Here is a 113,092-nt window from a genome sequence, read left to right as displayed (position 1 = left end):
CCGGCTCCTCACCCCCGAAGGCACGCCCGTCCGGCTCAGGGGGGTGGGCCTCGGGGGCTGGATGAACATGGAGAACTTCATCACCGGCTATCCCGCCAACGAGACCTCGATGCGCGCGGCGGTGACCGGCGTGCTGGGCGAGGAGCGGGCCGAGCTCTTCTTCGACCGGCTGCTCACCTCGTTCTTCACCGGGAGCGACGCCGGGCTGCTGGCCGGGCTCGGCATGAACTGCGTGCGCATCCCGGTCAACTACCACCACTGGGAGTCCGACGACCGGCCCATGGAGATCGACCCGAGGGGCTTCCGGCACCTCGACCGGGTGATCGGCCTGCTGGGCGAGCGCGGTCTCTACAGCGTGATCGACCTGCACGCCCTGCCCGGCTCCCAGAACCAGCACTGGCACAGCGACAACCCCACGCACGTGGCGGCGTTCTGGCAGCACCGGCACTTCCAGGACCGGGCCGTGCACCTGTGGGAGGCGCTGGCCGACCACTACCGCGGGCATCCGTGGGTGGCCGGGTACAACGTGGTGAACGAGCCGGGCGACGTCTCGGGCAAGGTGGTCGGCCCGTTCTACGACCGGCTGGTCAAGGCCGTACGGGCCGCCGACCCGGACCACGTCCTGTTCCTGGACGGCAACACCTACGCCACCGACTTCTCGATGTTCCGGGAGATGTACGAGAACACGGTGTTCGTCATGCACGACTACGCCCTGGCCGGGTTCGCCCACGGCGGCCCGTACCCGGGGCTCACCAGGGGCGAGTGGTGCGACCGCGGCCAGCTGGAGGAGACCTTCGCCCGGCGGTCCCGGTTCCAGCGCGAGACCGGCACGCCGTTGTGGGTGGGCGAGTTCGGCCCGGTCTACACCGGCGACCCGGACCGGGACGCGCAGCGCTACCAGGTCCTGCGCGACCAGCTCGACATCTACGACGCCCACGACGCGGGCTGGTCGCTCTGGACGTACAAGGACGTGGGCCTCCAGGGCCTGGTGCACGCGTCGGGGGCGTACCTGGACAGGTTCGGCGCGTTCATCGGCAAGAAGCGGCGGCTCGGCGCGGACCGGTGGGGCTCGACCATGGAGGAGTGCGCCGACGTGCTCGCCCCGCTGCACCGGCTGGTCGAGACCGAGTTCCCGGACTGGACGCCCTACCCGTGGGGCGCCCGCTACCAGACCGACGACCTGATCAGGCACATCCTCCTCGCCCAGGCCCTGCTGCCCGAGTACGCCGGGCTGTTCAGGGGGCTCGGCGACGACGAGCTGCTGGCCCTGGCCGACTCGTTCACGCTGGAGCAGTGCGTACGGCGCGAGCCGCTGCTCGACCTGCTGGCCGCCAACCTCACCGGGTGACAAACCGCTCATACAGTCGGGTGCGTCACACCACCGGGCAAACTATCGCCATCACTGCTTGCGCTAGGTATGCTTCGGCTGCCCTAATTTAGGTAAGCCTTTCCTCAGCCAGCAGGAGTGACGGTGTTCGCCAGCTACCTCATCGGACTGCGCGAGGGACTGGAGGCGACGCTCGTCGTCTCCGTCCTCATCGCCTTCCTCGTCAAGAGCGACAGGAAGGACAAGCTTCCCCAGGTCTGGACGGGCGTCGCCGCGGCGGTCGCGCTGTCCGTCGGCTTCGGCGCACTGCTGACCTTCACCGCCGCCAACCTCGGGCACATGGGGCAGGAGCTGTTCGACGCGATCACCTCGCTGCTGGCCGTCGCGTTCGTCACCTGGATGATCTTCTGGATGCGGCGCACCGCCCGCGCGCTCTCCGGCGAGCTGCGGGGCAAGCTCTCCGACGCGCTGCAGATGGGCTCGCTCGCGGTGGTCGTGATGGCCTTCCTGGCCGTGGCCCGCGAGGGGCTTGAGACGGCGTTGCTGTTCTTCGCCGCCGTCCAGGGCGCGACCGCCACCATCGACCCCCTGCTCGGCATCGCGCTCGGCCTGCTCACATCGGTGGTCATCGGCTGGGGGCTGTACAGGAGCGCGCTGAAGATCAACCTCACCAAGTTCTTCACCTGGACGGGCCTGCTGCTCATCCTGGTCGCCGCCGGCATCTTCAAGTACGGCGTGCACGACCTCCAGGAGGCCAACATCCTGCCCGGCCTGAGCTCCTACGCCTTCGACATCAGCGCCGTCCTGCCCGCCGATTCCTGGTACGGCGCGCTGCTTTCCGGCATGCTCAACATCACGCCGCAGCCGAGCATCGCCGAGGCCGTGGCCTGGATCGTCTACCTCGCGCCCACTCTCTTCCTCTTCCTGGTGCCACAGCGGGTGAAGACCACTCCCGCCTCCACCGCACCCGCGGCCTGAACAGGAGCATCATGCGTACCGCCATCAGCCTGTCCTTCGGCGCGCTCGCCCTCGCGGGCCTGACCGCGTGCGGCTCGGGCACCACCGCCACGGAGACCGCCAAGGGCCCGGCCGCCGCGCCCGGCAAGATCACCGTGGCCGCGTCGGACACCGAGTGCAAGGTCGCGGCCTCCGAGATCGCGGCGGGCACGAGCACGTTCACGATCACCAACGGCGGCTCCAAGGTGACCGAGTTCTACGTGTACGCCCCCGGTGACCGGGTGATGGCCGAGGTCGAGAACATCGTGCCCGGCCTGACCAGGGAGCTGGTCGCCGAGCTGCCGGCCGGCGCGTACGAGACCGTCTGCAAGCCCGGCATGGTGGGCAAGGGCATCCGCAACGCGCTGAAGGTGACCGGCGAGCACAAGGCGCTCACCTCCGACGCCCAGCTCGCCGACGCCGTCGCCAGCTACAAGCGCTACATCAAGTCGCAGAGCGACACGCTGCTGGTCAAGACGCAGGAGTTCGTGGACGCGGTCAAGGCCGGCGAGATCGACAAGGCCAAGGAGCTGTACCCGGTCTCGCGGACGTACTGGGAGCGCATCGAGCCGGTCGCGGAGATCTTCGGCGACCTCGACCCGGCCATCGACGCCCGCGAGGCCGACCTGGCCGACGGCGAGGAGTGGACCGGATTCCACCGGATCGAGAAGGATCTGTGGATCAAGAAGGACATCAGCAAGGACGGCCCGGTCGCCGACAAGCTGATCGCCGACGTCAAGACCATCGTCCAGAAGTCCAACGCCGCCGAGCTGACCCCGCTCAACCTGGCCAACGGCGCCAAGGAGCTGCTCGACGAGGTGGCCTCCGGGAAGATCACCGGCGAGGAGGACATCTGGTCGCACACCGACCTGTGGGACTTCGACGCCAACCTCCAGGGCTCCAAGGCCGCCGTGCAGTCGCTGCGCCCGGTGCTGGAGCAGCGCTCCCCCGACCTGGTCAAGACGCTGGACGAGAAGTTCGCCGCCGCGGAGGCCGCGCTGGGCGCGCACCAGAAGGGCGACGGCTGGAAGCTGCACGACGAGCTGTCCAAGGCCGAGCTGAAGGCGCTGTCCGACGCGATCAACGCGCTGGCCGAGCCGATCAGTAAGATCGCACCGGTCATCGCCAAGTAACGGGAGGTGGGGGCGTTGTCGCAGGCCAGCGGGCGGATGAGCCGCCGCAAGCTGTTCGGGCTGGGCGCCGCGGGCGCGGCCGTGCTCGGGGCGGGGGCGGTGACGACCAGGTCGCTGCTGGAGGAGCCGCCGGTCGCGCACGCCGCATCGACGTCCGATCCGTTCCCGTTCTACGGGCAGCATCAGGCGGGCGTCGTCACGCCCGCCCAGGACCGGCTGCACTTCGTCGCCTTCGACGTCATCACCGACAAGAAGGCCGAGCTGGTCGACCTGCTCCAGGAGTGGACGGCCGCGGCGGCCCGGCTGACGCAGGGCAAGGAGGCCGGGGCGTTCGGCGCGGTGGGCGGGGCGGCCGAGGCGGCGCCCGACGACACCGGCGAGGCGCTGGGGCTGCCCGCCTCGGGGCTGACGCTGACGATCGGGTTCGGCCCGTCGCTGTTCGACGACCGGTTCGGGCTGGCGGGCAAACGACCGGCCGCGCTGGCCGACCTGCCGAAGTTCCCCGGCGAACAGCTCATCCCGGAGATCTCGGGCGGGGACATCTGCGTCCAGGCGTGCGCGCACGACCCCCAGGTGGCCGTGCACGCCATCCGCAACCTGGCCAGGATCGGCTTCGGCAAGGTCTCGGTGCGCTGGTCGCAGCTCGGTTTCGGCCGTACGTCGTCCACGTCGCGGGCCCAGGCCACGCCGCGCAACCTCCTGGGCTTCAAGGACGGCACCAACAACATGAAGCTGGAGGACGCCGACCTGCTGCGCGACCACCTGTGGGCGAGCGGCTCGGACGGCCCCGCCTGGATGGCGGGCGGCACGTACATGGTCACCAGGAAGATCCGCATGACGATCGAGACCTGGGACCGCGCCTCGCTCGCCGAGCAGGAGCAGATCTTCGGCCGGGACAAGGGCGAGGGCGCGCCGCTGGGCAGGAAGGCCGAGTTCGACCCCGTGGACTTCGCCGCCAAGGGCCCCGACGGGCAGCCGCTGATCAAGGACGACTCGCACGTCAAGCTGGCGCACCCGAGCAACAACGGCAACGCCCACCTGCTGCGCCGCGGCTACAACTTCGTCGACGGCTCCGACGGCCTCGGCCGCCTGGACGCCGGGCTGTTCTTCATCGCCTACCAGCGCGACCCGCGCAAGCAGTTCGTGCCCGTGCAGATGAACCTGGCCCGGCACGACGCGCTCAACGAGTACATCAAGCACGTCTCCAGCGGCCTGTTCGCCTGCCCGCCCGGCGTCCAGGACGCGGGCGACTACTGGGGCCGCACCCTGTTCGCCTGACCCTGCTCAGCGCCCGCCGTCAGCGGTGGCGGGCGCGCGAGGCCTGGGCGTGGGCGCGGTTGGCGCAGCGGGTCGAGCAGAACTGCCGCCTGCCCGGCCGGCTGCGGTCGACGAAGGCGTCGGTGCACGGCGTGGCCGCGCACTGGCGCAGCCGTTCCCAGTCGCCGGCCGCCGCGAGCTCCAGCAGCTCGGTGACGGCCCGCACGGCGAGCCGGCCCGCCGTCGTCGCCCCGTCCGGCGCGACCAGCCGCAGCCGGGGCACGCCTCCCGCGTGCTCCACCGCCGCCCGCGCCGGCAGCCGGGCCACCCACTCCGCCAGCGCCCCCGCCCGGCCGCCGGGCTCGGCGGCCAGCACCGCCCGCAGCCGCTCGCGCACCTCCCTGACCTCCCGCAGGTCCTCCTCGCCGAGCCCGTGGTCGTTCTCAAGCGGTTCGCCCAGTTCGCGGCAGAAGCGGCGCAGCTCCGCCACGTCGGGCAGCCGCTCGGGATCGTCCAGGTACTCGTCCCACGTGTTGGCCAGATCGACGGCCACGAGACCCGTCTCGATGAACTGGCGCATCCCTCACCCTCCTGCTACCGTCACGACTATGAGCACTATAACCCCTGACAGAAAACTGACCGTCCTGGACGCGCCGTCCAACCTCGGCCTGCGTCCACTCGCCGAGGATGTCATCCCCGGCTGCTACAAGGCTCCCTGGGCGTTGCGGGACAACGGGCTGGTCGCCCGGATCGGCGCGGCCGACGCGGGCGCGCTGGTCCCGCCCCGCTACGTGGCCACCTGGAAACCCGGCGACGGCGTGCGCAACGGCGCGGCCATCGCCGCCTACACCCGGCGGCTGGCCGACCGCGTGGCCGGGATCAGGGCGGGCGGCGGCTTCCCCGTCCTGCTCGGCGGCGACTGCTCGATCCTGCTCGGCCCCGCGCTCGCCCTGCGCAGGACGGGCCGCTACGGGGTGGCCTACCTCGACGCCCACACCGACTTCCGCCACCTCGGCAACTCGCCGCACGTCGGCGCGGCGGCCGGCGAGGACCTGGCCCTGGTGACCGGCCGCGGCGACGACTACCTGACCGACATCGACGGCCTGCGCCCGTACGTCCGGGACGAGGACGTCATCGTGCTCGGCGTCCGGGACGACGACGACGTCCAGGAGCTCGCCGCCGAGGGCATCGCCTTCGTCGCCGGGGACGACATCCCCCTGGAGGCCGCCGAGCGCGTGCTCGTGCGCGACGACCTGGACGGCTTCTGGATCCACGTGGACGCCGACGTGCTCGACCCGTCCGTGCTGTCGGCCGTCGACTCGCCCACCCCCGGCGGCCTGACCGGCGACCAGCTCGCCGGCCTGCTCCGCGGGCTGCTCGCGCTGCCCGGGGCGGCCGGGATCCAGTTCACCATCTTCGACCCCGACCTCGACGAGGACGGCAGCCAGGCGGCCGCCCTGACCGACATCCTCGTCTCAGCCCTGACCTGACCCGTGGCCGTCCGGGGCGGAGCCGTCCGCCCGCAGGATGCGGAAGACGGGATGACCAGCCGCGATCCGGCGGAAGCTGTCCAGCGGCGCCTTCGGGCCGAGCCCGAGGTGGGGCCGCGCGCCGGGCGCCACGGCGGCGTAGCGGCGCAGGATCTCGGCGCGGCGTTCGACCGGGACCTCCGCCAGCCGGATCGGCGCCGCCCGCCCGCGACGCCGCAGCACGGCCCGGCCGCCGGCGGCCCGGACGTTGCGCACCCAGTTCGCCTCCGGCCCGAGCATGGAGACCAGGTACTCGCCGCCGTCGTGCCTGGCGACCGCGACGGGCACCGACGTGAGCGCCCCGCTGCGGCGTCCCACCACCTGGAGCACCGCCCCCTGGGGCAGCGGCAGCCACCGGGAGGCGTAGGTCAGCGCGTCGAGCCGGTTCATCGCCCGCGTGAGCGCGTCGGGCCGTCCGCCCCGGTACATCAGGCGCTTGAGCGCCCCCGGCCACCGGGCGACGTGGATCACCGCACCCTCCTCCACAGCAGCACGACCGCCACCAGCCCCGGGACCAGCGGAAGGACCTGCAGCCAGCCGAGCAGCGGCGCCAGGCCGACCTCGCCGTTGCTGTCCCGGACGGTCAGGCCCGCGAGCGCGACGCACGAAGCCACCACGAACAGCCCGGCCCCCAGCCACCGGGCCCACCCCCTGCCCGCCCCGGCCGCCCGGACGGTGACGAGCCAGCCGGCCAGCCCGAGCGCCCCCACGACCGAGAGGATCACCGTGTACGTGGTGACCCCCTCGTCGATCTTCCCCGGCCCCAGCTCCGGATAGCCCGCCCTGAGGTACTCGGCCAGCCCGGAGCGGTAGGCGAAGGCGAAGAGGGTGACGAGCACCGTGAGCGCGGCGCCGCCGTACAGCAGGGCGGAGGCTCCGCGCGGCTTCCCTGTCATGACATGAGTCCCTTCCGGACGACATTCTTACAAAGTATGTTTTGACTATACTTACCACGTAAGAATCGAGAAAGGGCACCATGTCCCCGAAACGCACCCGCGGCCAGAACGCCGGCCTGACCCGGCAGGCCATCCTGCGGGCGGCTCTGGCGCTGGCCGACCGCGAAGGGCTGAAGGCGCTGTCCATGCGCCGCATCGGCCAGGAGATCGGGGTCGAGGCCATGTCCCTCTACCAGCACGTCGGCAGCAAGGATGCGCTGCTCGACGGCCTGGTCGAGCAGGTCGTCACGCAGGCCGCGCCGCTGCTGACCGAGGCCGCCTCATGGCAGGAGGCGCTGCGCGAGTACGCCCACGCGCTGCTGCGGGCGCTGCTCGCGCATCCGAACGTCGTCCCCCTGGTGGTCAGCCGTCCCGCGATCACGCCCGGGAACCTGCGCCTGATGGAGGAGGGGCTGCGCGTGCTGCGCGCGGCGGGGCTGCCGCCGGACCGCGCGCTGGACATGCTCTACGCCGTGACCGGTTTCGTCGTCGGCCACGTCGCCGTCCTGGCCGCCGGCGAGGTCACCGATGGGGCCGAGCGGGCCGCGCCCGCGATGCGCGACATCCCCGAGCCGGACCTGGTGGAGACCCCGCTGCTGGCCGAGGCCACCCGGGCGCGGCGCGCCCAGCCGTCCTCGGGGACCGACCGCCGTTTCGTCTTCGCGCTCGAAGCCATGCTCCGCGGCTTCGGCGAACCCCGCGAAAGCGGTGAACCTGACGGAAGCGGTGAGCGCTGACGGAAGCGGTGAGCGCTAGCGGAAGACGTACCCGCTCGTGCTGGTGCGGCCGGCGGCGTTCGTGGCGGTGACCGAGGTCCACGGGCCGGGCGGGACGTACGGGGCCCACGCCGACTCGGGGCGGCCCGGCCCGTGCCACCGCTGGGCCACGCCGACCTCACGGCCGCCGGGCGAGGCGAAGCGCAGGATGCCGCCGCGCAGGTTGTAGCCCTCGACGGTGATCCCGGGCCGGCCGTCCCGTTCCTCGCGGTAGGCGTTCACGATGATCGGCTCCCGGCCGCCGTTCGCGATGTCGTCGGCCAGCGACGGGGTGGACGGGCTCGCCTGGCAGGTGAAGAAGGGCTCCCAGCCATAGGAGATGATCTTCGCGGCGTGCCCGCCCGTCGCCATGATCTGCTGGTCGAGCCGGGCCTTGCTGGTGCGTCCCCGCAACGGCAGCGGCTCGACCCGCCCGCACTCGCCGTCCGCGGGCGCGGGCTCGAAGCCCTCGACGTTGACCCACAGCTCGACCCCGGCGGGCACGCCGCCGGCCGCCGCCTCGATGTAGTCCCTGGTGGGCCCGTAGTAGCCGTCGGCGTTGCGCACCCGGCCGACCACCGGGACGAGCCGGGGGGCGACCATGGACCCGCCCTCCTCGATCCCGTGCACGGGGACCTTGCCCGTGCCCCGCCCGTCCTGCACGGCGACGGCCATGGGCGCGCCGGCGCGGGTGGCGGCGATGTCGGCCAGCCCGCCGGGCACCTGGCCGGGCGGGAAGCCGCGGCCCCTGCGGGCGTCGATGTAGGGGCTGACCAGGATCTTCCGGCCGGGCAGCGCGGCTGCGACGGCCGCGTGCTGGGCCGCGTACAGGGCGAGGACGGGGTCGCGCGGCCCCCGTTCGCGCATGGCCAGCTCGAACGACTGGTAGACCCCGCCGAAGGCGGCCGACCCGCCGAACCGCTCGCGGTAACCGGCCAGCACCCGCGCGGTGAAGGCGTTCAGCGCGGCGAGGTGCGCGAGGTCGGGCTCCCACGGCTTGCCCCGCCGCTGCGGCGCGGCGGGCAGCCCGGGGAACACCTTCATCCCGTACGCCGCCGCCTCCTCGACCAGGTTGCCCAGCCCGTCGCCGTCGGTGGAGACCAGCACCAGGTCCTGGACGCGCGCGGCGCACGACGCGGCCAGCGACACGCGGTAGAAGACCCGCCCGCCGCTGTCGATCCGCCGGTCGAGCCCCGGGCAGCGCAGCACGGAACGCCCGAACTCCTCGCTGGTCACGTACGTGTAGACGTGCCGGATCCGTTTGCCGGGCACCTGTGCGCAGGGCCGTCCGTCCACCCGGCAGGCGGCGAACTCCGGCTCCATCGGCCCGGCGTCGAACCGCGGTCCGAACGTGACGAGCGTGTCGCCGCCGAGCGAGTGGATCGCCTCCACCGTCCGCCGCGTGACGCACACGTCGGCCCGGGGCATGACCCAGTAGCCAGTGATCGCGTACGGCGAGGTCACCCGCGGGTCCCTGGGCGGGCACCCGTCGTCGCCGGCGCCGGGCCCGGCCGGGACCACGACGAGGACGGCGAGGACCGCCATCACGACCAGCCACCGTAACCGGCGCACCCATGCTCCCCTCGACGTACCGACCAGAGTAGGCATCTACCCGATCCGCGGCCGGTAGTGCCCCGGTGCCGGCCGGCCGCGGGGCGGCACGGACAATGGAGTCATGGTGAGCATCGACCTCAGTGGCAGGACGGCGCTGGTCACGGGCTCGACCCAGGGCATCGGGGCGGCCATCGCGACCGGTCTGGCACGGGCGGGGGCGCGCGTCGGCGTCAACGGCCGCAGCGAACGCTCGGTGGCCGCGGCCATCGAGCGCATGGACCATCGCGGCCTGGTCGCCGCGCCCGGCGACGTCGCCACCGACGAAGGGCTCCAGCGGGTGCTCGGCTCGCTGCCGCAGGTGGACATCCTCGTCAACAACCTGGGCATCTTCGAGGCCAGGCCGGCGCTGGAGATCGACGACGCGGAGTGGCGGCGCTTCTTCGAGGTCAACGTCCTGTCGGCGGTGCGCCTCACGCGTGCCTACCTGCCCGGCATGATCGAGCGCGGCTGGGGCCGGATCCAGTACATCGCCAGCGACTCGGCCATCGTCACGCCCACCGAGATGATCCACTACGGCATGAGCAAGACGGCGCTGCTGGCCGTCTCGCGCGGGTTCGCCAAGGAGGCCGCCGGCAGCGGGGTGACGGTCAACTCGGTGATCGCCGGGCCCACGCACACCGGCGGCGTGGAGGAGTTCGTCTACCAGCTCGTGGACCGGGAGCTGCCGTGGGAGGAGGCGCAGCGGGCGTTCATGCGCGAGCACCGTCCGCAGTCGCTGCTCCAGCGGCTGATCGAGCCCGAGGAGATCGCCAACATGGTCGTCTACCTCAGCTCGCCGCTCGCCTCGGCGACCACCGGCGGCGCCCTGCGCGTGGACGGCGGCTACGTGGACGCCATCCTGCCCTGACCGCCCGCCCGCGCTCAGTACGACTGGAGCTCGATCAGGTTGCCCTCCGGGTCGCGCAGGTGGGCGGTACGCAGGCCGGGCCCCCAGGCGGGCCGGTCCTGCGGCGGCGCGGCGACGGTGGCGCCCAGCCCGACGAGCCGGTCGGCCTCGCCGTCGACGTCGTCGACCCGCATCACCAGCATCACGGTGTCCTGGGCGCCCGCCGCCGGCAGCCCGGACGTGCCGACGACCTCGGCGACGCGGTCGCGGCCGAAGAGCACGAGACCGGCCTGGCCGTCGATGTCCCAGTTGGCGTACGCGGCCTCCGTCAGCACCTTCACCGGCTCCAGCCCGAGGGCGGCCCGGTAGAAGGCGACGCTCGCCGGGAAGTCGCGCACCAGCAGCCGAGGGTAGAGAGCGTCCATCCTGATCCTCCGAAATTAGTGGGTAGTCACCAACTATTGGGAACAACCTACACTTCTCGACGAGATGGAACTGCCACCCACCCTGCTCGGGACGACCACCTTCGTGCTGCACAAGGTCGGCGTCGCGGGCCGGCGCGCCCTGGCCGCGCGGCTCACCGCCGACACGGGGCTGAGCCTGTGGGAGTTCGCGGCGCTGGCCACGCTCGACGACTTCGGCCCGGCCGCCCAGCGGGAGGTCGGCGACCGGCTGGGCCTCGACCCGAGCGACATGGTCCGCCTGATGGACGGCCTCATGGCCGAAGGGCTGGCCGCCCGGGAGCGCGACCCCGCCGACCGCCGCCGCTACCGGATCTCGCTGACCGCCGCCGGCCGGGACGCCCTGGAACGGGCCCGCGCGGTGGTCGCGGACGTCGAACGCGAGACGCTCGCCCCGCTGACGGACGCCGAGCGCCGCGACCTCCACAGCCTGGTCACAAAACTCTTCTCACCCTGACAAATCCCATAACTCACGTCAACTGACGAACAACTGTCACAACAACTGCCCTCTTTGCACAAAGAATCAGATCATGTTAGATGGAGGGCAAGCTCCGGGAGAGAGGACCGGGCATTGTGACGCTGATCCTCGATGGCGTCCGCGTACGGCAGCGCGGGGAGACCTGGCTCGACGACATCCACCTGGAACTACCTCACGGACTGACCACCCTCGTCGGCCCGATGAACTCGGGAAAGACCACGCTCATGCGGGTCGCCGCCGGTTTGCAGCCGCCGGATTCGGGGCGGGTGCTGGTCAACGGAAATGACGTCACCTCGATTTCCGTGCGAAAGCGCTCGGTCGCCTTCGTCTATCAGCAATTCATCAATTACCCGTCCCTCACCGTTTACGAGAACATCGCCTCGCCGTTGCGGCTGGACCGGTCGTACCGCAAGGACGGCATCGACCGGCGGGTGCGGGAGGTGGCCGCGGTCATGGGCCTCGGCGACCTGCTGGGCCGCAGGCCCGCGGAGCTGTCGGGCGGCCAGCAGCAGCGCACGGCGATCGCCCGCGCGCTGGCCCGGCCCGTGGACGTGCTGCTGCTCGACGAGCCCCTGGCCAACCTCGACTTCAAGCTCCGCGAGCAGTTGCGCGAGGACCTCAGGCGCATGTTCACCGGCTCGCCGGGCGTCGTCCTCTACTCCACCGCCGACCCGAACGAGGCCCTGACCTTCGCCGCGCCCGCCGTGGTGCTCGGCGAGGGCCGGGTGCGGCACGTCGGCGACCCGGCCACCATGTACGCCGAGCCGCCCACGCTCGCCGTCGCGGCCACGCTCAGCGACCCGCCGCTGAACCTGCTGCCCGGCACGATCAGGGACGGCCGGATCGAGGTCATGGGCACCTCCTTCCCCGCGCCGGGCGCCGCCGCCTCCGGCCAGGGGGTCGTGCTGGGCATCCGCCCCCACCAGGTGACGATCACCAGGACCGGCCCCGGCCTGCTGGAGCTGCCCGCCGAGATCAGGCTGGCCGAGGTGACCGGCGGCGCGACGTTCCTGCACCTGCTGCTGGCGGGACGCCGGCACCTGGTCGCCCACCTGCCGGGCACCCGCCCGTTCACCCCGGGCCAGGCGGCCACCGCGTACGTGGACCCGCGGCACGTCTTCGTGTTCGACGAGGCCGGCGGCCGATTACCGGTCGCCCCGGCGGCGGGGGCGGGACGGCATGGCTGACATCCGCCTGGAGGGCGTGGGCCACAGCTACGACGGCGGCCGCACGTGGGCGCTCAGGCCGACGACCTGGACCTGGCGCGGCGGCCGGGCCTACGCCCTGCTCGGCCCGAGCGGCTGCGGCAAGACGACGCTGCTGAACATCGTCTCGGGGCTGCTCACGCCCACGGCAGGCCGGATCTGGTTCGACGACCGCGAGGTCACCGGGGTCCCCACGGCCGGCCGCGACATCGCGCAGGTCTTCCAGTTCCCCGTCCTGTACGAGGAGATGTCCGTCTACGACAACCTGGCCTTCCCACTGCGCAACAGGAAGGTCCCGGCCGAGGAGGTCCGCCGGCGCGTGCTGCGCGTCTCGGCCATGCTGGGCCTGGACGACGTGCTGCGCCGCCGGGCGCGCCGGCTCGACCCGGGCCGCAAGCAGATCGTCAGCCTGGGCCGCGGCCTGGTGCGCGAGCAGGTGGCGGCCGTGCTGCTCGATGAGCCGCTGACCGTGGTGGACCCGGCGCTGAAGTGGACGTTGCGCAGCAAGCTCAAGGAGATCCACCGCGACACCGGCCACACCCTGGTCTACGTCACCCACGACCAGACCGAGGCGCTGACCTTCGCCGACGAGGTGGTCGTGCTCAACGACGGCGAGATCGTGCAGGCCGGGGAGCCGGCCGAGCTGTTCCTGTCGCCCGCGCGCGAGTTCGTCGGGCACTTCATCGGCTCCCCCGGCATGAACGTGCTGCCCGCCGAGATCGACGGCGACGTGGTCAGGATCGGTGACTCGGAGGTCGGCACGGTGGCCGGCACGGTGGCTGGCACGGTGGCCGGCACGCTGCCGCCTGGGCCGGTGCGGATCGGCGTGCGGCCCGAGTTCGTCCGGGTCGGCGGGCCGGCCGCCGGGCCCGGCGTGGCGGCCAGGGTGACCCGGATCGACCGCATGGGCTCGCACGACCTGGTGCGCGCCGAGGTCGGCGGCCATCCGGTGATCGCCAGGACCGAGGCGGGCTCGTCCTGGACGCCGGGCGCGGTCGAGTTCCTGCATTTCCCCGCGGACCGGACGTTCCTGTTCCGCGACGAGGTCAGGTGCGGCTCGCTCGCACCCCTGGACGGAAGGGGGCGGGCGTGACCGACCGGACCGCCGTCGCGGGCAGCCAGGCGGGTGGCGAGGTCGTACCGGCCGATGCCGCGCCCGCCGCCGCAGAGGCCGCCGGGGCCGCCGGGCCGCGCGCCGATCCCCGTCCGCGGAACAACCGGGCCTGGCTGCTGGTGCTGCCGGTCGTGGTGTCGGTGGCCTTCACCGCGGTGATCCCGCTGATGACCGTCGTGAACTTCTCCGTCCAGGACGTCTTCAGCCCGGTGGACCGGGTGTTCGTCGGCCTGGACTGGTTCCGGCAGATCGCCCGCGACCCCGAGGTGCGCGCGGCGCTCGTGCGCACGTTGCTGTTCTCCGCGCAGGTGCTGCTGGTGGAGGTCCCGCTCGGGGTGGCCATCGCGGTCTGCATGCCGCGCCGCGGGTTCTGGGTGTCGGTGGCGCTGGTGCTGGTGGCGCTGCCGCTGCTCATCCCGTGGAACGTCGTGGGCACGATCTGGCAGATCTTCGCCCGCGGCGACATCGGGCTCGGCGGCTGGGCGGTCAACAACCTGCTGCACGTCAACTTCAACTACACGCTCGACTCGGCCGACGCCTGGATCACCGTCCTGGTCATGGACGTGTGGCACTGGACGCCGCTGGTGGCGCTGCTGGCCTACGCGGGGCTGCGGTCGATCCCCGAGCCGTACTTCCAGGCGGCGCAGATCGACGGCGCGTCGGCGTGGGCGACGTTCCGGCACATCCAGCTGCCGAGGCTGCGCGGGGTGCTGACGATCGCGATCCTGCTGCGGTTCATGGACAGCTTCATGATCTACACCGAGCCGTTCGTGGTGACCGGGGGCGGGCCGGGGAACGCGACCTCGTTCCTGAGCATCCTGCTGTCGAAGATCGCCGTCGGCCAGTTCGACCTGGGCCCGGCGGGCGCGTTCTCGCTGCTGTACTTCCTGCTCGTGCAGATCGCCTGTTACGTCTTCTTCACCGTGCTGACCAGGTCGGGGAGGTGAGTCCCACGCGCCACCGGCTGCCGTGGGCGCGCACGGTCTTCTGGCTGTACGCCGCCACGCTGATGTTGCCGCTGCTGTGGATGTTCGGCATGTCCATCCGCCCGAACGAGGACATCCTGGGCAGCTTCTCGCTGATCCCGCAGCGGGTGACCTTCGACAACTACGTCACGTTCTTCACCGACCCGTCGTGGTATTCGAGCTACCTCAACTCCATCGTCTACACCTCGATGAACGCGGTCATGTCGCTCGTCGTGGCACTGCCGGCGGCGTACGCGTTCTCGCGGTTCCGCTTCGCCGGGGACAAGCACCTGTTCTTCTGGCTGCTGACGAACCGGATGGCGCCGCCGGCGGTGTTCCTGCTGCCGTTCTTCCAGATCTACCAGGCGGTCGGGCTGTTCGACACGCATCTGGGCGTGGCTATCGCGCACATGCTGTTCAACGTGCCGCTGGCGGTCTGGATCCTGGAGGGCTTCATGTCGGGGATCCCCCGGGAGATCGACGAGACCGCGGCGATCGACGGATACTCGCTGCCGCGCTTCTTCGTCCGGATCTTCCTGCCGATGATCCGGTCCGCGCTCGGCGTCACCGCGTTCTTCTGCTTCATGTTCAGCTGGGTGGAGCTGCTGATCGCCAGGACGATCACATCGGTGGACGCCAAGCCCATCGCGGCCACCATGACGCGGACGGTGAGCGCGGCGGGCGTGGACTGGGGGCTGCTGGCCGCGGCCGGCGTGCTGACCATCGTCCCGGGGGCCGTCGTCATCTGGTTCGTGCGCAACTACATAGCCAAGGGGTTCGCCCTGGGGAGGGTCTGACCGTGCAGTGGATGGTGTGGACCGCCCCCACGGCCCTGGTGTTCGCCGGGCTGGCGCTGCTCCTGTGCGTGATGGCCGTCTGGGCCCGGATCTCGCCCCCGGTGGCCAGGCGCGGGTTCCTGCGGATCGAGACCGACCGGGGCGACCGGCTGTACATCGGCCTGATCAGCGCGGCCGTCGTGCTGGCCCTGTGGATTGCAGTCACCGACCTGTCCATGTGGGCGGCGCTCGGCGTCGCGCTGCTGGTCATGGTCGTGATCGGGATGTGGGGCTGAGAGGAAGGGGAGCCAGGCGATGAGGCATGCGGTGGGTGTCGCGGCGGCGGTCGTGGCGGCGCTGGCCCTGGTGGCGGCCGGTTGCACGGGCGGCGGCGAGGAGAAGCCGAAGAGCGACTTCAAGGAGGCCGACGGCAGGGCCGCGGCGCAGCGGTGGGTGTCGGAGGAGTTCACGCCGAGCACCCTGTCCAAGGACCGGCAACTGGCGGAGATGGACTGGTTCATCAAGGCGGCGGCGCCCTACCGGGGCATGCAGATCAACGTGGTGTCCGAGACGATCACCACGCACGAGTACGAGTCGCAGAAGCTGGCCAGGGCGTTCACCGAGATCACCGGGATCAGGGTCAAGCACGACCTGATCCAGGAGGGCGACGTCATCGAGAAGCTCCAGACGCAGATCCAGGGCGACCAGAACATCTACGACGCCTACGTCAACGACTCCGACCTCATCGGCACCCACTCGCGCGGCACGTACGTGTTCCCGCTGTCGGACTACATGGCCGGAGAGGGCAGGAACGTCACCTCCCCCACCCTCGACCTGAACGACTTCATCGGCATCAGCTTCACCACCGGCCCCGACAAGAAGATCTACCAGCTCCCCGACCAGCAGTTCGCGAACCTCTACTGGTTCCGCTACGACTGGTTCACCGACCCGGCGATCAAGAAGCAGTTCAAGGACGCCTACGGCTACGACCTGGGCGTGCCGGTCAACTGGGCGGCCTACGAGGACATCGCCGACTTCTTCAGCAACAAGGTCAACGGCAACGGGACCGTCGACGGCCGGAAGGTCTACGGCCACATGGACTACGGCCGCAAGGACCCCTCGCTGGGCTGGCGCTTCACCGACGCCTGGCTGTCCATGGCGGGCAACGGCGACCCCGGCATCCCCAACGGCCTGCCGGTGGACGACTGGGGCATCCGGGTGGAGAACTGCCGTCCGGTGGGCTCGTCGGTCACCCGCGGCGGCGACACCAACGGCCCGGCCTCGGTGTACGCGCTCACCAAGTACGTGGACTGGCTGAAGAAGTACGCGCCCCGCGAGGCCGCCGGCATGAACTTCAGCGAGGCGGGCCCGGTCCCGGCGCAGGGCAACATCGCCCAGCAGATCTTCTGGTACACCACGTTCACGGCCGACATGACCAAGAAGGGCCTGCCGGTCGTCAACGACGACGGCACCCCCAAGTGGCGCATCGCCCCCAGCCCGCACGGCGTCTACTGGAAGGACGGCAACAAGCTCGGCTACCAGGACGCGGGCTCGTGGACGCTGCTCAACAACACCCCGAAGGACCGCAGGGCCGCGGCCTGGCTCTACGCCCAGTTCGTCACGTCCAAGACGGTGTCGCTGAAGAAGTCGATCACCGGGCTGACGTTCATCCGCGACTCCGACATCAAGAGCGACTACTTCAAGGACAACGCCGCCAAGTACGGCGGCCTGATCGAGTTCTACAACTCCCCCGCCCGCAAGCAGTGGACCCCGACCGGCACGAACGTGCCCGACTACCCCAAGCTGGCCCAGCTCTGGTGGCAGAACGTGGCCACCGCCGTCACCGGCGAGACCACCCCGCAGCAGTCGATGGACAACCTGGCCAGGCAGCAGGACGAGATCCTGGCCCGGCTGGAACGCCTGTCGCGCGAACGCCAGGGCTACGGCGGCCAGTGCGCGCCCAAGCTGAACCCCGAGCGTCCGGCCCAGTACTGGTTCGACCAGCCGGGCGCGCCCGCGCCGAAGCTGGCCGACGAGCGCGGCGAGCCGGCCACGCTCGACTACGACAAGCTCATCGCCCGGTGGAAGGCGGGCGGCTGACCAGCTCCCGCGCCAGCCAGTCGAAGGCGCGCTCCTGCATGGGCACGTCGAAGCAGTGCGGGGACGGCGCGAACACGGCCTCGTAGCGGCCGGGGGCGTCGCGGTAGCGCGCGCCGATGCGGGCGTGCGCGCGGCGCATCCCGGCCTGCGGGAACAGGTCGTCGCGCAGGGCGTACTGGACCATGAGGGGGGCGGGGGCGCGGGCGGCCACCAGGTCGGGCCAGTCGCCCAGCCGCGACAGGCCCGGCGGGTAGAACATCCAGGTGTGCCGCTCGACGTGGCCGCCGGCCAGCAGGTCCGGGTAGGTCGAGACCATCGCGGCGACCACGACCGCCCGCACCCGCGGGTCGAAGGCGCCGAGCAGCGCGGCCCGCAGCCCGCCGCCCGACACGCCGGCGCAGCCGACCTCGCCGACGTCCGGCCGGGAGCGCAGGTACGCCGCGGCGGCCAGGTCCTCGCCCGCCACCACCCCGGCGAACGAGGTGCCGAGCAGGGCGCAGTGCTTGGCCACGACGTGCTCGTGCCGGGCCGCGGCGCGGTCGTACCGGTCAGGCAGGCCGCCCTCCCCCTCCGGGACGTCGAGCGCGAAGCGGCGGCTGCCCCAGGTCAGCACGTCGTGGGCGAGCACGGCGAAGCCGCGGCGGGCCAGCTCGCCGGCGAACGCGCGGCCGCCGTAGAGGTCCCGCCGCAGCCGCCGCACCTCGGGCGACGGCCCTTCCGGGCCGTCGGTGATCTTCTCCTTGCCCGCCCACTTCATGCCCGCGTGGCAGTGCAGCGCCACCACGCCGGGCAGCGGGCCGGGCAGCGGTCCGTCGTGGTCACGCGGTCTCAGCAGGTACGCCCGGGTCCGCGGCCCGAACCCGACCGTCCACGACAGTTCCTCGCCGTGCAGGTCGCCGTCGGTCCACGTGCGCTCGACCCGCACGTCCGCGGCGGTCAGGGCGGGCACCCCGATCGCCTGCCGGGCCGCCGCCCGCAACTGCGGCCCCGGCAGGGACGGGAACAGCTCCCACTGCCCGCCGACGACCTCGGCCAGCTCCCCGAACACCGCCGGGGCGGATCCGTCAGGCAAGGCGGGTGCCGGTGTCCGCCAGGCGCACGGGGGCGCCCGAGGCGGCCGACAGGTTGGCCGCGACGCCGGTCAGGACGCTGCGGATGCCGTCCAGGTAGTCCGCCTGCCGGGCCAGCGGGTCGCCGGTCGGGCCGCGGAACACGTCGTCCAGCAGCAGCCGGTCGCCGCCGCCGTGGCCGCCCGCGCCCGCCTCGATCGGCACCTCGCGCGGCTCGGCCCAGTGGGGGCGCAGCGTGAGCCGCTCCCACGCACCGGCGGCGTGCTCCTTGGACGCGGCGCTCGGGTCGATCGCCGCGTGCGGCGGCGTCCAGGCCCGCTCGACCACCTCCAGCTCCAGCCGTCCGGCCGTGCCGTTGAAGGCCACCCGGTAGCCCTCGAAGGGCGCGTGGGCGTTCAGCGAGTACGTCAGCAGCGCCCCGCTGTCGTACCGGACCAGCACCGCCATGTTGTCGTCGATGGTCACGCCGTCGCCGAAGACGTCCTGGTCCCGGACGTAGCCGTCCTCGTGCTCGGCGTCCAGGTAGAGGCGCTTGAGCCGGGGATCGGCGGCGATGTCCAGGATGAACGGGTCGCTGCCGAGGCCGGGCGCGCCCCGGCCGCGTCCGGGACGGTCGGCCAGCCCCCGCGACCGCGCATTGGCCGAGCCGTAGAAGCGCAGCGAGGTCTGCGCGAAGACGGTTTCCGGCGCCGCCCCGAGCCACCAGTTGACCAGGTCGAAGTGGTGGGTGGACTTGTGCACGAGCAGGCCGCCGGAGCTGGCCCGGTCGCGGTGCCAGCGGCGGAAGTAGTCCGCGCCGTGGATGGTGTCGAGCGTCCACTCGAAGTGCGCGGACGTCACCTCGCCGATCGCGCCGTCCATGAGCAGGCGGCGCACGGCCGAGTTGCGCGGCGAGTACCGGTAGTTGAAGGTGACGATCAGCCTGCCGGTGCTGCGCCGGGCCGACTCGGCGATGGCCGCGCAGCTCCCGGCGTCCACGGTGAGCGGTTTCTCCACGATGACGTCGCGGCCCGCGTCCAGGGCCGCGCACACGTAGCGGGCGTGCGCGGCGTCCACGGTCGCGACCACGACCGCGTCGGCGAGTTCGAGCACCTTGCCGAACTCGGCGGGGGCGAAGCACGGCACCTCGTGGCCGATCCGCTCGGCGTAGTAGTCCATGCGGGTCCGGTTGGTGTCGCACAGGGCGACGACGGTGCCGGTGTCGCGCCACTCGCCGAGCAGCGCGTCGACGTACAGCTGCGCGCGGTGCCCGAGCCCGACGAACGCGTACCTCATGGTCGTCCTCTCAGCCGCCGAGGGCGGCGTTGGCCTCGGTCAGGAACTTCTGGGCGGCGACGTCGGGGGCCATCCGGCCGAAGATGACCTCCTCGGTGTACCGCTTGAGCATGTCCTCCAGGGCGCTGGCGCCCTTGGGCGGCGCGGTGGGCGGGTCGGCCAGCTCGCCCTTGATGGAGTCGACGAACTGCAGCGTCTTCTGGTCCGCGGGCGGCAGCTTGTCCTTGACCGCGGCCAGGACCTTCGAGCTGGCGGGCAGGCCGCGGTCGCTGAGGATGATCCCGCCGACCTCGGCGTCGTTGATCATGAAGTCGATGAACTTGGCGGCCTCGGCGGCGTGCTCGCTCTTGGCGGAGGCGGTGTAGAACATCGCCGGCTGGAGGAACATGCCGCCGGTGGTGGCGCCCTCCGCCTTGGGCAGGCGCAGCAGGCTCATCTCCTTGCCCGACGCCTTGGCGACCGCGCCGAGCTGGTTGCTCCACCACATGCCGGACGCGCCGGTGTTGGTGGCCAGCAGCGACTGGTCCACGCTGGTCGCGCCGACCTCGGCGGTCTTGGCGGCGTCGGGGCTGCCCTTGGCCTTGATCGTGTCCAGCATGACCTGCCACCAGGCCACGATCGTCTCCGGCGTGACGGCGATCTTGTTGCCCTCGTAGAAGGGCTCGCCGCGCTGTGCGGCGAAGATCTGCAGGAAGGCGGGGTTCCAGTTGAGCTGGGTGCCGTAGACCGTGCCGCCGCCCTTGGCGGTGATCTTCGAGCTGAGGTCGACGTAGTCCTTCCACGTCCACTTCGTGTCGTCGGGCACCTTCTGCCCGGCCGACTCCACCAGGGCCGGGTTGAGCACGACCGAGAAGACGTTCGCGCCGGTGGGGACGGCGAACTGCTTGCCGTCGATGCCGCCGGTGCCGAGCAGCTTGGGGTCGATGTCGGCGGTCTGGACCTTGCCGGTCAGGTCGGCCAGCGTGCCGCGGTCGGCGTACTCGCGAAGGCCGCGGATCTCCAGGGTGATGACGTCCGGGGCGTCGCTCGCGGCCACCTTCGTGGACAGCGTCTCGTAGTAGTTGGCGAAGTCGGAGAACTCGCCCTCGACGTCGATGCCCGGGTTCTTGGCCTCGAACTTCTTGATGGCCTCCTCGGTCATCTTCTGCCGCGCGTCGCTGCCCCAGTAGGAGAAGCGCAGCTTGACCTTCCCGCCGTCGTCGCCGCCGCTGCCGCAGGCCGCGGTGACCGCCAGCACGGCGGTGGCGAGCAGGGCCGCCGACCACGTCTTCTTGCCAGAGCTCACGGCTCTACCTCCTGTGGGATTCGTCTGTGTCGGGGGGTGGGGGAACTACTTCAGTCCCGTGGTGGCCACACCACGGATCAGGTACTTCTGGCCGGCCAGGAAGAAGCCGAAGATGGGCCCGAGCGCGACGATCGACATGGCGAACATCGGGCCCCACGACGAGTCGCTGCTGGCGTCGAGGAAGGTGCGCAGCGCCACCGGAGCGGTGAAGTTGTCCGGGTTGTTGAGGTAGAGGAGCTGGCTGAGGAAGTCGTTCCACGTCCAGATGAACGTGAAGATCGCCGTCGTGGCCAGCGCCGGGGTGCAGAGCGGGATGATCACCCTGAGGAACGTGCGCCAGTAGCCGGCGCCGTCGATCTCGGCGGCCTCGTCCAGCTCCCTGGGGAGCGAGCGGATGAACTGCACCATCAGGAACACGAAGAACGCGTCCGTGGCCAGCACCTTCGGCATGACCAGCGGCCAGATCGTGTTGATCAGCCCGAGCTTGGAGAACATGACGTACTGCGGCACGATCAGCACGTGGTGCGGCAGCATGATCGTGCCCAGCATGAGGGTGAACCACAGCTTCTTGAGCGGGAAGTTCAGCCGGGCGAAGGCGTAGGCGGCCAGCGAGCAGGCCACCAGGTTCGCCACCACCGACAGCACGGTGATCACCGCGGAGTTCCACAGGTAGTAGCCGAAGGGGTGCTTCAGCGCGGTCCAGCCCTCGGTGTAGTTCTCCAGCGTGACCTCGCTCGGCCACAGGCCGGGCTGCCGGAAGATCAGCTCCTCGGGCTTGAGCGAGCTGGAGATCATCCACAGCAGTGGATAGAGCATGACCAGGCCGAACCCGATCAGCAGCACGTGCTTGACCACCCGGCCGCCCCTGAACGGGCGGAACAGGACCGGCAGCGGCCTACTTGGTGTCGCCATAGAAGACCCAATACTTGGACGCGAGGAAGTTCACCCCGGTGAGGCCGGCGATGATGAGCAGCAGGACCCACGCCATGGCGGCCGCGTAGCCCATGTCGAAGCTCTTGAAGCCCTTGAGGTAGAGGTAGAGCGTGTTGAACATCGTGGAGTCGGCCGGCCCGCCCGAGCCGCCGCTCACGATGAACGACTGCGTGAACGACTGGAACGACTTGATGATCTCCAGCACCAGGTTGAAGAAGATGATCGGCGTCAGCAGCGGCAGCGTGATCGACCGGAACTGGCGGAAGACGCCGGCGCCGTCCACCGCGGCGGCCTCGTAGTAGCTGGCGGGGATCTGCCGCAGCCCGGCCAGGAAGATGATCATCGGGGCGCCGAACGTCCAGACGTGCAGGATGATCAGCGTGCCGAGGGCGGTGTCGGGGTCGCTGACCCAGCCGGGGCCCTGGATCCCGAAGACCGCCAGCACGGCGTTGACCAGGCCCTCGGCCCCGAAGACCTTGCGCCACAGGATCGCGATCGCCACGCTGCCGCCCAGCAGCGAGGGCAGGTAGAAGATCGACCGGTAGAGCGACAGGCCGCGCAGCCCGCGGTCGAGCACCAGGGCCAGCGCGAGCGCGAAGGCCAGTTGCAGCGGCACGGAGACGACCACGTAGATCGTCGTCACCTTCAGCGAGTTCAGGTAACGGGGATCCTCGGTGAACATCTTGACGTAGTTGTCGAACCCGACCCACGTGGCCTCCTCCAGGAGGTTGTAGTCGGTGAACGACAGGTAGAGCGAGGCGACGATGGGACCGATCGTGATGACGAGCAGACCGGCGAACCAGGGCGCCAGGAACAGGTAGGCGGCCCGCGCCTCGCGGCGGGAACGTCTGGACGCGCGACGGTCTCCCCGCTCGGGCGGGGTCGCGGCGTCCGGGAGTCTCACCGCCACCGAGTCAGCCATGACGGAACTCATTCGTCATCACGGACCTTCCGGCGAGATGTGAATGGATAGCGCTTTCCTATAGCTGCCGGGAAAGTTCCGTCAACCCTTTGCAGGCGTTACATCGCCGTTATCGATATATCGACATCGTGTTTTCCCTGGTGACAAGCGCTTACCACGTAGAGGTAGGACGAATATTGCTGCGATTTAGTACAACCGTTTGCAGGTCATCTGGGCGGCGCCGTCGACTCTCGCACCACCAGCCGGGTCTCCAGCGAGGTCGTGGCGCTCACCTCCTGGATGAGCAGGTCGACCGCCAGCCGCCCGGCCGCCGCGGTGGGCATCGCGACCGTGGTGAGCTTGGGACGGTTCAGCCGCCCCGGCACGATGTCGTCGATGCCCACCACGCTGACGTCCTCCGGCACGCTCAGCCCGAGCTCGCCCAGCCCCTCGACCAGGCCGATCGCCATGAGGTCGTTGTAGGCGAGCACCCCGGTCACCCCGGCCTCGCGCACCGCGGAGGCGGCGGCCAGGCCACCCTGCTCGGTGGGCGCGTTCGGCCCGAGGACGACCAGCTCGACGCCCGGCACCCGCTCGGCGGCCGTCCGGATCTCGCCGCTCGTCCAGGAGCCCGGCGGGCCGGACAGCAGCGCCACGCGGCGGTGCCCGAGCCCGGCCAGGTGCTCGACCGCCAGCCGCGCGCCGTGCCCGACGTCCATCAGCACCGTGGCCGCGCCGCGCAGCCGCCGGTTGACCACCACGAGCGGCACCCGCTCGGCCAGCCGCTCCAGCGTCCTGTTCGACGAGCGCGGGCTGCACAGCACCACGCCGTCCACCTGCTTGGAGAACGCCTGGATCAGCTCCTCCTCGGCGGCCGGCTCCTCGTCGGTGTCGGCCACGAACAGGTGGTAGTCGCGCTGCCGGGCCGCGGCGTGCGCCGCCTTGATCAGCGGCGGGAAGAACGGGTTGGCAATGTCGGCCACGATCAGGCCCAGGTTGTGGGTGCGCCCGGTCGTGAGCGCCCTGGCCGCCCTGTTGGGCCGGTACCCCAGCTCCTCGGCCACCGTCAGCACTCTGGTCCGGGTCGCGGCGTTCACCATGTGCGGCGCGGAGAACGTCCGCGACACGGTCGATACGTGCACACCGGAAGCGCGGGCCACATCACGAATCGTCACTGTCACAGCCACCCACCCTAACGCAACCGCTTGCAGGCACCGTGGCGACGATGAAAGCGCTTGCCGACCGACTGGCCGCAGACCGCTCACATGTTTGCCCAGCTAGACGCCATGGTCGAAAATCGGCTCTTGACGCCTCGCCCTGCCTGGACCATAGGTTTGGTGCAACTGTTTGCAGTCCTGAAGGAGTCCCCACGGTGAGCAGAGTGCTCGTCACCGGCAGCGCCGGACGCCTCGGCCGCAGCGTCGTCACCACGCTCGCCGCCGCCGGGCACGAGGTGATCGGCGTGGACCAGGCCCCCGGCACGCCGGTCGAGGCCGCCGCGACGTCACCGGCCGACCTCACCGACACCGGCCAGGCGTACGAGGTCGTCGCCCGCTTCCGGCCGGAGTCGGTGATCCATCTGGCGGCCATCGCGACGCCGTTCAGCCGGCCGGAGTCAGTGATCTTCCAGGTGAACACCCGGCTCGCGTTCAACGTCTGCGCGGCCTCGGTGGAGCTGGGCGTGTCCGGCGTGGTGGTGGCCAGCAGCCCCACGGTGATCGGGTACGGCGCGCCCGGCGGCTGGCGGCCGTCGTACCTGCCGATCGACGAGGAGCACCCGGCGCTGCCCTGGAACGCCTACAACCTGTCCAAACTGGTGGCCGAGCAGACCATGCGGACGTTCGCGCGGGCGGGCCGGACGAGGATGGCGGCCGTCCGGCCGTGCTTCGTCATCCCGCCCGAGGAGTGGGCGGGCGCGCCCACGCAATCGGGGCACACCGTCAGGGAGCGGCTCGACCAGCCGGAGATCGGCGGCGTCTCGCTGTTCAACTACCTCGACGCGCGCGACGCGGGCGAGCTGTTCGCCGTGCTGGTCGCGGCGCTGCCCGAGCTGCCGGGCGGCGAGGTCTTCTTCGCCGGCGCGGCCGACGCCCTGGCCAGGGAGCCGCTGGCCGACCTGCTCCCGCAGGCCGTGCCGGGCACCGAGGAGCTGGCGGCGGCCCTCACCGGCACCGCTCCCGCCTTCTCCACGGACAAGGCCCGCCGCCTGCTCGGCTGGAAGCCCAAGCGAAGCTGGCGAACCGAACTCAAGGAATCCGAATGAATCTCAGCGGTGTGCTGTTCTTCCCCGTCACCCCCTTCGACGCCGGCGGCGCGCTCGCCGAGCAGGTGCTGGCCGAGCACATCCGGCGCGGCATGGCGCACGGCCCCGGCGGCGTGTTCGTGGCCTGCGGCACCGGCGAGTTCTCCGCGCTGTCGGAGGCGGAGCACGCGCGGGCCGTCCGGGTGGCGGCCGAGGTGGTGGGCGGGCGGGTGCCGGTGTTCGCCGGGGCGGGCGGCCCGATCGGCGCGGCGCTGAACCAGGCCCGGGCGGCCCGCGCAGCCGGTGCCGACGGCCTGCTGCTCATGCCTCCGTACCTGACGCAGGGTCCGGCGAGCGGCTTCGCCGCGTACGTGGCCGCCGTCGCCGCCGAGCTGCCGGTGATCGTCTACCAGCGCGGCCCGGTCGTGCTCGCCCCGGACGTGGTGGTCGAGCTGGCCGGCGTGCCCGGCGTGATCGGGCTCAAGGACGGGCTAGGCGACATCGACCGGATGCAGCGGACCGTCCTCGCGGTCCGCGAGAAGCACCCGGACTTCCTGTTCTTCAACGGCCTGCCGACCGCCGAGCTGACCATGCCCGCCTACCGCGGCATCGGCGTCGACCTGTACTCCAGCGCGGTCTTCGCCTTCGCCCCCGAGATCGCCGTGGCGTACCTGAACGGCGACGAGCGGCTGCTGACCGAGTTCTACGCGCCGCTGGTCCGCCTGCGCGACAAGGCGCCCGGCTACCCGGTGGCCCTGGTCAAGGCCGGCGTACGGCTGCGCGGCCTCGACGTCGGCCCGGTGCGCCCGCCGCTGGTCGACGTGGCCGAGGACCACCTGGCCGAGCTCGACGCGCTGATCAGGTCCGGGCTCGCCCTGGCGGCCTCGTGATCACCGGCCTGCGCACCGAGCTGCGGACGGTCCCGCTGCCCCGCCCGTGGGGCCCGGACGTGCCGGTCAACCACGTGATCGTCTGCCACGTGACGCTGGCGGACGGCCGCACCGGCACCGGGTTCTCCTGGACGCCGCAGATCGGCGCGCACGCCGTGCACGCCCTGCTGGAGCACGACCTGCGCGAGGCGCTGATCGGCCTGCCCGCCCATCCCGAGCTGGTCTGGGACCGGTTGTGGCGGCACCTGCGCGAGGCCGGCCCCGGCGGGATCACCACGGTCGCGCTGGCCGGGATCGACCTGGCGCTGTGGGACCTGCGCTGCGGCGCGAGCGGCCTGGCCGACGTGCTGGGCCGGCGCCGGGAGCAGGTCCCGGCCTACGGCAGCGGCGTCAACCTGCACTACTCCCTGGAGGAGCTGACCGATCAGGCGCGGCGCTGGGTGGCCGCCGGGTACCGGGGCGTCAAGATCAAGGTCGGCCGTCCCGACCTGGCCGACGACGTGGCCCGGGTGGCGGCGGTTCGCGAGGTGATCGGGCCCGACCGGCTGCTGATGATCGACGCGAACCAGCGGTGGGACCTGCACCGGGCCCGGCGCGCCCTGTCCGCGCTGCGCGAGTTCGACCTCCACTGGATCGAGGAGCCGCTGCCGGCCGACGACGTGGCCGCGCACGTCGAGCTGCGCCGCTCGACCGACGTGCCGGTCGCGGTGGGCGAGAACGTCTACACCGTCTACGGCTTCCGCGACCTGCTCGCCGCGGGGGCCTGCGACGTCGTCCAGCCGAACGTGGTGCGCGTCGGCGGCGTCACGCCGTTCCTGCGGATCGCGGAGCTGGCCAGGGCGTTCGACGTGCCGGTCCATCCGCACCTGCTGGGCGAGGTGTCCGGGCAGCTCGCCCTGGCGCTGCCGCTACCGCCGCTGGCCGAGGACGTCGAGGACGCCTCGTTCGCCCGCCTGGGGCTGCTGGCCGAGCCGTACCCGGTGCGGATCGAGGACGGCGTGCTGCGCGTGGGCGGCCACGCGGGACTGGGGTTGCGATGGGCGTGAGCACGGACCCCGTGAAGGTCGTCCTGGCCGGGGCGACCGGGCACGGGCGGCATCACCTGGACGACCTGCGCAGGCTCGCGGCCACCGGGCTGGTCGAGCCGGCCGGGATCTGCGACGTGCGGCCGGTGCAGCTCGACGTGGAGTTCGGTGGCGGCCCCCTGCCGCAGTCGGCGGACCTGGGCGAACTCGTCGCCGCCACCGGCGCGGAGATCACGATCGTCTGCACGCCGATCCACACGCACGCCGACCTCGCGGTCACGGCGTTGCGCGCCGGGTCCCACGTGCTGCTGGAGAAGCCGCCCGCGGCCAGCCCCGAGGCGCACGCGCGGATCGCCGCGGCGGTGGCCGAGACCGGGTTGGCCTGCCAGGTCGGCTTCCAGAGCCTCGGCTCGCGGGCCGTCCCCGCGCTGCGGGAGCTGATGGCGAGCGGCGCGCTCGGCCGCGTCCGCGGCATCGGCGGCGCGGGCGCGTGGGAGCGGCCCGCGTCGTACTTCACCCGCTCGTCCTGGGCCGGACGGCGCAGGCTGCACGGCGCGGACGTGGTGGACGGCGCGCTCACCAACCCCTTCGCGCACGCCGTCGCGACCGCGCTGGCCCTGGTGGACGGCCCGGTCGAGGCGGTCGAGACCGAGCTGTACCACGCCCATCCGATCGAGGCCGACGACACCTCCTGCCTGCGCGTCCGGATCGCGGGCGGGCCGGTGATCACGATCGCGGTGTCGCTGTGCGCGACCGGTCGCAGCGAGCCGTACCTGGTGGTGCACGGGGAGGCGGGACGGGCGAGGCTCACGTACACGCTGGACGAGCTGCGGGTCGAGCGGGCCGACGGCTCGGTGGAGACCACCGTGCACGAGCGCGACGGGCTGCTGGAGAACCTCGTCGCGCACATCCGCACGGGGGCCGAGCTGCTCGTCCCGCTCTCCCGCACCGAGACGTTCACCCAGGTCCTGGACGCGGTGCGACTCGCCCCCGAGCCGCTGCCCATCGCCGAACGGCACCAGGTCGTGGAGCGCGACGGCGGCGGCGCGGTCACCCACCGGTACCTGCCCGGCATCGCCGAGCTGACCGCGCGCAGCGCCGCGGAGCTGGCGCTCTACTCCGAGCTCGGCGCGCCCTGGACGGAGGTCGAGCTGCGGGTGGCGGGCGCGCCGGTCGCGGCCTACGAGTGGCGGCCCGACCTGCCCGTCACCGACTCGCCGCGGCCGTACCTGCATCCGGTGCGCACGCTGGGCGGCGTCACCGTCACCGAGGTGCGGCCCGACGACCACGTGCACCACCTCGGCGCCGGGGTCGCGATCGCCGACCTGGGCGGCGCGAACTTCTGGGGCGGCCGCACCTACCTCAAGGGCCGGGGACCGGCCTGGCTGGACGACCACGGCAGGCAACGGCACGTCGCGTTCACCCGGCTGGCCGACGACGGCTTCACCGAGGAGCTGGAGTGGATCGGCCCCGGCGACCGGCTGATCGCCCGCGAGCGGCGCACGGTCACCGCCCGTCCGGTCGGCGACGCGTGGGCGCTCGATCTCGCGTTCACGCTGACCAACCTCACCGGCTCGCCGCTGGAGGTCAACAGCTCGGCCACCAAGGGCCGGCCCGGCGCGGGCTACGGCGGGTTCTTCTGGCGCGCGCCCGGCGCCTCGACCGGCCGGGTGACCTTCCCCGGGGACGAGGAGGTCGTGCACGGCAGCCGGGGCCGCTGGGTGGCCATGGCCGGGACCGGCCCGGACGGGCGGGACTGGACGCTGGTGTTCGTGCAGGCCGGCGACGATCCCTGGTTCGTGCGGGTGGCGGAGTATCCCGGGGTCGGGCAGGCGCTCGCGTGGGACCGTCCGCTCGTCGTCGAGGACACGCTGACCAGGCGGGTCGTCACGGTCGTGGCCGACGGGCGGCTCGACGGGCCGGCGGTCTCGGCGCTGGCCGCCGCCGTGGAGGCGACGATCGTGGAGACGGCGATCGTGGAGACGGCGATCGTGGAGACGGCGATCGTGGAGACGGCGATCAGGGAGCGCGCGTGACACCCGCTCTTCGGTAAGCCCTCATTCCCGGTTTCCCGGCGGTTCGGCGGGCCGCGGCTAGGGTGCGGAGTCTGTGAACGCACCCGTCATCGCCCGGCCCGCCACCGCCAGGGACCCGTTCTTCGACAACGCGAAGTACCTGGCCATCGTGCTGGTCGTGTGCGGTCACCTGATCGAGGACCAGCGCGACGCGCCGCTCGCCCACGCCCTGTACTTCTACGTGTACGTCTTCCACATGCCGCTGTTCATCGTGCTTAGCGGCTATTTGTCCCGAAATTTCATGTTTTCGGGGGGCAAGGCGCGCAAACTCCTCTCCACCCTCGCCGTCCCCTACCTGATCTTCGAGCTGGCCTACTCGCTCCCCCGCCCGATCCTGTACGGCGAGTTCGAGCTGAGCCTGCTCGACCCGTACTACCTCACCTGGTTCCTGCTCTCGCTGTTCCTGTGGCGGCTGTCCACGCCGGTGTGGCAGCAGCTCAAGTGGCCGCTCGCGGTCGCGGTCGCGCTGTCCCTGCTGACCGGGCTCGACCGGTTGCCCGGCGAGCTGGCCATGAACCGCACGTTCGCGCTGCTGCCGTTCTACGTGCTCGGCCTGATGGCGCGGCCCGAGCACTTCGCCCTGCTGCGGCGGCCCTCCGTGCGGCTGGCCGGGTTCTGCGTGCTGGGGCTGGGGCTCGCGGTCGCGCTGCTGGTGCACGAGCGGGTGCCGACGGAGTGGATCAGGTGGCGGCACTCCAACGCGGCCATCGGCGTGGACGACCTCACCGGCACCGCGATCAGGCTGGGGCTGCTGGCGGCGGGGGCGGTGCTGGTGGCCGCTTTCCTGGCGGTCACCCCGGCCCGGCGCACCTGGTTCAGCGGGCTGGGCTCGGCCACCATGTACGCGTACCTGCTGCACGGGTTCGTGGTGAAGGGCGCCGAGCGGCTCGGGCTGGGGCTGCCGCTGTCACTCCTGCTGGGCGTCCTGACCGCCACCCTGCTGTGCACGCCCTGGGTGCGCCGGCTGTTCCGATGGGCCGTCGAGCCCCGCATGACCTGGGCCTTCACCCCGCTCCGCCGTCCCGCCTGACTCGTGCCTGAGCAGCCGCAGCGCGCCCCTGGACAACGCGACCAGGATGTCGGCGCACTCGTCCAGGTCGGGGTAGCGGCCTTCGAGGTGGCCCATGGCCAGGGCGTTGGTGGCCGCGTTGACGCCCTCGGCGATCATCTCCAGGCGGCGCCGGTCCCGTTCGTCGCCGGCCGTGTAGCCGAGCGCGGCCAGGTCGGCCGCGTGGTGCTCGCGGTAGGCCGCGGCCGTACGGGCGGCGAAGTCGCGCAGCGAGGAGGACGGGTCGTGCCGCGCGCGCAGCTGGATGCGCAGCAGCTCGGGGTGGCGGCAGATCGCCTCCAGCGGGATGCGGAAGGTGTCGCGGTGGCGTTCGAGGTCGCCGGGCGCCTCGCGGGCCCTGCGCCGGGCCTCCCGCATCGCGCCGCGCAGCCGGTCGCCGCCCTCCTCGGCGAGCACCAGCAGCAGCTCCTGCATGTCCTTGAAGTGCACGTAGAAGCTGGACTGCGCGATGCCGGCGGCCTTGGCGACCTTGCCGGTCGTCAGGCCGGTCTCGCCCTCCTCGTCGAGGATGGTCAGGGCGGCCTCGATCAGCCTGCGCCGGGTCAGGTCCTTCGCCTCGCTCCTGCTGAGCGGTGTGCTGGTCACGATCGCCTCACGGGACTTGTGTCTGATTTCACCGATAGTACTATCGGTGAAATTGCCGAAGGAGAGTCATGGCCATCGATTTCACTCTCGCCCCCGAGCACGAGGAGATCCGCAAGCGGGTCAGGTCCTTCGTCCAGGAGACCGTGATCCCCGCGATGTCCGGCGTGGAGGAGGGCGACCGGGACGCCTACCTCCGCACGATCTTCGAGCTCCGCCGCCGGGCCAAGGCCGAGGGCCTGTGGCTGCCGCACATGCCGAAGGAGTGGGGCGGCATGGGCCTCGGCCACGTCGAGCTGGCCATGGTGCAGTCGGAGGCGGCCAAGACCCGCATCGGCCCGTGGGTGCTCAACTGCCAGGCCCCCGACGAGGGCAACATGCACACACTCCTCCACTGGGCGGACGACGAGCAGAAGGAGAAGTACCTGCGGCCGCTGCTGGACGGCGTCCAGATGTCATGCTTCGCGATGACCGAGCCCGAGGTCGCCGGGTCCGACCCCACCCTGATCCGCACCGAGGCGGTCAAGGACGGCGACGAGTGGGTGATCAACGGCCACAAGTGGTTCATCTCCAACGCCCGCCGGGCGAGCTTCGCCATCCTCATCGCGCGCACCGAGCAGGACGTGCCCGAGGGCTCGCGCGGCGCGAACACGGCCTTCCTGGTGGACCTGCCCAACCCCGGCTGGAAGGACGTGCGCGAGGTCGAGACGATGCACGGCTCGACCGGCCACAGCGAGATCGTGATCGAGGACCTGCGGGTGCCCGACAGCGCGATCCTCGGCGGCCGGGGCAACGGCCACCGGCTGGGCCAGTACCGGCTGGGCCCGGCGCGGCTCGCCCACTGCATGCGGTGGATCTCGCAGGCCGAGACGGCGCTGGACATGATGGTGGACCGGGCGCTCAACCGCTACAGCCACGGCTCGCTGCTGGCCGAGAAGCAGGGCGTGCAGTGGCTGATCGCCGACTCGGCCATGGAGCTCTACCAGTGCAAGCTCATGGTGCTGCACGCCGCTTCGAAGATCGACCGGGGCGAGGATTTCCGTACGGAGGTGTCGATGGCCAAGCATTTCGTGGCGAACAGCCTCAACCGCATCGTCGATCGGGCGATCCAGGTGCACGGCGCGCTCGGCTACTCCACCGACACGCCGCTGGCGAGCATGTTCCAGCACGCCCGCTGGGCCCGCTTCGCCGACGGCGCCGACGAGATCCACCAGATGCGCATCGCCGAGCGCACGATCGCGGCCTACCAGGCGACCGGTTCGACGAGCGCGGCGACCGGCGGCCTGCCGCTATAGCGCAAGATATCCCCGCATGACGGGCTGCCAGCGGTTGGCCGGGACGCCCCGGAGCGCGGCCACCGCCAGGCAGTACTTGCTGACGCTGACCGGCCGCACCCCCAGCCCGCGCAGCACCCGGTCCACCAGCGCCCGCCCGTCGGCCGACTTCGACTCCAGCAGCACCCGGTCGCGTCGGGCGGGCACCCGCCGGCCGCCGTCGTGGCAGAGCAGGCCGGTGTCGCAGGTCAGCCGGGCCTGCCCGGTCCGGTCGACGAGCGTGACCCGCCGGTAGTCGGTGGACAGCACGGGCCCGAGCGCGTCGGGCACGACGACGCTCAGCTCGCTGCTCAGCGTGTCGCCGACGAACTCCATGGCCTCGCTGGTCAGCTCGCCGGCCGCCGCTGCGTCGTACGGGATGCGGTGTTTGTCGGTGTTGCCGCGGGTGCCGTTCAGCTTCAGCTCCAGCCATCGCCCGCCCCCGTCCAGGTACGTACGGGTGCGCAGCTTGAAGCGGCGCCGCCGGTCCTGCCGGTGCTGGCGGAAGGTCAGCAGGTCGGGCGTGTCGAAGTAGGTCGAGGTGTAGCGGAACTGGCGCAACGCCCCGATCCGCAGCACCGAGAGCCGGTCGCCCAGCTCGGCCACCAGCTCGGCCATGGCCGGGACGCTGACCACGTACTTGCGGTCCACCCGGCTCATCAGCTCCGGCACGTCGTCCAGCCCGACCGGCGGCAGCCCCGCCGCGACGCCCGCCATCAGCGCGCCCGCGTCCCTCATCGGGCCACCTCGGCGATCTGGAAGCGCACGTCCACCACGGTCACGTCGCGCACGTAGTCCACCTGGGTGACGACGCAGTGCAGGACGCGGCCCCGCAACCGGCTCTCCAGGTCGGCCCTGAGCAGCTCGGGGTCGGCGTGCACGACGTCCAGCGTCACGACCTGCTGCCTGGTGCGGCCCAGCAGGCGAGAGTGGTCGGCGACGTGCACGACGGCCAGCAGCACGCCGTCCAGGAGCAGCGCGGTCAGCGGGAGCTGGGAGGCGATGCCGTTCACCAGCCCGAGGACGATCGCCACGAAGTAGTAGGCGATCTCCTGCTGGGTGATCTCGCTGGACCGCAGCCGGATGATCGACAACACCCCGAACAGCCCGAACCCGACCGCCAGGTCCACCCGCTGGACCAGCAGCAGGGAGACCACCGCGAAGATGCCCACGTTCAGCGCCACGTAGGCGAACAGCAGGTCGCGCCGGTGATGTCGCCGGTAGTACAGGCCGTAGGCGAGGACGGTGATCGCCGCCAGGTCCATCGCCAGTCCGGCCGTCACGGTGTCTTGCCCCTCGTTCTCATGTCCACCAGCCTGCGGCTCGCCGGTGAGGGAGCCGTGAGGCGCCCATTAGGCGGCTCTCATCCGGTAGCCGGTGCCGCGCACGGTCTCGATGCGGTCGGGCCCGATCTTCCTGCGCAGGTAGCGGACGTAGACGTCCACGACGTTCGAGCCCGGGTCGAAGTCGAAGCCCCAGACGTGGCTGAGCAGCTGCTCGCGGGTCAGCACCTGGTCGGGATGCCGGCAGAAGATCTCCGCCAGCGCGAACTCCCTGGTGGACAGGTCCACCACGCGGTCGCCGACGTGCGCCCGGCGGGTCCGCAGGTCGAGCGCCAGGTCGCCGACGCGCAGCACGGTCGGCTCGGGCGCGCGGTCGGCCCGCAGCCGCAGCCTGACCCGGGCCAGCAGCTCCTCGAAGGCGAAGGGCTTGGCGATGTAGTCGTCGGCGCCCCCTTCGAGCCCGGCGACCGTGTCGGTCACGCCGCCCCGGGCGGTCAGGATGATCACCGGGATGGCCACCTTCGCCTCCCGCAGCCGCCGCAGCACGGTGAACCCGTCGCTGAGCGGCAGCCCGATGTCGAGCAGTAACAGGTCGAACCCGCCCGAACCGGCCAGGTCGTAGGCCGCGACGCCGTCCGTGACCACGGCCGTGACGAAGCCGTTGCCGCGCAGGCCCTTCTCCAGGAAGGCCGCGATCCTGCTCTCGTCCTCGGCGATCAGGATCCGGTTCATGTCCTGGCCAGCGGCAACGTCATCACGAAACAAGCGCCCCCCGCCGGGACGTCCGCCACTCTCACACCGCCTCCGTGCGCCTCGGCGATCGACCTGACGATCGCCAGCCCCAGTCCTGCCCCGTCGTGCCCGCCCGTACGTCCCGCGCCCCTGACGAACCGGCGGAAGATGCGCTCCCGGTCGGCGGGCGCGACGCCCGGCCCGCTGTCGCGCACCCACAGCTCGGCCCGCCCGTCCCGCACGGCCGACCCGACCGCGATGAGATCGTCGTCCATGGTGTGCCGGACGGCGTTCACCACCAGTTGCATGAGCGCCTGCGTGAGCCGTTGCCGGTCGGCCGGGATCCGCGCCTCGGCCACCTGGTCGACCCGCCACCGCCGGTCGCCCAGCGGCCGGGCCTTGGCCACCACGCTCACCGTCAGGTCGGCCAGCTCGACCTCCTCGACCGCGAGGAAGCCGGGCTGCTCGGCCTTGGCGAGGGTGAGCAGGTCGTCCACGATCCGGTTCATGCGGTCCAGCTCGTCGGTGACCAGGGCGAGGGTCTCGGCCCGTTCGGCCGGGTCGTCCCCCATCAGCTCCAGATGCCCGCGGATGACCGTGATGGGGGTACGCAGCTCGTGCCCCGCGTCGTCCACGAACGTGCGCTGGACGGCGAAGGAACGTTCCAAACGGTCGAGCATGTGGTTGAACGTGGCGGCCAGCGCGGCCACGTCGTCGTCGCCGGTCACCTTGAGCCTGCGGGTGAGGTCCGCCGAGTCGCTGATCTGCTCGGCCGTCTGGCTCACCAGCCGCACCGGGGCCAGCACCCGCCCCGCCACGAACCAGCCCGCCGCCCCCGCCAGAGCCAGCGCGGCCAGCGCCGACAGCCCGAGCACGCCGACCGCGTCCACGATCTCGCCCCGATGGCGGTCGTAGAAGACGGCGGCGACGAAATGGCCGGGACGAGGGTCGGCCGCCACCCTGACCGGGATGACGGCGTACCTGACCGTGCCCTCGACGCTCTCGGTGTCGCCGTAGGCGGGCCTGGTGGCCGCGGCCAGCACTTTGACCAGCTTCTCGTCGGTGTCGAGCCGGGCCGGGGGCGTGACGGCGGTGATCCGGTCGGCCCTGCCGCCCACCATGGTGAAGAAGGTCTCCCAGCGGTCGGGCGCGTTGATCGCCAGGTAGCCGGTGAGCAGTTCCCGCACGTCGGAGACCGGCCGGCCGGTACGGGGGTCGTGGGCGGTGGCGGCGTACCTGCGCAGTTTCTCGGCCTCGTTGGTGAACTCCAGGTTCATCCGGTCGTCGAGGCGGGCGAGCAGGACGGTCCAGGTCGCGAAGATCGAGACCGCCAGGGCCAGGCCGACGACGGCGAGCATCCAGCCCACGATCCGGGCGCGGGCACTCACCCGCATCCGGCTCCCCGCTCAGTCGTCGTCATCGTCGTCTTCGTCTTCGTCGTCGTCATCGTCGTCGCGGTCGTCATCGTCGTCGTCTCCGCCGGTCCAGGCGCGATGGTGGTCGTCGTCGCCATCATCATCGCCGCCGCCGGGCTTCGGCGCGGGCGGCTTGACGGGTTCCGCCTCGGTTCCCGGCGACGTGAACGGCCGTACGTCGCCGGCCGACGTCCCCGGCGAGGTCGAGACCGTGACGGACTCCCCCAGATCGGGTCCGTCGCCGGCCGCCCGTACCCACCCGGCCGAGAGGAACCCCACCGCCGTCAGCGCCACGAGAATGAGCATCACGCGTTTCATGAGGTAGAGCGTCTGCCGCGCGGAGGAGACCATCCTGAGGCCAGGATGAGGAACCTCTCATCCTTCCCATCCAGCCCGTCGTCATTAGAATCATGTTCTGATACCGGCTGGTCGGTCAGGAGGTCTTCATGAGGGTGCGGGACAAGGTGATCGTCGTGACCGGCGCGGCCGGCGGCATCGGACGGGCGATGGCCCTGCGCTTCGCCGCAGAAGGAGCCGCCGGGATCGTGCTGGCCGACCTGGACGAGCCCGGCGCGAGGGCCGTGGCCGACGAGATCGGCGACCGGGCGGTGGCCGTCCGCGCGGATGTCTCCGTCGAGTCCGACGTGGCCGCGCTGGCCGAGCCCACCCCCTTCGGCCCGGTGGACGTGTTCTGCTCCAACGCCGGCATCATCGGCGGCTCCAGCCTCGACGCCCCCCTCCAGGAATGGACCTCCCTGTACGCGGTCAACGTCCTGGCCCACGTGCACGCCGCCCGCGCCGTCATCCCCGGCATGATCGCCCGCGGCGGCGGCTACCTGCTGAACACCTGCTCGGCGGCCGGGCTGGTGAGCTGCCCCGGCGACGCGCCGTACGCCGTCACCAAGGCCGCGGCCATCGCCTTCGCCGAGTGGGTGGCCATCCACTACGCCGCCCGGGGCATCAAGGTCAGCGTGCTGTGCCCGCAGGGCGTGCGTACCGGGATGCTGGAACGCGGCGTCGAGGAGGACCACCTGACGGCGCGCGCCGTGGGGGCGTCGGGCGCGATCCTCGACCCCGCCGACGTGGCGACCGCCGTGATCGACGGCCTGGCCGCCGAACGGTTCCACATCCTGCCCCACCCCGAAGTGGCCGACTTCTACCGCCGCAAGGCCGAGGCCCCGGACAGATGGCTAGCCGGAATGTCCACCTTCATCACCACCCTCCAGTCTCCCCCGACCGACTGACCACGAGCCGCCTCCCGCCTCCCGCCTCCCGCCAAGCCGACCGACCACGGGCGGACCCCCTCAAACCGACGGACCACGAGCCGCCCCCTCCCCCGCAAGCGTCCCCACAAGGGGCTCCCCCTCGCCGTCGCCCTTCGCGAAAGGCCCGACCTGACCATGGACCAGCAGCTCACCCGGACCGCCCGCCAAGCCTGGCGCCGCCTGGAACCCGTCCACGGGATGATCTACTTCGTCCCCGAGGCCACCACCCGCTACGCCGCCCTCGGCCTCACCGGCATGTCCGGATATTTCACCTCACGCTCCGCCCCCTTGGGCCCCGCCCTCGCCGACCTCGTCATCGCCACGTTCTACAACTTCAACCCCGACCTCGTACGCCGCTCTCTCCCCTGGGACAAGGTCACCCCCGCCCAGGTCCTGCAAGCCCGCCGCGAAGCCGCCGCCGAAGCGCTCCGCCGGGCCGCCGTCCACGAACTGCCCGACCTCGTCCCCGTACTCACCCTGGCCAGGCGTGCCGCCGAGGCCGCCTGCGACCACCCTCAGGGCCGCCCCCTGTTCGCCGCCCACGCCGCCCTCCCCTGGCCCGACGACCCCCTCCTCCAGCTCTGGCACGCCCAGACCCTCCTGCGCGAGTTCCGCGGCGACGGCCACGTGGCGACACTGCTGGTCGAGGGCATCACCGGCCTCGAAGCCCTCGTCCTGCACGCGGCCAGCGGCGAGGTCGCCAAGCCGTTCCTCACCATGAGCCGCGCCTGGCCCCCCGACCAGTGGGCCCACGCCGAGACCACCCTCCGCGCCCGCGGCCTCCTGACCGCCGACAACGACCTGACCCCCGAAGGCAAGTCCCTGCGCCACCACCTCGAAACCCGCACCGACACCCTGGCCATGCCCGCCTACGGCGCCCTGGGCGAACCCGACTGCGAACGCCTCGCCGCCCTGGCCCGCCCCTTCGGCCGCCGAGTGGTGGACGCCGGCCTCCTCAAGCTCACTTGATCACCTGCGACCGGCTTCCTCCCCGACGGCCGTCACCTGGAGGCCGGACGAGGAGACCACGGATCTGGGCGAAGCATGACGTTACCGATACCCCGTCAGGGGAAGATCGCCGGACATGTCGGAGACACCACCACCCCAGAGCCAGCCGTACCCGGGCCGTACGGACGAGATGTCCCCCGAGCCGCGCGACGAGATGCGCGGCTACGAGGGCAGGGACCTGCTGGCGGGCAAGAAGGCGCTGATCACCGGCGGCGACTCGGGCATCGGCCGGGCGGTGGCGGTGGCGTTCGCCAAGGAGGGCGCGGACGTCGCCATCGCCTACCTCGACGAGCACGACGACGCCAACCACACCCGCGGCCTGGTCGAGCAGGAGGGACGGCGGTGCGTGCTGCTGCCCGGCGACCTGGGCGACCGCGACCACTGCGCGACGGTCGTGGAGCAGGCGGTCTCCGAGCTGGGCGGCCTGGACGTCCTGGTCAACAACGTGGCCTACCAGGCGCCGGTCGACTCCCTGGAGGAGCTGACGGACGAGCAGTGGGAGCACACGTTCGCGGTCAACATCCACAGCTACTACCGCGTCACCAAGGCCGCGCTGCCGCACCTGCGGGAGGGCAGCGCGATCGTGAACACCTCCTCGATCAACGGCCTGCGCGGCAACAAGACCCTCATCGACTACGCCGCGACGAAGGGCGCGATCAACGCCTTCACCTACTCGATGGCCCAGAACCTGGTCGAGCGCGGCATCAGGATCAACGCCGTCGCCCCCGGCCCGGTCTGGACGCCGCTGATCCCGGCCACGATGCCGGAGGAGAAGGTGGCGAAGTTCGGCGATCAGGTGCCGATGAAACGGGCCGCCGACCCCGACGAGATCGCCCCTTCGTACGTGTTCTTCGCCGCCGGCCGGCTGTCCTCGTACTACACGGGCGAGGTGCTGGCCCCGATCGGCGGCGAGACGCTCCCGGGCTGACCGCGCAGGTCAGAGGTAGATCGAGCCGCCCTTCCCGAGGAACTCGGCCGCCTTGTCGGCCATGCCCGCCCGCACCTCGTGGCTGAGCTTCATCGAGCAGAACTTCGGGCCGCACATCGAGCAGAAGTGCGCGGTCTTGGCGGGCGCGGCCGGCAGGGTCTCGTCGTGGAAGGCGCGGGCGGTGTCCGGGTCGAGCGACAGGTCGAACTGGTCCTCCCAGCGGAACTCGAACCGGGCGTCCGACAGGGCGTCGTCCCACGCCTGGGCCTGCGGGTGTCCCTTGGCCAGGTCCGCCGCGTGCGCCGCGATCTTGTAGGTGATCACGCCGGTCTTGACGTCGTCGCGGTTGGGCAGGCCGAGGTGCTCCTTGGGCGTGACGTAGCAGAGCATGGCGGTGCCGTACCAGGCGATCATGGCGGCGCCGATGCCCGAGGTGATGTGGTCGTAGCCGGGGGCGATGTCGGTGACGAGCGGGCCGAGGGTGTAGAAGGGCACGTCGTCGCAGAGCTCGCGCTGCAGGTCGACGTTCTCCTTGATCTTGTGCATGGGCACGTGGCCGGGACCCTCGATCATCACCTGCACGTCGTGCGCGTGCGCGATCCTGGTCAGCTCGCCCAGGGTGCGCAGCTCGGCGAACTGGGCCTCGTCGTTGGCGTCCGCGATCGAGCCGGGGCGCAGCCCGTCGCCCAGCGAGAACGTCACGTCGTAGCGGGCCAGCAGGGCGCACATCTCGTCGAAGTGCTCGTACAGGAAGCTCTCGCGGTGGTGGGCCAGGCACCAGGCGGCCATGATCGAGCCCCCGCGCGAGACGATCCCGGTCTTGCGGCGGGCGGTCAGCGGGACGTGCGCCAGCCGCACGCCCGCGTGCACCGTCACGTAGTCGACGCCCTGCTCGCACTGCTCGATCAGGGTGTCGCGGTAGACCTCCCACGACAGCGCCTCGGGACGCCCGCCCACCTTCTCCAGCGCCTGGTAGATGGGCACGGTGCCGACCGGGACGGGCGAGCTGCGGATGATCTGCTCGCGGGTCTCGTGGATGTTCGGCCCGGTGGACAGGTCCATGACGGTGTCGGCGCCCCACCGGGTGGCCCAGGTCATCTTCTCGACCTCCTCCTCGATCGAGGAGGTGACGGCGGAGTTGCCGATGTTGGCGTTGATCTTGACCAGGAAGTTCCGGCCGATCGCCATCGGCTCGGACTCCGGATGGTTGACGTTGGCGGGGATGACCGCCCGCCCGGCCGCGACCTCCTGCCGGACGAACTCGGGCGTCATCCCCTCCCGGACGGCCACGAACTCCATCTCCTTGGTCACCACGCCGCGCCGCGCCGCGCCGAGCTGGGTGACCGGCGACCCCCACGCCGAGCGGTCGGTACGCGACGGCCCCGAGGTGTCGTAGAGCCGCACCGACGTGCCGTTCGACAGCCTGACCTCGCGCATCGGCACCTGAAGGTCACCGATGTAGATCTTGGAAAAGCGCGCGTCGCTCATCGCGCAAACTCCCTTCGCCGGCATTATCCGGAGCAGGTTCTGGCGGTCGGCGGCTGACAGCCGTCCTCTCAGCCCGGTCCGCACCGGGCTCCCGCGTTGGTCATCGCGATCATAACCCCGCGCGTGGCAGGATCAAGGGGATGTCTGATCCCATTGCGCACACGACCGCCACCTACGACCGCATCGCGCGCCAGTTCGACGAGCAGGTCGCCGATCCGTCACCCTCGATCGTGGCCGTCCGCGACCGGTTCGCCTCAGCCCTGCCCGCCGGGGCCACGGTCGCCGACCTGGGATGCGGCCCGGGGCGCGAGTCGGCCTGGTTCGCCGGACGCGGCCTGACCACCGTGGGCGTGGACCTGTCGATCGAGATGGCCAGGCTCGCCACAGGGCGCGGCGTGCCCACCGTCCTGGGCGATCTGCGACACCCGCCGCTGTCGCCGGCGTCCCTGGACGGCCTCTGGTCGGCCGCGGCCCTCGTGCACGTGCCGTCCGAGCAGACCGAGGCGACGTTGCGCGCCTGGCACGCGGCGCTGCGCCCCGGCGGGGTGCTCGCGCTGATCACCGCCCTGGGCGACAGCGAGGGCTGGGAGCCGGTGCCGTACCGGACGGAGTACGAGCGCTGGTTCGTCCACCGCGACGCGGGCGACCTGCTCGCGGTGCTGGACGCGGCCGGGTTCGCGGTCGCCTGGCACGAGACGAACGTCACCCACCGCACGTGGTTCAGCGTGCTGGCGACAGCGCGCAGCTCTCCCCAGCCCTAGTCTCCAGGTCGAGCGCGAACCCGGGGCCGCGCAGCCGGGCGGTCCCGCCACGCGCCGACGACAGCCTGACCTCGACCGGCACGCCGTCCGCCCAGGTCACCCCGACGGTGAAGCCGCCGCGGGCGCGCAGCCCGTCGAACGAGCCCGCGCGCCAGGCGGCCGGCAGCGCGGGCAGCAGCTCGATGACGCCGGCGTGGCTCTGGAGCAGCATCTCGGCCACCCCGGCGGTCGCGCCGAGGTTCCCGTCGATCTGGAACGGCGGATGCGTGTCCCACAGGTTGGGCAGCGTGCTGGCGCGCAGTTGCCCGCCCAGCATGCTCAGGGCGCGGTCGCCGTCCTTGAGCCGGGCCCAGAAGTTGACCTTCCAGGCCATGCTCCAGCCCGTGCCGCCGTCGCCGCGCGCTTCGAGGGTGGTGCGCGCCGCGGCCAGGTGCTCGGGGGCGGTGAGCTGCGTCCCGGGGTGCAGGGCGTAGAGCTGGGAGACGTGCCGGTGCCGGTCGGACGGGTCGTCGAGGTCGGCCTTCCACTCCTGGAGCTGCCCCCAGGCCCCGACCCGCAGCCCGGTATCGAGCCGGTCGGCCGCCGCGCGCAGCCGTCCGGCGAACTCGGCGTCCACGCCGAGCGTGCGCGCGGCCGCGGCCGTGCAGGCGAACAGGTCCCGGACGATCTGCTGCGGCATGGCCGCGCCCGCGGTGAAGTCGCCGTGCTCGGGCGAGTAGGCGGGCGAGACGACGAGGCTGCCGTCGCGCGCGTCGGGACACAGGTTGGCCAGCCAGAACTCGGCGGCCTCGCGCATCGCCGGATAGGCGTGCCCGCGCAGGTAGCGCTCGTCGCCGTCGAACAGGTAACGCTCGTAGAGCTGGCGCACCAGCCAGCCGGCGGCGTCCGGCATCCAGAACGACGTGGGCCAGTCGTGCACGCCCGTGAACCCGAACGGGTTGGTGTTGGAGTGCACCACCCACCCCGCGGAGCCGAACATCGACCGCGCGGTCTCGCGTCCGGGCGCGCGCAGCCCCGCCACGAACTCCTGGTACGGCACCGCCGTCTCGGCCAGGTTCGCTGGCTCGGCGGGCCAGTAGTTCATCTGCAGGTTGATGTTGGTGTGGTAGTCGGACTCCCACGGCGGCGAGTTGGACGCGTTCCACACCCCCTGGAGGTTGGCCGGCAGCGAGCCGGGGCGGGAGGAGGCGATCAGCAGGTACCGGCCGTACTGGAAGTACAGCGTCTCCAGGGCTTTGTCGGACGGGGTTCCGGCGCCTTCGTAGGCGGCCAGCAGGCGGTCGGTCGGCAGGTCGGGCATGCGCTGGCCGAGGTCGAGGCGGACCCGGCCGAACAGCGCCCGGTGGTCGGCCTCGTGCTCGGCCCGCAGCTCGGCGTACGGCCGGCGCGCCGCCGCGTCCACCGCCGCCGTGACGCGCGCCGCCGGGTCCGGGCCGCGGTAGCCGGGGTGGACGGGCGCGTAGTCGGTGGCCGCCGAGAAGACGAACACCGCGCTGTCGGCGCCCGTCACCACGACGCGGTCGCCCTCGTCCGTACGGGTGCCGCCCTCGGTCAGCACCTGGACCTGGCCCTCGTACACCAGGCCGTTGTCGGCGAGCACGCCCCGGACGCGCAGCCGTCCGGCTTCGGCGGTCACTTCCTCCCCGCCGTCATGCGCGGTGCCGAAGCGCAACCTGAACCCCACCCGTCCCGGACGTCCCGCCGTCAGCCTGCCGACGATGACGTGCGCCGGGTACGAGGCGAAATATTCCCTGGTGAGGACCACGCCGTCGGCGTCCTCGTACGTCACGGCGGCCACCGCCGTCTCCAGGTCGAGCGTGCGCCGGTAGCCGCCGGAGAAACCGCCGGTCACGTCGAGCAGCAGCTCACCGAAGTTCTGGTACGCCCCGAAGCCGGGAATGTGCCCAACCGTGCGGTAGGACGGGTTCCCCAGGATCGCGGCCACCTCCTCCGGCGCCATCGACCCCCGCTCATCGATGACCCGCCGCACCGCCTCCAGAGCGCCGGGACGGTCCGCCGGCCAGTTGCCGGATCCGCCGGGCTCCGCGCTGCCCGGACCGCCGGTCCACAACGACTTCTCGTTGAGCTGGACGCGCTCCGTCTCAAGCGTCCCGAACACGCAGGCGCCGAGCGCTCCGTTGCCGATCGGCAGGACGTGTCCTTCCCAACGGGGGGCGGGCTCGTCGTACCGGAGCGTCAGCATGGCGATCAGCCTAAGGTTTGGCGATCGCCCCTGGCGGTACGGACTCCCTCAGGGGAACTATGATGAAGATCGCCGCTGTGGCCGCGATCGTGGCTCTCGCCACGATCGGACCGGCTGCCGCCTCTGGGGACGGCATCGAGCAGCAGGAAGTGAGCAAGCAGCAATACCGGACGCTGACCGCCCAGTGCCGCTACGCCGACACACCGGCCCTGCGCCAGAAGTGCAGGCAGGCGGTCAAGGACAACTACCGTATCGGCCGGCGCAACCGTTCACTCGACTGCCGGACGTACTCCGGCGTGACGGTCTGCGGCGAACTGCTCCTCAGCAAGACCGAGCGCGCGTGCATCGACGAGTCCACCAGACAGGGCTTGGCCTATCGCCGCGCCGAAGTGGAATGTTACGTGGCCTGACCATGATCGTCGCAGGTGTCGACGGCTCGCCGACCGGACTGCTGTCCGTCGACTGGGCCGCCAAGGAGGCAGTGCTGCGCGGGGTGTCGCTGACCGTGGCCCACGTGGTGCCCGACTGGGTCTGCCGCCCGATCTCCGGCCGGTACGCGGAGGTGGGCAAGTGGATGCGCGACGGCGCCAAGGAGGTGCTCGCGGCCGCCGAACGGCGGGCCCGCGAACTGGGCGCCGAGGTGACCACGGAACTCGTGCCCGGCGATCCCCGCGCCGCGCTGATCAAGACCGCCGAGCAGGCCGACCTGCTCGTCGTCGGCAGTCGTGGCCTGGGCGGCGTACGCGGGCTGCTGCTCGGCTCGGTCGCCCACGGGGTGGCCGCGCACGCCCAGACGGACGTCGTCCTGGTCCGCGATCCGCCCGCCGTTCCGCGCGGTGAGCTGGTGGTCGGCGTCGACCGTTCCGAGGGCAGCCTCCGCGCGCTGAAGTTCGCCTTCGCCGAGGCCGAGCTGCGCGGCGCCAGGCTGCGCGCGGTGGAGGCGTTCGCCTGGCCGCGTCCCTCGGGCTTCGGGCCCGCCGATCCGGAGGCCGAACGCGAGACCCGCGAGGCCCTGCGGACCTTCCTCGCCATACCCCGCCAATGCCATCCCGGCGTGGAGGTGATCGAGGACGTCGTGCACGGCCATCCCGTCGAGGTGCTGCGCGAGGTGGCGGCCGGGGCCGACCTGCTGGTCGTCGGCAGCCGGGGCCACGGCACGCTGAAGGGCATGCTCATCGGCTCGGTCAGCCAGGCCATGCTGCACCACGCGCCCGGCCCGCTCGCGATCGTGAAAGCCACCTCCGCCTAGGGACGTTCCCGCAGGCCACCGCCTTCGCCGTCCCCTCCTGCCTCCGGCCGCCCTGCCTCCGTCCCCTCCTGCCTCCGACCGCCCTGCCTCCGACCGCCCTGCCTCCGGACGCCCTGCTCCGGACGCCCGCCGGTGGTTAACCGGCGGCCGGCACCGCCGCCGCCACGATGGCGGCCACGCGCGGCGCGGCCAGGCGTACGTAGTCGTCGGTGGCGAGCGCCAGTGAGCGGTCGAGGCGCGCGGCGTTGAAGTAGATCTCCGGCAGTTCCAGCAGCGAAGGATCGACGACCAGCTCAAGGCGGGGGTCATGGCTGAACGGCAACACCGTCCCGCTGACGCTGCCCGCCAGCTCCTCCGCCCGGTCCTTGTCGGCGAAGGCCACGTACGTGCCCTCCAGCAGCCCCTTGACCGCCTGCAGATCCAGCCGCGCGTCGCCCGGCACGACGGCCAGCACGTGCCGGGTGCGCTTCTTGCCGATCTTGACCATCACGATCAGGCACTTGGCCGCCTGCTCGACGCCGTGCCCGCGCAGGGCGCTCACCTGCTCGGTACGCCCCTCCGCCGGATGGTCGATCACCCGGTACCGCGCCCCGCCGGCATCGAGATCGGCGATCAGCCGCTCATAGGCGTCCGGCCGCCGGCCAGCCTCGGGACCTTCTCCGGCATCGGGACCTTCGTAGGCGTCACCAGTCACTGCTCAACATCTCCTTGGCCTTGGCGATCCGGCCCTCGTCGCGCTGGTAGAACACCCACTGCTTGATCTTCGTGCCCCGGATCAGCCCCGCCTGGGCCAGCACCTTGAGATGCTCGCCGCACGTGGGCCGGCTCACGCCCAGCTTCTCGGCGATGAACAAGGAACAGACGCCGTCGCGTACGAGATCGCCGTCACGCTGCGGGCCGAAGTGCCGCTCGGGGTCGCGCAGCCACTCAAGGATGAGCAGCCGTTTGTCACTGGCCAGCGCCTTGACCAGATCCACATCCACCGAGCCAGTATGGCAATAAGCTAATTACCTGTCCACGCCTGGCCCCCTGGACCGCATGGCTCCCGCCCGTACGGCCTCAGGACGCCTGCACCACCGCCCGTACGACCTCAGGACGCCTGCACCACCGGCGCACCTTCGCTGGCCTGCACCAGGACGAACCCCTGCCCCCGGAACGCCAGCTGCATGGCCTCGCCGCTGCCGCGCCCGATCAACGCCCCGACCTTCATCGTGCGGTTGACCCCGACCTGCAGCCCCGTGCTCCAGCACACCGCCGCCTGCCCGTCCACGAACGTCGGCATCCGCGCCACGTCCAGCAACACCGGAGTGCCGTGCGTGGTCACCGCCACCCACCCCGTGCCCGTCACCGTGGTGTTGAACAGCCCACCGGCCGCGACCCCGGCCCCCTGCACCCGCTGGATGTCCCACCTGAGCTCCGGCCCGAACGCCAGCAGGTTCCGCCCGTTGACCGTCAGCCCCTCGTTCTCCAGATAGAAGAGGTGAATGTCGTCGGCGTTGTCGGCCAGATAGAGCTGCCCCTGGCCGCGTACCCGCATCAGGGAGGCCCCCTCCCCCGTCACGGCCTTCTTCAGCAGCCTGCCGAGCCCGCCACCCTCGTAGTCGAAGTCCATCTGCCCCTGGAAGGCGACCATGGACCCCTGCTTGGCAAGCACCTCGTGCGGCAACTGGACCCGCAGCATCTTGCTGTTCTCCAGCGCGAACCCGCCGGGAAGCGGCTGGCCGGCCAGGTTGCCGAAGATCGAACTACGCACGTCGCGCCTCTCACGTCGATGGTCGTCGCCGCCGACGTGCATCCGGAGCCGGCCCGGGCGGCGTCATCTCCGCCGCTCCCACCACCTCCGGCACACCACTCCGGCGCCGTTCTACAACCCCATCAACTCGGCGCCCCGGACGCGAGTTCCCGCACCACCTGAATGAGCTCGGCCGGATCGAACGGCTTGGTCAGGTACGCGTCGACCCCGATCCCCAGCCCCCGCCTCCGGTCGTCGTCCTGCGCCCGCGCGGTGATCAGGACGACCTTGATGTGACTGGTCGCCTCCTCCGTACGCAACTTCTCCGCCGTCGCCCACCCGTCGAGGCAGGGCATCATCACGTCCAGCGTGATCACATCCGGCATGACGTCCATCACGCGATCCAGACAGTCCTGCCCATCGGTGGCGGTCGACACCTCGAACCCCTCAAGGTTCAGGTTGACCGCGATGAGCTGCCGGATGACCTCGTCGTCATCCACGACCAGTACTTTGCCAAGAACGTCGCTCACGGGCGCAAAGCTAGCCCGTAGCGGGCCGGTCACGTGGGGTTTTCGCGGGATGCGTTCAAGGAGCGTTATCTGGTGCCGAGTGGTCCCCGGATGCTGATAGCCTTATCACTCGTCGCCCCCTTAGCTCAGGGGATAGAGCACCGGCCTCCGGAGCCGGGTGCGTAGGTTCGAATCCTACAGGGGGCACAAGATCTTGACCGGCGGCCTAGACCGCTGACCAGGGCGAATATCGCAAGAACGGGCGGGCCTCCAGTCTCACGGAGGCCCGCCCGTTCTCATTGACGCCCGCTGGTTGTGGACGATGATCCGTGTGTGCGGTCTGCTCCACCCACCATTCGCAACGCCGCCTGGTTGACCAACGACGCGACCGCAGCGTCCACGAAGACATCAGCGCCAGGCATACAGAGTGCGGCGTCTGGGCGGCGACGGCCTGACCGTCTCGGGCGCCGTCACATCAACGAACGTGAGTATCGACTTCGCTCCTGGCCGTGCCGGGCGGCATGACGAGCGAGGGGATCACGCCCACACTGGTGATGTCACCTGGCGCGCCGGAGGGCAAGTGCCCAGTACGCCGTTTTGAGGACGCCCCCGGCTAGTGACTGGCAATGAGGGCACGGCCATCTCGCTGGTCGATCTCGATGGCGCTTGGCCGGGCCGCCCGGTCGCTCGCAGACGACGTCCAGCCATCGCGGCCGATCGGGGTGCGCGCCAGGCAGCGGTCGCCAGGCCGGGTACGTCGCCACGCACCCGGCCACGGCTGTTCCCGATCGTCTTGGGATGGCTGATAGTTCGGCACCTCGTCCGTGGCGAACATCAACCTGTGTAATGAGGGACCACGGCGACGAACCGATAAATATCGCCGATGAGAAAGAGGAGTGAGAAGGCAACCGCTGTTCTGCTCCGCCAGAGGAATATCAGGGTCAGCACGAACAAGAGGATGGCGACGCCAGATGCGGTCGTCGCTATCATCACCAGGTCGGGATCGCTGTAGTCCGGCATGGCCGGATCCCAATTATGGCTGGTAGGCACCAGGCTGGCCAGAGATGCAAGCAACCCAAGCGACCCCGTCAGTACACCCATGGCGATAAGCGCTACCCGGGATTTCTCGTGTGCCGCCGCCAAGCGGCGCTGCTCTTCTTGCGTCCGCCGAACGACCGGGTCGGACTGGCCGCCGAATGACTCCAATTTCCTCCTCGCATTTCGATCCGAGCGCCATGCACGCCACAGCCCTTATAAGCACAGAACGCGGCGGGTCCCCGCCAATTTCGGCGTAGAGAATGCCGGACAAGCAGATATGCAGGCCCATACTGCTTTGAGATCTGCGGAGCGGAGAGATTCCTGTATCTCGCCAAGTCCATCCATCGTGTCAGACATGCTGAACTCATCAATCTCATCGATCGGCGTAACCGATAGCCAGTACGGACTTGGCGTGAACCCCGCGCAAAAGTCGAGGGCCGTTCCGGGGGTGGCGTGGGTGGTGAGGGTGCCAGTGCCGGGCTGGTACCAGCGGGCGGGCATGTTGACCCTGCCGGTGTCCGGATCGGTTTGCTCGCCCTGATGGCAGAAGGTGGCCGGGCTCCCCGTTTGCAGGCGTACAGACTGTCGGCGTCGGCGGTGAGCTGGTCGAAGGCGTCGAAGGTGAGCTGAGTGCGAACTTGGCCTGGGTGCCACGGGAGTGCAGGAGGGACCAGGCGCGGGGACATGCTGGATTCGGCGCGGCGGTCGGTTTGGGGGATGACTTTCTCGCTTTGCCGCGAAGCGGGACACAGCGGGAGGGGCGTGTCAGTATGACCATGGGTCCCCTCCGAGGAGTGTCCAATGTGTGACGAAGTGTTACTTCCTGGTCCCGTATCCGCTGCCCTGGCCGATTACCGTGCGCTCCGTGACGCGCACGGTCCCTGTTGGGGCGAACCGTCTCTGTCCTACGTCGTCCAGGCATGGGCGACCGTCTTCCTCGATCGCCGTTACAACTTCTACACCACCGGACTGCGCCAACTGGCCGAGCGCCACCCCGACCTGCCTGCCGCCGAGCTGGAGGATCACCTCGGCGAGGTGGATCCCGACCGGGTGGTACGTGACGCGCTCGCCGGCGACGTCGTGGACAACCTGCCCGTGCTGCGCTTGACGCCCGGCGGTCACGCGGTGGCGGCCGTCACGCGAGTCGTGCTGGAGGGCGAGCCGTTTCGTACGGCGTTGCTGCTCGACTCCAGCAGGGACGAACCGGTCACCGTGCTCGTGGACGGCACCCCTTGCACGGTGGAGGCGCGCGGGGCCAAGGTGGTCGAGGTCGCCGAGTCCGTCGTCGTCGACGGGCAGCCGGTCGACCTGACGCCGCTGAGCAGGCGGGTGGCGGCGGCCGGCGTGCGGTTGCGCGCGGGGTTCCCGTGCCGGTGGAGCGTGACGAGCGCGAACGGCCAGGGCTGGTACCCCGACGGCGCGCCGCCCAAGCTGGACGCGCACCGCCGGCCGTTCTTCCACGGCGACGACCTCGTGGTCCGCGTCCCCGCCGAGCCCGTCACCGTGACCGTGGCCAGGGGGATGGAGTACGGCACCGCCGAAGTGACCGTCACTCCGCAGGCCGGCGCGGAGACGCTGGTGGAGCTGACGCCCGAACGGCTGTACGACGCGGCCGCCCGCGGCTGGTACGGCGGCGACCTGCACGTCCACCTCAACTGGATGGGCGAGGAGCCCGCCGCGCCCGAGCTGGCCGCCGCCGCGCAGCACGGCGAGGACCTCCACGTGCTCAACCTGGTGGCGGGCAACGTGGCGAGCGAGCGCGTCTACGACGCGGAGGCGCTGGAGCAGTGGGTGGGCAAGGACCTGCCGTGGTCCGACGACCGGCACCTGGCCAGGATCGGCGTCGAGTTCCGCAACGACGTGCTCGGCCACTGCACGGCGTTCGGGCTGCGCGGGCTGCCGAGCCGCTACCACACGGGCTTCGGCGGCACGGCGGACTGGCCGCCCAACGCGGCGGCGTGCGAGGAGCTGAGGGCACTCGGCGGGATCGTCTCCTACGGTCACCCGTTCCACACCGCGTTCGGCGACGACGACCCGCCGGACGTCGTACTCGATCGCGGACGGTCCTGCGCGGCCAGGGAGATCGTGGCCGACGCCGCACTGGGCTTGATCGACTCGCTCGATGTGCTCAACCACTCCTCCGTCCTGGCCACGGCGGCCGTGTACCGCCGTCTCATCGGCGCGGGCAACAGGCTGGCGGTGACGGCGGGGACCGACGCCGTGCTGTCGTTCTGCCGCCGCGGCACCGCCTCCGCCCCGCCCGGCTGGGAGCGGGTGTACGCCAACGTCGCCGGCCCCCTCACCGCCGAGTCCTACGCCGAGGCGATCCTGCACGGTCGTACGTTCGCCACCACCGGGCCGTGGCTGGAGCTCACGGTGAACGGGCACGGCCCCGGCGACACGCTGGAGCTGCTGCCGGGCCAGGAGGTGGAGATCGTGGTCTCCGCGATCGGGCCGGAGGTCGAGGAGCTGGAGATCCGTACCGCTGCGGGCGTGCTCGCGCAGGGGCCTCCCGGGCGGCTGGTGGCCACGATGACGGCGGACGAACCGACGTACGTGGTGGCTGTGGCGACCGGCGGGCCGCACCCGCGCTCGCAGCACCGGCGCGGCGCCTACGCCCACACCAGCCCTGTGTACCTCGACGTCGCGGGCGGCCACGTGGCCAGGGAGGCGGACGTGCGCTGGTGCCTGGCCTGGCTGGACCGGCTGGAGTCCATCCTGCGCGAGTCCGGCCGCTTCGACACCCCGGCCCAGGTGGACGACCACCTGGCTCTGTACGAGCAGGCCAGGCAGATCTACCGCACCCGCCTGCCCTGACCCCCGCCCCAGGGCCGGTCGTGCAGCGAGGGGGCGACGGACTGGCGGGGTCCGGCGGCGGTGCGCAAAACAGGCGGGGGCGACCGGGGTGGCGGGGTGCGGTGGTGGTGTGGGGAGGGGTGGGTGGGAAGGTGGCTGGGTGCAGATCTCCCTCCTCGGCCCGGTCGCGGCCGCGTCCGACGACGCCTCCCCCATCGACATTCCCGGCGTGCGTCTGCGGGTGCTGCTGGCGCGGCTCGCGTTGGAGGCCGGCCGGCCGGTGTCGGCGGACGCGCTGATCGACTGCGTCTGGGGCGAGGAGCCGCCGGCCGGGGCCGTCAACGCGCTGCACGGGCTGGTCTCCCGGTTGCGCAGGACGCTGGGCGGGCCGGAGTCCGTGGAGCTGGTGGCCGGCGGCTACCGGCTGCCGCTGCGTCCCGAGGACGTGGACACCCACCGGTTCGAGCAGCTCGCCGGGCAGGCCAGGCGGGAGCTCGCGGCCGGCCGGCCGCGGGAGGCCTCCTCCCTGCTCCGCGCCGCCCTGGAGCAGTGGCGCGGCGACGCTCTGGCGGACGTGCTGGAGGCGACGTTCGCCCGTAACGTGGCGGCGCGGCTGGAGGAGTTGCGCGCCACCGTCGCCGAGGACTTCTTCGACGCGGAGGTGCGGCTCGGCCGCCACTCCGAGGTGCTGGCCGACCTGCGGGTCGCGGCCGTCGCGCGCCCGCTGAGCGAGCGCCTGGCCGAACTGCGGATCCGGGCCCTTTCGGCCGCCGGACGCCAGTCGGAGGCGCTGGCCGTGTACGACGAGGTCCGCGGCAGGCTCGGCGACGAGCTGGGCATCGACCCCTCGCCCGAGCTCCGCGCGGTCCACCTCGCCCTCCTGCGCGGGGAGCTGAGCCGACCCGCCGTACGGCCGCAGGCCGCGTCCAGCCGGCTCCCGGCCAGGCTGACCACCTTCGTCGGCCGGGAGCGTGAGCTCGGCGAGCTGACCCTGCTGCTTGCCGAAGCGCGGCTGGTGACGATCGTCGGGCCGGGCGGCGCGGGCAAGACCAGGCTGGCGCTGGAGGCCGCCGAGCGCGTCGGGGACCGGGCGTGGTTCGTCTCGCTCGCCGGGGTGACCCGTCCGGACCAGATCGCCGACGCGGTGCTCAGCGCCTGCGGCGGCCTGTTCGAAGGCGGGTTCAAGCCGCAGGCTCCCGCGCCCGCCCGGTTGGCCGCCCAGCTCGACGTCGGCCCCGCCGTGCTGGTGCTGGACAACTGCGAGCACCTGGTGGAGGCGGCCGCCGAGCTCGCCGAGCAGCTGCTCGGCCGGCTTCCGCAGCTGCGCGTCCTGGCCACCGGCAGGGAGGCTCTGGCGATCGACGGCGAGGCCCTGTGCCACCTCGGCCCGCTCGGCCTGCCCGTGCCGGACGCGGACCTGGCCGAGGCCGCCGAGTCGGACGCCGTGCGGCTGTTCGTCGAGCGGGCGGGCAGGGTGCGCCAGGGGTTCGCGCTCGACCGGGCCACCCTGGGGCCCACGGTGGAGATCTGCCGCCGGTTGGACGGCATGCCGCTGGCGCTCGAACTGGCCGCGGCCAAGCTGCGGGCGATGACCGTGACGCAGATCGCCCAGCGCCTGGACGACCGGTTCCGCCTGCTCACCTCGGGCAGCAGGACCGCGCTGCCGCGCCAGCGCACGCTGCTCGCGCTGGTGGAGTGGAGCTGGGACCTGCTGGAGGAGCCCGAGCGGGTGCTGGCCGCGCGCCTGGCCGCCTTCCCCGGCGGAGCCGACCTGGCCGCGCTGGAGGCGATCTGCTCCGACGCGTCCCTGCCCGCCGAGGACATGGTGTACGTCGCGGGCGCGCTGGTCGAGAAGTCCATGATCCAGCAGGTCGGCGACAGGTACCGGATGCTGGAGACCGTCCGCGCCTACGCGGCGGCCCGGCTCGCCGAGCCGCCGGTCGGCGACCGTTTCCGCGGGTACTTCCTGGCGCTGGCCGAGGAGAACGAGCCGCTGCTGCGCACCCGGGACCAGTTGCGCGCCGTCGAGGTCTTCGACGCCGAGCACGACAACCTGGTCGCCGCGCTGCGGGCCGCCATCGGGGCGGGCGACGCGGCCACGGCCGCCCGGTTCGTCAGGTCCATGATCTGGTACTGGGGCATGCGCGGGATGTCCACCGAGTCCGACGCGTTCCTGAGCGAGGTGCTGGCGTTCGGCGACGAGTTGCCCGACGACGTCCGTGCCGCCTTCGAGGTGGTACGGGCGACGGCGGGCCGGCGGGGCGGGCCGGAGGTCCGGGAGAGCCTCAGCCGTCCCGGGGTGACGAAGGTCCACAACGCGCTGCCGTTGCTCCGCCTGTCCAGGCTCACCACCCAGGACGCCGGAGACTTGGAGGCCCTGGACTCCCCCGACCCGTGGGTGCGCGCCAGCGCCCGCTGGGCCTACGACTTCCTGCTCACGGAACAGGGCGACCAGGAGACCGGCGCCCGCCACAGGGACGAGGCGCTGCGCCTGTTCGAGCAGGTCGGTGACCGCTGGGGCCTGGTGATGAGCCTGGTACGGCGCAGCCGCGTCCACGGCCTGCGCGGCGAGCACGAACACGCGGTCGCGGCCTGCGAGCGCGCCGTCGCGATCGCCGCCGAGCTGGGCACCGAGGAACACCTGTTCATCACCAAGTCGCATCTCGCCCAGAACCGCATGCGCGGCGGCGACCTGGACGGCGCGCTGCACGACATCCACGCCGCGCGACGCGTGGGCCGCGAACACGGCCACCGGCGGCTGGTGGCCAGCATGCTGTTCCCGCTCGCCGAGGTGCACCGCCACGCCGGCGACCTGGGCCGGGCCCATGAGGTCGTGGACGAGCTGGAGACGGTCGTCCACCGGCTGCCCGGCCCGCCCGAGCTGAACGGCGACGTGATCGTGTCCTCCCGGATGGCCGTCCTGGTGAGCGAGGGGGCGGCGGAACGGGCGCGCGAGCTGCTGCCCCGCGCGATGCGCGGCGTGCTCGGGCACACCAACGCCAACGCCCTGGCCCGCGCCGCGGAGCTGCTGGCCAGGCTGCTCGGGCTGGAGGGCGATCCGGCGGGGGCCGCGACGGCGCTCGGCATGAGCCACGTGATCAGGGGCGTCTTCGACGAGGGCGACCCCGATCTGCGGCGGCTGGTGCCCGTCCTGGCCGGGCGGCTCGGCGACGCGGGTTACCAGGAGGCGTACCGGCGTGGCGCGGACCTGCCGCGGCAGGAGGCGATCGACCGGCTCATGACCCACTGTGCCGATCCGGCCGGGTCCGCTCCCCCGGGTGACCTTCCGCGTCCCGGGCGGAGTTGACCGGGCGAGGGGCGGCGGTCGCCGGTCGGCTCGGCGCCGCCCGCCGCGCGGAGGTCACCTCGGCATCCTGGCGGTGACCGCTTCGAGCGCCTTCCCGGCCTCGATGAGCTCGTTCATGGACGTGATGAAGAGGTCGCCGTTCTCGTCCGCCAGGCTGTTCCGGCAGTTTCGGCCGCCGTTGCCGGCCTGGGTGACGAACGTCCGCCAGAAGGCCCGGGTCTCCTGGTCGGGGGCGTCGAAGTAGCGGCCCGCGTCTCGGGCGATCTCCCCCATGTGGGCGCACAGGGGGCCGAAGATCGCCGGCTCGACGGAGCCGCGCCCGGCCTGCGCGGCGTCGTTCAGGCTCTTGGAGAGACGGACGACATCGGTCCTGTAGCGTTCGCGCAGATCCCAGCCGCCGTGTGCCCACCAGGCCTTCACCTGCAGCTGCCTGATCTCGGCGGACACCACCGCGTCGTCGAGGCCCACCACCCGCTGGACCTGGGAGAGGGTGGCGGGTCCGGGCGATTCCTGCTGGGCGGCCGCCACGAGGGGCGCCGCCACCGCCGCCGCGCAGAGCACGGCCGTGGCGGCTCGCCGCGCGGCGAGCCGGCCGGTCGGCCGCGGGCCGGGAGGGAGGTCGCGGGTCGCGCGCCCGGTCCTGGGCCGCAGCCTCCGGGCCGCCGACACGATGCCGGCCGCCAGGACGGCGGCGACCGCGGCGAGCACGAGAACGTAGCCCATGATGCTCTGCACGAGCGTCCAAGCCGGATCCGGCAGCCAGTGGCAGCGAACCGCCAAGGTGTTGAGCGGCTGGAAGCAGCCGTCCGCGGCGGCGAACACGAAGCGGCCGGCCAGGCCGCCCAACGCCACGACCTCGGCGGTGATCAGCGCGACGAGCAGCCGGTGGCGGCTCGCCGGCACGCTCGCGACGACGGCTGCCGCCGCGGCCGCCGCCACCAGGGCCACGAGCGTCCACGCCTGGTAGACCAGGGCGTAGAAGCCTGCTCGATCCGCGGGCGGGGGCTGCCAGGTGTGCATGTAGCCCATCACGACGGCGACGGCGGCCCAGCTCGCCGGTATCCCCAGCAGCACGACGGGCAGCACCCGCCGCTGCAGCGGCACCCCCTTGCCCAGGGACTCCCACCGGCTGGTCTCGGTCAAGGAGCCGAGCGTCCACGGGGGCGGAGCGGTGGTCGGGCGGAACGTCCAGGTGAGCAGTGGCACCACCCACAGGGCCATGACCGCGGAGAGGACGAGCGGCGTGTCGAGGCTGGTCAGGAACGGCCACACCGCGCCGATCGCGGACTGCACGGCCGGATGCTCCGCCGGTGAGGCGCCGTACAGCTCTCGCAGGATCACCTGCATCCCGGCGGGGTCGACCGTTCCGGTGCTCGCCAGCAGCGCGCCTTCGCTCTGCCACCACACGAACCAGGAGAACAGCACCAGCCACGCGGCCGCGAGCCCCAGCAGCATGGCCGGCCGGATCGTACGTCCCGGCCAGGCCCTGACCCACAGTTCGGCGCACTGCGCGGTCCACCAGGCGAAGGCCACCCCGGCGAACAGCACCAGCGCCAGCACCACCGGGTGGTCCGGGAACCACCGCAGGACCGTCACCCGGTTCAGCACCAGTTCGCCGGCCACCGCGCCGGCTCCCAGCCACAGCCCCGCGCGCACGCCGGACGGCGCGCGACGCCCGGTCAGCACCGCATGGACCACGGCACGCCACAGCGCGATCCCGGCCACGCCGGTGACCAGACCCGCCACCAGCAGGGCCGGCAGCCGGCCCAGCCAGGTGCCGCTCGCGGCGGGAGGCAGGTACTCCGCCACCTGGACGTCGATGAGCGGAGCGGCGGCCCCGGTCAGGAACATGGGCAGCGCCTGCACGCCGAACAGCGCCGCCGGGTCGGTGACGGCGTCCCGGCGCAGCGTCCAGCGCGGGTGCATGCGCCACAGCTCGACGAAGGAGCCGAGAGCCCGCCGCAGCCGGCCCGTGACCGGGGCGGGCATCGTGAACGCCAGAGAGCGCAGGTCGGCGCCCCAGCGCGTCGCGGCGAGGTCGGCGTGGATCTCCCGGCTGCGCAGGACGTCCGAGCGGGCGAGGTAGACCAGGAGGATCATGCAGACCGGAAGCAGCAGGCCCCGCGTGGTGAACGCCGTCTCGCCGGGCCAGAACGGCGACCGCGCGGAGGTGGGGATCGCGGTGAGGTACCAGACGACGTACGGGAGGAGCACGAGGACGACGAACACCCGCCACACGACGACGGTGGCGTAGGTGATGGTGAGGTCGCGGTTGCGGATGTGGGCGAACTCGTGCATCGCCCGCGCGCGGAAGCCGCCGGGATCGGTGGTCCTGCGGGCGACCAGCCCACCGTGCAGGCACACGATGGGGCAGCGGTCGCTGCCGAACACCACGGCGTCGGTCGTGGCCGCCGTCAGGTCCACGACGATCCTGGGCACGCGGGCCAGGCCGGCCACGGCGGCGAGCTCCGCCATCCTGCGGCCGATCTCGCCGTCGTGGTCGATCACGTCCAGCGGTACGAGGCGGCGCCGCCGGACCTTCCAGTGCGGCAGGGCCAGGAACAGCGCCACGGCCGCCGCCGCCACCAGGACGAGCCCCAAAAGGGGCAGCCACCAGGGCGCCGCGGGCTCGTAGCGGTCCACGCAGGCCCAGTAGGCGTCGTGGTTGGCGATGATCCGCGCGGAGATGCCCCGGTCGGTGCCCTGGGTGGGATCGCCGCCGGCGGCGAGCAGGCAGCCGTATCCGTAGCCGCCGTGGTATCCGCGGGCCACGACCTGCATCATCGAACCGCTGCTCACCAGCAGCAGAGTCAGCAGCAGCACGAAGCGCACGGTCGTGCCCGCGCCCGTCGCCCGCTCGTCGATCCGCGGGGCGGAGGCCGTGGCCGTCATCACTGGTTCTTCGTCAGGGGGGCGCCGTCGGCCGGGCCGTCCGGTTCCCGCGCGCCGAGTTCCGGTGCGGCCAGTGCGAGCCGGCCCACCACGGCGTCGGCGATGAGCCGGGCGCGGCTGTCGCCGAGCCCGTGCTCCACAGCGGTCTCCAGCACCCTGCGGTGGACCTCGGCGAGCTCGTCCCGGGTCAGGTCAGGGACGAGGACGGCCGCCGCCGGCCTCCGGAAGACCTTGCGCAGCACGGCCTTCGTGCGCGCCGCCGCGCCGTCCACGGCGGCGGTCCCCACCCGCCGTGCGGCCTCGTCGACCATGAGCCACACCACCGGCGTCACCAGAGCCGCGATCTCCCCCAGGCCGAACCCCAACGGCTCACGCCTGGCGCCCCGCCGGCCCAGCCGCCGGATCACGACGTCGTCGCCGAGCCCGGCCAGCCCGTCCACGAGCAGGAGCTCCTCCGGCGCGGTCGCCGCCACCACATCGCGCACGACGTCGCGGACCCTGGTCGTCGTCGCCCTGCTCGCAGGACCGCCGCCGCTGGGCGAAGCCGCTCCGGAACTCATGACGCCCCTCTCCACATCGCGTTCTGTGACGCACTCGCCACGCTGTGCAGGAGCCCCATCCTCACGGAAGGGGGCCGGCGATGGAGGTGAACGCGGAAAACGGCATGAATCAGGTGTCCGGGACGGCCCCCCGTCAGGGCGTCATTCGCGCAGGAAGGCCAGCAGGGAGGCGGCGAGTTCGTCCGGGGCCTCTTCGGCCACGTGGTGGCCGCTGTCGATCGGGTGGCCGGTCACGTCGTCGGCCCAGGTGCGCCAGATCGCCAGCGGGTCGCCGTACAGGTCCTCCATGTCGTCCTTGGACGTCCAGAGGAACAGGGTGGGGCAGGTGAGGCGGCGGGAGGCGGCGCGGTCGGCGTCGTCGGCCGCGCGGTCCACGGTCAGGCCGGCGCGGTAGTCCTCGCACATCGCGTGGACGGTGTCCGGGTCGTGGATGGCCCGCCGGTAGTCCTCGTACGCCTCCTGGCCCATCTGCTCGGGGCTGCCCTGGTACCAGGCGTCAGGGTCGGCGTTGATGACGCGTTCGGCGGGTTTGGCGGTCTGGCCGAGGAAGAACCAGTGCCACCAGGACGCCGCGAAGCGGGCGTCGGCCCTGGCCAGCGCCTCGCCGATGGGGATGCCGTCCATCACGACCAGGCGGGTGACGGCGGCCGGGTGGTCGGCGGCCAGGCGGTGGGCGACGTAGGCGCCGCGGTCGTGGCCGGCGACGGCGAACCGTTCGTGGCCCAGCGAGCGCATGAGGGCGACCATGTCGCGGGCCATGGCCCGCTTGGAGTAGGGGGCGTGGTCGGGGGTGGTGGGCGGTTTGCCCGAGCGGCCGTACCCGCGCAGATCGGGGCAGACCACCGTGTGGTGGGGGGCCAGGAGGGGCGCGACGCGGTGCCAGGTCGCGTGGGTGCGGGGGTGGCCGTGGAGCAGCAGGAGGGGCGTGCCGGAACCGCCGTACCGGACGAACAGCTCGGTCTCGCCGACGTCGATCACGCCGGTCTCGAAGTCGTCGAACATCGGCCCCCTCTACCCGGGACCGTCTTGGATCAACACCGGCGTTCCGCCGCATCAGGGGACGTTCTAGGATCGGCCCATGCCTTTGACCGCGGACGACGTCGACCGGTTCGTGGCCGCCAGACCCCGCCTGGAGGCCATCGCCTACCGCCTGCTCGGCTCCGCCGCGGAGGCCGAGGACGCCGTGCAGGAGACGTTCCTGCGCTGGCAGTCCGCCGACGCGGACCGCGTCGAGGTGCCCGAGGCGTGGCTGACGAAGGTGCTCACCAACCTGTGCCTCAACCAGCTCGGCTCCGCGCGGGCCCGCCGCGAGACGTACGTCGGGGAGTGGCTGCCCGAGCCGCTGCTCGCCGGCGACCCGATGCTCGGCCCGGCCGAGACCGCCGAGCAGCGCGAATCGGTCTCGTACGCCGTCCTCACGCTGATGGAGCGCCTGTCCCCGAACGAGCGGGCGGTCTACGTGCTGCGGGCCGCCTTCGACCACTCCCACCGGGAGATCGCCGAGATCCTCGACATCACCGAGTCGGCCAGCCAGCAGATCTTCCACCGCGCCAAGAAGCACGTCGCCGACGGCCGGGCCCGCACCGAGGTCGACGAGGCCGCGGCCCGGCGGATCGTCGAGGAGTTCCTGGCCGCCGCCACCAGCGGGCAGACCGAGCCGCTCGTCCGCCTGCTCACCCAGGACGCCATCGCGGTCGGCGACGGCGGCGGGAAGGTCCCGGCCCGCGCCAAGGCGTTCGAGGGCGCCGTCGCCGTCGCGAAGTTCCTGTGGGGCCTGGTCAAGCCCGGCAAGGCCAAGCAGGCCATCATCGGCGGCTCGCCCGAGATCTACCCCTGGACGGCCAACGGGGAGCCGGCCGTCGTGGCGGTCCTGGACGGCCGGGTCGTCGGCGTCATGTGCCTGGAGGTCACCGCCGAGGGCATCGCCGCGTTCCGCAACCAGGTCAACCCCGACAAGCTCGGCCGGGCGACCGCGCGCTGGGCGGCCAGCGACCACGGGGAGCCGGTGTTCAGAGCCTTCTGAGACACGGTGTGACGCGCCTCACACCGTGATCCTGTCAGGAAAACGCGGGCCGTCCGGTTCAGGTGGCGAACCCGCGTCAGACAGGAGCGAGGAAATGCAGCACCGCATCATCGTCCTCGGAGCCGGCTACACCGGAGCCGTCGTCGCCGGCCGCCTGGCCAGGCGGCTGAGCCGCGAGGACGTCGCCATCACCCTCGTCAACGCCGAGCCCGACTTCGTGGAGCGCGTCCGCCTGCACCAGGTGGCGACCGGGCAGGACCTCAGGCCCCGGCCGTTCCGCGAGATGTTCGCCGGCACCGGCGTCGAGCTGCGGCTCGGGACGGTCACCGGCCTCGACGCCGACCGCGGGACCGTCACCGTCACCGGCGCGGGCGGCGCCGAGGAGCTGGCCTACGACACGCTGGTCTACGCGCTCGGCAGCGGCTGGAACGCCGAGGGCGTGCCCGGGACCGCCGAGCACGCCTACGACATCGCCGGCCGTCCGGGGGCGCTGCGGCTGCGCGAGCGGCTGGCCCGGCTCGACGCCGGTCAGCGCGTGGTCGTCGTCGGCGGCGGGCTCACCGGGCTGGAGGCCGCGGCCGAGATCGCCGAGGCCCGTCCCGACCTCGACGTCGCCCTCGCCGCCCGCGGCGCTCTCGGCGACTGGCTCTCGCCGAAGGGCCGCGCGCACGTGCGGAAGGTCCTGGACGGGCTCGGGGTGAGCGTGCACGAGCACACGGTCGTCACCGGCGTCGAGGCCGACCGCGTCACCACCGACGGCGAGCCCATCCCGGCCGAGGTGACCGTCTGGACGGCCGGCTTCGCCGTGCACCCGATCGCGCGGGCGACCACCCTGGAGGTCAGCGGCACCGGCCAGATCGTGGTCGACGGGACCATGCGCTCGGTCTCGCACCCGAACGTGTACGCCGTCGGCGACGCCGCCATGGCGATGGGCCCCGGCGGCAAGCCGCTGCGCATGTCGTGCGCGTCGGGCATCCCGACCGCCTGTCTGGCCGCCGACTCGATCGCGGCCCGGCTGACCGGCGGGAAACTGCCGAACACCACGCCGCACTATTTCAACCAGTGCGTCTCGCTGGGCCGGGGCAACGGCCTGATCCAGTTCGTCACCGCCGACGACCGCGCCCTGCCCAGGGTGCTGACCGGGCGGGTCGCCGCCGTCTACAAGGAGCTGATCTGCAAGAGCGCCGCCTGGGGCGTCGCCAACCCGATGCTGGGCAAGCCGGCCCGGCGGCGCCGCGTCACCCGCGCGAACGCCCCGGCCGGCCCCGCCGCCGCCAGGGCGCGTGCGTGACGACGGCCGGCGCGGTGCACCCGGCGGCGGGCCCCCGTCAGGGGGTCGTGAGGACGACGAGCTGCCGGGTCGCCCGGGTCATCGCCACGTAACGGTCGACCGCGCCCTCGACCCCCTCGACGCCATCGCCGAACCGGTCCGGATCGACGAGGACGACCAGGTCGAACTCCAGCCCCTTCGACAGCTCCGGCGTCAGCGACCGGACCCGGGGCCGCTCCCGGAAGGCCGGGTTCCCGATCACGCAGGCGATCCCCTCGGGGTTCGCGGCGAGCCAGGCGTCGAGGATCGCGTCCAGCTCGGCGACCGGCCCGCGGGTGACCGGGACGCCGCTCTCCCGGATGGAGACCGGCACGTTGGCGTCCGGCAGGGCGGCCCTGATGACCGGCTCGGCCTCGGCCATGATCTCCGCCGGGGTCCGGTAGTTGACGCTCAGGCCGGCCAGCTCGACGCGGTCGATGCCGACCCGGCCCAGCCGTTCCGCCCACGACTCGGTGAACCCGTGCCTGGCCTGGGCGCGGTCCCCGACGATGGTGAAGCTCCTGGACGGGCAGCGCAGCAGCAACATCTGCCATTCGGCGTCGGTCAGCTCCTGGGCCTCGTCCACGACGACGTGCGCGAACGGCCCGGCGAGCAGGTCCGGCTCCACGGTGGGCAGCTCCGACTCGTCCACCAGGTTGCGCTGGAGGTCCGCCCGGCGAAGCTGGGTCACCAGGCCCTCGCCGTCGTCGTCGGCCTCGATCAGGTTGTCCACGACCTGGGCCATGCGCTCGCGCTGGACGGCCAGGGCGGCCTCCTGCCTGCGCTGCCGGCAGGACGCCTCCGGGTCGCCGAGGCGCTGGCGGGCCGCGTCCAGGAGCGGCAGGTCGGAGACCGTCCAGGACTGGGCGTCCGCGCGCTGGAGCCGCCGGATCTCGTCCGGGCCGAGCCAGGGGGCGCACAGCCGCAGGTAGGCGGGGACCGTCCACAGGTCGCCGACGAGGTCGGTGGGCTCGATCAGCGGCCAGGCGCGGTTGAAGGCGGCCAGCAGTTCCCGGTTCGCGCGCAGCGACCTGCGCAGCAGCTCCGGCGACACCTCGTGGTCGCCGTGCTGGTCCTGCGGGTCGTGCTTGTCGATGAGGATCGTGAGCAGTTCCTCCCAGATCTGGTCGCGGGCCTCGTTGTGCGGGGTGCCGGGGTCGGCGGCCTGGAACGCCTCGGCCCAGTCCTCGGCGCTCAGCCAGACGTCCGACCAGTGCGTGGTGACCGTCATGCCCTTGGCGGGCGGGTTCTCGTAGAACCTGACGGCCGGCTCGATCGCCTTCACCATGTCCGCGGACGCCTTCAGCCGCGCCACCTCCGGGTCCCGCTCGGGGACCGCCGCCGCCCCCTCGGGCACGAGGTCGCGCAGGGTGCAGGTGCGCACGCCGTCCTCCCCCAGGCTGGGCAGCACGTCGGCGACGTAGGCCAGGTAGGGCTGGTGCGGGCCGACGAACAACACGCCGCCCTTGTTGTGGCCGAGCCGGGGGTCGGAGTAGAGCAGGTAGGCCGAGCGGTGGAGGGCGACGACGGTCTTGCCGGTGCCGGGGCCGCCGTCCACGACGAGGGCGCCGCGGGAGCCGGCCCGGATGATGGCGTCCTGGTCGGCCTGGATGGTGCCGAGCACGTCGCGCATCCTGGACGAACGGTTGCCGCCGAGGCTGGCGATGAAGGCGGACTGGTCGTCGAGCGCGGCGTGCCCTTCGAAGCCGTCGGCGGTGAACACCTCGTCCCAGTAGTCGCTGATCCGGCCGCGGGTCCAGCGGTAGCGGCGGCGGCTGGCCAGGCCCATGGGGTTGGCGTGGGTGGCGCCGAAGAACGGCTCGGCCGCGGGCGAACGCCAGTCGAGCAGCAGGCGGCGGCCGTCTTTGTCGGTGAGGCCGAGCCGTCCGATGTACACCGGTTCGGGGTGGTCGGCGGTGACCATGTGGCCGAGGCACAGGTCGAGGCCGAAGCGGCGCAGCGTCCGCAGGCGGGCGGACAGGCGGTGGATCTCCAGGTCCCGGTCGAGCGCCTGCCGGCCCTTGCCGCCGGGGGCCATGCGTTCGGCGTCGAGGCGGGCGGACAGGTCGGCGATCGACTGCTCCAGGCTCTCGGCGAGGGCCGCGAAGTGTCGCTCGTCGACGGCGATCAGCGCCGGGTCCGCCTTGGCGGCGAGGTTGCCGGGCAGGTCGAACACGCCGGTGGTCAGGGGATTCATGTATGTGGCTCCGCTACGAGGTCGGTCTTCGCGTGGCAAGGCTTCTGGCCTCGGCGGACGATTCTGCGCCACGACGGGGGTCTTGCCGCAAGCCCCCCGGTGCGCTATACGTTAAGAGTGGAAAGGAGTAGAAGCTCCTTTTTCTGCCACTTTGCTCCGCGCCACAGGCCCTGCCTCGCTTCACAGCACAGCGGAACCGGGTGACCCGCCCGTGACGGGCGGATCACCGGTCGAGGGTCACCAGTCGCCGTCGCCGCCCTCGTCGTCGTCGCCTTCGAAGATCTCCTCGACGATCTCCCCCGCCACCAGGCCGCCGACCACGCCGGCGGCGCCGGCCGCGGCCACCGCGCCCCAGCCCGGCCCGCCGTGGTGCTGCTCGTGATGGCCGTAGCCGTGGTGACCGTGGTGGTCACCGTACCCGTGGTCGCCGTGGCCGTGGTGGTCGCCGTGCCCGAAGCCGCCGTGGGCGTGCGCGGCCAGGCCGGACAGCCAGCGGTCGAGCTCGGCGGCCCAGTCGGTCTGCAGGGCGTCGGCGTGGCTGACGGTGAAGCGGCCGATCGCGTCGCCGGAGTAGCGGCCGGCGCGCTTGTCGGCCTCCAGGACCACTTCAAGCCCCGCCGGGTCGGCCACGAAGGTCACTTCGAGCTCGCCGAGCACGCCGGCGTACCGGCCGGCCGGGTAGAACTCGATCTCCTGGTAGAACGGCAGCTCCTGGCGCACGCCGTACAGGCGGCCGGCCTCCAGGTCGGCGGACTTGAACGCGAAGCCGAGCTGCAGCAGCGCCTCCAGGATGCGCAGCTGCGAGGGCAGCGGCTCGACCGCGACCTCGTCGAGGTCGCCCTTGTCGACCGCCTTGGCGATGGCGAGCTCGGTGCGCACGCCCAGCGCCATGCCGTGCAGCGGCTGCCCGCCGATCTGGCTGATCGGCGCCTCCCACGGCACGCCGATCTGGAACGGGATCGTGCGCTCCTCGCCCTGGCGCAGCACGAACGGCCCCGACACCTGGACGCGGGAGAACTCCCCGGCCCCCGCGTGCTCGCCGTCGCCGTGCTCGAACTCCACGCGGGCGACCAGGCCGAGGGTGACGTGCTCGATCTCGGCGTCGAAGTCGCCGCCCTTGAGCCGCACCTCGCCGGACAGCGTGCCGCCCGGCTGGACGCGCGGGGTCGCCAGAACGGTGTCCACCGAGGGCGCGCCGACGCCGAAGGCACCCAGCATGCGTTTGAAGACCACGGCTTGTTCTCCCTGTCGAAGATCGAATGTGTGCAGCCGACCCGCACAACGATCTCCGTCCGGCCCCGGTTCCGGCCATGCCGAAAACGTCTGCCGTAAAAAGGGCGGGAACGGCGGGATCCCGGAGTGCGGCGCGTTCGCCGCACTCCGGGATCCCGGCGCGTTCCGCTCTACCGGACGCTGCGTCTGCCGTAGAGGCCCGCCGCCAGGGCCACCCCCAGACCGGCGAGCACCACCTGGATGACCAGTTCTATCCAGTCGATGCCGCGGGTGTCCGCGACGCCGACCGCGGCGGCGATCGCGGTGCCGATGAGGGCCGCGACGATGCCGATCACGATGGTGAGCCAGATGGGGATGCTCTGACGGCCCGGCACGACCAGCCGGCCGAGGACGCCGATGACGAGCCCGATGATGAGGGCGGAGATGATGCCGGTGACTGCCACGCTTCACACTCCCGTTCTGCCGCGCCGGATGTCGCCACCCCTCGTGGGGGAGGAGTGCCTCCGGCCTGACAGCGCCATTGCTTCCCAGCAGCATCACAAAGAAACCGGACCACTCAGCCTGATATCGGTTCATGGCGGACAGGTTCCATGCGGGTGTGCCGTTCGCGGTGGTGGCGGAGGCGCCCCCGCGGTGCCTACACTGCGGGCACACCCCACGACAGCAGACGCGAACGAACGGCGCACCGAACCCCTCTCAGGAGCCCTTTGTGACCGTCAGACGAATCGTGCTGCACGCCCTGCTCGCGGCGACGACGGCGACGACCGCCGCCGTGACCGCCGCGGCGCTGGCGAACGCCGCCGCCTTCACCCTCACCAGCACCGCCTTCACCCAGGGCGGGATCATCCCGAAGGTGCACGAGTGCACCAGCGGCGGCCAGACCGACCCCGGCCGGCGCAACGAGTCGCCGCCCCTGACCTGGAGCGGCGGCCCGGCCGGCACCCGCGGCTACGCCCTGGTGATGCGGGACCTGGACAACAACAACCTCATCCACTGGGTGATCTACGACATCCCGGCGGACGTGACCTCGCTGCCGCAGAACGTCGAGCACGCCTACCGTCCGACGGCCCCGGCCGGGGCCCGGCAGATCTACTACCGCGGCAGCGCCAGCCTGTACGGCTACCAGGGGCCGTGCTCCCCCTGGTCGGTCAACACCTACCAGTTCACCGTGCACGCCCTCGACCGGGCCGCCCTGACCGAACTGGGCTCCGGCTCGTCCACGACGACCGCGGCGCGGGTGATCTCCGGCGCGTCCCTGGGGACGGCCGTGCTGTCCGGCGAGTCCTGAACGCTCAGGAGCGCCGGGGTTCCCGCGGTCAGCCGAGGGCGCGATCGAGGTTGAAGGCGGCGCTGATCAGGGCCAGGTGGGTGAACGCCTGCGGGAAGTTGCCCTGCTGCTCGCCCGTCCGGCCGATCTCCTCGGCGTACAGGCCGAGGTGGTTGGCGTAGGTCAGCATCTTCTCGAAGGCCAGGCGGGCCTCCTCCACCCGGCCGGCGCGGACCAGCGCCTCGACGTACCAGAAGGAGCAGATGGAGAACGTGCCCTCCTGGCCGCGCAGGCCGTCGGGGCTGGCGTCCGGGTCGTAGCGGTAGACCAGCGAGTCGGACACCAGGTCGGCGGTGAGCGCGTCGAGCGTGGACAGCCACTTCGGGTCGGTGGGCGAGACGAACTTGGCCAGCGGCATCATCAGCAGCGCCGCGTCGAGCACGTCGCCGTCCTCGTGCTGGACGAACGCCTGCCGCACGTCGGACCAGCCGTGGGCCATGATCTGCCGGTAGAGGTCGTCGCGCGCCCCGCGCCAGTGGGGGATGTCGGCGGGCAGGCCGCGACGGGCGGCCATGCGCATGGCGCGTTCGATGGCGACCCAGCACATCAGCCTGGAGTACAGGAACTTCTTGCGTCCGCCCCTGGTCTCCCAGACGCCCTCGTCGGGCTGGTCCCAGTTGTCGCAGACCCAGTCGACCAGGGCGCAGACGGCGTCCCAGTGGTCGCTGGAGATGGGTTTGCCCCATTTGTCGTAGAGGTAGACGGAGTCGAGCAGGGCGCCGTAGATGTCGAGCTGGAGCTGACCGGCGGCGGCGTTGCCGACGCGCACCGGGGCCGAGCCGCGGTAGCCCTCCAGGTGGTCGAGCTGCCGTTCGGGCAGGTCGGTGCGGCCGTCGATGCCGTACATGATCTGGAGGGGGCCGTTGGGTCCGGCGGGGCGCAGGCTGACGTGCCGGGTCAGGAACGACATGAACGCCTCGGCCTCGCCGGTGAAGCCCAGCCGGAGCAGGGCGTAGACGCAGAAGGCGGCGTCGCGGACCCAGAGGTAGCGGTAGTCCCAGTTGCGCTCGCCGCCGATCAGCTCGGGCAGGCTGGTGGTCGGGGCGGCGACGATCGCGCCGGTCGGCGCGTACGTCAGCAGCTTGAGCGTCAGGGCCGAGCGGTGGACCATCTCCCGCCACCTGCCCCGGTAGCGGGAGGCCGACAGCCATTTACGCCAGAACGCGACCGTGGCGGTCAGCGCCTCCTCCGCCTCGACGTGCGGGCAGCCGAGGGGCGGGATCTCGGCCTCGATCCGGTCGAGCGCGAACACCTCCGACTCGCCCTCCACGAGGGTGAAGCACGCCCGCACGTCGCGTCCGTCGCACTCGACCGGGACGGTGGCGCTCAGCCCGAGCGTCAGCCGGTCGGACTCGAAGACGGTCAGGCCGTCGACCTCGCGCACGACGTGCGGGTCGGCCCCGTAGCCGAAGCGGGGGGCCACCCGCGCGTGGAACGGCAGCGAGCCGCGCACGCAGAGCACCCGGCGGATCAGCCGCTGCCGGCCGCGGCCGCCCGGCTCGCCGATGATCGGCATGAAGTCCTGGATCTCGCCCACCCCGCTCTCGGTGAAGAAGCGGGTGATGAGCACGTTGGTGTCGGGGAAGTAGAACTGCTTGGTCCGCGCCGGCACGTCGGTGCCCAGCTCGAACGCCCCGCCGCGGTCGGCGTCGAGGATCGAGGCGAACACGCTGGGCGAGTCGAAGGCCGGGCAGCAGTACCAGTCGATGGTGCCGTCGGTGCCGACCAGGGCCACGCTGCGCAGATCGCCGATGAGGCCGTGCTCGGCGATCGGCAGGTAGCGGTCACCGTCTGCTCCACCCATCGCAGCAGTTCTCCCTGGTCAGAGCGGTGCTCAAACCTCGCGCCCGGCCTCCTCCAGCGCGGCCAGGCGGCGGCGGAGGTGGGTGCGCTCGGGCTCGCTCCCGGCCGCCCCGAGCGCGGCGCGGTACGCCTCGGCGGCCTCGGGCAGCCGGCCGAGCCGGTGCAGCAGGTCGGCGCGGGCCAGCAGGTACGGGTGGTAGTCGCGCAGCCGCCGCGCCCCGGCCAGCTCCTCCAGCAGCGCCAGCCCGGCCTCGGGCCCGTCGCGCATGGCCACGGCCGCCGCCCGGTTCAGCGCCACCACCGGAGAGGGGTCGAGCGCGAGCAGCACGTCGTATAGGGCCACGACCTGCGGCCAGTCCGTCGTGGCCAGGTCCGGGGCCTCGTCGTGCAGCGCCGCGATCGCGGCCTGGACGGCGTACGGGCCGGGCGGGCCGCCGCTGAGCGCGGTCACCACCAGCGCCGAGCCCTCCTCGATCATGGCCCGGTCCCAGAGGCCGCGGTCCTGCTCGCCGAGCAGCACCGGCTCCCCCTCGGCCCCGGTACGGGCGTCGCGCCGGGCGTGCACCAGCAGCAGCAACGCCAGCAGCCCGGCGACCTCCCGCTCGGCGGGCAGCAGCCGGCGCAGGATCCGGGCCAGCCTGATCGCCTCCTCGGCCAGGTCGAGCCGCTGGAGGAAGGGCCCGGAGCTGGCCGCGTACCCCTCGGTGAAGATCGAGTAGATCACCTGGAGCACGCCGGGCACCCGTTCCGGCAGCTCGTGGGCCTCGGGCACGCGGAACGGGACGCGCGCCTCCCTGATCTTCTTCTTGGCCCGGACGATGCGCTTGGCCATCGTCTGGGCCGGCACCAGGTAGGCCCGCGCCACCTCGGGGGTGGTCAGGCCGGCCAGGCAGCGCAACGTCAGCGCCCCGCGGTCCTCGGCCGGCAGGGCGGGGTGGGCGCAGGTGAAGAAGAGCCGCAGCCGTTCGTCGGGCAGGCCGCCGTCCTCGCCGGGGGGCGCTTCGGGGGCGGCCCGCTCGGCCTCGGCCGCCAGGACGGCCAGCCGGGTGGCCAGCGCCTGCTCACGTCTGAGCCGGTCGACCGCCTTGCGCCGCGCGGTGGTCATCAGCCACGCGCCCGGATTGGGCGGCACGCCCTCGGCGGGCCAGTGCCTCAGCGCCGCCTCGACGGCGTCGGAGGTGACCTCCTCGGCGAGGTCGAGGTCGCCGAAGCGGCGGACGAGCGCGGCCAGCAGCCGGCCGCGCTCCTCACGGAAGACGGCCTCGATCTCACGCATCGAAGTCGGCGACCGGGCGGACCACCACCGACCCGCCGCCGCGCGCACCCGGGCAGCGCACGGCCCAGTCGAGGGCGGCGTCGAGGTCCGGCACGTCGATCACGTAGAAGCCGCCCAGCACCTCGCGCGTCTCGGCGTACGGGCCGTCGGTGACGGTCGGCGTGCCGTCGGCGCTCACCCGTACAGTGGTGGCGGTCACCAGGTCGGCCAGCGACTCGCCGGAGACCAGGATGCCCGCCTCCCGGACGGACTTGTCGTAGGCCATCCACTCCTGGAAGTCGCCCGGCTCCTGCTCGTCGGAGGTGCCGGCGTTGATCAGCAGCATGTACTTCATCGGTGTTCCCCTTCGCGGTCGGCGTACGGCGGGGCCGCCGTACGCCTTCACCACGAACGGGACCCGCCCGGATGGACACGCCATGACGATGAGTTTTCCGGGTCCGTCCGGTCATTGTCACGACACGTCACTTCAGGAGGACCGATGAGCGTACTGGAACAGCGGATGCGGGGCGTGCTGGGCGGGTTCGTGGCGCGGGGCGAGGTGCCGGGGCTGGTCGGGCTCGTCCATCATCGGGGCGAGACGCACGTCGTGCCGATGGGCACGCTGGAGCGCGGCGGCGGGGCGGCCGTCGAGGCGGACTCGATCTTCCGGATCGCGTCGCTGACCAAGGCCGTCACCGCGGCGGCGGCGATGATCCTGGTGGAGGAGTGCGTCCTGCGGATCGACGACCCGATCGACGACCTCGTCCCCGAGCTGGCCGGTCGCCGGGTGTTGCGCGCCCTGGACGCGCCGCTGGACGACACGGTGCCCGCCACGCGGCCGATCACCGTACGCGACCTGCTGACCTTCCGGCTGGGCACGGGACAGCTCCTGGTGGAGGGCGACGAGCTGCCCATCGTGCGCGCGATGCGCGACCCACGGATCGACCGCGGCCCCGACGGCCCCGGCAGCGGCCCTGACGAGTGGCTCGCCCGGCTGGGCGCGCTGCCGCTGATGTTCCAGCCGGGCGAGCGGTGGACCTACCACACGAGCGCCGACGTCCTGGGCGTGCTGGTCGCGCGGGCCGCCGGGAAACCGCTGCCCGACTTCATGACCGAGCGCGTCTTCGAGCCCCTGGGCATGCGCGACACCGGCTACCACCTGCCGGCGGACAGGCTCCACCGCCTGGCGGCCTCCTACCGGCCGGACGGCTCGGGCGGCGTGACGCCGAGGCCCGACCCGCGCGTGTGGCACGAGCCGCCGGCCTTCCCGTCCGGCGGCGGCGGCCCCGGCCTGCTCTCGACCGTCCTCGACTACGCCGCCTTCCTTCGGATGCTGCTGGAGAAGGGGCGGCACGACGGCGGCCGGATCCTGTCGCGGGCCTCGGTCGAGCTGATGACGGCCGACCATCTGTCGCCGGCCCAGAAGGCGGGCGCCGAGACGTTCCTCGGGGCGGGCGGCTGGGGGTTCGGGATGCAGGTGGACACCCGGGCCGATCGCCTGTACACCCGGCCGGGCCGGTTCGGCTGGACCGGCGGGCTCGGCACCACGGCCTACGCCGATCCGTCGGAGGGGCTGGTGGGCGTGCTGTTCACCCAGGTGGCGATGACGTCGCCGGTGGCGCCCAAGGTCTTCGAGGACTTCTGGACCGTGACGTACACCTCGATCGACCAGCACCTCACCCCGATTTCCGGCAGATAAGGTGGGTATACGGCGTTTCGGGGGATTTCGCCGCTCACAATGCTGAGGGGGACGGGTGGCGGAGTCGTTCGGCACGATGCTGCGGAGCCTGAGACACGCCGCCGGGCTGACCATCGAGGAGCTCTCCCACGCCTCCGGCGTCAGCGTGCGCGCCATCGGCGACATGGAACGCGGGGCCAGCCGGGGCCCGCAGCGGCGCACCGTCGAGGCCCTGGCCGAGGCGCTGCGGCTGGACGGGCCGCGGCGCACGGCGCTGTCCGACGCCGCCCGCGCCGGCCGCCCGCGCCAGGACGCCGCGCCGGGCGCCTGCCAGCCGCCCCGCGGCGTGGGCGACTTCACCGGCCGCGAACGGGAGCTGCGCCTGCTGCGCGACCTGGCCGCCCGCACGGCCGAGGACGCGCCCGCCGTCGCCGCCGCCGCTTCCGGGGCCGAGGACGCGCCCGCCGTCGTCGCGGCCGTCTCCGGGGCCGCCGGCATCGGCAAGACCGCCCTGGCCGTCCGCGCCGCCGCCCACCTGGCCGACCTGTTCCCCGACGGCCGCTTCTACCTGGACCTGCGCGGCATGGACCCGGTCCCGCTGGACCCGGGCACGGCGCTGTCCCGGCTGCTCAACGCCCTGGGCGTGGCCGAGCGGCGCATCCCGGCCGACGAGGAGGACCGCCCCGGCCAGTACCGCGCCCTGCTGCGCGGCCGGCGCTGCCTGGTCATCCTGGACAACGCCGCGCACGAGGCCCAGGTGCGCCCGCTGCTGCCCGCCGAGGGCCCGTCCATGACGCTGGTCACCAGCCGCCGCCCGCTGGCCGGGCTGGAGGGGGTGCACCAGGTGCCGCTGGCGCACCTGGCGGCCGGGGAGTCGGCCGCGCTGCTGCGCGCGATCGTCGGCGCCGAGCGCGCCGACGCCGACCCGGACGGGGTCGCCCAGGTGGCCGACCTGTGCGGGAACCTGCCGCTGGCGCTGCGCATCGCCGGGAACCGGCTGCAGAGCAGGCCCGGCTGGACCGCCGGGCACCTGGCCGCCCGCCTCGGCGACGAGGGACGCCGGGTGGAGTCGCTGGCCGCCGGCGACCTGTCGGTGGCGGCGGCCTTCGCGCTGTCGTACCGGCAGCTGTCGGCGCCCGCGCGGCGCGGCTTCCGGCGGCTGGCGCTGGCCGCCGCGCCGGACTTCGGGGCGCCGATGACGGCCGTCCTCGCCGAGCTCGGCGCGGAGGAGGCCGAGGACGCCCTGGAGGAGCTGGTCGATCTCGGGCTGCTGCAGTCGCCGTACCCCGGCCGCTACCGCTTCCACGACCTGGTACGGCTGTTCGCCCGCGCCCGGCTGTCCGACGAGGAGCCCATGACGGCGCAGCGGCAGGCGCGGCGGCGGATGGACGACTGGCTGCTGGAGGTCGCGACCGTCGCCGGGCGCTGGTTCGAGCCCGGCTACGGCGCGCCGCCGTCCGGGTGGAGCTCGCTGGTCGAGCTGGACAGTGCGCGGCAGGCGCAGGAATGGCTCCAGGCCGAGGGCGCGGCGTGGCTGGCCGCGCTGCGGCAGGCGGCCCGCGCCGGCGAGCACGCGCGGGTCGTCGAGGTGGCCGAGGCCATGCACTGGTTCTCCGACCTGTGGATGCACTGGGGGCACTGGCCCGAGGTGTTCGAGCTGTCGTCCGGCGCGGCCCGCGAGACGGGCGACCGCCTGCAGGAGGCGGTGCACCTCAACTACCTGTCCTGGGCGCGCACGTACTGCCAGGGCCGCTACGACGAGGGCGAGCGGACCGCGCTGCGCGCGCTGGAGCTGGCCCACGAGGTCGGGGACGTGCGCCAGCAGGCCTGGGCCCTGACCTACGCCACCTGGGCGCTGTGGGGGCGCGACGACCGGCGTGCCACGGAGACCGGCCTGGAGCACGCGCGGCGGGCGGCGGAGTGCTTCCGGCAGGCCGGCGACCCCGAGGGCTACGCCCAGGCGATGCTCAGCGTCGGCAACGGCCTGCGCCGGCTGGGCCGGATCGAGGAGGCCGTACGGCACGGGCTGGAGCTGCTGGAACGGCTGCGCGACCCGGCGTTCGGCGGCACGCCGGTCATCGTCGCCCACGCCGTCGGGGCGGCGCTGGACCTGCTGAGCGACGGCTACTTCGCGCTCGGCCGCTGGCAGGAGGCCGCCGACCACTATCGCGAGGCGCTGGTCGAGCTGCGCAAGCGCCCGATCAACCGGGCCACGGCCCAGACGCTGACGAACCTGGGCCGGGCGCTGGTCGAGCTGGGACGGCGGGAGGCGGCGCGCGAGGCGTTCCAGGAGGCCCTGGAGCTGTACGAAGCCTCCGCCGACGCCGTCCGGGCGGCCCGCGTGACCGCCGAGCTCACCCGCCTGGCCCGGGTCGAGACCACTGTGACGACCCCGGAAGGCGCTCGCTGAGCGGGCCGGTCAGGGGTCCACGAACCGTTCGATGAAGGTCAGGGCGGTGCCGCAGACCTCGCGCCAGCCGCTGTCCACGGTCATCGAGTGCCCGCGCCCCGGCAGCTCGACGATCTCGGTCAGATGGTGCCGGTTGCGGGCCTGCCACAGGTAGGCGGCGTGCGCGGCGGCCCACGGGACCGTGCGGTCCATCTCGCCGGCGACCAGCAGCAGCGGCCCCCGGTCCGGCGCGGCGCCGTCGAGGCCCGTGGGGTCGCCCGCCTCCGCCGCCCGGACGGCGTACGTCTCGTACAGCCGCCTGGCCTCCTCCTCGCCGACGGCGTTGGCCACGGCGTGCCGGAAGCGCCCGTACGTGAGCGCCCCGCGGAACGGCGCCGGGCTGATCGCCACGCAGGCGCAGGCCAGCCCGCGGCCGGCCAGGATCTGCGCGACCAGACCGCCGGCCGCGTGGCCGACCAGGGCGGGCCGGCGCGCCAGCCCGCCGATCAACCCGGCGAAGTGGCCTGCGGGATGCCCGGCGGCCTCGCCGTCCTCGGGCCAGGCCGGGATGACGGGGACGAACCCCGCCTGCCCGAACACCTCGGCCCAGGGCTCCCAGCTCTCAGCCAGCAACCACGGGTCGTGGACGAAGACGACCGGGACCCGCCCGGTGGCGTTGGCGTGCCGCACCTGGTCGAGGTCGTAGGCGGAGGGCATGGCGCGGCAGGTCAGCTCTCGTGCAGGGCCCGGCGCAGCGTGCCGGCGGCCAGCTCGATCGCCGACTCGGCCGCGTACGTGCCGCGCAGCGCGTTGAGCATGACGAAGTCGTGGATGATGCCCTGGTAACGCACGGCGGTCACCGGCACCTCGGCGGCGCGCAGCTTGGCGGCGTACGCCTCGCCCTCGTCGCGCAGCACGTCCGCCTCGCCGGTGATGACCAGCGCCGGCGGCAGACCGGCCAGCTCCTCGACGGTGGCCCGCAGCGGGGACGCGGTGATCTCGGCGCGTTCGGCCTCCGAGGTCGTGTACTGGTCCCAGAACCACTGCATGCCGTCCCGGCGCAGGAAGTAGCCCTCGGCGAACTGCCGGTAGGACTCGGTGTCGAAGGACGCGTCGGTCACCGGGTAGAACAGCACCTGGCGGCGCAGCGACAGCCCGCCGCGCTGCTTGGCCATGATGGTCAGCGCGGCGGTCATGTTGCCGCCCACGGAGTCGCCGGCCACCGCGACGCGCGTGGCGTCCAGGCCCTTGGCGGCGCCGTCGGTGACGATCCAGCGGGCGACCGTCCAGTTCTGCTCGATGGCGACCGGGTAGCGGTGCTCGGGCGACAGGTCGTACTCGGGGAAGACCACGGCGGCGCCGGCGCCGGTCGCCAGCTCGCGGACCAGCCGGTCGTGGGTGTGGGCGTTGCCGAAGACCCAGCCGGCGCCGTGGATGTAGATGATCACGGGCAGGGCGCCGGTGCTGCCGGCGGGCCGCACGATGCGGGCCCTGACCTCGCCGGTGGGTCCGCCGGGGACCGTCACCCACTCCTCGTCCACGGCGGGCAGTTCGGCCGGGCCGGACTGCACCTCGTTCACGGCCTTGCGGCCCTCCTCCAGCGGGAGCTGGAACAGGTACGGCGGCTCGGCGGTGGCCTCGGCGAACGCCTGAGCGGCTGGTTCCAGGACGGGCTTGATCATGATCGCTCCAGGAAGAAGGGGTGGGAAGCAGGGGGGCCGTCACCCATCCAAACGACCGGCCCGCGGAAAGACGAGGCGGAACCACAGGCAGAAGTACGTTTCCGCCTCGTGCGCGCGAGCGGCCCGGCTGTTGGATCGCCACCGGGGCCGACCGGTCCCTTTCGCCCCGAGAAGGAGTTTTTCCCATGACGGAGAGCACCACCCCGACGGTCGTCCTCGTGCACGGCGCGTTCGCCGACGCGGCGAGCTGGTCCGGCGTCATCGCCGAGCTGCAGCGGGACGGCATCCCCGTGGTGGCCCCGCCGAACCCGCTGCGCGGCCTGGCCTCGGACGCGGCGTACGTCGCCTCCGTCGCGGCCCAGATCGACGGCCCGGTCGTGCTGGCAGGCCACTCGTACGGCGGCGCGATCATCACCGTGGCCGGCGCGGCGGACAACGTCGTCGGCCTCGTCTACGTCGCCGCGTACGTCCCGGACGAGGGCGAGAGCCTGGGCGAGCTCCAGGGCCGCTTCCCCGAGCCGCCGCTCGGCGCGAGCCTGCGGCAGGCGTCCTACCCGCTGGCGGACGGCGGCGACGCCGTCGAGTTCACCATCGCCGCCGACGCCTTCCCCCAGGTCTTCGCCGCCGACGTGCCGGCCGAGGTCACCCGGGTCCTCGCCGTGGCGCAGCGGCCCCTGGCGGCCGGGGCGTTCACCGAGGGCGCGGCCACGGCGGCCTGGCGGGCCAAGCCGTCGTGGGCCGTCATCGCCGACGCCGACCAGGCCATCAACCCCGACGTGCAGCGGTTCGGCGCCGAGCGGGCCGGCGCGACCGCCGTGGAGGTCGCCGGCGCCTCGCACGCGGTCGCGGTGTCGCGGCCGAAGGAGGTCGCCGACGTGATCCGGGCGGCCGTCCGGGCCACCGCCTCCTGATCGCCTCCTGATCGCCTCCTGATGGCCTGCCCGGCCGCCAGGAGGCCGGGCGGTCAGGACTGCTTGCCGAGCCCCTGGAAGCGGCTGTCGATGAAGTCGCCCCAGGTGGCGTTCAGCGACATCAGCTCGCCGTCCACCATCTTCCACTGGCGGGCCTTGTGCTGCGGGTAGGCGAAGAGCACCGACGACAGGCGCTCGTAGCCGGCGGGCATCGGCTTGGTGTGCACCCGGTGCGTGGACGGCCGGAACCGCCCGTCGGAGGCGCTGGTGAGCATCCGGCCGATGTTGCACAGCACGACGTCGGTCCCGGCGATCACCGGCTCGACCCAGGTGCCGTCGTGCAGCACGTACTGCAGGCCCTGGTCGGACGGGGGAAGCTGGAGGCCGAGCATCTGGATGCCGGAGTGCTCGTGGGCCAGCACCTCGCGGTCGCCGACGTCCCGGTAGTGGATCACCCGCAGGTTCGTCGCGTCGTGCGAGAGGTCCAGCTCGGGCGTGCCGGGCGGCATCATGCCCCGGACGACCTCGCCGAAGAGCGAGATCAGCCGGAAGGCGATGTCGAACACCTCGGCGGCGCGGGCGCCGAACGCCGGGAAGGCCCGCAGCACGTCACCCGCCCCGGGCGGCTGGTCGCCGATCATGGCGCCGCTGACGTGGATGAACTCCTTCGGGTCGGGCACGCCGTTGGCCAGGCGCGGGATCTCCGAGTTGTACGGGAAGAACCCGTGCGTGCCGCCGACGGCGAGCTGCGGGACGACGTCGTAGGCGTAGTCGGACAGGCTCGGCCCGGTCGCCCGGCAGGCCGCGGCGAACTCGTTCATCATGGCCTCGACGCGCTCGCCGATGCCGGGCACCTCCGCGGCCATGAAGCCCCATCCGGTCAGCTGCGACCTGATGGCGTCGGTGGCGGCGGCCATGTCGGCCTCGATGTCATGCAGCCTGACGACGGGGGCGCGGCCGCTGAGTTCCATGAGAGGGACGTCCATTGTCACTCCGTTTCTCGATGACCGTTCGGGGATGGTTCGTCGTACGTGCTACGTGCCGGTGCTGCTCAGGTGGCGCGGGGTGCGGACGGCGGGGTCGAGGCCGAGCCGCTGGGCGACCAGGGCGACCTCGGTGCGGTTGGAGCAGTTGAACTTGACGAGCAGGTTCGAGATGTGGCGCTTGACGCCGTGGATGGAGATGCCCATCGAGCGGGCGATCTGGTGGTTGCTCATGCCGCGCAGCAGCAGCGCCAGCACCATGTGCTCGCGCTCGGTCAGGCGGCCGAGCAGGTCGGGGCCGCCCCTGGACGGGACGGGCGCGTCGCCGCGCAGCAGCCGATCGAAGGTGCCCGACAAGCCGGCGACATTGATCTCGTCCCACAGCAGGCAACCGGCCAGCCCGTACCGCTGGGCGACGCAGGGGGCGAGCTCCTCCCCCTGACGCACCATGGCCAGGATCTGCGGGCGGGCCCGGCGGGGGCGCCCGCCGAGCACGTCCGGCAGGACCGCGAGCGGGATCACCGCCACGTCGAAGTCCTCGCCGGCCAGCAGCAGCCGGGCCTCCGCGCAGCTGCGCACGACCGCGACCCCGGCCACGTTCGACACCTTCATCAGCAGCGGCGGGAGCCCGTAGAAGGAGACCTCGTCCTCGGCGAGCCAGAAGACGGACAGCCTGGTGCACCTCGCCCGGAGGCTGGAAGGGGAGGCCGGGATGGGGTGGCCGGCCTCCAGCGTGATGGCACTCATCGCATGATCCTCTCTGCGTCGGCGAACGGCGGTCGGTCGGTACGCGGCGGCGGCTCACTCAGTCGCGGCGTCTCACCAGGTGGAAGGAGAAGTCGGTGCCCCTGTGGTAGTCCTGCGAATACAGCACCGGCCGTCCGGCGCTGTCGTGGTGGGTCTGGAGGAGCAGCAGCCAGGCGCCGCCGTCCTCGTGGGTGCCGATGCGCTCGGCCTGGGCGTGGCTGAGGGTCACCGCCCGCACCTGGGCGACGGCGTAGGCGATGGTGTGGCCGTGCTCGGTGAGGAGCTGGAACAGCGAGCCGGTCCAGTCCACCTCGTCCATGGGGCGGCCGATGAGCGAGCGCGGGAACAGGTCGATCGAGTACAGCAGCGCGTCGTCCCGGTGCCGGCGCAGGCGTTCCAGCCGGACGATGGCCTCGCCGGGCGGCAGTTGCAGCAGCTCGCGCTGGTGGCGGTCCGGCTCGGTGGCCATGACGTCGAGGACGGTGTTGTCGGCGGTGAACCCGCGGCTGGCCAGCATCTCGGTGACGCCTTCGAGGCGGGTCAGCGGCCGGTCCAGGCTGGGCTGCGAGGTGAGGTAGCGGCCGTCGCCGTGCCGGGCCTGGATCAGCCCTTCCTGCTCCAGGAGCTTGAACGCCTCCCTGATGCTGGTGCGCCCGACGTCGAACAGGGTCATGAGCTCGTTCTCGGACGGCAGCCTGTCACCGGGGCGCAGCCCCTGCTCGACGATCAGGGCGTGCAGCCGGTCACGGATCTGGATGGCCAGGGTGGGATGACGTCGTGTCACGCGGGTCTCTCCTGCACGGACGGACCGCGGAGCGGGGCGATGCCGAGCTCGGCGGCCGATGGGTAGCTGGGGGCACAGAACCGGCGCGTGACCGAGACGGTCGCCACCTGGCAGGCGAGCCGGACGCCGCGCACCAGGCCCGTGCCGGCGCAGAGGGCGGCCGCCAGGGCGCCGGTGAAGGCGTCACCCGCGCCGGTGGTGTCCACAACGCGCACGCTGGGGACGTCGATCAGCATAGTGCCGCCGTCGTCGGCGATCTCGGCGCCGTGCTCGCCGCGGGTGACGACGACGATGCGTCCCCTGGTCCTGCCGCGCAGGTCGTCCAGGTCGCCGGGGGTCTCGCCGGCCAGCGCGGCCAGCTCGCCCTCGTTGAGCACCACCACGTCGGCGCGGGCCAGCAGCTCCTTCCCGGTCCCCTCCAGGAACGGTCCCGCCGGGCTCGGATTGAGCAGGACGCGCACGCCCGGCGGGGCCGCCGTCGCGGCCGCGTACGAGATCTCCAGCGGGATCTCCCCCTGCAGCACGAGCACGGACCCGGCGGGCAGGCCGGCGGCGACGGCGGCCGCCTGGGCGGGCGGCAGCAGGTCGGCGGCCCCCGGCCAGGTCATGACCAGCTGCCCGCCGGCCGCGTCGACGTAGACGAAACTGCGCCCGGTCGCGACGCCGACGGCCGTGGTGCACTCACCGACCTCGATCCCCTCGGCGCGCAGCTCGGCCAGCGCCACCGGCCGGGCGGCGTCGTCGCCGAGGCAGCCGACGAACCGGGCGGCGGCGCCCAGCCGGGCCGCGGCGACCGCCACGTTCGCGGCCTTGCCGCCGTGCGCGGTGGCGTAGTCGGCGGCGTTGACGCTCTCGCCCGGCTCCGGCAGGCGGTCGCCGAACATGTAGAGGTCGACGATGTAGGCCCCGATCGCGACGACGGTCACGAGCCCAGCCCCAGGGCGCAGGGCGCGATGCTGTCGGCGTCGACGGTCACCCGCACGTCGGGGTGGTGGTGCGCGAAGGTCACCGGGAGCAGCACGTCCGGCTCGGTGGTGAGCAGCAGCACCCGGACGATGTACCGCTTCCAGGCGCCGCCGTCGGTGATCAGGTGCAGCCGGCGGGCGGAGAGGATCTCCGACATGCCGACGGTGATCGCCATCCGCGGGATCGCCTGCGTGTAGCCGCCGGTCACCCGGTGGGAGTGGGCCACGATCGTGTCGTCGAGCAGCGGGACGACGCGCGTGGTCGAGGCGGCGAACTCCGCGGCGGTGTACTGGTGCCAGCGCGTGGACGGCGGCTCGTTGAAGGCCAGGTGCCCCCGGTAGCCGAAGCCCGCGTAGCAGGTGTCGGCCCCGCCCTCGCCGCGCAGGCGCTCGCCGAACGCGTCGGGGTCGAACACGTCGGGGAAGACGACGTTGCCGGGGTGGGGCCGCAGGTCGGGGTCGAGGAGCTGGTAGAGGTTGCGGTCGCAGTAGCCGCGGAAGCTGAAGGGGTGCGAGGGGTCCACCGGCCGGCCCTGCCAGTCGAGGAACTCGTCCATGTGGAAGGCGTACACGTCGGCCCAGCTGATGCGTTCCTCGTTACAGATGCGCGCCAGGATCGGGTACTGCGCCTTCGGGCCCACGGGCAGGATCCAGCGGGTGGGCTCGCCGCGCATGTTGCGGGCGCGTAACTCGTCGGCCATCTCCCGGGCCAGCCGGTAGTAGAGCTCGGTGGTGTCGGGGTAGACGGTCAGCGGGTGGCGGGCGATGGCCGCCAGTTCCTCGGCCGGCATGGACAACATCTCGTCGGTCAGCTCGGCCGACGTGCGGGGATAGGGGTAGTCGAGGTGCCTCGCGCTCGCGGTGGTCACGTCACTCCTCCTCACAAGCTGCGGGTTGCAGGAATCGGGACAGGACGTTCCGGGTGATTCGCCTGATGTCACCGTCACAGCAGGCGAGGCTGGTCACCCAGTTGACGGATCCGGCGGCGAACACCGCGCCGCCGGATCCGAGCAGTCGCAGGGTCATGTCGGCGCGTACGGCCCGCGCGCCCGAACCGGCCTCCTCGGTGGGGGGCCGGTAGTGGTGGCCGTGGCCGCCCGCGGAGGTCGCGAGCACCAGGGTGTCCGGCGGGGTGCCGAGCTCGGGCGCGGCCCGGTCGATCTCGTCCCCCGCCGCCCCGCCGAGCGCGAGGCCGCAGCAGCCCACCGGGTCGGTCCCGACGCCCTCGAACACCCAGGACGCCTCCTCCCGGCGGCTGTCGGGCAGGCGGGTGTAGCCCGGGGCGGGCCCCCAGCCCTGGGCGGCGAAGCCGACGCCGAGCAGCTCCTGCGGCGCCAGGCCGCGGTGCCGCCAGAGGCCGCCGGGCTCGCCGGTGGAGGTCAGCACGTCCTCGCCGGGCTCGTCGTCCCACCAGTCGCCGACGTGGCCGCGGCGGACCTCGATGGCGTGCGGGTGGCGGGGGTCGACGCCGGTCACCCAGTAGAACCCGTTGCCGCCCAGGTACATGAGCCGGCCGCCGCCGGACACGTACGCGGCGAAGGCCGCGCGTTCGGGGGCGGTGACGTACTCGGGGTGGCTGCCGGTCAGGACGACGCGGTAGGCGGACAGCAGGTCGGCGCCGCCTTCGTGCACGTCCTCGTCGGCCAGCACGTCGAAGGCGAAGCCCGCCGAGCGCAGCCAGCGCAGCAGCAGCAGGTCGGCGGCGAAGTGGCGCGGCGCGCCGGTCATCCACCAGCGGTAGTCGGGGGTGAGGTTGAGCACCGGGCGGCGTCTGGAGGAGTGGGTGACGTGGCCGCCCTCGCGCCGCTGGTCGTACAGGGACAGGCCGAGCTCGCGATGCTCGTTGAGGTAGGCGTCCACCGGGGAGAGCGTGATCACGCGGTCGGTGACCTGCCGGTAGTCGCCGAAGTACTCGGCCTCGCTGGACTGCCGGTGGTTGGCGTAGGCGAGGTAGGTGAAGGTGGGCAGGACGACCGCGACCGGGCTCCTGCGCGTCGCGTCCGGGCGCGCCACCACCGGCAGCACGCACGACTGCCCCCGGGTCCGCAGGCGGACGCCGAGCACGGTGGAGCCGGCGTCCTGCGGGACGGTCAGCTCGCACGTCACCGGCCAGCGGGCGTCGTCGAGGTCCTCCGGGCTGACCTGGAGCGCGGTGCGGGCGTCGCCGCCCGGCCCGAGGAGCCCGGCCAGCGGCCGGTTGACGGCGCGCGCGTGGTGCCCGTTGCCGCTGACGTCCGGGACGACGGGCGCGCCGGGGCCGGCGGACGGGTCCCACAGGGCCAGCAGCTCGGGGCCGAGGTGCTTGACCAGCTCCGGACCGGTGGTCAGGTCGGTCAGCGGAACGCGGCCGGGCATGGCGAGCGGGCCTTCGGTCAGCATGGGCAGGGCGATCCGGCCCGCGTACGGATGCTCGTCGCCCGCCCCGATCAGCAGCTCGCCCGACGGGGACGGCAGCGGCAGGCGGGCCCGCCCGGCGCTCACGCCCGTGGTGCGGAAGTCGTTCAGATGCAGCACGGTCATCAGCGGCGCCGCCTCCCACGCCACGGCCAGCAGCGACCACTCCCCCGCCGGGACGGCCGAGCGCAGCCGGCAGCCCATGCTCCCCGACGGCGTCAGCACGGTCGCCTCCGGCCGGCCCTCCTCGTCGAGCGCGAGCAGCAGCCGCCATCCGGCGGCCCCCAGCCGGGCCACGACCTGGCGCGGCCCGAGCCGCTTCGGCCGGATCCAGAGGGCGAGGCCGCCCCTGGCGGGCGTCGGCACCGAGGCCGCCTCCAGCCGGGAGCCGGGCCGCAGGGGCCGCGGCGCGATCGTCACCGGCACGGCCGGGGTCAGGTCGCCCTCCCGGACGAGGTCCACGAGGGTGACGTCGGCGTCCCCGTCCGGGCCGGAGGCGTGCACGGCCAGCGGCTCCCCGGGCGCCGCGGACCAGCGGTCGGCGTACCCCATCAGGCGGGGTTCCCGGTCGACGGCCATCACGCGTCTCCTCGCCGGTAGGGGATGCCGACGTAGGCCGGCATGCGGAGCCGTTGGGCGACCGTGACCAGCACCAGCAGCGTGGTGAGGTACGGCGTGGCGTACACGAGCTGGGTGGGCACCGAGTCGGTGCCCTGGAAGACCGCGAAGGCGGCGGCGCCGAGCAGCGCCAGCGTCGCGGCCGGGCGCAGCCGCGTGCGGACGAGCGCGACCGCCGCGACCCAGGCCAGCACGGCCCCGAGCAGCAGCAGCACGTGCACCGCGCTCGCCTGGCGCAGTTGCAGCGCGTCGGCGTAGCCGAACAGCAGCGCCCCCGCCGCCGTGCCGGACGGCCGCCAGTTGCCGAAGATCATGGCGGCCAGGCCGATGAAGCCCCGGCCGCCGGTCTGGCCCTCGCGGTAGACCGTCGAGGAGACGGTGACCAGGTAGGCCCCGCCGAGCCCGGCCAGCCCGCCGGAGACCAGCACGCCGTAGTACCGCATCCGCAGCACCGGGACCCCGAGCGAGTCCGCCGCCGCCGGGTGCTCGCCCGCCGACCGCAGCCGCAGCCCGAACGCGGTCCGCCAGAGCAGCACGAAGCTGACCGGGACCAGCGCGACGGCGACCACGGTGAGCAGCGAGACCTCGTGCAGGAAGCCCCGCACGATCCCGGCGAGGTCGGACACCAGGAAGAACCGGCCGCGCTCCAGCGCGCCGAGCAGGTCGGCCGTGCCCCCGCCGCCCGCCAGGACGGGCACGCTGACCGTGCCGATCGACCCGCTCACCGGCGGCGACTGGGTGGCCCCCGCCCCCGGCAGGCCGCTGAAGGCGATGACCGACATGAACCGGGCCACGCCCACCGCCAGGATGTTGATCGCGATGCCGCACACCACCTGGTCGACCCCGAAGGTGACGGTGACGACCGCGTGCAGCAGCCCGGCCGCGACCCCGCCGAGCGTGCCGGCCAGCACCCCGGCCCAGACGCCGAACCCGTACCCGGCCCAGGCCCCGCAGACCGTGCCGATGATCATCATGCCCTCGATGCCGAGGTTGGCGACGCCCGCGCGCTCGCTCCACAGGCCGCTCAGCCCGGCGAGCCCGATCGGGACCGCCAGCCGCAGCGCCGCCCCCACGACGCCCGACCCGGTGAGCTCGTCGGCGCCGGTGAACACCCTGACCACCGACATCGCCAGCAGCAGGACGAGCGCGGCCCGCCACCACCGGTACCGTCCCGCGCTCATGCGGTCGGCTCCAGCGCCGGGGACGCCTGCTCCCGTACGAGCCGCTCGGCCCGCCGGCGTTCCATCCGCCGCGCCACCTCGTAGGCCACCACGACACTGAGCACGATGACGCCCTGCATGATCGTGACGATCTCCTTGGGGATGCCCTCGATGTCGAGGATCAGCGCCGACCGTTCCAGGAACCCGAAGAGCAGGGCGGCCAGCGCGATGCCCGCGGGCGTGTTGCGGCCGAGCAGGGCCACGGCGATCCCGGTGAAGCCCGCGCCGGAGGGGAAGTCCATGCCGTACCGGTAGGTCTGGCCCAGCAGGTCGGGCAGCCCGGCCAGGCCCGCCAGGCCGCCGGACAGCAGCATCGTGACGAGGATCATCCGGCGCGGGTCGATGCCCTGGACGCGCGCCGCCACCGGGTTCAGGCCGCCGGCCCTCAGCTCGTAGCCGTAGCGGGTGCGGGTGAGCAGCACGTGCACCGCCACCCCGAGCACGACCGCGCCCAGCGTGGCCGAGCCGAGCTGGTCGCCCGACGGCAGCGTGAGCTGCGGCAGCCGGGCCGACGGCGGCAGCTCCCGCGTCGAGCCCGAGGTGCTGCCGGCGGCGAAGACCTCGGCCAGCAGGTAGGCGACGACGGCGGTGGCGACGTAGTTCAGCAGCAGCGTGGACAGCACCTCGGAGACCCCGCGCCACACCTTGAGCACCGCGGCGATCCCCGCCCACAGGGCTCCGGCCAGCACCGCGACCAGGCAGACGAACGCCAGGTGCAGCGGGCCCGGCAGCCGCACGGCCGCCCCGGCGACCGCCGCGAACAGCGCGGCCACGTGGTACTGGCCCTCGACCCCGATGTTGAACAGCTTCATCCGGAAGGTGACGGCCACGGCGAGGGCGGCGAAGAAGTAGACGGCCGCCCGGTTCACCGCGGAGACGAGCGAGTCCGGCCGGACCCCGAACTCCAGCATCGTCAGGTACGTCCGCCCCGGCGCGGCCCCCACCGCGGCCAGCAGCGCGGTGGCGACCGTGAGCGCGATCAGCAGCGCGAGCGCCGGGACGGCGAGCACGCCCAGCGCTTCCCGTCCCGCCGCCCGCGCCCGGCTCACCGGCTCTCCGCCGGCCTGGCGGGCACCTTGATCTCGCCCGAGACGATCCGCTTGCGCAGCTCCTCCAGCCGCGGCTGGATGTCGGCGAGCTCGCCGCCGCTGGTGGCGTAGCCGACCCCGCCCTCCTTGAGCCCGAACTCGCGCACCCCGGCGATCGGCCGCCCCGCCACCGCGTCCCGGACGATGCTCAGCACCGCGACGTCGAGCTGCTTGGTGGCGCTGGTCAGGATCACCCCGGCGAGCCCGGGATCGACCGTCTTGCGCTGGTCGACGTCGACGCCGATCGCCCACTTGCCGGCCGCCTTGGCCGCCTGGAAGACGCCGAGCCCGGACGCCCCGGCGGCGTGGTAGACGACGTCGGCGCCGCCGTCGTACATGCCGCGGGCCGCCTCCTGGGCCTTGTCGGGGGCGGAGAAGCCGCTGAAGTCGGGCGGCTGGGACATGAACACGCTGGAGAGCTGGATGCCGGGTTTCACCGCGCGGGCGCCGGCCGCGTACCCGGCGAGGAACTTCTCCTGCGGCGGCGTCTGCACCCCGCCGACGAAGCCGATCCTCCCGCTGGCGGACTTGAGCGCGGCCGCCGCGCCGACCAGGTAGCTGGCCTGCTCCTCGCGGAACACCACGTTGGTGACGTTGGGCAGCTTCACGGTGGCGTCGTCGATGATGACGAACTGGGTGCGGGGGAAGGCGGGGGCGACCTTGGCCAGCGGCTGGGCGTAGAAGAAGCCGACGGCCAGCACCGGGTTGTGGCCGGTCTGGGCCAGCAGCCGCAGGATCTCCTCCAGATCGGACCCGGCGGCGTTGGGGCTGAGCTCCTTGGCCGCGACGCCCAGCTCGGCCTTCGCGCGGTCGACGCCGGCCCCCACCGAGTCGTTGAAGGATCTGTCGCCGCGCCCGCCGCGGCTGAAGGCCACGCCGACCGAGGTGGCGCCCTTCTTCCCGGCGGCGGGACTGACGGCGCCGCAGGCGGCCAGCGAGCACAGCGCCGCGAGGACGGCGAGGGCGCGGACGAGCACAGGGGCAACGGCTAATCGGGGCACTGGGGCACCTCTCAGACGGGACGCCCGCGCCCGGCGCGGGCCCTGGCGGCCTGCCTCCGCAGGCCGATCCTGGCCGGTGCGTTCCCGGCTCCAGCGACCATCATGAATAGTCGTCAGACAAGCGTCAATACTTCTCTGAGAAATCGGCCATGGCGTGCCGTTCCAGCCACGCGGCCACCCCGTCGTCGTCGTTGGAGGCGGTCACCTCGCCCACCGCGCCGAGCACGGCGGGATGGGCGTTGGCCACCGCCACCGCGGTTCCGGCCCAGGTCAGCATGGGCAGGTCGTTCGGCATGTCGCCGAAGGCGATCACGTCGGCGCTGCCCAGGCCGAGCCGGGACGCCATCGACTCCAGGGCCGCGGCCTTGGTCACGCCGGACCGCATGACCTCGCAGAACACGTCGGCCGAGATGGTGACCTCGCAGCCGGTCAGCAGCCCGCGCACGGTGTCGTAGTACTGGCGGGCGGCGCCTTCGAGCTGGACCATGAGCTTGCCGACGTCGTGCCGGTCGATCTCGTGCTCCAGGCGGGGCACCCGGCGCGCGTCGCGGGCCAGCGGCTCGGGCAGGTGGAAGGCGTCCTCCAGGAGCAGTTCGAGGCGGCACTCGGCGCCCAGGCGCACGCCGGGGAACCGGTCGCGCAGCAGCGCCAGCGTCGCGGCGAGCGGCTGCCGGTCCAGCGGGCGGTAGTCGACCACCTCCTCGCTGCCGAAGTCGAAGGTGATCGAGCCGTTGCCGCAGACGGCGACGGCCGCGTGGTCCAGGGCCGCGGCCACCGGGCGGGTGTCGCGGACCGGCCGCGCGGTCGCGATGACGAACACGTGCCCGGCGGCGCGGGCCCGGCGCACGGCGGTCCTGGTGCGCTCGGAGACCTGGCCGCGGGAGTCCAGGAGCGTCCCGTCGAGGTCGCACACGATCATCCGGCGGCTCACGGCGTGACGTCCTTCCCGACGCGCGACTCGATGACGTCGAGCGCCCCGGCGGCCAGGATGCCGCCGATGGTCTCGGCCAGGCCGCGCCGGGCCGCCAGCCCCTGCACGACCACCAGGCTCTCGGTCAGGCCGGTGCCGGCCCGCCAGGACCGTTCCGGCATCGACCCGGCCACCCGCGGCAGGTCGCGGATGGTGGTGCGCACGGTCAGCAGCACGTGGGCCGCTCCCCCGTCGACCGAGGCCAGCAGCCGCGCGACCCGCTGGATCGCGGCGCGCCTGCGGGCGTCCCGCCAGGCGGCGGGGCTCGCGACGACCTGCGGGAAGCAGGTGCGCAACGTGGCGACGACCCGCAGGTCGTGCTCGTCCAGGGCGGAGCCGGGGCCGTCGGTCTCGATGACGGCGTCGGCCAGCTCGGGGACCTTGGCCTCCGTGGCGCCGAACGACGGGACTATCCGTACCGGCAGCGGCACGCTCTGGAAGAACTGCCGGGAGATCTTCGGGAAGCCGGTCGCGACCCGGGCCCCGGCGGGCAGGCCGGCGGCGTCCACGGCGGGATGCCCGGCGGGGACGGCGAGCACCAGCCGCCAGGGCGGCACGCACCCGCTCGCCTCGACCAGCTCGACCTTCGCGCCGGTCTCCTCGATCCAGTCGGTGCCGGTCACGCCGAAGTCGAAGACGCCTCGCTCCACGGCGAGCGGGATCTCGCGCGGCTTGTGGAAGGCCACCTCGACGCCGCCGTCGTAGGTGATGCTCGCCCGGTAGCTGCGCTCGGACGGCCGGCGCACCTCCAGCCCGGCCGCGGCGAACAGGTCGAGGACGGGACGCTCCAGGAACGTGCCCTTGGGCAGCGCGAGCGAGACCATGCAGTCCTCCTCGGAACAGGGGGACCGGCCCCCGGCGACTGGGCGTGCGGCGCGCACCGGCAAGCGTTCCCGTCCGGGCGGGTGGCGGCAAGTGAACCATGGTGGTGGCCGAAGGTTGACTTCGCTTCCTGACCAGTGTTCGCGATGATGGAAAAGGGGGGTTCACGGGAGAGGAAACGACGAGTGTCCACATGCCTGACCCTCCTGCCCGCCGTCGACGTGCGCGGCGGCCGGGCCGTCCGCCTGCTGCGCGGCGAGTCGGGATCCGAGACCTGGTACGGCGACCCGCTCGACGCGGCGCTGGCCTGGCAGGACGCGGGCGCCGACTGGGTGCACCTGGTGGACCTGGACGCCGCCTTCGGCACCGGCTCGAACCGGGCGCGGATCGCCGAGGTCGTCGGCGCCCTGGACATTCCGGTCGAGCTGTGCGGCGGCGTGCGCGACGACGCGAGCCTGGCGGCGGCGCTGGCCACCGGCTGCGGCCGGGTGGTGCTCGGCACCGGCGCGCTGGAGCGTCCGGCGTGGGTGGCGGAGGTCATCGCCAGGCACGGCGACCGGGTGGCCGTCGAGCTGGACGTCTGGGGCACCACCGTGCGCAGCCACGGCTGGACCCGCGACGCCGGCGAGCTGTACGAGACCCTGGCCCGCCTCGACGCGGCCGGCTGCGCCCGGTACGTCGTCACCGACATCGCCAGGGACGGCACCCTCGGCGGCCCCAACCTGAAGCTCCTGCGCGACGTCTGCGCCGCCACCGGGCGGCCCGTCGTGGCCTCCGGCGGCATCTCCAGCCTGGACGACCTGCGCGCCGTCTCCTCCCTGACCCCGCTCGGCGTCGAGGGCGTGGTCGTGGGCAAGGCGCTGTACGCCGGCCGGTTCACCCTGCGACAGGCCCTGGACGCGGTACGCAAACCGGAGTCCTAGACCGGCCGCATGGCCAGCGCGCGCAGGGCCAGCTCGACCATGCCCGAGCCGGGCGACTCGGCGGCCAGGCGGCGCAGGGCGTCGCCGTCCAGCCAGCGGGCCTCGTCGAACTTGTCCTGCTCGATCGCGGGCCGGGTCAGGTCGCCCTCGACCGTGGCCAGCACGTCGATCTCGCGGCGCAGGCCGCCGTCGCCGCCGGTCCAGTCGAAGACGTCCACCAGGCCGCCCACCCGCAGCAGCCGCCAGCCGGTCTCCTCCGCGATCTCCCTGGCCAGCGCCGCGCACAGCGTCTCGCCCCGCTCGACGTGCCCGCCGACGATGTCCCAGCAGCCGGGGAAGAGCCGCACGTGGGCCGCCCGCCGTTGCAGGAACACCTCGCCGAGCGGGTTGAACAGCACGGCGCCGACCACGCAGCGCACGCCCGTGGCGGACGCCTCCCGCTGGATCGACTCGAACTCCGCCGGATGGGGGGCGCAGGTCATGCGGTCTCCTGGTGCGCGTAGTAGGTGGCGTAGAGCTCGGCGAACGGGCCGTCGCGGCGCAGCAGCTCGTCGAACCGGCCCTGCTCGGCGATCTCGCCGCCGTGCAGCACGAGGACGCGGTCGGCGCGCCGGATGGTGGACAGCCGGTGGGCGATCACCACGACCGTGCGGCCCGCGCACAGCCGGGCCAGCGCGTCCTGGATGCCGCGCTCGGTCAGCGGGTCGACGCTGGCGGTCGGCTCGTCCAGCAGCAGGATGTCCGGCTCGCGGACGAACATCCTGGCCAGGGCGATGAGCTGCCGCTGCCCGACCGACACGCCCTGACCGCCGGCGGCCAGGCGGTCGTCCAGGGACATCGGCATGCTGCGGTCCCACACGCGGTGGCCGATCCGCTCGACGGCCCGGACGACGTCGTCGCGGCCGGCGCCGGGGCGGCCGTAGGCGATGTTCTCGGCGAGCGTGCCGGCGAAGATGAACGGGTGCTGCGGGACGACGCCCACCCGCCGCCGGTAGGCCCGCAGGTCGAGGGTGCGGATGTCGCGGCCGTCCACCAGCAGCTCGCCGCCCTGGAAGTCGTAGGCGCGGGCGATCAGCTTGGCCAGCGTGGACTTGCCGCCGCCGGTGTGCCCGACGACCGCCACCGTCTCGCGGGCGGCGAGGCGCACGTCGAAGTCGCGGAACACGGCGGCGCCGGAGCCGTACCGGAAGTGCAGGCCGCGCGCCTCGATCGCGCCGGTCAGCTCGGTCACCGGCGCGTTGCCGCTCTGGACGACGGCGTGGTCGCTGTCGATCAGCGCGAACACCCGCTCGGCGGCGGCCAGCCCCTGCTGGAACAGGCTCCAGAACGAGGCGGCCTGGGTGACCGGCTGCCAGAGCATGCCGAGCGCCTGGAGGGCGAAGTACCACTCGCCCGCCGAGAGCCTGCCGATCACCGCGAACCGCCCGCCCTGGTACAGCACGACCGCCGTGGCCAGGCCCGCCAGCAGCGTCAGCACCGGCAGGATGACCGCGTAGATGAGCCCCTGCCGGACGTAGACCCGGTACGACAGCCGGTTGACGTCGTCGAAGTCGTCGTGGACGGCCCGCTCGCGGCCGAAGCTCTTGGCGACCGCGATGCCGAGCATGGTCTCGTGCACGTTGGCGTTGACCTTGGCCATCACCCGCCGCGTGGCCGCCGCCGCCGTGCGGGCCACCCGGCGGAAGGCCAGGGCGGTGCCCAGCAGGAACGGCAGCGCCGCCAGGATGACCAGGCCGAGGCCGGGGTCGATCCAGAACACCACGCCGCCGAGCAGCACCACCAGGAAGAGCTGGCTGATCAGGTTGAGGGTGAGGGTGAGCACCGAGCCGAAGCCCTCGGTGTCGCCGGTGACCCGGCTGAGCACCTTGCCGACCGAGTTCTCGTCGTAGAAGGCGACGTCCTTGGCGAGCGCGGCGTCGGCGGCCTCGCACTGCAACTGGTAGACCATGCCGCCCACCAGCCGCGCGGTGATCGCCTGGCGGGCCCAGTTCATCGCCCAGGCCAGCACCGCCGCCGCGACCACGAACAGGCACAGCAGCAGGCCGGGGCCGCTGCCGCCGCCGGCCTGGTCGATCAGGCGCGAGACGACGATCGGCACGGAGGCGGTCAGCAGCACCGAGCCCGCGACGAGCAGGGCCGAGCCGATCATGCCGGCGCGGTGGGCGCGCAGCTGCCGCAGGATGCGGGCCAGCAGGCGGCGGTTGCCGTACACGCGGTCGTAGGCGTCGGCGTGCAGGCCCGCGAACAGGTCGCTCACGGGCGCCGCCGATCCTGGGCGTCAGCCACTGTAGATCTCCCGGTAGAGCGCGCAGCGCGCCATCAGTTCGTCGTGCGAGCCCTGGTCGACGACCCGGCCGCCGTCCAGCAGCAGGATGAGGTCGGCGCGGCGGATCTGGCCGGGGCGGTGCGAGACCAGCACCGTCGTGCGGCCCGCCGTCGCGCGCTCGATCGCCTCGGTGATCGCCGATTCGGTACGGGCGTCCACGGCGCTGGTCGCGTCGTCGAGGGTGAGGATGCGCGGCTCGGTCAGCAGGGCCCTGGCGATGGCCAGCCGCTGCCGCTGCCCGCCGGACAGCGTCGTGCCGCCCTCGTTGAGCACGGTGGCGTAGCCGTCGGCCATCCCCTGGACGAACTCGTCCGCGCACGCCTGCTTGGCGACGCGCAGGACGTCCTCGTACCCGGCGGCGTGCGGGGCGCCGAAGGCGATGTTGTCCAGCACGCTCTTGGAGAACAGGAAGATCTCCTGGTCCACGTGGCCGATCTGGCGGCGCAGCGCGCCCGGCTCCCACTCGCGCACGTCACGTCCGTCGATCAGCACCCGGCCCTCGGTGGCGTCGTACATGCGGTTGACCAGTTTGATCAGCATGCTCTTGCCGCTGCCGGTGGGGCCGACGACGGCGAGGGTGCGGCCGGCGGGCAGGTGGAAGGAGACCTCGCGCAGGATGTCGCGGCCCTCGTGGCGCAGCGACACCCGGTCGAAGGTGATCGTGCCCTCGACGGCGGCCGTGCCGCCGCGGGTGTCCTCGCGCTCGCCGGGGGCGCCGTCGATGATCTGCCGCATGCGCGCGGCGGCCGCGAAGCCCTCCTGGATGACCGGCACGGCCTGCTCGGACATGGTGACGGGCTGCGCGAACAGCAGCAGCCAGCCGAGATAGGTCACCACCTGGGACAGCGCCAGCTCGCCCTGCGAGTAGAGGTAGAGCGAGTGCAGGGAGCCGGTCACCATGGCGAGGGCGAAGCTCAGCGCGGGCAGGTAGACCGCCTGCGCCCGGCCGCGCCGGACGAAGGCGTCCCGGTAGGCGGCGGCGGCCGATCTCAGGGCGTGCCGCTCGAAGTCCTCCTGCGTGGCGGCCTTGACCGTGGCGATGCCCGACAGCGTGGTGGAGAAGCGTTCGTTGAGGTCGGCGAAGGTCTCGCGGGTGCGCATGACCAGCGGGTAGAGCCGGCGCAGGTGGTAGCGCAGCGCGTAGGCGAAGACCAGGACCAGCACGCCGGGGGCCAGCAGCAGCCGCGGGTCCAGCGAGGCGATGAACAGGATCGGCACCAGCAGGGCCAGCACGCCGTTGGCGGCGGTGGCGGCCCCGGGGCTGAGCATGTAGTCGACGAGCCTGGCGTCGTTGATGGCGCGGGCCAGGATGTCGCCGATGCGCTGCTGGTCGTGGAAGGCCATGCGCTTGGTGAGCAGGCTGCGGTACAGCTCGTCGCGCACGTCCCGCTTGACGCGCTGGGCGACGACCTCCATCGAGCCGTTCGACAGCAGGTCGGCGACGAACCGGCCGGCCGCCAGCAGCGCGGCCGCCAGCGCCGCCACCCCGACCGCGCCGAGGTCGTGGCGCGGGCCGGTGGCCTCGGCGAACGCCGCGCCGATCTGCACGGGGACGAGCGTGGAGCACAGGCTCGCCGCCGCGGCGGCCACGGTGAACAGCAGCAGCGACGGCCGGTGCCGGCGCAGGTGACCGGCGATCCACCGGCCCACCCCCCGCGACCCGGCCCGATCACGTGCGGCGGCCTGATCCCGCGTGGCGGCCGGATCCCGCGTGGCGGCCGGATCAGGTGACCCGGCCGGATCCCGCGACGCGACCGGCCGCCCGCCCGCGGCCGGTCGCGCCCGCTCGGTCATTCCTCCCCCTCCTCGTCGGCGGCCCGGCCTAGGCCGAGGCCCGGACGGACCCGGTCAGCAGGCCGAGGCCGTTCGTGGCGGCGGTGTTGAGCTCGGCCATCACCCGGTCGCACAGGGCGGAGGCGGCCAGCGCGTCGGAGACCGACGGCACGCCCTTGACCGGAGGACGGCCGCCCGTCTGGGGCTCGGCCGACCGCTGCGCGCAGGCGTCCACGAACGCCTGGAGCTCCGGCCCGAAGCCGCTGCGCCCCCACCCGTGGTCCAGGTTGCGGGTGGCGTGCAGCTCCTGGCCGTACGGCACGCCGTCGGACAGTTCGAGCGTCACCCGTTCCAGCGACGGCGCGCTGTACCGGCTGCCGTCCATGCCCTGGACGGTGACGCCCACCATGAACCGCTTGACGTGGTTGCCCATGCGCAGCGTGGACAGCGAGCCGTCGTGGTGGCGCAGGAACAGGTTGATCTGGAACCGGTCGGCGTCGCCGGCGATGGCGTGCGCGTCCACCTGGACGACCGGCGACGGCACGAACCAGCGGGCCAGGTCGAGGGCGTGCACCCCGTTGTGCCGGATCCACGCCTCCAGGGTGGTGTCCACCCCCCACTGCGGCGCGGACGGGTGGCGGCTGTAGAAGTCGATGGTCACCGAGCACGGCGTGGCCCGGATCTCCTCGCTCAGCTCGTGCAGCCGCTGCAGGGTCTCGGCGTAGCGGAAGTTGAAGCCCACCTGGACGTGCCGCCCGCTGCGCCGCACCACGTGCTCCAGGTCCTGGAGCGCGGGCGTGGACGGCCCGGCCGGCTTCTCGACGAAGCAGTCCACCCCGCGCTCGGCGAGCTGCCGGACCAGCAGGTACGACGGCTCCGGCGGGACCGCCAGCACGGCGGCGTCCACCATCTCCAGGTCGAGCTCGTCCACCGAGGAGACGCAGGTCGCGCCGCCGGCCAGCGACTGCACGTCGGCGGCCAGCGACAGGTCGGGGTCGACGCAGGCCACGACCTGGTGGCCGCGGATGCGTTGCAGGAACGGGAACAGGTTCTGCTGCATCTGGCGGCCGCAGCCGACCAGGGCGAGGCGCAGGAGGTCAGCCACGGCCGGCCCCCGCGGGCGCGCTCCACGCCTCGAACGCCTGCCGCACCCGGTCGCGCAGGTCACCCCAGTCGATGTCGCGGTGGGCCAGGCACACGAAGGACGGGTGCCCTTCGAGCAGCAGGATGCCGACCCCGGCCAGCTCGGCCAGCAGCGACTCGCGCCGCTCCTTGTCGCCCAGCAGCCCCACGTCGTGGTAGACGAGCTCGAACATGCCGCCGCCGAGCACCGGACGGGCGCCCACCAGGGCCTCGACCCCGGCGTCCGCGGCGGCCGCGGTGAAGGCGGCGGCCACCTGCGTGCCGATCCGGCCGAGCTCGGCCCAGCCGTCCGGCGAGTCGCCGACGGGCTTCTCCAGGATGTCGCGGGTGGCCAGCGCCGCGTAGACGGCGATCATCTCCTTGGAGAACGTGCCGCTCAGGCGGGCCTTCTCGGCCAGCGCGAGCAGGTCGGCGTCACCGGCCAGGATGCTCAGCGGGGCGCCGTTGGCCAGCGCCTTGCCGATCACGATCAGGTCGGAGCCGAGGGCGTTGTCGTGGTCGTAGCCGAGGGGCGAGATGCGGCCGCCGGTCTTGGTCTCGTCGAAGACGGTGAGCAGGCCGGCCTCGCGGCACATGGCGACGGCCTGGCGCAGCACGTCGGCCGTGGTGAAGGAGGCCAGGTAGGCGTCGAAGACGAAGCAGCCCAGCCGGCCGCGGTGCCGTTCCAGCAGCTCGGCGAGGGATTCCAGGCGCAGGTCCACCCAGTTGGCCACCGGCTCGGACTCGCCGACGCCGCGCATGCCGTCGGTGTAGCGCAGCTTCTCCCGCAGCGGGGAGTGCAGCGGCTCGTGCCACTTGAGCGAGTCGGCGATCTGGGAGTCGTGCCAGCCGACGTAGCCGCTGCGGATGATGCCGAGCCGGCCGGTGCGCATCGCGGCCAGCCGGAAGGCGGCGGTGACCGCCTCGGAGGCGGTCTTGAAGAACGCGCCGCGGTCGCCGGGCCGCTCGCCGAGCAGCCGGTCGAGGTATTCCTGGTGGAACGTGGTGTAGCCCGGCAGCATGACTCCGTTGCCGAGATAACCACAGAGAATTTCGTTGAACTGGGCGTCCGCGTGACCGATTATCACTGGGCCATAACCCATGACGAAATCGATGTACGGTACGCCGTTCGCGTCGGACACCTCGCCCCGCCGCCCCCGCGAGAACAAGAGCTGCTGCCCCGCGGACCTGAACTTACGCGTGATCTTCGAGTGAGCTATGCGCTCATATTCCGACAACGATCCTCCCCCCATTGGGATTCTAATTAGGCTCGGAATTTCAATTTCTGAAGACAGTACCGTCCGGTCGCCGGGACCCGTCAAGTACTCTTTCTTCCAGTGCTCCAGGCAAGGGCGGACGACATATCAAGACCGCGAGAGCCACGTCAAGTGCTCCTTTTTCCAGGGTCACGCCGCCTTGACAGCGAGGTGCCCGCAATATCAAGTTGTGTGGGCCATTGTCGGCGGATGGAGGCGACGTGGATAACGGATCAGATCCGGGAACTCCGGCCGGCCGGGGCGAGCCGGATATCGTCGGGCGCAGTAAGCGTCTGTGGCTGCTGCCCGAGGGGCGGTGCCTGGTGCAGATAATCCCCAGCCTGCGCAGTTTCACGTACCACCGCGATGAAATCGTCGAGCGCACCGGGCCGCTCCGGCTCGATTTCTACGAAAGGGCGGCGGCCCGGCTGGCCGACGCCGGCGTGCCGTGCGCGTTCCGGGAACGCGTCTCGGCCGACTCGTACGTGGCCGACTACTGCCCGGCGCCGCCGTTCGAGGTGATCGTGAAGAACCGGGCCACGGGATCGACCACCCGCAAGTACCCCGGCCTGTTCGAGGACGGCGCCCCGCTGCCGCGCCCGGTCGTGAAGTTCGACTACCGGACCGACCCCGAGGACCAGCCGATCGGCGAGGACTACCTGCGGGCGCTCGGCCTGCCGGTGGAGGAGATGCGCGAGCTGTCCCTCGCCGTCAACGACGTGCTGCGGTCCTGGCTGCGCCCGCTGGAGGTGTGGGACTTCTGCCTCATCTTCGGCAAGACGGCCGACGGCGGGCTGACCGTCATCTCCGAGATCTCCCAGGACTGCATGCGCCTGCGCCACCAGGACGGCTCCCCGCTGGACAAGGACCTGTTCCGGGACGGCGTGGCGGGCGAGGAGATCGTGAACCAGTGGAGCCGCGTCCTCGATGTCATCACATGAGACCCCGGCCGCGCTGGTCACCGGCAGCAACCGGGGCAGCGGGCGGGCCATCGCCGAGGAGCTGCGCGAGCGCGGCTACCGCGTCTTCTCCCTGAACCGCTCGCTCGCGGGCGAGGACTGGCTCGGCGAGCACAGGTGCGACCTGGCGGACCCGGCGCAGATCGCGGAGGCGACCGCCCAGGTGCTCGGCGCGGCCGGCCGGCTCGACGTCTGCGTGTCCAACGCGGTGGACCGGGTGCTCGACCCGATCGCCGACCTGCGCGCCGAGGACTGGGAGCGGCTGGTCGCGATCAACCTGAGCGCCTGCTTCCACCTGCTCAAAGCCGTCCTGCCGGCGTTGCGGGCCGCCGGCGGGATGTTCGTCGCCATGGGCAGCCACGCCGGGACGCGGTACTTCGAGGGCGGGGCCGCCTACAGCGCCACCAAGGCCGGGCTGAAGGCGCTGGTCGAGACGCTGCTGCTGGAGGAGCGGCGCAACGGGGTGCGCGCCTGCCTGGTCTCGCCGGGCGCCATCGCCAACCTCGACGGCGACGGCTCGCCGCACAAGATGAGCACCCGGTCGGTGGCCCGCTGCGTGGCCACCATCGTCGACTCCTGGCCGGACGACCTCGTGGTGGGCGAGATCGAGGTGCGGCCGTCCTCCCTGCCCGAGCCGCCCGTCGTCGGCATCGACCGGCTGCTGCACGTGTGACCCCGCCGCCCCGCCGTCCCCGCCGCGCCCGTCAGGAGGAATCATGATCTCGCTCGCCCTGCCGAAGGGCTCGCTGGAGCGGCGGGCCCTGGAGCTGTTCGCGACCGCGGGGCTGCCCGTACGGCGGCGCTCGGACCGCTCCTACCGCGGCACGGTGGACCACTCGGGCGTGTCGCACGTGGCCTTCTACAAGCCGCGCGAGATCCCCCTGGTCGTCGGCGACGGCACCTTCGACCTCGGGCTGACCGGCGCCGACTGGGTGGAGGAGACCGGGGCCGAGGTCGAGGTGGTGGAGTCGTTCGACTACTCCAGGAACACCGAGCGGCCGTGGCGGCTGGTGCTCGCGGTGCCGTCCGGCCACCCCGCCCGCAGCGCCGCCGACCTCGACGACGGGGTCAGGGTGGCCACCGAGTACCCGAACATCGGCCGCCGCTTCTTCCGCGAGGCGGGACGCCGGGCCGAAGTGGTCGTGTCCTACGGCGCGACCGAGGCCAAGATCCCCGAGCTGGCCGACGCCATGATGGACGTCGTGGAGACCGGCCACTCGCTGCGCCAGAACGACCTGCGCGTCATCGAGACCGTGCGGACCTGCGGCGCGCAGCTCGTCGCCAACCCGGCCGCCTACGCCGACCCGGCCAGGCGCGGCGTGATCAGGAACCTCGCCCTGCTGCTGCGCGCCGCCTGGGTGGGCCCGGCCCACGTGCTGCTGACCGTGCGCGCCCCCGCCGACCGGCTGGCCGAGGTGGTGCCCGCGATGCCGGACCGGTCGTGGCGCGCGGGCGCCGACCTCGCGGACGGGACCATGGTCGTGCTCCAGGGCGTCCTGCCCAGGCGGGAGGTGCCCGAGACGATCGACGCGCTGCTGTCGGCCGGGGCCGTCAACGTCACCGAGTCGGGCATCGGCATCTTCGCCACGGGGGAAGCGGGTTGATCGGCGCCGCCGGCATGGCGAAGATCGGACGTGGGAACCCTGGCCCGCGGAGCGCAGTGCGAAGGAGACTCATGGACCCCCGGTCGGCGGCGAAGATCACGGAGGCGTCCCCGCGGCGCTCCCCCTGGCTGACGATCCTGCTCGTCTACGTCGGCGGGGTCGTCGGCGCGATGAGCCTCGGCAAGTTCTCCTCGGTCGGGCCCGCGATGGCGGCCCAGCTCGGGCTGTCGCTGTCGGAGCTGGGCTGGGTGATCTCGGCGGTGGTCGGCGTCGGGGCCGCGGTCGGCCTGCCGGCGGGCTATCTCGTCCGCCGCTTCGGCACCGGGCGGTCGCTGGTCACCGGGCTGGTCCTGATCGCGGCGGCGGGCGCGGCGAGCATGGCGGCCAACGACTTCGCCTGGCTGCTCGTCGCCCGCGGCGTCGAGGGCGTCGGCTACGTCCTGGTCACCATCTCCTGCCCGGCGCTGATCCTGCGCCTGGCCCACGAGCGCGACCGGGGCACCGCCCTGTCGGTCTGGGCGACGTTCGTCCCGGTCGGGCTGGGGGCCAGCACGCTGGCCGGCGGCGCGGCCGGCGACGCGCTGGGGTGGCGCGGCTGGACCGGCCTGATCGCCGGGCTGACGCTGCTGGTCGCCGCGGTGACGTGGGCGCGGCTGCCGCGCGGCGGCGCGGCGCAGGCGGCCGGCCCGGTGCCCCGGGCGCGGGCGCTGACCTGGCCGGGCGTGCTGGCCGCGGCCTTCTGCCTGACGGCGCTGGTGACCATCCCGGTGATCGTGCTGCTGCCCACGCTGCTCATCGAGCAGTACGGCCGCTCGGCCGCCGCCGCGGGCGCGCTCACCTCGGTGATCTCGCTGCTCGGCGTGGCCGGCGGGCTGGCGGTGGGCGTCCTGCTGCGCAGGGGCGTACGGGTCGGCGTGCTGGCCCTGTCCGGCTTCCTCGTCGTGCCGGCCGCCTGGATCCTGTACGCCGGCGGCTCCGCCGGGGGCGCGCTCACCGGCGCGGGCGTCATCTCCATGGAGAACGGCTTCCTCGGCGCCCTGGTCTTCGCCGCGCTCCCCCTCATCCTGGAGCGCCTCGACCACGCCGACGTCGGCAACGGCGTCATCGCCCAGGCCGGCAGCCTCGGCTCCCTGCTGGGTCCCCCGCTGTTCGGCCTGGTGGCGAGCGAGTTCGGCTACCGGGCCCTGATCCCCGTCATCGCCGTCGGCATCGTCGCCGCCGTCGGCGCCCTGCTGCTGATCGGCCGGCGGGCGGCCCGGCCGCTCCCAGCCGCCGACTGACCCGGCGAAGGGCCGGGAGCCCATCGCGGGATACGCAGGAAGGTGCGACCATGCGCGGACACGACCCGCTCGACGACACCGAACAGGCCCTGCTGCCCGCCCCGGCCCGGGGCCTGGCGGTCGCGCTGCTGCTGATCGCCGTGGCGGGCGTGTCGATGGTGCTGGTGTTCGGGCCTGGCGCGCAGCAGCCGGGGCATCCGGCGGCGCCGGCCGCGCCCGCCGGGGTGCCGCCCGCCCAGTCGATCCTGCGGCTGTTCCTCGCCGTGGCGGTCATCGGCGGGCTGGCCTCGCTGGGCGGCGTCCTGGCGCGCCGGGCGGGCCAGCCGTCCGTGGTGGGGCAGATGGTGGCCGGGCTGCTGCTCGGGCCGTCCGCGCTGGGCTCGCTGGCGCCGGGGGTGTCCGCGCTGATCCTGCCCGGCTGGGTCGCGCCGCAGCTCGAACTGCTGGCCCAGGCCGGGCTGGCGGTCTTCATGTTCACGGTGGGGCGGGAGTTCGACCCGGCCGCCCTCGGCCGGCAGCGCGTGGTCGTGGGGGTCGCCGCGCTGGCGATGACGGCCGTGCCGTTCGCCCTGGGAGCGGTCGCGGCGGTCCCGTTCGCCGGCGCGCTCGCCGGGCCGTCGGCGTCGGGCACGGCGTTCGTCCTGTTCGCCGGGACGGCGTTGAGCGTCACCGCGTTCCCCGTGCTGGCCAGGATCCTCCAGGAGGCCGGGCTGACCGTCACCCGGCTTGGCTCGCTGGCGATCCTGTGCGCCGGGCTGGCCGACGTGCTCGCCTGGTGCGCGCTGGCCGCGGTGATCGCCCTCGCGCACGCCGGCTCCCCGGCGGGCGTGCTGACCTCGCTGGGGCTGGCCGCCGCCCTGGTCCTGGCCGTGACCCTCGTCGTACGCCCCGCGCTCGCCGCTCTGGCGGCCCGGCATGCCGCCCGCCGGCTGCCCGCTCCGGCCGCGCTCGCGCTGGTCCTGGGCCTGATCTTCGCCCTGGCGGCGGCGACCGACGCCATCGGCGTGCACGCCATCTTCGGCGCCCTGCTGGCCGGGGTGGCCTTCCCCCGCGACGCCCCCGTGCTCGGCGCGGTGCCCGAACGCCTGGGCTCGCTCAACCGCGCGATGTTGCTGCCGGTGTTCTTCGCCTCGATCGGGCTGCGCACCGACGTGCATCTGGCGTTCGGCCACCCGGTGGTGCTGCTGGGCGGGGCGGTGCTGCTGGTGGCCGCCGTCCTCGGCAAGCTGGGCGCGGCCGGGGTGATCGCCTGGGCGGGCGGCATGCCGGGGCGCCTGGCGCTCGGCCTCGGCGTGCTCATGAACGCCCGCGGCGTCACCGAGATCGTCGTGCTCAGCACCGGGCTCGGCATGGGACTGATCGCGCCCGGCACGTTCACGGTGCTCGTGCTGATGGCCCTGATCACCACCATGATGACCGCGCCGGCCCTGCGCCGCCTCGGCCTCTACGCCTCGGCCAGGGCCGAGCCGCGGACGCCGCAACCGGCCTGAGCCGGCCGCGGCGTCCTCATGGCGGCGTCGTGGCGGGCCCTCATGGCGGCGTCCTCATGGCGGGGCCCTCATGGCGGGGTCAGTAGACCTCGCTCCGGTTGTTGACGAGCTCGTCGAGCATCGAGGTGGTGTCGGAGTAGCGCCCGGCCGCCGCGCCGCCGGGCGGCAGGGCGAGGGTGGCGAAGGCGTACCTGACCGCCTCGCCGACCGTGCGCACCCCGAGCCGCCGGACGAGCGGCGAGTCGAGCCGGGTGCTCGCGTTGACCTGCCGGGCCGCCAGGTCGAGCAGCGTGGCCAGCAGCTGGAACCGGACGGGCCCCGGTTGCGGGCCGCCGGCCGACAGCGCGGCGACGGCCTCGGCGTCGGCCAGCTCGCCGTCCCCCTGGCTGTCGAAGCGCTGGTCGGTGGCCTGGACGCGGGCCAGGAACTCGGCGGTGCGAGCCTCCTGGTGCGTCTTCCAGTAGCCGTGCGAGCGCGGGTCGCGGGTCGGGGCGACCTCGGTGACGGTCGTCGTGGCGGACGCCGTGGCAGGCTCGTAGACGCAACCGTTGGCGTTCCGGTACGCGGCGGCCGCCGTGTCGGGCAGCTCGGCGCCCTTCGTGAACAGCAGGCCGGGCCGGGCCGTGAACCCCACGGACACGTCCGCGCCGGGGTCGAGGGGGCCGAGCGTCCAGGTCAGGGTGGTGGTGCCGTCCGGGTTGCGGGTGACCCCGCCGGGCCGGGGGCCGGTGCCGCGGTCGAGCGCGCTGCTGTAGTAGACCTCCTTGGGCAGCGTGTCGGTGAGGACGACGCCGGTGGCCCTGCCGCTGCCGACGTTGGCCGCCCGCAGCCCGACGGTCATCGCCTCGCCGGCGTTCACCGTGGCCGGGGCGGTCTTGGTCAGGGTGAGCCGCGGCGCGTGCACGGTGGTGGCGGCCTCGGCGGTGTTGTCGCCCGTGTCGGCCTCGGGGCCGCCGGCGGTGTCCGTCGCGGTGGCGGTGGCCGTGTTGGTCAGGACGGCCGCGTCGGCCGTGTCGCACGGCACCGTGTAGGTGAACGTCTCGGTCGTGGACCGTCCGGCGCCGAGGTAGGGAACCTGGCGGGCCTGGGCCGGCCCGGTGGGCGGGGTGTCGGTCACGCCGACGGAGGCCGCCGGGCCGGTGCCGACGTTGTCCAGCTTCACCTGGTAGGTGAGGGTGTCGCCAGGTTCGGCGTCCCGCTTGTCGACGCTCTTGGCGGTGACGATGTCGGGGTCGTAGAGGTTGAAGAACGACATCTCCTGCCGTACGGCGGCGGTGAAGTCGAGCTCCTTCTCCGGCTCGCCGCCCGAGCCGCTGCAGGTGGGCGCGGAGACGGGGAAGCTGCTGCAGGCCCAGCCCTTGGCGTCGGGCGAGAGCGCGGCCCGGTACTTGAGGGCGGCCCAGTCGTCGTGGTCGCGCAGGGTCGTGCTGCCGCCGCTGGCGTTGACGTCCACGTTCACCGTCCCCGTGTCGATGAGCGGGGCGCCGGTGCCGGGGGCGGTGTTGTCGTTCCAGTTGATCGGCGCGTTGCCGGCGGCCGAGCGCAGCGGCCGGAACGTGCTGGTGGGGTTGGCGAGGTTGTCGGTCCACCAGAAGGTGTGGTCGGTGCCGTCGCCGATGCCGGCGGACTCGTTCAGCGTGCCCTCGGCGAGCGGGGGCAGGCGGCCGCTGGAGTAGCCGACCCGGATCGCGCCGATCTTCCAGTCCCTGAGCTGGTTGACCAGCAGCGGCGGCGGGCCGGTGGGGATGCCCGACTGGAAGAAGTAGTTCATGACGCTGAGGTAGTTGGGCTTCCACTGGTCGTTGACGTCGCCGCCGTGCCGCAGGCCCAGGGCGTGCCCGAGCTCGTGCATGATGGTCCCGGCCTGGTCCTGGACGGTGCCGACCTCGGCGTCGTCCCGGCCGGTCCCGACGGTGAGCACCTGCCGGTCGGTCGGGTCCGCGCTGGTGGTGTCGCACGTGCGGTCCGGGCCCACGTGGATCTGGGTGCCGATCACCACGTCGTCGCCCGCCGCGGCGGTCTGGAGCCGGCCGTCGCCGCCGTAGTCCACGCCGAAGTCGGCCACGCACATCGTCCGCCACGAGCCGAAGGTGACGATGAAGTCCTTGTTGTTGTCCCTGGTGGGCTCGCAGCACTGCCCCGACGTGCCCGGCGACGTCGAGCTCCCGGTCGCGGTGGTGACGACGAGGTCGTGGGCGAAGATCGCGTAATGGGCGTACCTGGCCAGCTCGGCGGGGAAGTCGGCGGTGCGCGCGTCGCGGAAGTCGCTGTCGTCGGCCAGGCCCATGGCGGCCTGCTCGGGCAGTTGCGTGCCCTGGAGGTAGACGAAGTCGACGCCGTCCCGGTGCGTCCCGGGGTACGGGCACGGGTTCTCGGCCTTGACCGGCGCGGCGTCGAAGGCGTTCCGGACCAGGATGATCGCGTCCGGTTTGGGCCGGTGGGAGTGCCTGGTGTCGGCCATGTAGTCGGCCTGCAGCACGATCGTCTTGCGGCACGGGTCCGCGCCGAGCGCCGGGAGGTCGGCGATGACCCCGCCGTTCCGGTCACGGATCCCGGACAGCTCGACGAGGTCGGGGATGCCGTCGTGGTCGGTGTCGGGCATCACGGTGGAGACGGTGAAGCCGATCCTGGTCTTCCTGCCGTCGTTGTCCCTGGGGAAGCCGTGGTCGCCGTCGCCCTCGGCGCACGTCTGGCCCTTCTGCCGCCCCTGGGAGTCGACGCACGGCGTGCCGAACTGCACGCCGTCGCCCGACAGGGTGCCCGAGCGCACGTCGTAGACGAGGTCGAGGTCGAGGTCGTCGTTCTGGGGGCTGATGTCCATGCGGTCGTCGTTGGTGTTGAGGCCGCCGTCGTAGTCCCAGAGGGCGACGGTGATGTTCACGGTCGGCTGGTCGCCGGGCAGGTCGGACTTGGTGAAGACCCAGCCGTCCGGAGCCTCGGGCAGGCCGAGGGGCTCGAACTCGTCGTCCTCGATGCGCGGGCCCGTTTCGAGCGGGCCGTCGGCGATCCTGACCTTCGGGTAGTAGTCGCCGTCGCCGACGCCTCCGCTGTCCGGGTCCTCGATCTGGCGGAGATAGTCGATGGAGAAGGTCAGCGAGAAGCCGGGGGCCGCGGCCGACGCCGGCGTGGCCAGCGCCGGGATCAGGGCGGCGACCAGCACGCCGATCGCGGCGAACGAGAGCGCCCGCGCCACCGCGCCGGCCCTTTCCGCCCGGTTCTCATGCCATGTGTGACGCTCACGGTGGTTCCTCCTGGGGTGTCGCTCTGAGGAGGATCGTCCGCGCGCGTTCCCATGACCGCATGAGTAACGGCTACTCAGCCCGCCGGACGGCGGTGAGCACCAGGACGTCGTAGTGGACGGTGAAGGCGCCGCCCGCCGCGTCGATCGCGGCCCCGATGCCCGCCAGCAGCGCGCTGCGCCGCTCCGGCGGCAACCCGGTGACCGGGCCGTGCGTGGGCACCTGCGCCAGCCACTCGTCGCGGGTGTAGTCGCGCTCCCACGCGTAGTCCCACCGCTCGGGCTCGCCGAACGCGCCCGCCGCCCGGACGCCGTCGGCGATCTTGTCGAGCAGCGACGTGTACATGCCCACGGCCGGGCCGGCCTGGCCGAGCGCCGGCAGGCCGGGCAGCACCCGGCGGTAGACCTCGGCGAAGGGCTCGGCCAGGGCGTCCGGCGTCTGGAAGACGTTCCAGAACAGCGCCAGCCTGCCTGCGGGCCGCAGCACCTGGGCCGCCTTGGCCGCGCCCGCGACCGGGTCGATCCAGTGCCAGGTCTGCCCCGCGACGACCGCGTCGAACGTGCGCCCGGCCGGGTCCCAGGACTCGAAGGCGGACACGTCCACCTCGATGCCGTCGCGCCGGGCCAGGTCGGCCATGCGCGGGTCCACGTCCACGCCGGAGACCCGGCAGCCGGCCGCCTGGAACTGGCGGGCCGCGATGCCCGTGCCGATGCCGACGTCGAGCACGTCGGGGCCGGGGCTCGACTCGGCGATCCGGGTCACCATCTCCTCGGGGTAGCGGGGACGGGTGCGGTCGTAGCGGTCGGCGTCGGCGCCGAAGGACTCGGCCATCCGCCGGTGCAGGTGCGGCTCGTTCTCGGAGGTGTTAGTGGGCATGCGCCCACTCTAATGGGCACGTGCCCACTCGTCTACCCTGAACGGGATTCGCCGAGAAAGGAGACCGGCCCGGTGCCCACCGGCATAGCCCTCCGCGACGTGCGCGAACAGCTCTTCGACGCCGCCGAGCGCATCCTGCTCCGCGACGGGCCCAACGCCCTGACCAGCCGCGCGGTCACCACCGAGGCGGGCTGCGCCAAGGGCGTGCTCCACCGCCACTTCGCCGACTTCGACGCCTTCCTCGCCGAGCTGGTGACCGACCGCATCCGCCGCGTCGAGGCCCAATCCGCCGCCCTGCGGGCCAGCGCGGGCACCGGCACCGTCGCGGGGAACCTCACGCTCGCGCTGCTGGAGCTGTTCGGCTCGGTCGCCGTGGCCGTCGTCAGCCTCGTCATCTCCCGCGACGGCCTGCGCGCCCGCCTGCGCCAGGCGGGGTCGGCCGGCCTCCCGCTGCTCGGCGAGGCCACGACCATGATCGCCGCCTACCTCGCCGCCGAGCGCGAGATGGGCCGCATCGCGGTCGACGCCGACGTCGACGCCCTCGCGCTCACCCTGATCGGCAGCGCCCACCTGCTGTTCGCCGGCCGCGAGGACGACCCGCCCGACGCCGCCGTCGTCGAGTGGATCGTCACCACGGCCATCGCCGACGCCGTCCAGCGCCGCCTGCTCTGAACCCCCGCCTCACCGGGCCGCGGCCGCCCCCAGGGCGATGGGCCACACGACCAGCAGGTACGCCTCCGACGGCTGGTTCGACGGCGTCGGCCGGTCCCGGCGACGGCCGTGGACGCGCAGGCCGTACCGCCCGGCGCCCTGGGGCGTCAGGTCGATCGGCTCGTCGGCGACGCCCTGCACGCGCATCACTCCGGTGGTGGTGACGAACTCGACCTCCTCGCTCTCCTCCCAGCCTCGGGCGGCCGCCGCGGGCGGGCCGTCCTGCCAGTTCACGTGCAGGCCGACGCGTCCCGCGCGCTTGGCCGTACGGATGAGCAGCGAGTCGGGGGCGGCGGCGACCAGCCCGTCCGGCAGCGGCGGCGGGACGGCGGTGTCCTGGAAGGGGTTGACGATCCGGATCCGGTGGTCGGCGGTCCCCACTGTGACCCGTACCGGATGCGGCAGCGCGGGCCGCTCGTCCCGGCCCGACGCCTTGCGGCCGCGCTCCGAGTGCGGGAGGCCGTGCTCGCGCGTCCATCGCCGGATGTCGGCCGACTTGTCGGGCAGGCCCAGCTCCTCGGCGACCCCGATGCCGAGCCTCGCCGCCGCCTCCGGCCCGGTCTCCACCGGCCAGACGGTCACCAGGTAGAACTCGAACGGCACCTTCGGCACCGCGGCCGGGTCGACGTCCCGGCCGCGGGCCTGCACGCGCATGCCGTAACGGCCCGGCCCCTGGGGGGTCAGGAGGGGCAGGGCGTCCGGCGGGGAGTGCATCATGCCGGACAGGCGCACCTCGCCGGTGAAGGTGACGAGCTCCACCTCCTCGCTCTCGTCCCAGCCCTCGGGGTCGAGGGGCGGGGCGGTCTCGGCGAGCCGTACGGTCACGTCCACGACGCCGGTGTGGATGCCCGTCCGGATCACGGCGGCGCCGGGCGCCGAGGCGGTCAGTCCGTTGGGGACGGTTCCCGGATGGGCGCGGCCCGGCTCGCCGACCACGATCTGGTGATGGGTGACGTGCACGTCGGCCCTGGCTCGGGCGGGAGGTAAGTGGATCATCCCCGGAAGCCTAGGGCCGGCCGCCCGGACGTGGCCCGCTGGAGGGATCTTGGGGCTACGATCTCCCCCGTAGCCCCTTTCGTCCGGAAGGCGTCGCGATGAGCGAACGTTCGCTGAACACCGATGTTCCGAGCCCCGCCCGTATCTACGACCTGTGGCTGGGCGGCAAGGACAACTACGAGATCGACCGGATGGTGAGCGAGCAGATCCTCGCCGCCGTGCCCGACCTGCCGGTGCTGGCCCGTACGAACAGGGAGTTCCTCGGCCGCGCGGTGCGGTACATGGCCGGGGAGGCGGGCATCCGGCAGTTCCTGGACATCGGCACCGGCATCCCCACCGCGGACAACACCCACCAGGTCGCCCAGTCAGTGGCCCCGGACAGTCACGTCGTGTACGTCGACAACGACCCCATGGTCCTGGCCCACGCGCGGGCGCTGCTGCGGGCCGCGCCCGCGGGGACGACCGCCTTCGTCGACGCCGACCTGCGCGAGCCCGGCAAGATCCTGGCCGCCGCCGCAGAGCACCTCGACTTCGACCGGCCGATCGGGCTGACCCTGCTCGGCGTCGTGGACTTCCTCCCCGACACCGGCCAGGCCCGCTCGATCATCGCCGAGCTGCTGGAGCCGATGGCGCCGGGCAGCCACCTGGCCATCTCGCACGGCGTGGTCGGCAGGCGGCTCGAAGAGGGCGTGCGGCACTGGAACGAGAGCGGCGGGGCGCCCATGACGCTGCGCAGCCTTGAGGAGGTCACGAGCTTCTTCGACGGGCTGGAGCTGCTGGCGCCGGGCGTGGTGCCGCTGCCGCGCTGGCGTCCCGTCCCCGAGACGCTGTACGCCGACCGCGAGGCCGTCTACTGCGCGGGCGTCGGCCGCAAGCGCTGACCGTCCCCGGCTTCGCGCCGGTCCGGGCGATGCCGCCTTGCCGACCGGCGTACGCCGCCTGGCGGGCCCGCGTACCCTGAGTCCCCGATCAACTTCACTGAGTGACGGGAGCGGGATGGACGACGGGCTCGGCGCGGGGCTGGGGAGCGAGCGGGACCGGTGCGCGCGGGATCCGTGCCCCTGGCCGCCGGGGCCGTTCACGACCGGGGACGCCAGGTGGTTCTTCGGGCGCGAGCGGGTCGTGTCCGAGCTGGTGGGGCTGCTGGGGGAGCCGCGCGCCGCCCATCCCGTGGTGCTGGCCGGGGCGGCGGGGTCGGGCAAGACGTCGGTGCTGGCCGCCGGGCTGGTGCCGGCCGTCCTGGCGGGTTCGCCGGCGGGGGCGACGGAGCGGGGTCGCGCCGGGGTGTTGTGGCGTACGCCCGGCTCGCCGGTCCGGGGCGGGGGGCGGCCGGTGGAGGAGTGCGCGCTGCTGGTGGTCGACCGGTTCGAGGAGCTGTTCACGGCTCGGGCGGGGTCCGGGGGCAAGGCGTACGTCGAGGAGCTGTGCGCACTCGCGGCGGGCGGGCTGCCGGTGGTGATCGGGATGCGGGCCGGCTGCTACGAGCGGTGCCTGGGGTTTCCGCCGCTGGTCGAGGCGCTGCGGACGCGATCGCTGCCGCTCGGCCCGATGACCGGCGACGAGCTGCGCCGCGCGATCACCGAACCGGCCCGGGTCGCCGGGCTGTCCCTGGAGCCGGGGCTGACCGAGACGATCCTGCACGACCTGGGCGTCCGCGACGACGCCCCGGCGGCGGCCGACGCGCTGCCGCGCCTGTCCCACGCGATGCGCGCCACCTGGCATCGCCGCGACGGCGACACACTCACCCACGCCGCCTACCGGCAAGCCACCGCGCCACCCCTCCCCCCCGGCCCCGCGCCCGCTTCCCCCTCCCCCGACCGGGAGAAACCCGCTCCCTTCTCCCCTGACCGGGAGAAACCCGCTCTCCCCTCCCCCGACCGGGAGAAAACCGCTCTGCTCTCCCTCGGCCGGAAGAAACCCTCTCCCCCCTCCCCTGACCGGCAGGAGTCCCCTCCTCTCGGGGGGCCTGTTGGGCCCTCTCCTGGGCCGGAGGCGGCGGCTTCCTCCTCTGTCGGGGGGCCCGCGGCACTCTCCTCAGGCTCCGGTGGGGGCGGCAAGGGGTGCCCGGTCGGGCGGAGGGTGCGGGGGCTGGTCGTGGCGCTGGTGGTGCTGGTGGTGGTCGCCGGGGCGGGCGCGGGGCTGGCGTGGCAGAAGAGCGGCCGGGCGAGCGCCGCCCGCGTCACCGCGCTCGCCGAGCGGGCCGCCGTCCAGGCGCGGGCGCTGCGGGCCACGGACCCGGCGCTGGCGATGCAGGTGGCGGTGGCCGCCCAGGGCCTGGCCGACACCCCGGGCACCCGCGGCACGCTGCTCGACACCGCCGAGCCGTACGCCACCCGCCTGCGCTCGGCCGGCGACCGGCTGCGGGCGATCGCCTACAGCCAGGACCACGCCCTGCTCGCGACCGGCGCCGACAACGGCGTGGTCGAGCTGTGGGACGCCACCGACTCGCGCCGCCGCACCCCGCTGGCCACCCTGCCGCGGGCCGCCGGGCCGGTCGGCGCGCTCGCCTTCCGGCCGTCCGGCGGGGACCGCGTCCTGCTGGCGGCCACCGGGCAAGGCGTCGAGGTGTGGAACGTCGTGGACCCCGCCCGCCCCCGGCACGTCGCCGCCCTGCCCGGCGCGGCGACGGCGGCGTTCACGCCGGACGGCCGCACGGTGCTGGCCGCCGCCGCGCACGGCGTCCGGCGCTGGCGGCTCGCCGGCCGTCCGGTCGCCCTGCCCCCGGTGCGCGCCTCCGCCCCGGTCACCCGCTTCGCCGTCGGCGACGACACGGTGGTGACCGGCCACGACGACGGCAGCGTGCGCCTGTGGGACCCGGCGCGGCCCGCCTCCCCCGCGGACACGATCGCGACCGGCCTCCAGGACGGCCCCGCCGCGCTCGCGATCAGCCCCGACGGCGGCGCGCTGGCCTGGTCGGCGCCCGCCCGCGGCACCTGGCTCTGCCTCCTGCGCGCCCGCCGCTGCGACCGGCCCGTCCGGTACGGCGACCCCGCCGGCGCCCTGGCCTTCAGCCCGGACGGCACCGTCCTGGCCGCCGCCGGCGACGACCGCGCGGTGCGGCTGTGGAGCGTCGCGACCCGCGCGGAGGTCACCTCGTTCCCGCACCCCGACCGCGTGCTCGGCCTCGCCTTCACCGCCGACGGCCAGGCGCTGGCCACCGGGTCGGCGGCCGGCGCCTTCTACCAGTGGCGCCATCCGGTGCGCGTGCCCGACCCGGTGACCGGGCTGGTCCTGAGCCGGGACCGGACGCTCATGGCCACGACCGGCGCGCGCGGCGGCGCGCTGTGGGACGTCCGCGATCCCCGCCACCGCGTGCTGCTGTCACGCTGGAACGTTCCATCAGCCGCCGCTCCGGTGCTGAGCGGCGACGGCCGCCGCCTGGCCACCGTCGAGCGCGGCGTGGCCGTGACCGTGTGGGACATCCGCGACCCCTACCGCCCGGCCCGGCACGTCCGGCTGCCGGTGCGCGGCCTCGCGGTCGCCGCGCTCAGCCCCGACGGACGCGTCCTGGCCACCGGCGACCACGGCGGCCGGCTGCTGCTCTGGGACGTCACCGGCCCGCCGCGCCGCCTGGCCGCCCGCGACGGCTTCGGCGACGTCGGCGCGCTCGACTTCAGCCCCGGCGGCGGCCTGCTGGCCAGCGGCGGCGCCGACCGCGGCGTACGGCTGTGGGACGTGCGCCGCCGCGCCCTCGACCAGGTCGCCCACCACGAGGAGCACGCCGACGCCGTGGCCGGCGTGCGCTTCGGCCCGAAGGGCGACGTGCTGGTCAGCACCGGCCACGACCGGACCGCCCGCGTCTGGAGGGTCGCCGATCCGGGCCGCGCCCCCCGTCCGGCGGTCCTGCGCGGGCACGGCGGGACCGTCCTGGTCGCCGGGTTCAGCCCCGACGGCGCCGCCCTGGCCACCACGGACGCCTCCCGCACCACCCGCCTGTGGGACCTGCGCTCCCGCCGGCCGATCGCCGAACTGTCCCACCCCGACCTCGGGACCGTCCTGTACGCCGACGACCACACCCTCGTCTCGGCCGCCGGGCACGATCTGCGGTTGTGGGACCTGCGGCCGGAGTCGGTGGCCGCGCGCGTCTGCGAGGCCGCCGGGATGCCGCTCACCCGGGCCGAGTGGCGGCGCTACTTCGACGACCTGCCCTACCGTCCGCCCTGCTCGTGACCCCCGGCAGGGCGCTGACAGAGATCTGGCAGCGGTACCTGGCACGGTCCCCCCATGACGGACAAGACGGACGTGCTCATCGTCGGCGCCGGGCCCACCGGCCTCACCCTCGCCGTGGAGCTGGCCCGGCGCGGGATCGCCCACCGCGTCGTCGAGCGGGCATCGGCGCCCTCGGCGGGCTCGAAGGGCAAGGGCCTCCAGCCGCGCACGCTGGAGATCTTCGACGACCTCGGGATCGTCGACCGGGTCCTGGCCGGGACGACGCCCTACCCGCCGATCCGGGTCAGGATCGGGCGGCTGCCGGTCTACCAGGGCCGCATGCACCGGCCGGCGGCGGCGAGCGAGCAGGTGCCGTACCCGACGGTGCGCATGCACCCGCAGTGGCGCACCGAGGCGCTGCTGCGGGAACGGCTGGCCGAGCTGGGCGGCGCGGTCGAGCACGGCGCCGAGCTGACCGGCTTCGAGCAGGACGCGGACGGCGTGACGGCCCGGCTCGGCACCGGGACGACGCTGCGGGCCCGCTACCTGGTCGCCGCCGACGGCGGCAGGAGCACGGTGCGCAAGGCGCTCGGCATCGGGTTCACCGGCCAGACCCGCGAGGAGGAGCGCATGGTCCTCGGGGACGTGCGCGTCGAGGGGCTGGACCGCGAGCACATCCACGCCTGGGTGCGGCCGGGCAGGGGGATGGTCGCCCTCCATCCCATGGCCGGCACCGACGCCTTCCAGTTCATGGCACCGCTCAGGCCGGGCGCGACGCCGGACCTGACCCTGGCCGGCTTCCAGCGGCTCTTCGCCGAACGCTCGATGCTGCGCGCGGCCCGCGTCACCGAGTTGCTGTGGTCCTCGCTCTACCGGGTCAACATCCGGCTGGCCGACGCCTACCGCGCCGGACGCGTGCTGCTGGCCGGGGACGCCGCCCACGTGCACTCCCCGGCGGGCGGCCAGGGGCTCAACACCGGCGTCCAGGACGCCTACAACCTGGGCTGGAAGCTGGCCCGCGCGCTGACCGGCGGGCCGGCGTTGCTGCTGGACACCTACGAGGAGGAGCGCCGCCCGATCGCCGCCCGCGTGCTCGGCCTCAGCACGGACCTGCACGACCGGAAGTCGTACAAGCGGGACGAGGAGACCTACCAGCTCCGGGTCGGCTACCGGGGCGGCTCGCTGGCCCGCGCGGGCGGCGAGCGGATGCCCGACGGGCCGCTGCGGCTGGCCGACGGCTCCCGGGCGCGCCTGTTCGACCTGCTGCGCGGCCCGCACTTCACGCTGCTGTCGCCGGACCCAGCGCCCCGCGTGCCGGGCGGCCCGCAGGTGGTGGCGTACGCGCCGGCCGAGCCGTACGGCGGGGCGCGGCACACGCTCGTGCGCCCGGACGGCCACGTCGGGATCGCCACGGACTCCGCCGCCGAGCTGGCCCACTACCTGACCCTGGTGTGAGGCCCCCTTTGTAGTGGACCTGTAGTGGCTCTCTTGCGCCCCCGCACATCCTTGGATCTCAGCGGGCGCCACCCGTGCGCCCCGAGCAACCAGGGAGATCCTCATGGTCAAGACCGCTCGCCGTTACGCCAAGTACGCCGTCAGCGCCCTGTCCACCGCCATCTTCGTGCTGAACGGCTGATCACCCTCGCGTGCACCCCCGGGGGACCGCGTCTCCCGGGGGGCCACCCCCCACACGAGCGGAAGGACGAGGCGTGTTCGGCACCGCGGTACGCCAGCTCGGTTATGCCTGGTCGATGATGTCGGGCCGCAGGTTCCGCCTGCGGGACGTAAACGCGCTGGCCGACGACATGCGCGTGACCCTGGAGACGTTCGGGTCCCCGGGCGAGGGCGCCGACGACATGCTCGCGGGCAGCGACCCCGAGCTCCAGGAGGACCTGACCCGGCGGCGGCTGCGGCGCACGATCCGCCACGCGGCCGCCGAGAGCCCCTACTACCGGCGCTGGTTCGAGACGAACGGCGTGGACCCCGGCTCGATCACGCCCGCGACGCTCTCCACGATCCCGCCCACGTCCAAGGCCGACCTGCGCGGCATGCCCGCCGCGTTCGTCTCCGACCGCGCCCGCCCGGTCGTGCTCGCGCACACGACGGGGACGACCGGGACGCCGACCATGGTGTGGTTCTCGGCGTACGAGATCGAGCTGATGTCCTCGATGTCGGCGCTGGCGCTCATGCTCGCCGGCAACCTGCGCTCCGCCGACCTGTGGGCCAACGCGATCAGCTCGCGGTCCATCGCCCAGATCCTCACCGAGCGGGCCGTCACGCGGACCGGGGCCGCGTTCGTGCACCTGGGCGCCGTCGATCCGGCCGTCGCGCTCGACCGGCTGGCCACCCCGATGCACGTGCCGGGCAAACACCCGCAGATCACCCAGCTCAACGTGACCGCCTCCTACCTGGCGGCCCTGGTCCAGGAGGCCGAGCGGGGCGGCTGGCAGGCCGGCGACTTCGGCCTGAGCACGATCTGGTCCGGCGGCGAGGTGCTGACCGACGCGCTGCGCGTGCGCGCGGAGCACACGTTCGGCGCGCAGGTCCGCGACGGCTACTCCATGACCGAGATCGCGCCCGTGGGCGGCCGGGTCTGCGCCGACGGCCACCTGCACCTGCCGGCCGACCAGGGGCTGGTCGAGATCCTCGACCCCGTCACCCTGCGGCCCGCCGAGCCGGGGGCCGTCGGCACCATCGTGGTCACCCCGTACTCCACCTACCGCGACACCACCCTGCTGCTCCGGTACGTCACCGGCGACCTGGTCAGGGTCCTGCGCGCGGACGAGCAGCCGTCGTGCGCGCTGGCCGCGCTGCCCGCGACCTCGCGCGTGCTCGGGCGGGTGTCGCCCGGCGGGCTCACCACGCGCGACGTCCTGGACGTGCTGCAGGCAGAGCACGCGCTGCCGCTGCCCACCCGCTGGTCGCTGGAGGGCTCCCTGCTGTACGTCGTGGCCGGCAAGTCCGACGCGGGCCTGCTCGGCCGCCTGGAGGAGCGGGCGCACGGGCTGCCCCTGGACGGCATCGTCCTGGTGGAGACCGCCGACGACCTGCCCACCCCCTGCCGGCTCCGCGCCGACCTGCTGGAGCTCAGCTTCGAGCGAGGACTGTGATGACCCCGTACGTGCCGGCGCTGTACGCGCTCGTCGCCCTGACCGTCGCGCTGACCGCTGCCTACCTGGGCCGCTACGTCATGGCCAGGCCGCCGGTCGGCCGGATGGTGGGGTCCGACATCGCGGTCATGGTCGCCGCGCTGGTGGTGATGCCGTTCGCGTACCTGCACCTGCCGACCGGCGTCGTGGTGTCGGTCTTCGGGCTGGTGGTGCTGACGCTGGGGCAGCTCACGCTCGCGCCCGTGCTGGGCGGCCGGTGGGCGACGGCGGCGGTGCTGCTGCTGTGCGCCGCCGACATCGCCGTCCACCTCGCCGGATGGCCGGCGGGGGTGCTGGTGGTAAACGACGTCCTGCTGATGCTGCTCGTCGTCGGGGCGGTGAACCTGTGGGTGCAGGCGGCGGTCACGCCCGGCCAGGTGGCCGCGCTGGCGGTGGCGCTCACCGGCTACGACACGCTGGCCACCGGGCTGTCCTCGCTGACCCTCGACTTCGTGCAGCGCATGCAGGGGCTGCCGTTCGCTCCCGTGCTGGCCACCTCCTACGGCGAGAACCCGTCACTGATCGGCCTCGGGGACTGCCTGA

General features: G+C 72.9%; 99 protein-coding genes, 1 tRNA gene, 1 pseudogene and 1 riboswitch (2 of these 102 running past the window's edge). Of the genes and pseudogenes, 47 read left to right on the top strand and 54 right to left on the bottom strand.

Going from position 1 to position 113,092, the window contains the following annotated elements:
- The 4 genes from ACWEJ6_RS04640 to efeB form a co-directional block, all read left to right on the top strand.
- Window positions 1–1,348, top strand: partial view of a glycoside hydrolase family 5 protein gene (locus tag ACWEJ6_RS04640; protein WP_387668240.1) — the 3' portion only. It extends 20 nt beyond the left edge of the window; 1,348 of the gene's 1,368 nt are visible here — the last part of the coding sequence; its start codon lies beyond the left edge, outside the window; the stop codon is at window positions 1,346–1,348.
- 123 nt (window positions 1,349–1,471) lie between these two features.
- Window positions 1,472–2,305, top strand: a complete 834-nt coding sequence (gene efeU, locus ACWEJ6_RS04635; RefSeq protein WP_452421239.1) for an iron uptake transporter permease EfeU — start codon at window positions 1,472–1,474, stop codon at window positions 2,303–2,305.
- Window positions 2,306–2,316: 11 nt separating this feature from the next.
- Window positions 2,317–3,456: an iron uptake system protein EfeO gene (efeO, locus tag ACWEJ6_RS04630; RefSeq protein ID WP_452421237.1), complete on the top strand. Its 1,140-nt coding sequence runs from the start codon at window positions 2,317–2,319 to the stop codon at window positions 3,454–3,456.
- A gap of 15 nt (window positions 3,457–3,471) precedes the next feature.
- Window positions 3,472–4,734: an iron uptake transporter deferrochelatase/peroxidase subunit gene (gene efeB, locus ACWEJ6_RS04625; RefSeq protein WP_452421235.1), complete on the top strand. Its 1,263-nt coding sequence runs from the start codon at window positions 3,472–3,474 to the stop codon at window positions 4,732–4,734.
- A 19-nt stretch (window positions 4,735–4,753) separates the two neighbouring features.
- Here the strand turns inward: efeB and ACWEJ6_RS04620 are convergent, their stop codons facing one another.
- Window positions 4,754–5,293 carry a CGNR zinc finger domain-containing protein gene (locus ACWEJ6_RS04620; protein ID WP_452421233.1) on the bottom strand — a complete coding sequence of 180 codons (540 nt, stop codon included), beginning with the start codon at window positions 5,291–5,293 and terminating at the stop codon, window positions 4,754–4,756.
- Window positions 5,294–5,321: 28 nt separating this feature from the next.
- Between ACWEJ6_RS04620 and ACWEJ6_RS04615 the strand changes: the two genes are divergently transcribed.
- The gene (locus tag ACWEJ6_RS04615; RefSeq protein WP_452421231.1) at window positions 5,322–6,203 is read left to right on the top strand and encodes an arginase family protein; all 882 of its coding nucleotides are present in this window, start codon (window positions 5,322–5,324) and stop codon (window positions 6,201–6,203) included.
- On the opposite strand, the gene ACWEJ6_RS04610 is transcribed toward ACWEJ6_RS04615, so the two are convergent.
- Together ACWEJ6_RS04610 and ACWEJ6_RS04605 are read right to left on the bottom strand one after the other, a co-directional pair.
- Complete coding sequence (locus ACWEJ6_RS04610) at window positions 6,189–6,713, bottom strand: nitroreductase family deazaflavin-dependent oxidoreductase (protein WP_452421229.1); 525 nt, start codon at window positions 6,711–6,713, stop codon at window positions 6,189–6,191. The two genes, ACWEJ6_RS04615 and ACWEJ6_RS04610, sit on opposite strands and share 15 nt — an antisense overlap.
- Entirely contained in the window at window positions 6,710–7,138 is a 429-nt protein-coding gene (locus tag ACWEJ6_RS04605; protein WP_452421227.1) for a hypothetical protein, read from the bottom strand. Before ACWEJ6_RS04605 ends, ACWEJ6_RS04610 begins: the two co-directional genes overlap by 4 nt.
- An 80-nt stretch (window positions 7,139–7,218) precedes the next feature.
- Between ACWEJ6_RS04605 and ACWEJ6_RS04600 the strand changes: the two genes are divergently transcribed.
- Window positions 7,219–7,914 (top strand): TetR/AcrR family transcriptional regulator C-terminal domain-containing protein, encoded by a 696-nt coding sequence (locus ACWEJ6_RS04600; protein WP_452421225.1) that lies wholly within the window; start codon window positions 7,219–7,221, stop codon window positions 7,912–7,914.
- Window positions 7,915–7,929: 15 nt separating this feature from the next.
- Here ACWEJ6_RS04600 and ACWEJ6_RS04595 read toward each other — a convergent pair whose 3' ends face one another.
- Window positions 7,930–9,504, bottom strand: coding sequence for a hypothetical protein (locus tag ACWEJ6_RS04595; protein WP_452421223.1), 1,575 nt, complete (start codon window positions 9,502–9,504; stop codon window positions 7,930–7,932).
- Between the two features lie 106 nt (window positions 9,505–9,610).
- Between ACWEJ6_RS04595 and ACWEJ6_RS04590 the strand changes: the two genes are divergently transcribed.
- Window positions 9,611–10,393, top strand: coding sequence for an SDR family NAD(P)-dependent oxidoreductase (locus ACWEJ6_RS04590; RefSeq protein ID WP_364326151.1), 783 nt, complete (start codon window positions 9,611–9,613; stop codon window positions 10,391–10,393).
- A gap of 14 nt (window positions 10,394–10,407) precedes the next feature.
- Here ACWEJ6_RS04590 and ACWEJ6_RS04585 read toward each other — a convergent pair whose 3' ends face one another.
- Entirely contained in the window at window positions 10,408–10,797 is a 390-nt protein-coding gene (locus ACWEJ6_RS04585; protein ID WP_452421221.1) for a VOC family protein, read from the bottom strand.
- A gap of 64 nt (window positions 10,798–10,861) precedes the next feature.
- On the opposite strand from ACWEJ6_RS04585, the gene ACWEJ6_RS04580 reads away from it, so the two are divergent.
- The 7 genes from ACWEJ6_RS04580 to ACWEJ6_RS04550 all read left to right on the top strand — a co-directional run bounded on the left by ACWEJ6_RS04580 (window position 10,862) and on the right by ACWEJ6_RS04550 (window position 17,471).
- The gene (locus ACWEJ6_RS04580) at window positions 10,862–11,290 is read left to right on the top strand and encodes a MarR family winged helix-turn-helix transcriptional regulator (protein WP_452421219.1); all 429 of its coding nucleotides are present in this window, start codon (window positions 10,862–10,864) and stop codon (window positions 11,288–11,290) included.
- 116 nt (window positions 11,291–11,406) lie between these two features.
- Window positions 11,407–12,498, top strand: a complete 1,092-nt coding sequence (locus ACWEJ6_RS04575; protein ID WP_452421217.1) for an ABC transporter ATP-binding protein — start codon at window positions 11,407–11,409, stop codon at window positions 12,496–12,498.
- Window positions 12,491–13,609: an ABC transporter ATP-binding protein gene (locus tag ACWEJ6_RS04570; protein ID WP_452421215.1), complete on the top strand. Its 1,119-nt coding sequence runs from the start codon at window positions 12,491–12,493 to the stop codon at window positions 13,607–13,609. The genes ACWEJ6_RS04575 and ACWEJ6_RS04570 overlap by 8 nt, the downstream gene beginning before the upstream one ends.
- Window positions 13,606–14,577, top strand: coding sequence for a carbohydrate ABC transporter permease (locus ACWEJ6_RS04565; RefSeq protein ID WP_452421213.1), 972 nt, complete (start codon window positions 13,606–13,608; stop codon window positions 14,575–14,577). Before ACWEJ6_RS04570 ends, ACWEJ6_RS04565 begins: the two co-directional genes overlap by 4 nt.
- Window positions 14,574–15,392 (top strand): carbohydrate ABC transporter permease, encoded by an 819-nt coding sequence (locus tag ACWEJ6_RS04560; protein WP_449922312.1) that lies wholly within the window; start codon window positions 14,574–14,576, stop codon window positions 15,390–15,392. The genes ACWEJ6_RS04565 and ACWEJ6_RS04560 overlap by 4 nt, the downstream gene beginning before the upstream one ends.
- An 11-nt stretch (window positions 15,393–15,403) precedes the next feature.
- A complete protein-coding gene (locus ACWEJ6_RS04555; protein WP_452421311.1) occupies window positions 15,404–15,667 on the top strand; it encodes a DUF2160 family membrane protein in 264 nt (87 codons plus the stop codon).
- A gap of 19 nt (window positions 15,668–15,686) precedes the next feature.
- Entirely contained in the window at window positions 15,687–17,471 is a 1,785-nt protein-coding gene (locus ACWEJ6_RS04550) for an ABC transporter substrate-binding protein (protein ID WP_397169875.1), read from the top strand.
- Here ACWEJ6_RS04550 and ACWEJ6_RS04545 read toward each other — a convergent pair.
- The 6 genes from ACWEJ6_RS04545 to ACWEJ6_RS04520 form a co-directional block, all read right to left on the bottom strand.
- Window positions 17,443–18,543, bottom strand: a complete 1,101-nt coding sequence (locus ACWEJ6_RS04545) for a dienelactone hydrolase family protein (protein WP_452421210.1) — start codon at window positions 18,541–18,543, stop codon at window positions 17,443–17,445. The two genes, ACWEJ6_RS04550 and ACWEJ6_RS04545, sit on opposite strands and share 29 nt — an antisense overlap.
- Entirely contained in the window at window positions 18,536–19,816 is a 1,281-nt protein-coding gene (locus tag ACWEJ6_RS04540; protein WP_452421208.1) for a Gfo/Idh/MocA family protein, read from the bottom strand. The genes ACWEJ6_RS04545 and ACWEJ6_RS04540 overlap by 8 nt, the downstream gene beginning before the upstream one ends.
- Window positions 19,817–19,826: 10 nt before the next feature.
- Window positions 19,827–21,101: an ABC transporter substrate-binding protein gene (locus ACWEJ6_RS04535; RefSeq protein WP_452421206.1), complete on the bottom strand. Its 1,275-nt coding sequence runs from the start codon at window positions 21,099–21,101 to the stop codon at window positions 19,827–19,829.
- A 45-nt stretch (window positions 21,102–21,146) separates the two neighbouring features.
- A complete protein-coding gene (locus tag ACWEJ6_RS04530; protein WP_452421204.1) occupies window positions 21,147–22,013 on the bottom strand; it encodes a carbohydrate ABC transporter permease in 867 nt (288 codons plus the stop codon).
- Window positions 21,997–22,956 (bottom strand): carbohydrate ABC transporter permease, encoded by a 960-nt coding sequence (locus ACWEJ6_RS04525; RefSeq protein ID WP_452421202.1) that lies wholly within the window; start codon window positions 22,954–22,956, stop codon window positions 21,997–21,999. The genes ACWEJ6_RS04530 and ACWEJ6_RS04525 overlap by 17 nt, the downstream gene beginning before the upstream one ends.
- Window positions 22,957–23,162: 206 nt before the next feature.
- On the bottom strand, window positions 23,163–24,116 hold the full coding sequence (locus ACWEJ6_RS04520; RefSeq protein ID WP_452421200.1) for a LacI family DNA-binding transcriptional regulator: 954 nt from the start codon (window positions 24,114–24,116) through the stop codon (window positions 23,163–23,165).
- Between the two features lie 191 nt (window positions 24,117–24,307).
- Here ACWEJ6_RS04520 and ACWEJ6_RS04515 point away from each other — a divergent pair, with 191 nt between their 5' ends.
- The 5 genes from ACWEJ6_RS04515 (at window position 24,308) to ACWEJ6_RS04495 (ending at window position 30,197) form a co-directional block, all read left to right on the top strand.
- Window positions 24,308–25,198 (top strand): NAD-dependent epimerase/dehydratase family protein, encoded by an 891-nt coding sequence (locus ACWEJ6_RS04515; protein WP_452421198.1) that lies wholly within the window; start codon window positions 24,308–24,310, stop codon window positions 25,196–25,198.
- A complete protein-coding gene (locus tag ACWEJ6_RS04510; protein ID WP_452421196.1) occupies window positions 25,195–26,067 on the top strand; it encodes a 5-dehydro-4-deoxyglucarate dehydratase in 873 nt (290 codons plus the stop codon). The genes ACWEJ6_RS04515 and ACWEJ6_RS04510 overlap by 4 nt, the downstream gene beginning before the upstream one ends.
- Window positions 26,064–27,113: a mandelate racemase/muconate lactonizing enzyme family protein gene (locus tag ACWEJ6_RS04505; protein WP_452421195.1), complete on the top strand. Its 1,050-nt coding sequence runs from the start codon at window positions 26,064–26,066 to the stop codon at window positions 27,111–27,113. The genes ACWEJ6_RS04510 and ACWEJ6_RS04505 overlap by 4 nt, the downstream gene beginning before the upstream one ends.
- A complete protein-coding gene (locus tag ACWEJ6_RS04500; protein ID WP_452421193.1) occupies window positions 27,104–29,128 on the top strand; it encodes a DUF6807 family protein in 2,025 nt (674 codons plus the stop codon). Before ACWEJ6_RS04505 ends, ACWEJ6_RS04500 begins: the two co-directional genes overlap by 10 nt.
- A 73-nt stretch (window positions 29,129–29,201) precedes the next feature.
- Window positions 29,202–30,197: an acyltransferase family protein gene (locus ACWEJ6_RS04495; RefSeq protein WP_452421191.1), complete on the top strand. Its 996-nt coding sequence runs from the start codon at window positions 29,202–29,204 to the stop codon at window positions 30,195–30,197.
- A gap of 447 nt (window positions 30,198–30,644) precedes the next feature.
- On the opposite strand, the pseudogene ACWEJ6_RS04490 reads toward ACWEJ6_RS04495, so the two are convergent.
- Window positions 30,645–30,821 (bottom strand): annotated as a pseudogene (locus tag ACWEJ6_RS04490) (TetR family transcriptional regulator); the annotation flags it as partial.
- Between the two features lie 68 nt (window positions 30,822–30,889).
- Here ACWEJ6_RS04490 and ACWEJ6_RS04485 point away from each other — a divergent pair.
- Window positions 30,890–32,113, top strand: coding sequence for an acyl-CoA dehydrogenase family protein (locus ACWEJ6_RS04485; protein WP_397162364.1), 1,224 nt, complete (start codon window positions 30,890–30,892; stop codon window positions 32,111–32,113).
- Here ACWEJ6_RS04485 and ACWEJ6_RS04480 read toward each other — a convergent pair.
- The 5 genes from ACWEJ6_RS04480 to ACWEJ6_RS04460 form a co-directional block, all read right to left on the bottom strand.
- Window positions 32,108–32,869 (bottom strand): polyphosphate polymerase domain-containing protein, encoded by a 762-nt coding sequence (locus ACWEJ6_RS04480; RefSeq protein WP_358283193.1) that lies wholly within the window; start codon window positions 32,867–32,869, stop codon window positions 32,108–32,110. The two genes, ACWEJ6_RS04485 and ACWEJ6_RS04480, sit on opposite strands and share 6 nt — an antisense overlap.
- Window positions 32,866–33,396, bottom strand: a complete 531-nt coding sequence (locus tag ACWEJ6_RS04475) for a DUF4956 domain-containing protein (RefSeq protein WP_452421309.1) — start codon at window positions 33,394–33,396, stop codon at window positions 32,866–32,868. The genes ACWEJ6_RS04480 and ACWEJ6_RS04475 overlap by 4 nt, the downstream gene beginning before the upstream one ends.
- Window positions 33,397–33,483: 87 nt before the next feature.
- Window positions 33,484–34,146 (bottom strand): response regulator transcription factor, encoded by a 663-nt coding sequence (locus ACWEJ6_RS04470; protein WP_387668312.1) that lies wholly within the window; start codon window positions 34,144–34,146, stop codon window positions 33,484–33,486.
- Window positions 34,143–35,540, bottom strand: a complete 1,398-nt coding sequence (locus ACWEJ6_RS04465; protein ID WP_452421188.1) for an ATP-binding protein — start codon at window positions 35,538–35,540, stop codon at window positions 34,143–34,145. The genes ACWEJ6_RS04470 and ACWEJ6_RS04465 overlap by 4 nt, the downstream gene beginning before the upstream one ends.
- Before the next feature lie 12 nt (window positions 35,541–35,552).
- Window positions 35,553–35,879, bottom strand: a complete 327-nt coding sequence (locus tag ACWEJ6_RS04460) for a hypothetical protein (RefSeq protein WP_452421186.1) — start codon at window positions 35,877–35,879, stop codon at window positions 35,553–35,555.
- 128 nt (window positions 35,880–36,007) lie between these two features.
- On the opposite strand from ACWEJ6_RS04460, the gene ACWEJ6_RS04455 reads away from it, so the two are divergent.
- The 3 genes from ACWEJ6_RS04455 to ACWEJ6_RS04445 all read left to right on the top strand — a co-directional run bounded on the left by ACWEJ6_RS04455 (window position 36,008) and on the right by ACWEJ6_RS04445 (window position 38,762).
- Window positions 36,008–36,805, top strand: coding sequence for an SDR family oxidoreductase (locus tag ACWEJ6_RS04455; RefSeq protein ID WP_452421184.1), 798 nt, complete (start codon window positions 36,008–36,010; stop codon window positions 36,803–36,805).
- A 156-nt stretch (window positions 36,806–36,961) separates the two neighbouring features.
- Window positions 36,962–37,795 (top strand): SCO6745 family protein, encoded by an 834-nt coding sequence (locus ACWEJ6_RS04450; RefSeq protein ID WP_452421182.1) that lies wholly within the window; start codon window positions 36,962–36,964, stop codon window positions 37,793–37,795.
- 115 nt (window positions 37,796–37,910) lie between these two features.
- Window positions 37,911–38,762: an SDR family oxidoreductase gene (locus ACWEJ6_RS04445; protein ID WP_452421180.1), complete on the top strand. Its 852-nt coding sequence runs from the start codon at window positions 37,911–37,913 to the stop codon at window positions 38,760–38,762.
- A 9-nt stretch (window positions 38,763–38,771) separates the two neighbouring features.
- Here ACWEJ6_RS04445 and thiC read toward each other — a convergent pair whose 3' ends face one another.
- Window positions 38,772–40,250 carry a phosphomethylpyrimidine synthase ThiC gene (thiC, locus tag ACWEJ6_RS04440; RefSeq protein WP_452421178.1) on the bottom strand — a complete coding sequence of 493 codons (1,479 nt, stop codon included), beginning with the start codon at window positions 40,248–40,250 and terminating at the stop codon, window positions 38,772–38,774.
- A riboswitch (TPP riboswitch) is annotated at window positions 40,243–40,355 on the bottom strand. (Overlaps the previous gene by 8 nt.)
- Before the next feature lie 35 nt (window positions 40,356–40,390).
- Here thiC and ACWEJ6_RS04435 point away from each other — a divergent pair.
- Window positions 40,391–41,011 (top strand): class I SAM-dependent methyltransferase, encoded by a 621-nt coding sequence (locus ACWEJ6_RS04435; protein WP_452421176.1) that lies wholly within the window; start codon window positions 40,391–40,393, stop codon window positions 41,009–41,011.
- Here ACWEJ6_RS04435 and ACWEJ6_RS04430 read toward each other — a convergent pair.
- A complete protein-coding gene (locus ACWEJ6_RS04430; RefSeq protein WP_452421174.1) occupies window positions 40,971–43,214 on the bottom strand; it encodes a glycosyl hydrolase family 95 catalytic domain-containing protein in 2,244 nt (747 codons plus the stop codon). The two genes, ACWEJ6_RS04435 and ACWEJ6_RS04430, sit on opposite strands and share 41 nt — an antisense overlap.
- A 59-nt stretch (window positions 43,215–43,273) precedes the next feature.
- On the opposite strand from ACWEJ6_RS04430, the gene ACWEJ6_RS04425 reads away from it, so the two are divergent.
- Window positions 43,274–43,624 carry a hypothetical protein gene (locus ACWEJ6_RS04425; protein ID WP_352349714.1) on the top strand — a complete coding sequence of 117 codons (351 nt, stop codon included), beginning with the start codon at window positions 43,274–43,276 and terminating at the stop codon, window positions 43,622–43,624.
- 2 nt (window positions 43,625–43,626) lie between these two features.
- A complete protein-coding gene (locus tag ACWEJ6_RS04420) occupies window positions 43,627–44,463 on the top strand; it encodes a universal stress protein (RefSeq protein ID WP_387668336.1) in 837 nt (278 codons plus the stop codon).
- 136 nt (window positions 44,464–44,599) lie between these two features.
- On the opposite strand, the gene ACWEJ6_RS04415 is transcribed toward ACWEJ6_RS04420, so the two are convergent.
- The 4 genes from ACWEJ6_RS04415 to ACWEJ6_RS04400 all read right to left on the bottom strand — a co-directional run bounded on the left by ACWEJ6_RS04415 (window position 44,600) and on the right by ACWEJ6_RS04400 (window position 46,725).
- The gene (locus ACWEJ6_RS04415) at window positions 44,600–45,157 is read right to left on the bottom strand and encodes a YbaK/EbsC family protein (protein WP_452421171.1); all 558 of its coding nucleotides are present in this window, start codon (window positions 45,155–45,157) and stop codon (window positions 44,600–44,602) included.
- The gene (locus ACWEJ6_RS04410) at window positions 45,147–45,446 is read right to left on the bottom strand and encodes an ArsR/SmtB family transcription factor (RefSeq protein ID WP_352349708.1); all 300 of its coding nucleotides are present in this window, start codon (window positions 45,444–45,446) and stop codon (window positions 45,147–45,149) included. Before ACWEJ6_RS04410 ends, ACWEJ6_RS04415 begins: the two co-directional genes overlap by 11 nt.
- A gap of 107 nt (window positions 45,447–45,553) precedes the next feature.
- A complete protein-coding gene (locus ACWEJ6_RS04405; RefSeq protein WP_358283169.1) occupies window positions 45,554–46,216 on the bottom strand; it encodes an AIM24 family protein in 663 nt (220 codons plus the stop codon).
- Between the two features lie 122 nt (window positions 46,217–46,338).
- Window positions 46,339–46,725 (bottom strand): response regulator transcription factor, encoded by a 387-nt coding sequence (locus ACWEJ6_RS04400; RefSeq protein WP_352349704.1) that lies wholly within the window; start codon window positions 46,723–46,725, stop codon window positions 46,339–46,341.
- 114 nt (window positions 46,726–46,839) lie between these two features.
- Here ACWEJ6_RS04400 and ACWEJ6_RS04395 point away from each other — a divergent pair.
- Window positions 46,840–46,911, top strand: a tRNA-Arg gene (locus ACWEJ6_RS04395).
- A 627-nt stretch (window positions 46,912–47,538) separates the two neighbouring features.
- On the opposite strand, the gene ACWEJ6_RS04390 is transcribed toward ACWEJ6_RS04395, so the two are convergent.
- Window positions 47,539–47,910, bottom strand: coding sequence for a hypothetical protein (locus ACWEJ6_RS04390; protein WP_452421168.1), 372 nt, complete (start codon window positions 47,908–47,910; stop codon window positions 47,539–47,541).
- 633 nt (window positions 47,911–48,543) lie between these two features.
- Between ACWEJ6_RS04390 and ACWEJ6_RS04385 the strand changes: the two genes are divergently transcribed.
- Together ACWEJ6_RS04385 and ACWEJ6_RS04380 are read left to right on the top strand one after the other, a co-directional pair.
- Window positions 48,544–50,559: a CehA/McbA family metallohydrolase gene (locus ACWEJ6_RS04385; RefSeq protein WP_452421166.1), complete on the top strand. Its 2,016-nt coding sequence runs from the start codon at window positions 48,544–48,546 to the stop codon at window positions 50,557–50,559.
- 139 nt (window positions 50,560–50,698) lie between these two features.
- The gene (locus ACWEJ6_RS04380) at window positions 50,699–53,845 is read left to right on the top strand and encodes a BTAD domain-containing putative transcriptional regulator (RefSeq protein WP_452421164.1); all 3,147 of its coding nucleotides are present in this window, start codon (window positions 50,699–50,701) and stop codon (window positions 53,843–53,845) included.
- 54 nt (window positions 53,846–53,899) lie between these two features.
- Here ACWEJ6_RS04380 and ACWEJ6_RS04375 read toward each other — a convergent pair whose 3' ends face one another.
- The 3 genes from ACWEJ6_RS04375 to ACWEJ6_RS04365 form a co-directional block, all read right to left on the bottom strand.
- On the bottom strand, window positions 53,900–56,737 hold the full coding sequence (locus ACWEJ6_RS04375) for a M48 family metalloprotease (RefSeq protein WP_452421162.1): 2,838 nt from the start codon (window positions 56,735–56,737) through the stop codon (window positions 53,900–53,902).
- Window positions 56,737–57,297, bottom strand: a complete 561-nt coding sequence (locus tag ACWEJ6_RS04370; protein WP_452421160.1) for a hypothetical protein — start codon at window positions 57,295–57,297, stop codon at window positions 56,737–56,739. The genes ACWEJ6_RS04375 and ACWEJ6_RS04370 overlap by 1 nt, the downstream gene beginning before the upstream one ends.
- A 141-nt stretch (window positions 57,298–57,438) precedes the next feature.
- The gene (locus ACWEJ6_RS04365; RefSeq protein ID WP_452421158.1) at window positions 57,439–58,299 is read right to left on the bottom strand and encodes an alpha/beta fold hydrolase; all 861 of its coding nucleotides are present in this window, start codon (window positions 58,297–58,299) and stop codon (window positions 57,439–57,441) included.
- Window positions 58,300–58,375: 76 nt separating this feature from the next.
- On the opposite strand from ACWEJ6_RS04365, the gene ACWEJ6_RS04360 reads away from it, so the two are divergent.
- Both ACWEJ6_RS04360 and ACWEJ6_RS04355 read left to right on the top strand, forming a co-directional pair.
- Entirely contained in the window at window positions 58,376–59,320 is a 945-nt protein-coding gene (locus ACWEJ6_RS04360) for an RNA polymerase sigma-70 factor (RefSeq protein ID WP_452421156.1), read from the top strand.
- A gap of 94 nt (window positions 59,321–59,414) precedes the next feature.
- Window positions 59,415–60,611 carry an NAD(P)/FAD-dependent oxidoreductase gene (locus ACWEJ6_RS04355; protein ID WP_452421154.1) on the top strand — a complete coding sequence of 399 codons (1,197 nt, stop codon included), beginning with the start codon at window positions 59,415–59,417 and terminating at the stop codon, window positions 60,609–60,611.
- 37 nt (window positions 60,612–60,648) lie between these two features.
- On the opposite strand, the gene helR is transcribed toward ACWEJ6_RS04355, so the two are convergent.
- The 3 genes from helR to ACWEJ6_RS04340 form a co-directional block, all read right to left on the bottom strand.
- Window positions 60,649–62,826: an RNA polymerase recycling motor ATPase HelR gene (helR, locus tag ACWEJ6_RS04350; RefSeq protein ID WP_452421152.1), complete on the bottom strand. Its 2,178-nt coding sequence runs from the start codon at window positions 62,824–62,826 to the stop codon at window positions 60,649–60,651.
- A gap of 237 nt (window positions 62,827–63,063) precedes the next feature.
- Window positions 63,064–64,059 (bottom strand): sporulation protein, encoded by a 996-nt coding sequence (locus ACWEJ6_RS04345; RefSeq protein WP_387668365.1) that lies wholly within the window; start codon window positions 64,057–64,059, stop codon window positions 63,064–63,066.
- Between the two features lie 170 nt (window positions 64,060–64,229).
- Window positions 64,230–64,502 carry a GlsB/YeaQ/YmgE family stress response membrane protein gene (locus ACWEJ6_RS04340; protein ID WP_387668368.1) on the bottom strand — a complete coding sequence of 91 codons (273 nt, stop codon included), beginning with the start codon at window positions 64,500–64,502 and terminating at the stop codon, window positions 64,230–64,232.
- A 266-nt stretch (window positions 64,503–64,768) separates the two neighbouring features.
- Between ACWEJ6_RS04340 and ACWEJ6_RS04335 the strand changes: the two genes are divergently transcribed.
- Window positions 64,769–65,347, top strand: coding sequence for a YbhB/YbcL family Raf kinase inhibitor-like protein (locus ACWEJ6_RS04335; RefSeq protein WP_452421149.1), 579 nt, complete (start codon window positions 64,769–64,771; stop codon window positions 65,345–65,347).
- Window positions 65,348–65,375: 28 nt separating this feature from the next.
- Here the strand turns inward: ACWEJ6_RS04335 and ACWEJ6_RS04330 are convergent, their stop codons facing one another.
- The 3 genes from ACWEJ6_RS04330 to ACWEJ6_RS04320 are packed head-to-tail and all read right to left on the bottom strand — an operon-like array spanning window position 65,376 to window position 68,799.
- Complete coding sequence (locus ACWEJ6_RS04330) at window positions 65,376–67,190, bottom strand: glycoside hydrolase family 15 protein (RefSeq protein ID WP_452421147.1); 1,815 nt, start codon at window positions 67,188–67,190, stop codon at window positions 65,376–65,378.
- A gap of 30 nt (window positions 67,191–67,220) precedes the next feature.
- A complete protein-coding gene (locus ACWEJ6_RS04325; RefSeq protein ID WP_452421145.1) occupies window positions 67,221–68,465 on the bottom strand; it encodes an RNA polymerase sigma factor in 1,245 nt (414 codons plus the stop codon).
- Window positions 68,458–68,799 carry a YciI family protein gene (locus ACWEJ6_RS04320; RefSeq protein WP_352319589.1) on the bottom strand — a complete coding sequence of 114 codons (342 nt, stop codon included), beginning with the start codon at window positions 68,797–68,799 and terminating at the stop codon, window positions 68,458–68,460. Before ACWEJ6_RS04320 ends, ACWEJ6_RS04325 begins: the two co-directional genes overlap by 8 nt.
- A 144-nt stretch (window positions 68,800–68,943) precedes the next feature.
- On the opposite strand from ACWEJ6_RS04320, the gene ACWEJ6_RS04315 reads away from it, so the two are divergent.
- Both ACWEJ6_RS04315 and ACWEJ6_RS04310 read left to right on the top strand, forming a co-directional pair.
- Window positions 68,944–70,143 carry a serine hydrolase domain-containing protein gene (locus ACWEJ6_RS04315; protein ID WP_452421143.1) on the top strand — a complete coding sequence of 400 codons (1,200 nt, stop codon included), beginning with the start codon at window positions 68,944–68,946 and terminating at the stop codon, window positions 70,141–70,143.
- A gap of 55 nt (window positions 70,144–70,198) precedes the next feature.
- Window positions 70,199–72,532 carry an ATP-binding protein gene (locus ACWEJ6_RS04310; RefSeq protein WP_452421141.1) on the top strand — a complete coding sequence of 778 codons (2,334 nt, stop codon included), beginning with the start codon at window positions 70,199–70,201 and terminating at the stop codon, window positions 72,530–72,532.
- 9 nt (window positions 72,533–72,541) lie between these two features.
- Here the strand turns inward: ACWEJ6_RS04310 and ACWEJ6_RS04305 are convergent, their stop codons facing one another.
- On the bottom strand, window positions 72,542–73,228 hold the full coding sequence (locus ACWEJ6_RS04305) for an alpha/beta hydrolase (protein ID WP_358283132.1): 687 nt from the start codon (window positions 73,226–73,228) through the stop codon (window positions 72,542–72,544).
- Window positions 73,229–73,239: 11 nt separating this feature from the next.
- Entirely contained in the window at window positions 73,240–74,193 is a 954-nt protein-coding gene (locus ACWEJ6_RS04300) for an alpha/beta hydrolase (protein ID WP_452421139.1), read from the bottom strand.
- Between the two features lie 185 nt (window positions 74,194–74,378).
- Here ACWEJ6_RS04300 and ACWEJ6_RS04295 point away from each other — a divergent pair, with 185 nt between their 5' ends.
- The gene (locus ACWEJ6_RS04295) at window positions 74,379–75,104 is read left to right on the top strand and encodes an alpha/beta fold hydrolase (protein WP_452421137.1); all 726 of its coding nucleotides are present in this window, start codon (window positions 74,379–74,381) and stop codon (window positions 75,102–75,104) included.
- Between the two features lie 53 nt (window positions 75,105–75,157).
- On the opposite strand, the gene ACWEJ6_RS04290 is transcribed toward ACWEJ6_RS04295, so the two are convergent.
- From ACWEJ6_RS04290 to hisG (ACWEJ6_RS04240), 11 genes are all read right to left on the bottom strand, one after another.
- Entirely contained in the window at window positions 75,158–76,090 is a 933-nt protein-coding gene (locus tag ACWEJ6_RS04290; RefSeq protein ID WP_352349644.1) for a 2OG-Fe(II) oxygenase family protein, read from the bottom strand.
- Window positions 76,091–76,138: 48 nt separating this feature from the next.
- The gene (locus ACWEJ6_RS04285) at window positions 76,139–76,834 is read right to left on the bottom strand and encodes a response regulator transcription factor (RefSeq protein ID WP_452421134.1); all 696 of its coding nucleotides are present in this window, start codon (window positions 76,832–76,834) and stop codon (window positions 76,139–76,141) included.
- A 58-nt stretch (window positions 76,835–76,892) separates the two neighbouring features.
- Window positions 76,893–77,618 carry a GntR family transcriptional regulator gene (locus tag ACWEJ6_RS04280; protein WP_387668394.1) on the bottom strand — a complete coding sequence of 242 codons (726 nt, stop codon included), beginning with the start codon at window positions 77,616–77,618 and terminating at the stop codon, window positions 76,893–76,895.
- Window positions 77,615–78,544, bottom strand: a complete 930-nt coding sequence (locus ACWEJ6_RS04275; RefSeq protein ID WP_452421132.1) for a PfkB family carbohydrate kinase — start codon at window positions 78,542–78,544, stop codon at window positions 77,615–77,617. The genes ACWEJ6_RS04280 and ACWEJ6_RS04275 overlap by 4 nt, the downstream gene beginning before the upstream one ends.
- Window positions 78,541–79,452 carry a 6-phosphogluconolactonase gene (locus ACWEJ6_RS04270; RefSeq protein ID WP_387668398.1) on the bottom strand — a complete coding sequence of 304 codons (912 nt, stop codon included), beginning with the start codon at window positions 79,450–79,452 and terminating at the stop codon, window positions 78,541–78,543. The genes ACWEJ6_RS04275 and ACWEJ6_RS04270 overlap by 4 nt, the downstream gene beginning before the upstream one ends.
- A gap of 1 nt (window position 79,453) precedes the next feature.
- A complete protein-coding gene (locus ACWEJ6_RS04265) occupies window positions 79,454–81,556 on the bottom strand; it encodes a N,N-dimethylformamidase beta subunit family domain-containing protein (protein WP_452421130.1) in 2,103 nt (700 codons plus the stop codon).
- Entirely contained in the window at window positions 81,556–82,776 is a 1,221-nt protein-coding gene (locus ACWEJ6_RS04260) for an ABC transporter permease (protein WP_352349634.1), read from the bottom strand. Before ACWEJ6_RS04260 ends, ACWEJ6_RS04265 begins: the two co-directional genes overlap by 1 nt.
- Window positions 82,773–83,864 (bottom strand): ABC transporter permease, encoded by a 1,092-nt coding sequence (locus ACWEJ6_RS04255; protein ID WP_387668404.1) that lies wholly within the window; start codon window positions 83,862–83,864, stop codon window positions 82,773–82,775. Before ACWEJ6_RS04255 ends, ACWEJ6_RS04260 begins: the two co-directional genes overlap by 4 nt.
- A complete protein-coding gene (locus tag ACWEJ6_RS04250; protein WP_452421127.1) occupies window positions 83,861–84,904 on the bottom strand; it encodes a BMP family lipoprotein in 1,044 nt (347 codons plus the stop codon). The genes ACWEJ6_RS04255 and ACWEJ6_RS04250 overlap by 4 nt, the downstream gene beginning before the upstream one ends.
- Before the next feature lie 124 nt (window positions 84,905–85,028).
- Window positions 85,029–85,835, bottom strand: coding sequence for an HAD family hydrolase (locus ACWEJ6_RS04245; protein ID WP_452421125.1), 807 nt, complete (start codon window positions 85,833–85,835; stop codon window positions 85,029–85,031).
- A complete protein-coding gene (gene hisG, locus ACWEJ6_RS04240) occupies window positions 85,832–86,698 on the bottom strand; it encodes an ATP phosphoribosyltransferase (protein WP_452421123.1) in 867 nt (288 codons plus the stop codon). The genes ACWEJ6_RS04245 and hisG (ACWEJ6_RS04240) overlap by 4 nt, the downstream gene beginning before the upstream one ends.
- Before the next feature lie 183 nt (window positions 86,699–86,881).
- Between hisG (ACWEJ6_RS04240) and priA the strand changes: the two genes are divergently transcribed.
- A complete protein-coding gene (gene priA, locus ACWEJ6_RS04235; protein WP_387668414.1) occupies window positions 86,882–87,619 on the top strand; it encodes a bifunctional 1-(5-phosphoribosyl)-5-((5-phosphoribosylamino)methylideneamino)imidazole-4-carboxamide isomerase/phosphoribosylanthranilate isomerase PriA in 738 nt (245 codons plus the stop codon).
- On the opposite strand, the gene ACWEJ6_RS04230 is transcribed toward priA, so the two are convergent.
- The 5 genes from ACWEJ6_RS04230 to ACWEJ6_RS04210 are packed head-to-tail and all read right to left on the bottom strand — an operon-like array spanning window position 87,616 to window position 94,093.
- Entirely contained in the window at window positions 87,616–88,101 is a 486-nt protein-coding gene (locus tag ACWEJ6_RS04230) for an NUDIX hydrolase (protein WP_452421120.1), read from the bottom strand. The two genes, priA and ACWEJ6_RS04230, sit on opposite strands and share 4 nt — an antisense overlap.
- Complete coding sequence (locus tag ACWEJ6_RS04225) at window positions 88,098–89,876, bottom strand: ABC transporter ATP-binding protein (RefSeq protein ID WP_452421118.1); 1,779 nt, start codon at window positions 89,874–89,876, stop codon at window positions 88,098–88,100. Before ACWEJ6_RS04225 ends, ACWEJ6_RS04230 begins: the two co-directional genes overlap by 4 nt.
- A gap of 21 nt (window positions 89,877–89,897) precedes the next feature.
- Complete coding sequence (locus ACWEJ6_RS04220; protein WP_452421116.1) at window positions 89,898–91,739, bottom strand: ABC transporter ATP-binding protein; 1,842 nt, start codon at window positions 91,737–91,739, stop codon at window positions 89,898–89,900.
- Between the two features lie 28 nt (window positions 91,740–91,767).
- Window positions 91,768–92,823 (bottom strand): Gfo/Idh/MocA family protein, encoded by a 1,056-nt coding sequence (locus ACWEJ6_RS04215; protein WP_452421114.1) that lies wholly within the window; start codon window positions 92,821–92,823, stop codon window positions 91,768–91,770.
- Entirely contained in the window at window positions 92,816–94,093 is a 1,278-nt protein-coding gene (locus tag ACWEJ6_RS04210; RefSeq protein ID WP_397164772.1) for an aminotransferase class III-fold pyridoxal phosphate-dependent enzyme, read from the bottom strand. Before ACWEJ6_RS04210 ends, ACWEJ6_RS04215 begins: the two co-directional genes overlap by 8 nt.
- Before the next feature lie 224 nt (window positions 94,094–94,317).
- Here ACWEJ6_RS04210 and ACWEJ6_RS04205 point away from each other — a divergent pair, with 224 nt between their 5' ends.
- The 5 genes from ACWEJ6_RS04205 to ACWEJ6_RS04185 all read left to right on the top strand — a co-directional run bounded on the left by ACWEJ6_RS04205 (window position 94,318) and on the right by ACWEJ6_RS04185 (window position 99,429).
- Window positions 94,318–95,037 carry a phosphoribosylaminoimidazolesuccinocarboxamide synthase gene (locus tag ACWEJ6_RS04205; RefSeq protein WP_452421112.1) on the top strand — a complete coding sequence of 240 codons (720 nt, stop codon included), beginning with the start codon at window positions 94,318–94,320 and terminating at the stop codon, window positions 95,035–95,037.
- Window positions 95,024–95,728: an SDR family oxidoreductase gene (locus tag ACWEJ6_RS04200; RefSeq protein WP_352349610.1), complete on the top strand. Its 705-nt coding sequence runs from the start codon at window positions 95,024–95,026 to the stop codon at window positions 95,726–95,728. Before ACWEJ6_RS04205 ends, ACWEJ6_RS04200 begins: the two co-directional genes overlap by 14 nt.
- Before the next feature lie 43 nt (window positions 95,729–95,771).
- Complete coding sequence (gene hisG / locus ACWEJ6_RS04195) at window positions 95,772–96,659, top strand: ATP phosphoribosyltransferase (RefSeq protein ID WP_387668430.1); 888 nt, start codon at window positions 95,772–95,774, stop codon at window positions 96,657–96,659.
- 71 nt (window positions 96,660–96,730) lie between these two features.
- Complete coding sequence (locus ACWEJ6_RS04190; RefSeq protein WP_452421109.1) at window positions 96,731–97,939, top strand: MFS transporter; 1,209 nt, start codon at window positions 96,731–96,733, stop codon at window positions 97,937–97,939.
- Window positions 97,940–97,989: 50 nt separating this feature from the next.
- Window positions 97,990–99,429, top strand: coding sequence for a cation:proton antiporter (locus tag ACWEJ6_RS04185; protein WP_452421107.1), 1,440 nt, complete (start codon window positions 97,990–97,992; stop codon window positions 99,427–99,429).
- A 79-nt stretch (window positions 99,430–99,508) separates the two neighbouring features.
- On the opposite strand, the gene ACWEJ6_RS04180 is transcribed toward ACWEJ6_RS04185, so the two are convergent.
- Both ACWEJ6_RS04180 and ACWEJ6_RS04175 read right to left on the bottom strand, forming a co-directional pair.
- Entirely contained in the window at window positions 99,509–102,622 is a 3,114-nt protein-coding gene (locus ACWEJ6_RS04180) for a DUF7507 domain-containing protein (RefSeq protein WP_452421105.1), read from the bottom strand.
- A gap of 118 nt (window positions 102,623–102,740) precedes the next feature.
- Window positions 102,741–103,544, bottom strand: a complete 804-nt coding sequence (locus ACWEJ6_RS04175; protein WP_452421103.1) for a class I SAM-dependent methyltransferase — start codon at window positions 103,542–103,544, stop codon at window positions 102,741–102,743.
- Between the two features lie 72 nt (window positions 103,545–103,616).
- Here ACWEJ6_RS04175 and ACWEJ6_RS04170 point away from each other — a divergent pair, with 72 nt between their 5' ends.
- On the top strand, window positions 103,617–104,216 hold the full coding sequence (locus ACWEJ6_RS04170; RefSeq protein ID WP_397164783.1) for a TetR/AcrR family transcriptional regulator: 600 nt from the start codon (window positions 103,617–103,619) through the stop codon (window positions 104,214–104,216).
- Between the two features lie 9 nt (window positions 104,217–104,225).
- Here the strand turns inward: ACWEJ6_RS04170 and ACWEJ6_RS04165 are convergent, their stop codons facing one another.
- Entirely contained in the window at window positions 104,226–105,251 is a 1,026-nt protein-coding gene (locus ACWEJ6_RS04165; protein ID WP_452421101.1) for a hypothetical protein, read from the bottom strand.
- A gap of 98 nt (window positions 105,252–105,349) precedes the next feature.
- Here ACWEJ6_RS04165 and ACWEJ6_RS04160 point away from each other — a divergent pair, with 98 nt between their 5' ends.
- The 5 genes from ACWEJ6_RS04160 to ACWEJ6_RS04140 form a co-directional block, all read left to right on the top strand.
- Window positions 105,350–106,132, top strand: a complete 783-nt coding sequence (locus tag ACWEJ6_RS04160; protein ID WP_387668446.1) for an SAM-dependent methyltransferase — start codon at window positions 105,350–105,352, stop codon at window positions 106,130–106,132.
- A 115-nt stretch (window positions 106,133–106,247) separates the two neighbouring features.
- Window positions 106,248–109,421, top strand: a complete 3,174-nt coding sequence (locus tag ACWEJ6_RS04155) for an nSTAND1 domain-containing NTPase (RefSeq protein ID WP_452421099.1) — start codon at window positions 106,248–106,250, stop codon at window positions 109,419–109,421.
- A 54-nt stretch (window positions 109,422–109,475) separates the two neighbouring features.
- On the top strand, window positions 109,476–110,855 hold the full coding sequence (locus ACWEJ6_RS04150; protein WP_452421097.1) for an FAD-dependent monooxygenase: 1,380 nt from the start codon (window positions 109,476–109,478) through the stop codon (window positions 110,853–110,855).
- A 254-nt stretch (window positions 110,856–111,109) separates the two neighbouring features.
- Complete coding sequence (locus tag ACWEJ6_RS04145) at window positions 111,110–112,510, top strand: phenylacetate--CoA ligase family protein (protein ID WP_452421095.1); 1,401 nt, start codon at window positions 111,110–111,112, stop codon at window positions 112,508–112,510.
- Window positions 112,510–113,092 carry the 5' portion of a hypothetical protein gene (locus tag ACWEJ6_RS04140; protein ID WP_452421093.1) on the top strand. The gene runs 392 nt beyond the window's last position, so only the first 583 of its 975 coding nucleotides appear in the window; the start codon lies at window positions 112,510–112,512; its stop codon lies off the right edge, out of view. The genes ACWEJ6_RS04145 and ACWEJ6_RS04140 overlap by 1 nt, the downstream gene beginning before the upstream one ends.

Source organism: Nonomuraea sp. NPDC004702, assembly GCF_053601695.1.
This window is presented reverse-complemented; position numbering and strand designations above follow the sequence as displayed.

What these genes read in the sequence shown, in the direction of transcription:
- hisG (WP_387668430.1), top strand. Translation starts at nt 95,772, where the DNA reads ATGATCTCGCTCGCCCTGCCGAAGGGCTCGCTGGAGCGGCGGGCCCTG.
- ACWEJ6_RS04525 (WP_452421202.1), bottom strand. Translation starts at nt 22,956, where the DNA reads ATGGCTGACTCGGTGGCGGTGAGACTCCCGGACGCCGCGACCCCGCCC.
- hisG (WP_452421123.1), bottom strand. Translation starts at nt 86,698, where the DNA reads ATGGTCTCGCTCGCGCTGCCCAAGGGCACGTTCCTGGAGCGTCCCGTC.
- ACWEJ6_RS04265 (WP_452421130.1), bottom strand. Translation starts at nt 81,556, where the DNA reads ATGGCCGTCGACCGGGAACCCCGCCTGATGGGGTACGCCGACCGCTGG.
- ACWEJ6_RS04460 (WP_452421186.1), bottom strand. Translation starts at nt 35,879, where the DNA reads ATGAAACGCGTGATGCTCATTCTCGTGGCGCTGACGGCGGTGGGGTTC.
- ACWEJ6_RS04155 (WP_452421099.1), top strand. Translation starts at nt 106,248, where the DNA reads ATGGACGACGGGCTCGGCGCGGGGCTGGGGAGCGAGCGGGACCGGTGC.
- ACWEJ6_RS04300 (WP_452421139.1), bottom strand. Translation starts at nt 74,193, where the DNA reads ATGATCAAGCCCGTCCTGGAACCAGCCGCTCAGGCGTTCGCCGAGGCC.
- ACWEJ6_RS04430 (WP_452421174.1), bottom strand. Translation starts at nt 43,214, where the DNA reads ATGCTGACGCTCCGGTACGACGAGCCCGCCCCCCGTTGGGAAGGACAC.
- ACWEJ6_RS04150 (WP_452421097.1), top strand. Translation starts at nt 109,476, where the DNA reads ATGACGGACAAGACGGACGTGCTCATCGTCGGCGCCGGGCCCACCGGC.
- ACWEJ6_RS04420 (WP_387668336.1), top strand. Translation starts at nt 43,627, where the DNA reads ATGATCGTCGCAGGTGTCGACGGCTCGCCGACCGGACTGCTGTCCGTC.
- ACWEJ6_RS04550 (WP_397169875.1), top strand. Translation starts at nt 15,687, where the DNA reads ATGAGGCATGCGGTGGGTGTCGCGGCGGCGGTCGTGGCGGCGCTGGCC.
- ACWEJ6_RS04500 (WP_452421193.1), top strand. Translation starts at nt 27,104, where the DNA reads ATGGGCGTGAGCACGGACCCCGTGAAGGTCGTCCTGGCCGGGGCGACC.
- ACWEJ6_RS04370 (WP_452421160.1), bottom strand. Translation starts at nt 57,297, where the DNA reads ATGAGTTCCGGAGCGGCTTCGCCCAGCGGCGGCGGTCCTGCGAGCAGG.
- ACWEJ6_RS04200 (WP_352349610.1), top strand. Translation starts at nt 95,024, where the DNA reads ATGTCATCACATGAGACCCCGGCCGCGCTGGTCACCGGCAGCAACCGG.
- ACWEJ6_RS04600 (WP_452421225.1), top strand. Translation starts at nt 7,219, where the DNA reads ATGTCCCCGAAACGCACCCGCGGCCAGAACGCCGGCCTGACCCGGCAG.
- ACWEJ6_RS04160 (WP_387668446.1), top strand. Translation starts at nt 105,350, where the DNA reads ATGAGCGAACGTTCGCTGAACACCGATGTTCCGAGCCCCGCCCGTATC.
- ACWEJ6_RS04355 (WP_452421154.1), top strand. Translation starts at nt 59,415, where the DNA reads ATGCAGCACCGCATCATCGTCCTCGGAGCCGGCTACACCGGAGCCGTC.
- ACWEJ6_RS04445 (WP_452421180.1), top strand. Translation starts at nt 37,911, where the DNA reads ATGTCGGAGACACCACCACCCCAGAGCCAGCCGTACCCGGGCCGTACG.
- ACWEJ6_RS04480 (WP_358283193.1), bottom strand. Translation starts at nt 32,869, where the DNA reads ATGAGGGACGCGGGCGCGCTGATGGCGGGCGTCGCGGCGGGGCTGCCG.
- ACWEJ6_RS04330 (WP_452421147.1), bottom strand. Translation starts at nt 67,190, where the DNA reads ATGGGTGGAGCAGACGGTGACCGCTACCTGCCGATCGCCGAGCACGGC.
- ACWEJ6_RS04530 (WP_452421204.1), bottom strand. Translation starts at nt 22,013, where the DNA reads ATGGCGACACCAAGTAGGCCGCTGCCGGTCCTGTTCCGCCCGTTCAGG.
- ACWEJ6_RS04385 (WP_452421166.1), top strand. Translation starts at nt 48,544, where the DNA reads ATGTGTGACGAAGTGTTACTTCCTGGTCCCGTATCCGCTGCCCTGGCC.
- ACWEJ6_RS04285 (WP_452421134.1), bottom strand. Translation starts at nt 76,834, where the DNA reads ATGAGTGCCATCACGCTGGAGGCCGGCCACCCCATCCCGGCCTCCCCT.
- ACWEJ6_RS04260 (WP_352349634.1), bottom strand. Translation starts at nt 82,776, where the DNA reads ATGAGCGCGGGACGGTACCGGTGGTGGCGGGCCGCGCTCGTCCTGCTG.
- ACWEJ6_RS04220 (WP_452421116.1), bottom strand. Translation starts at nt 91,739, where the DNA reads ATGACCGAGCGGGCGCGACCGGCCGCGGGCGGGCGGCCGGTCGCGTCG.
- ACWEJ6_RS04295 (WP_452421137.1), top strand. Translation starts at nt 74,379, where the DNA reads ATGACGGAGAGCACCACCCCGACGGTCGTCCTCGTGCACGGCGCGTTC.
- ACWEJ6_RS04365 (WP_452421158.1), bottom strand. Translation starts at nt 58,299, where the DNA reads ATGTTCGACGACTTCGAGACCGGCGTGATCGACGTCGGCGAGACCGAG.
- ACWEJ6_RS04305 (WP_358283132.1), bottom strand. Translation starts at nt 73,228, where the DNA reads ATGCCCTCCGCCTACGACCTCGACCAGGTGCGGCACGCCAACGCCACC.
- ACWEJ6_RS04185 (WP_452421107.1), top strand. Translation starts at nt 97,990, where the DNA reads ATGCGCGGACACGACCCGCTCGACGACACCGAACAGGCCCTGCTGCCC.
- ACWEJ6_RS04450 (WP_452421182.1), top strand. Translation starts at nt 36,962, where the DNA reads ATGGACCAGCAGCTCACCCGGACCGCCCGCCAAGCCTGGCGCCGCCTG.
- ACWEJ6_RS04190 (WP_452421109.1), top strand. Translation starts at nt 96,731, where the DNA reads ATGGACCCCCGGTCGGCGGCGAAGATCACGGAGGCGTCCCCGCGGCGC.
- ACWEJ6_RS04325 (WP_452421145.1), bottom strand. Translation starts at nt 68,465, where the DNA reads ATGCGTGAGATCGAGGCCGTCTTCCGTGAGGAGCGCGGCCGGCTGCTG.
- ACWEJ6_RS04580 (WP_452421219.1), top strand. Translation starts at nt 10,862, where the DNA reads ATGGAACTGCCACCCACCCTGCTCGGGACGACCACCTTCGTGCTGCAC.
- ACWEJ6_RS04470 (WP_387668312.1), bottom strand. Translation starts at nt 34,146, where the DNA reads ATGAACCGGATCCTGATCGCCGAGGACGAGAGCAGGATCGCGGCCTTC.
- ACWEJ6_RS04615 (WP_452421231.1), top strand. Translation starts at nt 5,322, where the DNA reads ATGAGCACTATAACCCCTGACAGAAAACTGACCGTCCTGGACGCGCCG.
- ACWEJ6_RS04375 (WP_452421162.1), bottom strand. Translation starts at nt 56,737, where the DNA reads ATGACGGCCACGGCCTCCGCCCCGCGGATCGACGAGCGGGCGACGGGC.
- ACWEJ6_RS04465 (WP_452421188.1), bottom strand. Translation starts at nt 35,540, where the DNA reads ATGCGGGTGAGTGCCCGCGCCCGGATCGTGGGCTGGATGCTCGCCGTC.
- ACWEJ6_RS04455 (WP_452421184.1), top strand. Translation starts at nt 36,008, where the DNA reads ATGAGGGTGCGGGACAAGGTGATCGTCGTGACCGGCGCGGCCGGCGGC.
- ACWEJ6_RS04585 (WP_452421221.1), bottom strand. Translation starts at nt 10,797, where the DNA reads ATGGACGCTCTCTACCCTCGGCTGCTGGTGCGCGACTTCCCGGCGAGC.
- ACWEJ6_RS04230 (WP_452421120.1), bottom strand. Translation starts at nt 88,101, where the DNA reads ATGACCTGCGCCCCCCATCCGGCGGAGTTCGAGTCGATCCAGCGGGAG.
- ACWEJ6_RS04175 (WP_452421103.1), bottom strand. Translation starts at nt 103,544, where the DNA reads ATGCCCACTAACACCTCCGAGAACGAGCCGCACCTGCACCGGCGGATG.
- thiC (WP_452421178.1), bottom strand. Translation starts at nt 40,250, where the DNA reads ATGAGCGACGCGCGCTTTTCCAAGATCTACATCGGTGACCTTCAGGTG.
- ACWEJ6_RS04320 (WP_352319589.1), bottom strand. Translation starts at nt 68,799, where the DNA reads ATGAAGTACATGCTGCTGATCAACGCCGGCACCTCCGACGAGCAGGAG.
- ACWEJ6_RS04510 (WP_452421196.1), top strand. Translation starts at nt 25,195, where the DNA reads ATGAATCTCAGCGGTGTGCTGTTCTTCCCCGTCACCCCCTTCGACGCC.
- ACWEJ6_RS04540 (WP_452421208.1), bottom strand. Translation starts at nt 19,816, where the DNA reads ATGAGGTACGCGTTCGTCGGGCTCGGGCACCGCGCGCAGCTGTACGTC.
- ACWEJ6_RS04555 (WP_452421311.1), top strand. Translation starts at nt 15,404, where the DNA reads ATGGTGTGGACCGCCCCCACGGCCCTGGTGTTCGCCGGGCTGGCGCTG.
- ACWEJ6_RS04570 (WP_452421215.1), top strand. Translation starts at nt 12,491, where the DNA reads ATGGCTGACATCCGCCTGGAGGGCGTGGGCCACAGCTACGACGGCGGC.
- ACWEJ6_RS04165 (WP_452421101.1), bottom strand. Translation starts at nt 105,251, where the DNA reads ATGATCCACTTACCTCCCGCCCGAGCCAGGGCCGACGTGCACGTCACC.
- ACWEJ6_RS04435 (WP_452421176.1), top strand. Translation starts at nt 40,391, where the DNA reads ATGTCTGATCCCATTGCGCACACGACCGCCACCTACGACCGCATCGCG.
- ACWEJ6_RS04605 (WP_452421227.1), bottom strand. Translation starts at nt 7,138, where the DNA reads ATGACAGGGAAGCCGCGCGGAGCCTCCGCCCTGCTGTACGGCGGCGCC.
- ACWEJ6_RS04315 (WP_452421143.1), top strand. Translation starts at nt 68,944, where the DNA reads ATGAGCGTACTGGAACAGCGGATGCGGGGCGTGCTGGGCGGGTTCGTG.
- ACWEJ6_RS04475 (WP_452421309.1), bottom strand. Translation starts at nt 33,396, where the DNA reads ATGGACCTGGCGGCGATCACCGTCCTCGCCTACGGCCTGTACTACCGG.
- ACWEJ6_RS04620 (WP_452421233.1), bottom strand. Translation starts at nt 5,293, where the DNA reads ATGCGCCAGTTCATCGAGACGGGTCTCGTGGCCGTCGATCTGGCCAAC.
- ACWEJ6_RS04360 (WP_452421156.1), top strand. Translation starts at nt 58,376, where the DNA reads ATGCCTTTGACCGCGGACGACGTCGACCGGTTCGTGGCCGCCAGACCC.
- ACWEJ6_RS04290 (WP_352349644.1), bottom strand. Translation starts at nt 76,090, where the DNA reads ATGGACGTCCCTCTCATGGAACTCAGCGGCCGCGCCCCCGTCGTCAGG.
- ACWEJ6_RS04210 (WP_397164772.1), bottom strand. Translation starts at nt 94,093, where the DNA reads ATGGGGGGAGGATCGTTGTCGGAATATGAGCGCATAGCTCACTCGAAG.
- ACWEJ6_RS04425 (WP_352349714.1), top strand. Translation starts at nt 43,274, where the DNA reads ATGATGAAGATCGCCGCTGTGGCCGCGATCGTGGCTCTCGCCACGATC.
- helR (WP_452421152.1), bottom strand. Translation starts at nt 62,826, where the DNA reads ATGAATCCCCTGACCACCGGCGTGTTCGACCTGCCCGGCAACCTCGCC.
- efeO (WP_452421237.1), top strand. Translation starts at nt 2,317, where the DNA reads ATGCGTACCGCCATCAGCCTGTCCTTCGGCGCGCTCGCCCTCGCGGGC.
- ACWEJ6_RS04485 (WP_397162364.1), top strand. Translation starts at nt 30,890, where the DNA reads ATGGCCATCGATTTCACTCTCGCCCCCGAGCACGAGGAGATCCGCAAG.